The organism is Streptomyces sp. NPDC048462, from assembly GCF_043200175.1.
Classification (GTDB): domain Bacteria; phylum Actinomycetota; class Actinomycetes; order Streptomycetales; family Streptomycetaceae; genus Streptomyces.
In genome coordinates, this window is record NZ_JBICXG010000002.1 from 1 (window position 1) to 113307 (window position 113307).

104 protein-coding genes and 2 pseudogenes (1 of these 106 only partly in view) are annotated in these 113307 nt (G+C 70.7%); 40 read left to right on the plus strand and 66 right to left on the minus strand.

Annotated elements, in window-relative coordinates; all coding sequences use genetic code 11:
• Window positions 1–158 precede the first annotated feature (158 nt).
• The 11 genes from ACGFU6_RS03300 to ACGFU6_RS03350 form a co-directional block, all read right to left on the minus strand.
• Window positions 159–1262, minus strand: coding sequence for a polyprenyl synthetase family protein (locus ACGFU6_RS03300; protein ID WP_185092626.1), 1104 nt, complete (start codon window positions 1260–1262; stop codon window positions 159–161).
• Window positions 1259–2647 (minus strand): hydroxysqualene dehydroxylase HpnE, encoded by a 1389-nt coding sequence (hpnE, locus tag ACGFU6_RS03305; RefSeq protein ID WP_393607812.1) that lies wholly within the window; start codon window positions 2645–2647, stop codon window positions 1259–1261. Before hpnE ends, ACGFU6_RS03300 begins: the two co-directional genes overlap by 4 nt.
• Window positions 2648–2766: 119 nt before the next feature.
• Entirely contained in the window at window positions 2767–3687 is a 921-nt protein-coding gene (gene hpnD / locus ACGFU6_RS03310; protein WP_393607813.1) for a presqualene diphosphate synthase HpnD, read from the minus strand.
• Between the two features lie 29 nt (window positions 3688–3716).
• Window positions 3717–4637: a squalene synthase HpnC gene (gene hpnC, locus ACGFU6_RS03315; protein ID WP_393607814.1), complete on the minus strand. Its 921-nt coding sequence runs from the start codon at window positions 4635–4637 to the stop codon at window positions 3717–3719.
• A 446-nt stretch (window positions 4638–5083) separates the two neighbouring features.
• The gene (locus ACGFU6_RS03320; protein WP_123530546.1) at window positions 5084–5869 is read right to left on the minus strand and encodes an ABC transporter ATP-binding protein; all 786 of its coding nucleotides are present in this window, start codon (window positions 5867–5869) and stop codon (window positions 5084–5086) included.
• Window positions 5862–6791, minus strand: a complete 930-nt coding sequence (locus tag ACGFU6_RS03325; RefSeq protein WP_393607815.1) for an ABC transporter permease — start codon at window positions 6789–6791, stop codon at window positions 5862–5864. Before ACGFU6_RS03325 ends, ACGFU6_RS03320 begins: the two co-directional genes overlap by 8 nt.
• Before the next feature lie 106 nt (window positions 6792–6897).
• Window positions 6898–7770 carry a glycosyltransferase family 2 protein gene (locus ACGFU6_RS03330; RefSeq protein ID WP_393608349.1) on the minus strand — a complete coding sequence of 291 codons (873 nt, stop codon included), beginning with the start codon at window positions 7768–7770 and terminating at the stop codon, window positions 6898–6900.
• 8 nt (window positions 7771–7778) lie between these two features.
• On the minus strand, window positions 7779–8558 hold the full coding sequence (locus ACGFU6_RS03335) for a CDP-alcohol phosphatidyltransferase family protein (RefSeq protein WP_393607816.1): 780 nt from the start codon (window positions 8556–8558) through the stop codon (window positions 7779–7781).
• On the minus strand, window positions 8536–9597 hold the full coding sequence (locus ACGFU6_RS03340; RefSeq protein ID WP_393607817.1) for an iron-containing alcohol dehydrogenase family protein: 1062 nt from the start codon (window positions 9595–9597) through the stop codon (window positions 8536–8538). The genes ACGFU6_RS03335 and ACGFU6_RS03340 overlap by 23 nt, the downstream gene beginning before the upstream one ends.
• Window positions 9585–10322: a sugar phosphate nucleotidyltransferase gene (locus ACGFU6_RS03345; protein WP_393607818.1), complete on the minus strand. Its 738-nt coding sequence runs from the start codon at window positions 10320–10322 to the stop codon at window positions 9585–9587. The genes ACGFU6_RS03340 and ACGFU6_RS03345 overlap by 13 nt, the downstream gene beginning before the upstream one ends.
• Complete coding sequence (locus ACGFU6_RS03350) at window positions 10319–12121, minus strand: DUF5941 domain-containing protein (protein WP_393607819.1); 1803 nt, start codon at window positions 12119–12121, stop codon at window positions 10319–10321. The genes ACGFU6_RS03345 and ACGFU6_RS03350 overlap by 4 nt, the downstream gene beginning before the upstream one ends.
• Before the next feature lie 258 nt (window positions 12122–12379).
• On the opposite strand from ACGFU6_RS03350, the gene galE reads away from it, so the two are divergent.
• From galE to idi, 4 genes are all read left to right on the plus strand, one after another.
• On the plus strand, window positions 12380–13363 hold the full coding sequence (galE, locus tag ACGFU6_RS03355) for a UDP-glucose 4-epimerase GalE (protein ID WP_393607820.1): 984 nt from the start codon (window positions 12380–12382) through the stop codon (window positions 13361–13363).
• Window positions 13364–13531: 168 nt separating this feature from the next.
• Complete coding sequence (locus tag ACGFU6_RS03360) at window positions 13532–14473, plus strand: cation diffusion facilitator family transporter (protein WP_393607821.1); 942 nt, start codon at window positions 13532–13534, stop codon at window positions 14471–14473.
• Between the two features lie 111 nt (window positions 14474–14584).
• On the plus strand, window positions 14585–15112 hold the full coding sequence (locus tag ACGFU6_RS03365) for a GNAT family N-acetyltransferase (RefSeq protein WP_393607822.1): 528 nt from the start codon (window positions 14585–14587) through the stop codon (window positions 15110–15112).
• Window positions 15113–15251: 139 nt separating this feature from the next.
• Window positions 15252–15845, plus strand: coding sequence for an isopentenyl-diphosphate Delta-isomerase (gene idi, locus ACGFU6_RS03370; protein ID WP_393607823.1), 594 nt, complete (start codon window positions 15252–15254; stop codon window positions 15843–15845).
• 30 nt (window positions 15846–15875) lie between these two features.
• On the opposite strand, the gene ACGFU6_RS03375 is transcribed toward idi, so the two are convergent.
• Both ACGFU6_RS03375 and ACGFU6_RS03380 read right to left on the minus strand, forming a co-directional pair.
• Window positions 15876–16331 (minus strand): ATP-binding protein, encoded by a 456-nt coding sequence (locus ACGFU6_RS03375; protein ID WP_393607824.1) that lies wholly within the window; start codon window positions 16329–16331, stop codon window positions 15876–15878.
• A gap of 134 nt (window positions 16332–16465) precedes the next feature.
• A complete protein-coding gene (locus ACGFU6_RS03380; protein ID WP_393607825.1) occupies window positions 16466–17134 on the minus strand; it encodes an HdeD family acid-resistance protein in 669 nt (222 codons plus the stop codon).
• Window positions 17135–17215: 81 nt separating this feature from the next.
• Between ACGFU6_RS03380 and ACGFU6_RS03385 the strand changes: the two genes are divergently transcribed.
• A complete protein-coding gene (locus tag ACGFU6_RS03385; RefSeq protein ID WP_393607826.1) occupies window positions 17216–17974 on the plus strand; it encodes an enoyl-CoA hydratase/isomerase family protein in 759 nt (252 codons plus the stop codon).
• 19 nt (window positions 17975–17993) lie between these two features.
• Here ACGFU6_RS03385 and ACGFU6_RS03390 read toward each other — a convergent pair whose 3' ends face one another.
• Window positions 17994–18629 carry a DJ-1/PfpI family protein gene (locus tag ACGFU6_RS03390; protein WP_393607827.1) on the minus strand — a complete coding sequence of 212 codons (636 nt, stop codon included), beginning with the start codon at window positions 18627–18629 and terminating at the stop codon, window positions 17994–17996.
• Between the two features lie 19 nt (window positions 18630–18648).
• Window positions 18649–19652, minus strand: a pseudogene (locus ACGFU6_RS03395) (GlxA family transcriptional regulator).
• A gap of 136 nt (window positions 19653–19788) precedes the next feature.
• Between ACGFU6_RS03395 and ACGFU6_RS03400 the strand changes: the two are divergent.
• The 7 genes from ACGFU6_RS03400 to ACGFU6_RS03430 all read left to right on the plus strand — a co-directional run bounded on the left by ACGFU6_RS03400 (window position 19789) and on the right by ACGFU6_RS03430 (window position 29323).
• Window positions 19789–20646 carry a hypothetical protein gene (locus tag ACGFU6_RS03400; RefSeq protein ID WP_393607828.1) on the plus strand — a complete coding sequence of 286 codons (858 nt, stop codon included), beginning with the start codon at window positions 19789–19791 and terminating at the stop codon, window positions 20644–20646.
• 156 nt (window positions 20647–20802) lie between these two features.
• A complete protein-coding gene (locus ACGFU6_RS03405) occupies window positions 20803–23277 on the plus strand; it encodes a Tex family protein (RefSeq protein WP_393607829.1) in 2475 nt (824 codons plus the stop codon).
• Window positions 23278–23708: 431 nt separating this feature from the next.
• The gene (locus ACGFU6_RS03410; protein WP_393607830.1) at window positions 23709–25319 is read left to right on the plus strand and encodes an ABC transporter substrate-binding protein; all 1611 of its coding nucleotides are present in this window, start codon (window positions 23709–23711) and stop codon (window positions 25317–25319) included.
• On the plus strand, window positions 25316–26290 hold the full coding sequence (locus ACGFU6_RS03415; RefSeq protein WP_393607831.1) for an ABC transporter permease: 975 nt from the start codon (window positions 25316–25318) through the stop codon (window positions 26288–26290). The genes ACGFU6_RS03410 and ACGFU6_RS03415 overlap by 4 nt, the downstream gene beginning before the upstream one ends.
• Window positions 26287–27207 carry an ABC transporter permease gene (locus ACGFU6_RS03420; RefSeq protein WP_393607832.1) on the plus strand — a complete coding sequence of 307 codons (921 nt, stop codon included), beginning with the start codon at window positions 26287–26289 and terminating at the stop codon, window positions 27205–27207. Before ACGFU6_RS03415 ends, ACGFU6_RS03420 begins: the two co-directional genes overlap by 4 nt.
• Window positions 27204–28277 (plus strand): ABC transporter ATP-binding protein, encoded by a 1074-nt coding sequence (locus ACGFU6_RS03425; RefSeq protein ID WP_393607833.1) that lies wholly within the window; start codon window positions 27204–27206, stop codon window positions 28275–28277. The genes ACGFU6_RS03420 and ACGFU6_RS03425 overlap by 4 nt, the downstream gene beginning before the upstream one ends.
• Window positions 28274–29323, plus strand: coding sequence for an ABC transporter ATP-binding protein (locus ACGFU6_RS03430; protein ID WP_393607834.1), 1050 nt, complete (start codon window positions 28274–28276; stop codon window positions 29321–29323). The genes ACGFU6_RS03425 and ACGFU6_RS03430 overlap by 4 nt, the downstream gene beginning before the upstream one ends.
• Window positions 29324–29406: 83 nt before the next feature.
• Here ACGFU6_RS03430 and ACGFU6_RS03435 read toward each other — a convergent pair whose 3' ends face one another.
• From ACGFU6_RS03435 to ACGFU6_RS03450, 4 genes are all read right to left on the minus strand, one after another.
• A complete protein-coding gene (locus tag ACGFU6_RS03435; RefSeq protein ID WP_393607835.1) occupies window positions 29407–30618 on the minus strand; it encodes an amidohydrolase family protein in 1212 nt (403 codons plus the stop codon).
• Window positions 30619–30700: 82 nt separating this feature from the next.
• On the minus strand, window positions 30701–31375 hold the full coding sequence (locus ACGFU6_RS03440; RefSeq protein WP_393607836.1) for a GntR family transcriptional regulator: 675 nt from the start codon (window positions 31373–31375) through the stop codon (window positions 30701–30703).
• Complete coding sequence (locus ACGFU6_RS03445) at window positions 31372–32850, minus strand: chlorohydrolase family protein (protein WP_393607837.1); 1479 nt, start codon at window positions 32848–32850, stop codon at window positions 31372–31374. The genes ACGFU6_RS03440 and ACGFU6_RS03445 overlap by 4 nt, the downstream gene beginning before the upstream one ends.
• A gap of 219 nt (window positions 32851–33069) precedes the next feature.
• Window positions 33070–34707: an ABC-F family ATP-binding cassette domain-containing protein gene (locus ACGFU6_RS03450; RefSeq protein WP_393607838.1), complete on the minus strand. Its 1638-nt coding sequence runs from the start codon at window positions 34705–34707 to the stop codon at window positions 33070–33072.
• A 126-nt stretch (window positions 34708–34833) separates the two neighbouring features.
• Between ACGFU6_RS03450 and ACGFU6_RS03455 the strand changes: the two genes are divergently transcribed.
• Entirely contained in the window at window positions 34834–35757 is a 924-nt protein-coding gene (locus ACGFU6_RS03455) for an FAD-dependent oxidoreductase (RefSeq protein ID WP_393607839.1), read from the plus strand.
• Window positions 35758–35794: 37 nt separating this feature from the next.
• Here ACGFU6_RS03455 and ACGFU6_RS03460 read toward each other — a convergent pair whose 3' ends face one another.
• Both ACGFU6_RS03460 and ACGFU6_RS03465 read right to left on the minus strand, forming a co-directional pair.
• Window positions 35795–37540 (minus strand): BCCT family transporter, encoded by a 1746-nt coding sequence (locus ACGFU6_RS03460; RefSeq protein WP_393607840.1) that lies wholly within the window; start codon window positions 37538–37540, stop codon window positions 35795–35797.
• A gap of 74 nt (window positions 37541–37614) precedes the next feature.
• A complete protein-coding gene (locus ACGFU6_RS03465; protein ID WP_393607841.1) occupies window positions 37615–38928 on the minus strand; it encodes a M14 family metallocarboxypeptidase in 1314 nt (437 codons plus the stop codon).
• Window positions 38929–39115: 187 nt separating this feature from the next.
• Here ACGFU6_RS03465 and ACGFU6_RS03470 point away from each other — a divergent pair, with 187 nt between their 5' ends.
• Window positions 39116–40159 carry a LacI family DNA-binding transcriptional regulator gene (locus tag ACGFU6_RS03470; protein WP_393607842.1) on the plus strand — a complete coding sequence of 348 codons (1044 nt, stop codon included), beginning with the start codon at window positions 39116–39118 and terminating at the stop codon, window positions 40157–40159.
• Between the two features lie 312 nt (window positions 40160–40471).
• On the opposite strand, the gene ACGFU6_RS03475 is transcribed toward ACGFU6_RS03470, so the two are convergent.
• Window positions 40472–41317 carry an aminoglycoside phosphotransferase gene (locus ACGFU6_RS03475; RefSeq protein ID WP_393607843.1) on the minus strand — a complete coding sequence of 282 codons (846 nt, stop codon included), beginning with the start codon at window positions 41315–41317 and terminating at the stop codon, window positions 40472–40474.
• Window positions 41318–41455: 138 nt separating this feature from the next.
• Between ACGFU6_RS03475 and ACGFU6_RS03480 the strand changes: the two genes are divergently transcribed.
• Together ACGFU6_RS03480 and ACGFU6_RS03485 are read left to right on the plus strand one after the other, a co-directional pair.
• A complete protein-coding gene (locus ACGFU6_RS03480; protein WP_393607844.1) occupies window positions 41456–41752 on the plus strand; it encodes a hypothetical protein in 297 nt (98 codons plus the stop codon).
• Window positions 41745–42284: a hypothetical protein gene (locus ACGFU6_RS03485; RefSeq protein WP_393607845.1), complete on the plus strand. Its 540-nt coding sequence runs from the start codon at window positions 41745–41747 to the stop codon at window positions 42282–42284. Before ACGFU6_RS03480 ends, ACGFU6_RS03485 begins: the two co-directional genes overlap by 8 nt.
• Before the next feature lie 412 nt (window positions 42285–42696).
• On the opposite strand, the gene ACGFU6_RS03490 is transcribed toward ACGFU6_RS03485, so the two are convergent.
• Window positions 42697–43554 carry a DUF1963 domain-containing protein gene (locus tag ACGFU6_RS03490; protein WP_393607846.1) on the minus strand — a complete coding sequence of 286 codons (858 nt, stop codon included), beginning with the start codon at window positions 43552–43554 and terminating at the stop codon, window positions 42697–42699.
• A gap of 209 nt (window positions 43555–43763) precedes the next feature.
• Complete coding sequence (locus tag ACGFU6_RS03495) at window positions 43764–44642, minus strand: oxygenase MpaB family protein (RefSeq protein WP_393607847.1); 879 nt, start codon at window positions 44640–44642, stop codon at window positions 43764–43766.
• Between the two features lie 265 nt (window positions 44643–44907).
• Between ACGFU6_RS03495 and ACGFU6_RS03500 the strand changes: the two genes are divergently transcribed.
• Entirely contained in the window at window positions 44908–45810 is a 903-nt protein-coding gene (locus ACGFU6_RS03500) for an oxygenase MpaB family protein (RefSeq protein WP_393607848.1), read from the plus strand.
• Between the two features lie 19 nt (window positions 45811–45829).
• Here the strand turns inward: ACGFU6_RS03500 and ACGFU6_RS03505 are convergent, their stop codons facing one another.
• Both ACGFU6_RS03505 and ACGFU6_RS03510 read right to left on the minus strand, forming a co-directional pair.
• Window positions 45830–46150, minus strand: coding sequence for a hypothetical protein (locus tag ACGFU6_RS03505; protein WP_393607849.1), 321 nt, complete (start codon window positions 46148–46150; stop codon window positions 45830–45832).
• Between the two features lie 140 nt (window positions 46151–46290).
• Window positions 46291–46872 (minus strand): TetR/AcrR family transcriptional regulator, encoded by a 582-nt coding sequence (locus tag ACGFU6_RS03510; RefSeq protein ID WP_393607850.1) that lies wholly within the window; start codon window positions 46870–46872, stop codon window positions 46291–46293.
• A gap of 90 nt (window positions 46873–46962) precedes the next feature.
• Here ACGFU6_RS03510 and ACGFU6_RS03515 point away from each other — a divergent pair, with 90 nt between their 5' ends.
• Window positions 46963–47844 carry an SDR family oxidoreductase gene (locus ACGFU6_RS03515; protein WP_393607851.1) on the plus strand — a complete coding sequence of 294 codons (882 nt, stop codon included), beginning with the start codon at window positions 46963–46965 and terminating at the stop codon, window positions 47842–47844.
• 52 nt (window positions 47845–47896) lie between these two features.
• On the opposite strand, the gene ACGFU6_RS03520 is transcribed toward ACGFU6_RS03515, so the two are convergent.
• The gene (locus ACGFU6_RS03520; protein WP_393607852.1) at window positions 47897–48523 is read right to left on the minus strand and encodes a TetR/AcrR family transcriptional regulator; all 627 of its coding nucleotides are present in this window, start codon (window positions 48521–48523) and stop codon (window positions 47897–47899) included.
• 88 nt (window positions 48524–48611) lie between these two features.
• Entirely contained in the window at window positions 48612–50453 is a 1842-nt protein-coding gene (locus tag ACGFU6_RS03525) for an AMP-dependent synthetase/ligase (protein ID WP_393607853.1), read from the minus strand.
• A 168-nt stretch (window positions 50454–50621) separates the two neighbouring features.
• Between ACGFU6_RS03525 and ACGFU6_RS03530 the strand changes: the two genes are divergently transcribed.
• A complete protein-coding gene (locus tag ACGFU6_RS03530) occupies window positions 50622–51353 on the plus strand; it encodes a MerR family transcriptional regulator (protein WP_393607854.1) in 732 nt (243 codons plus the stop codon).
• Between the two features lie 51 nt (window positions 51354–51404).
• Here ACGFU6_RS03530 and ACGFU6_RS03535 read toward each other — a convergent pair whose 3' ends face one another.
• The 4 genes from ACGFU6_RS03535 to ACGFU6_RS03550 are packed head-to-tail and all read right to left on the minus strand — an operon-like array spanning window position 51405 to window position 57204.
• Complete coding sequence (locus ACGFU6_RS03535; RefSeq protein ID WP_393607855.1) at window positions 51405–53612, minus strand: 3-hydroxyacyl-CoA dehydrogenase NAD-binding domain-containing protein; 2208 nt, start codon at window positions 53610–53612, stop codon at window positions 51405–51407.
• Between the two features lie 31 nt (window positions 53613–53643).
• On the minus strand, window positions 53644–54858 hold the full coding sequence (locus ACGFU6_RS03540) for an acetyl-CoA C-acetyltransferase (protein ID WP_393607856.1): 1215 nt from the start codon (window positions 54856–54858) through the stop codon (window positions 53644–53646).
• A 43-nt stretch (window positions 54859–54901) separates the two neighbouring features.
• A complete protein-coding gene (locus ACGFU6_RS03545; RefSeq protein ID WP_393607857.1) occupies window positions 54902–56044 on the minus strand; it encodes an acyl-CoA dehydrogenase family protein in 1143 nt (380 codons plus the stop codon).
• A complete protein-coding gene (locus ACGFU6_RS03550; RefSeq protein ID WP_393607858.1) occupies window positions 56044–57204 on the minus strand; it encodes a CaiB/BaiF CoA transferase family protein in 1161 nt (386 codons plus the stop codon). Before ACGFU6_RS03550 ends, ACGFU6_RS03545 begins: the two co-directional genes overlap by 1 nt.
• Before the next feature lie 204 nt (window positions 57205–57408).
• Here ACGFU6_RS03550 and ACGFU6_RS03555 point away from each other — a divergent pair, with 204 nt between their 5' ends.
• Entirely contained in the window at window positions 57409–58599 is a 1191-nt protein-coding gene (locus ACGFU6_RS03555; RefSeq protein WP_393607859.1) for a saccharopine dehydrogenase family protein, read from the plus strand.
• A gap of 7 nt (window positions 58600–58606) precedes the next feature.
• Here the strand turns inward: ACGFU6_RS03555 and mmpA are convergent, their stop codons facing one another.
• Window positions 58607–58750 carry a morphogenic membrane protein MmpA gene (gene mmpA / locus ACGFU6_RS03560; protein WP_393607860.1) on the minus strand — a complete coding sequence of 48 codons (144 nt, stop codon included), beginning with the start codon at window positions 58748–58750 and terminating at the stop codon, window positions 58607–58609.
• 79 nt (window positions 58751–58829) lie between these two features.
• The gene (locus tag ACGFU6_RS03565) at window positions 58830–59507 is read right to left on the minus strand and encodes an endonuclease V (RefSeq protein ID WP_393607861.1); all 678 of its coding nucleotides are present in this window, start codon (window positions 59505–59507) and stop codon (window positions 58830–58832) included.
• Between the two features lie 89 nt (window positions 59508–59596).
• Between ACGFU6_RS03565 and ACGFU6_RS03570 the strand changes: the two genes are divergently transcribed.
• The 3 genes from ACGFU6_RS03570 (at window position 59597) to ACGFU6_RS03580 (ending at window position 62399) form a co-directional block, all read left to right on the plus strand.
• Entirely contained in the window at window positions 59597–59890 is a 294-nt protein-coding gene (locus ACGFU6_RS03570) for a YciI family protein (RefSeq protein ID WP_393607862.1), read from the plus strand.
• A gap of 176 nt (window positions 59891–60066) precedes the next feature.
• Window positions 60067–60483 carry an SsgA family sporulation/cell division regulator gene (locus tag ACGFU6_RS03575; protein ID WP_123530641.1) on the plus strand — a complete coding sequence of 139 codons (417 nt, stop codon included), beginning with the start codon at window positions 60067–60069 and terminating at the stop codon, window positions 60481–60483.
• 284 nt (window positions 60484–60767) lie between these two features.
• The gene (locus ACGFU6_RS03580; RefSeq protein ID WP_393607863.1) at window positions 60768–62399 is read left to right on the plus strand and encodes an ABC-F family ATP-binding cassette domain-containing protein; all 1632 of its coding nucleotides are present in this window, start codon (window positions 60768–60770) and stop codon (window positions 62397–62399) included.
• A gap of 47 nt (window positions 62400–62446) precedes the next feature.
• On the opposite strand, the gene ACGFU6_RS03585 is transcribed toward ACGFU6_RS03580, so the two are convergent.
• The gene (locus ACGFU6_RS03585) at window positions 62447–62920 is read right to left on the minus strand and encodes an ATP-binding protein (protein WP_393607864.1); all 474 of its coding nucleotides are present in this window, start codon (window positions 62918–62920) and stop codon (window positions 62447–62449) included.
• Between the two features lie 154 nt (window positions 62921–63074).
• Between ACGFU6_RS03585 and ACGFU6_RS03590 the strand changes: the two genes are divergently transcribed.
• The 4 genes from ACGFU6_RS03590 (at window position 63075) to ACGFU6_RS03605 (ending at window position 66401) form a co-directional block, all read left to right on the plus strand.
• Window positions 63075–63926 carry a Scr1 family TA system antitoxin-like transcriptional regulator gene (locus ACGFU6_RS03590; RefSeq protein ID WP_393607865.1) on the plus strand — a complete coding sequence of 284 codons (852 nt, stop codon included), beginning with the start codon at window positions 63075–63077 and terminating at the stop codon, window positions 63924–63926.
• 8 nt (window positions 63927–63934) lie between these two features.
• The gene (locus ACGFU6_RS03595) at window positions 63935–64126 is read left to right on the plus strand and encodes a hypothetical protein (RefSeq protein ID WP_393607866.1); all 192 of its coding nucleotides are present in this window, start codon (window positions 63935–63937) and stop codon (window positions 64124–64126) included.
• Between the two features lie 275 nt (window positions 64127–64401).
• Window positions 64402–65376 carry an acyl-ACP desaturase gene (locus ACGFU6_RS03600; protein WP_393607867.1) on the plus strand — a complete coding sequence of 325 codons (975 nt, stop codon included), beginning with the start codon at window positions 64402–64404 and terminating at the stop codon, window positions 65374–65376.
• A gap of 98 nt (window positions 65377–65474) precedes the next feature.
• The gene (locus tag ACGFU6_RS03605) at window positions 65475–66401 is read left to right on the plus strand and encodes a chitosanase (protein WP_393608351.1); all 927 of its coding nucleotides are present in this window, start codon (window positions 65475–65477) and stop codon (window positions 66399–66401) included.
• Between the two features lie 81 nt (window positions 66402–66482).
• Here ACGFU6_RS03605 and ACGFU6_RS03610 read toward each other — a convergent pair whose 3' ends face one another.
• The 3 genes and pseudogenes from ACGFU6_RS03610 to ACGFU6_RS03620 all read right to left on the minus strand — a co-directional run.
• Window positions 66483–66737 (minus strand): WhiB family transcriptional regulator, encoded by a 255-nt coding sequence (locus tag ACGFU6_RS03610; RefSeq protein WP_393607868.1) that lies wholly within the window; start codon window positions 66735–66737, stop codon window positions 66483–66485.
• 85 nt (window positions 66738–66822) lie between these two features.
• Entirely contained in the window at window positions 66823–67608 is a 786-nt protein-coding gene (locus ACGFU6_RS03615) for a VOC family protein (protein WP_393607869.1), read from the minus strand.
• 112 nt (window positions 67609–67720) lie between these two features.
• Window positions 67721–67882 (minus strand): annotated as a pseudogene (locus ACGFU6_RS03620) (alkanesulfonate monooxygenase); the annotation flags it as partial.
• A gap of 98 nt (window positions 67883–67980) precedes the next feature.
• Between ACGFU6_RS03620 and ACGFU6_RS03625 the strand changes: the two are divergent.
• Together ACGFU6_RS03625 and ACGFU6_RS03630 are read left to right on the plus strand one after the other, a co-directional pair.
• Window positions 67981–70227 carry a DEAD/DEAH box helicase gene (locus ACGFU6_RS03625; RefSeq protein ID WP_393607870.1) on the plus strand — a complete coding sequence of 749 codons (2247 nt, stop codon included), beginning with the start codon at window positions 67981–67983 and terminating at the stop codon, window positions 70225–70227.
• Window positions 70228–70519: 292 nt separating this feature from the next.
• A complete protein-coding gene (locus ACGFU6_RS03630; RefSeq protein ID WP_393607871.1) occupies window positions 70520–71146 on the plus strand; it encodes a restriction endonuclease in 627 nt (208 codons plus the stop codon).
• A gap of 47 nt (window positions 71147–71193) precedes the next feature.
• Here the strand turns inward: ACGFU6_RS03630 and ACGFU6_RS03635 are convergent, their stop codons facing one another.
• Entirely contained in the window at window positions 71194–72294 is a 1101-nt protein-coding gene (locus ACGFU6_RS03635) for a multicopper oxidase domain-containing protein (RefSeq protein WP_393607872.1), read from the minus strand.
• A gap of 263 nt (window positions 72295–72557) precedes the next feature.
• On the opposite strand from ACGFU6_RS03635, the gene ACGFU6_RS03640 reads away from it, so the two are divergent.
• Both ACGFU6_RS03640 and ACGFU6_RS03645 read left to right on the plus strand, forming a co-directional pair.
• Window positions 72558–75047: a ThuA domain-containing protein gene (locus tag ACGFU6_RS03640; protein ID WP_393607873.1), complete on the plus strand. Its 2490-nt coding sequence runs from the start codon at window positions 72558–72560 to the stop codon at window positions 75045–75047.
• Entirely contained in the window at window positions 75044–77284 is a 2241-nt protein-coding gene (locus tag ACGFU6_RS03645; RefSeq protein WP_393607874.1) for an OmpL47-type beta-barrel domain-containing protein, read from the plus strand. Before ACGFU6_RS03640 ends, ACGFU6_RS03645 begins: the two co-directional genes overlap by 4 nt.
• A gap of 20 nt (window positions 77285–77304) precedes the next feature.
• Here the strand turns inward: ACGFU6_RS03645 and ACGFU6_RS03650 are convergent, their stop codons facing one another.
• Both ACGFU6_RS03650 and ligD read right to left on the minus strand, forming a co-directional pair.
• The gene (locus ACGFU6_RS03650; RefSeq protein WP_393608352.1) at window positions 77305–78306 is read right to left on the minus strand and encodes an ABC transporter permease; all 1002 of its coding nucleotides are present in this window, start codon (window positions 78304–78306) and stop codon (window positions 77305–77307) included.
• Window positions 78307–78449: 143 nt separating this feature from the next.
• On the minus strand, window positions 78450–79460 hold the full coding sequence (gene ligD, locus ACGFU6_RS03655) for a non-homologous end-joining DNA ligase (protein WP_393608354.1): 1011 nt from the start codon (window positions 79458–79460) through the stop codon (window positions 78450–78452).
• A gap of 97 nt (window positions 79461–79557) precedes the next feature.
• Between ligD and ACGFU6_RS03660 the strand changes: the two genes are divergently transcribed.
• A complete protein-coding gene (locus ACGFU6_RS03660; protein ID WP_393607875.1) occupies window positions 79558–80625 on the plus strand; it encodes an ATP-dependent DNA ligase in 1068 nt (355 codons plus the stop codon).
• Window positions 80626–80646: 21 nt separating this feature from the next.
• Here the strand turns inward: ACGFU6_RS03660 and ACGFU6_RS03665 are convergent, their stop codons facing one another.
• The 17 genes from ACGFU6_RS03665 to ACGFU6_RS03745 all read right to left on the minus strand — a co-directional run bounded on the left by ACGFU6_RS03665 (window position 80647) and on the right by ACGFU6_RS03745 (window position 97912).
• Window positions 80647–81888: a hypothetical protein gene (locus tag ACGFU6_RS03665; protein ID WP_393607876.1), complete on the minus strand. Its 1242-nt coding sequence runs from the start codon at window positions 81886–81888 to the stop codon at window positions 80647–80649.
• A gap of 22 nt (window positions 81889–81910) precedes the next feature.
• Window positions 81911–82699 carry a hypothetical protein gene (locus ACGFU6_RS03670; RefSeq protein WP_393607877.1) on the minus strand — a complete coding sequence of 263 codons (789 nt, stop codon included), beginning with the start codon at window positions 82697–82699 and terminating at the stop codon, window positions 81911–81913.
• A 40-nt stretch (window positions 82700–82739) separates the two neighbouring features.
• On the minus strand, window positions 82740–83270 hold the full coding sequence (locus tag ACGFU6_RS03675) for a nuclear transport factor 2 family protein (RefSeq protein WP_393607878.1): 531 nt from the start codon (window positions 83268–83270) through the stop codon (window positions 82740–82742).
• A 92-nt stretch (window positions 83271–83362) separates the two neighbouring features.
• Window positions 83363–84034 carry a hypothetical protein gene (locus ACGFU6_RS03680; protein ID WP_393607879.1) on the minus strand — a complete coding sequence of 224 codons (672 nt, stop codon included), beginning with the start codon at window positions 84032–84034 and terminating at the stop codon, window positions 83363–83365.
• Complete coding sequence (locus ACGFU6_RS03685; RefSeq protein ID WP_393607880.1) at window positions 84031–84552, minus strand: hypothetical protein; 522 nt, start codon at window positions 84550–84552, stop codon at window positions 84031–84033. The genes ACGFU6_RS03680 and ACGFU6_RS03685 overlap by 4 nt, the downstream gene beginning before the upstream one ends.
• The gene (locus tag ACGFU6_RS03690) at window positions 84549–85814 is read right to left on the minus strand and encodes an MCE family protein (protein WP_393607881.1); all 1266 of its coding nucleotides are present in this window, start codon (window positions 85812–85814) and stop codon (window positions 84549–84551) included. Before ACGFU6_RS03690 ends, ACGFU6_RS03685 begins: the two co-directional genes overlap by 4 nt.
• Complete coding sequence (locus ACGFU6_RS03695) at window positions 85811–86974, minus strand: MCE family protein (protein WP_393607882.1); 1164 nt, start codon at window positions 86972–86974, stop codon at window positions 85811–85813. Before ACGFU6_RS03695 ends, ACGFU6_RS03690 begins: the two co-directional genes overlap by 4 nt.
• On the minus strand, window positions 86971–88086 hold the full coding sequence (locus ACGFU6_RS03700; protein ID WP_393607883.1) for an MCE family protein: 1116 nt from the start codon (window positions 88084–88086) through the stop codon (window positions 86971–86973). The genes ACGFU6_RS03695 and ACGFU6_RS03700 overlap by 4 nt, the downstream gene beginning before the upstream one ends.
• A 1-nt stretch (window position 88087) precedes the next feature.
• Window positions 88088–89107, minus strand: a complete 1020-nt coding sequence (locus ACGFU6_RS03705) for an MCE family protein (RefSeq protein WP_393607884.1) — start codon at window positions 89105–89107, stop codon at window positions 88088–88090.
• Window positions 89104–90135, minus strand: a complete 1032-nt coding sequence (locus tag ACGFU6_RS03710; protein ID WP_393607885.1) for an MCE family protein — start codon at window positions 90133–90135, stop codon at window positions 89104–89106. The genes ACGFU6_RS03705 and ACGFU6_RS03710 overlap by 4 nt, the downstream gene beginning before the upstream one ends.
• Window positions 90132–91445, minus strand: coding sequence for an MCE family protein (locus ACGFU6_RS03715; RefSeq protein ID WP_393607886.1), 1314 nt, complete (start codon window positions 91443–91445; stop codon window positions 90132–90134). The genes ACGFU6_RS03710 and ACGFU6_RS03715 overlap by 4 nt, the downstream gene beginning before the upstream one ends.
• Complete coding sequence (locus ACGFU6_RS03720; RefSeq protein ID WP_393607887.1) at window positions 91445–92248, minus strand: MlaE family ABC transporter permease; 804 nt, start codon at window positions 92246–92248, stop codon at window positions 91445–91447. The genes ACGFU6_RS03715 and ACGFU6_RS03720 overlap by 1 nt, the downstream gene beginning before the upstream one ends.
• Window positions 92249–92251: 3 nt before the next feature.
• On the minus strand, window positions 92252–93115 hold the full coding sequence (locus ACGFU6_RS03725) for an MlaE family ABC transporter permease (RefSeq protein ID WP_393607888.1): 864 nt from the start codon (window positions 93113–93115) through the stop codon (window positions 92252–92254).
• Window positions 93112–94107 (minus strand): ABC transporter ATP-binding protein, encoded by a 996-nt coding sequence (locus ACGFU6_RS03730; protein WP_073734359.1) that lies wholly within the window; start codon window positions 94105–94107, stop codon window positions 93112–93114. The genes ACGFU6_RS03725 and ACGFU6_RS03730 overlap by 4 nt, the downstream gene beginning before the upstream one ends.
• 560 nt (window positions 94108–94667) lie before the next feature.
• Window positions 94668–95621: a hypothetical protein gene (locus ACGFU6_RS03735; RefSeq protein WP_393607889.1), complete on the minus strand. Its 954-nt coding sequence runs from the start codon at window positions 95619–95621 to the stop codon at window positions 94668–94670.
• A gap of 78 nt (window positions 95622–95699) precedes the next feature.
• Window positions 95700–97118 carry a DUF6801 domain-containing protein gene (locus ACGFU6_RS03740; protein ID WP_393607890.1) on the minus strand — a complete coding sequence of 473 codons (1419 nt, stop codon included), beginning with the start codon at window positions 97116–97118 and terminating at the stop codon, window positions 95700–95702.
• A gap of 176 nt (window positions 97119–97294) precedes the next feature.
• Window positions 97295–97912: a hypothetical protein gene (locus ACGFU6_RS03745; RefSeq protein ID WP_393607891.1), complete on the minus strand. Its 618-nt coding sequence runs from the start codon at window positions 97910–97912 to the stop codon at window positions 97295–97297.
• A gap of 890 nt (window positions 97913–98802) precedes the next feature.
• Here ACGFU6_RS03745 and ACGFU6_RS03750 point away from each other — a divergent pair.
• The 4 genes from ACGFU6_RS03750 to ACGFU6_RS03765 all read left to right on the plus strand — a co-directional run bounded on the left by ACGFU6_RS03750 (window position 98803) and on the right by ACGFU6_RS03765 (window position 102281).
• Window positions 98803–100017 (plus strand): helix-turn-helix domain-containing protein, encoded by a 1215-nt coding sequence (locus ACGFU6_RS03750; protein ID WP_393607892.1) that lies wholly within the window; start codon window positions 98803–98805, stop codon window positions 100015–100017.
• A gap of 218 nt (window positions 100018–100235) precedes the next feature.
• Window positions 100236–100499 carry a hypothetical protein gene (locus ACGFU6_RS03755; protein ID WP_393607893.1) on the plus strand — a complete coding sequence of 88 codons (264 nt, stop codon included), beginning with the start codon at window positions 100236–100238 and terminating at the stop codon, window positions 100497–100499.
• 83 nt (window positions 100500–100582) lie between these two features.
• Window positions 100583–101056: an SCP2 sterol-binding domain-containing protein gene (locus tag ACGFU6_RS03760; RefSeq protein WP_393607894.1), complete on the plus strand. Its 474-nt coding sequence runs from the start codon at window positions 100583–100585 to the stop codon at window positions 101054–101056.
• Window positions 101057–101060: 4 nt separating this feature from the next.
• Window positions 101061–102281, plus strand: coding sequence for an acyl-CoA dehydrogenase family protein (locus ACGFU6_RS03765; protein ID WP_393607895.1), 1221 nt, complete (start codon window positions 101061–101063; stop codon window positions 102279–102281).
• 67 nt (window positions 102282–102348) lie between these two features.
• Here the strand turns inward: ACGFU6_RS03765 and ACGFU6_RS03770 are convergent, their stop codons facing one another.
• Entirely contained in the window at window positions 102349–103602 is a 1254-nt protein-coding gene (locus ACGFU6_RS03770) for a cytochrome P450 (RefSeq protein ID WP_393607896.1), read from the minus strand.
• Window positions 103603–103681: 79 nt separating this feature from the next.
• On the opposite strand from ACGFU6_RS03770, the gene ACGFU6_RS03775 reads away from it, so the two are divergent.
• Both ACGFU6_RS03775 and ACGFU6_RS03780 read left to right on the plus strand, forming a co-directional pair.
• Window positions 103682–104509: a hypothetical protein gene (locus ACGFU6_RS03775; RefSeq protein ID WP_393607897.1), complete on the plus strand. Its 828-nt coding sequence runs from the start codon at window positions 103682–103684 to the stop codon at window positions 104507–104509.
• Window positions 104510–104567: 58 nt separating this feature from the next.
• Complete coding sequence (locus ACGFU6_RS03780; RefSeq protein WP_393607898.1) at window positions 104568–106640, plus strand: MDR family MFS transporter; 2073 nt, start codon at window positions 104568–104570, stop codon at window positions 106638–106640.
• 29 nt (window positions 106641–106669) lie between these two features.
• Here the strand turns inward: ACGFU6_RS03780 and ACGFU6_RS03785 are convergent, their stop codons facing one another.
• The 3 genes from ACGFU6_RS03785 to ACGFU6_RS03795 are packed head-to-tail and all read right to left on the minus strand — an operon-like array spanning window position 106670 to window position 108271.
• Entirely contained in the window at window positions 106670–107125 is a 456-nt protein-coding gene (locus ACGFU6_RS03785) for a YchJ family protein (protein ID WP_393607899.1), read from the minus strand.
• Window positions 107126–107174: 49 nt separating this feature from the next.
• Entirely contained in the window at window positions 107175–107411 is a 237-nt protein-coding gene (locus ACGFU6_RS03790) for a DUF397 domain-containing protein (RefSeq protein WP_123530745.1), read from the minus strand.
• Window positions 107411–108271: a helix-turn-helix transcriptional regulator gene (locus tag ACGFU6_RS03795; RefSeq protein ID WP_123530747.1), complete on the minus strand. Its 861-nt coding sequence runs from the start codon at window positions 108269–108271 to the stop codon at window positions 107411–107413. The genes ACGFU6_RS03790 and ACGFU6_RS03795 overlap by 1 nt, the downstream gene beginning before the upstream one ends.
• A 204-nt stretch (window positions 108272–108475) precedes the next feature.
• Between ACGFU6_RS03795 and ACGFU6_RS03800 the strand changes: the two genes are divergently transcribed.
• Together ACGFU6_RS03800 and ACGFU6_RS03805 are read left to right on the plus strand one after the other, a co-directional pair.
• Complete coding sequence (locus tag ACGFU6_RS03800; protein ID WP_393607900.1) at window positions 108476–108934, plus strand: ATP-binding protein; 459 nt, start codon at window positions 108476–108478, stop codon at window positions 108932–108934.
• A complete protein-coding gene (locus tag ACGFU6_RS03805) occupies window positions 108928–109365 on the plus strand; it encodes a hypothetical protein (RefSeq protein WP_393607901.1) in 438 nt (145 codons plus the stop codon). Before ACGFU6_RS03800 ends, ACGFU6_RS03805 begins: the two co-directional genes overlap by 7 nt.
• An 87-nt stretch (window positions 109366–109452) precedes the next feature.
• Here ACGFU6_RS03805 and ACGFU6_RS03810 read toward each other — a convergent pair whose 3' ends face one another.
• The 4 genes from ACGFU6_RS03810 to ACGFU6_RS03825 all read right to left on the minus strand — a co-directional run.
• Entirely contained in the window at window positions 109453–110793 is a 1341-nt protein-coding gene (locus ACGFU6_RS03810) for a 6-phospho-beta-glucosidase (RefSeq protein ID WP_393607902.1), read from the minus strand.
• Window positions 110794–110928: 135 nt separating this feature from the next.
• A complete protein-coding gene (locus ACGFU6_RS03815) occupies window positions 110929–112485 on the minus strand; it encodes a cytochrome P450 (RefSeq protein ID WP_393607903.1) in 1557 nt (518 codons plus the stop codon).
• Window positions 112486–112575: 90 nt separating this feature from the next.
• The gene (locus tag ACGFU6_RS03820) at window positions 112576–113190 is read right to left on the minus strand and encodes an ATP/GTP-binding protein (RefSeq protein ID WP_123530756.1); all 615 of its coding nucleotides are present in this window, start codon (window positions 113188–113190) and stop codon (window positions 112576–112578) included.
• A protein-coding gene (locus ACGFU6_RS03825; RefSeq protein ID WP_123530758.1) for a DUF742 domain-containing protein crosses the window boundary here: on the minus strand, window positions 113171–113307 show its 3' portion. It continues 235 nt past the right edge of the window; 137 of the gene's 372 nt are visible here — the last part of the coding sequence; its start codon lies off the right edge, out of view; its stop codon occupies window positions 113171–113173. Before ACGFU6_RS03825 ends, ACGFU6_RS03820 begins: the two co-directional genes overlap by 20 nt.

The following is a 113307-nucleotide window of genomic DNA, read 5'->3' on the forward strand; positions in this document are numbered from 1 at the left end:
GGCTGCGGGGGTAACCACCCCCCGGGTGCTTCGGGCGGTCGTCGGTGTCTTGGCTCCCCCTCCGTGCTGTGGGTCCTCTGGTGGGCTGGGGTCGCGGGGGGCGGGGGGCGGGGGGGCCCCCCGCCCGGCGACTGCGAGTCATATGGAACAGATGGCGATCATCTCTTTCGTACGACGACGAAGTCAGCGAGCGCCGTGAGCTGCGCCCGCACGGTTTCGGGCATGTCGACACCGTGCAGCGCCTCGATGGCGACCGCATGCTGACGACGCGCCTCCTGAGCGGTCCACTCGCGGCCGCCCGCCTCCTCGATGAGTGCCGCACGGGCGGCGAACTCCTCTTCGGAGAAGCTGTCGAAGTCGCTGCTCTTCGCGTCGGCGGCGAGCAGCTCGCCCAGGCGCTCGGAGGCCGGTCCGCCCGCGGCAAGCGCGGCGACGACCGGCAGGGACTTCTTGCGCTGGCGCAGATCGCTCCACGTCTGCTTGCCCGTGGACTCCGGGTCGCCCCAGATCCCGAGCAGGTCGTCGACCGCCTGGAAGGCGAGGCCCAGGTGGTAGCCGTAGGCCTCCAGGACGTCGGCGGTACGGTCGTCGGCGCCGCCGAGCACCGCGCCGATGGAGCAGGCGCAGGCGAGCAGGGCACCCGTCTTGTTGCCCTCCATCTCCAGGCACTCCTCGACGGTGACCCGCTCGCGGTGCTCGTAGGAGATGTCCTGGGCCTGCCCGTCGATGAGCTTGCGGGTGGCCGAGGTCAGCCGCCGGGCCGCGCGGCCCGCCTCGACCGTCCCGAGCTCCAGCAGGATCTCGTTGGCCAGCGCGAAGAGCGCGTCGCCGACCAGGATCGCCTGGGCGGGGCCGTGCACCTTCCACACCGTGTCGCGGTGGCGCCGCTGCTCGTCGCCGTCCATCAGGTCGTCGTGCAGCAGCGAGAAGTTGTGCACGAGTTCGACGGCCACGGCGCCGGGGACACCGGCCTCGGCGGCGGCGCCGGCCGCCTCCGCGGACAGCAGGGCCAGCGCCGGGCGCACGGCCTTGCCGCCGTCGCCGTCGGCGGGCCTGCCCTGGGCGTCGATCCAGCCGAAGTGGTAGGCGGCCACGGTGTCCATGGGCGGTGCGAGCCGGTCAACGGCGGCCCGGAGCACCGGCGTGGAAAGGGCCCGTCCGCGCTCCAGAAGCGCGGTGACGTCCGTGGTGTCCGCCACGGTGTCGGAAGCCGGATTCGCCGGGGTCACTGACTCTCCTCTTGTTCCGGTGGTACTGCTCATGCCGCCTCCTGCAGCGGATGTTCGTGGGGGCGGCCGAGTGCCAGGAGTGCGGCGTCCGCTGCGCCGGCACCGCTGCGGACGGCGCCCTCCATCGTGGCGGGCCAGCCGGTGGCGGTCCATGCGCCGGCCAGGAAGACGCCGGGGGCCCCGGTACGGGTCCCGGGCCGCAGCCGGCCGACTCCGGGGGCGGGTGCGAAGGTCGCCGTCCGCTCCCGGGTGACGAAGAAGTCCCTGATCCCGGCACCGCGGGCGGCCGGCAGCAGCCGCTCCAGCTCGGGCAGGTAGCGTGCGCGCAGTTCGGCGACGGGCAGGTCGATCTCCTCGTCCGCCGCGGACTGTGAGACCGCGAGGTACTGCCCGGGTCCGGTGAGGCCCGAGGCCTCGGTGCGGTCGAAGACCCATTGGACGGGCGAGCCGAGCGCGGTGAAGAACGGCCGCCGCAGCACCTTGCGGTCGTAGACCACGTGCACGTTGAGGATCGGTGAGCTGCCGATCTCCAGCAGCTTCTCCGGCGCGTCGAGCGCGCCCTCGGGCAGCAGGTCGTACGTTTCGCGCTGCGGCACGGCCAGCACGACGGTGTCCGCCTCGATCCGCTCGGCCCCGGTGTCGACGACCCAGCGTCCGTCGTCGCCGCGGGTGAGCGCCGAGGCCTTCGTCCGGAGTTCGGTGCGGACACCGGCGGCGTCCAGGGCCTTGCGGCTCAGCGTGTCGTGGATGTCGCCGAGCGGGACGCTCGCCCAGCCGATGTCGGCCGCGCCCGGCTCGGAGAGGAGGCCGGTCTTGAAGACCTTCGCGGCGAGCGCGAGCGAGGAGTTCGGCGCGGTGGCGTTGAGCGTGGCGACGCCGACCAGGTCCCAGAGCGCCTCGATGGTGCGCGGCGACTGGCCGTGCCGGGCGAGCCAGCTGCCGAAGTCGGTGTCATCCAGTGCCGGATCGTCCGGGTCGAGCCGGCCCAGGGCCAGCGCGGCGCGCCCGACGCCCGCCCGCTCGGTGAGCGAGAGGTGCGGGTATCCGGCGAGTCCGGCGGCGAGGTGGAACGGGACCGGCAGGCCGTTGCGGCGCAGCCGTCCGAGTCGGGGTCCGGCTGGCCGTCCGACGTCGAGAACGGGCACGTCCAAACGGTTTTGCAGAGGGGCGAGCCGGGCCCCGTCGACACGGTCCAGGAACCAGCGGTAGGCGGTGCAGCAGCGCAGGTAGACATGCTGGCCGTTGTCGACCGTCAGTTCGCCGCGCCGGAAGGAGAAGGCGAGGCCGCCGAGCCGGGGCCGCCCTTCGAGCAGGGTCACGTCAAGCCCGGCGTCGGCGAGGCGCAGGGCCGAGGTGATGCCGGCGAGCCCGCCGCCGATCACCACGGCCCGGGAGGAGCGCAGGCCGTCATCCGTCATGAATCCCCCTCTCGCCAGTTCTTTCCCGTCAGGGACGCAGCGGTACGACCGAGGGTTGCCCGCCGCCCGCACTGATCATCCATGGTGCTCATGGTGCGCGAGATGTCCGCGAGGCGCATTCAGACACGCCCCCTGGCGGTCCGGCGCGAAATGTAGCGGGCGTCCAGACCGGACAGGCCGCGCACCGCCACGTACGCCTTCTCGTGGCCCGGCAGCGAGACCCGGCCGCGCAGCACCGCCTCGGGGTCGCGCTCGATCCGGTCCAGGAGCCTGCGGTAGATCCCCGCCATCGCCGCCACACAGGCACCGCTGCGGCGGTCCAGCATCGGCAGCAGCCGGTAGCCCTCGGCGAACAGGGCGCGGGCGCGCCGGACCTCGAAGTGGATCAGTCCGGCGAAGTCCGAGCCCGGCGGCGGGGTGGCCCGGTGGAAGCCCTCGGAGCAGCCGAACTTGGCCAGGTCGTCGGCGGGCAGGTAGGTGCGTCCGTTGCCCGCGTCCTCGCGGACGTCGCGCAGGATGTTGGTCAGCTGGAGCGCGAGGCCGAGCGTGTCGGCGTACTCCGCGGCGCGCTCCGAGCCGGGTGCGCCGGGCTCCGTACCGAAGACACCCAGGCTGAGACGGCCGATGGCGCCCGCGACGCACCGGCAGTAGATCTTGAGGTCGTCCCACGTCTCGTAGGTCGCGCCGCGCACGTCCATCAGCACACCGTCGATGAGCTCGTCGAGCCCCTCGAGCGGCAACGGGAACCTGCGGGCGGCGTCGGCGAGCGCGACGGCCACCGGATCGGTGTCGTCCTCGTCGACCTCACCGTTGCGCACCCGGTCCAGGAGGGTGCGGGTGCTCTCCAGGCGGACGCGCTTGGTCTCCGGCTCCAGCTCACCGTCACCGATGTCGTCGACACGACGGGAGAAGGCGTACAGCGCCGACATGGCCTGTCGCTTCTCGGCCGGCAGCAGCCTGATGCCGTACGCGAAGTTCCGCGCCTGCTGTCCGGTGACCGCCTCGCAGTAACTGTATGCGGCCTGTACCGGTGCCGACATGTACGTCGTCTGTCCCTCCACGGTCCGGCTCACCCCTCTCTACGCGCTCTTCGCAAGACAACTCCCACCTCGCGCAGCAGGCTGGGCTTGGTGGGCTTGGGCGGTCCGGGCAGTACGTCGAACCCGGCGGCCGCGATCGCGGTGAGGGCGGCACGCCCCCCTCCGACGAAGCCGGCGAGGAGCAGCTTGAGCCTGCCGTGGACGCTACCCACCAGAGGGGTGCCTTCATTCAGCAGATCTCCGGCGCGTTCCGCCTCGTACGCGACCAGTGCCCGCACCGATGCGCCCCCGCTGGGGGCCGCCAGATCAGATTCGGCCACATGGAACCTTGCCATGTCCTCGGCCGGCAGGTAGATGCGGTCCCGGCCGAGGTCCTCGGTGACGTCCTGGAGGTGCTCGACGATCTGCAGTGCGGTGCACACGGCGTCGGAGCGGCGGACGCGTTCGGGGCTCGCGGTCCCGGTGAGCTGGAGTACCAGGTGGCCGACGGGGTTGGCGGAGAGCTCGCAGTAGCCGAGCAGCTCCTCGTACGTCCCGTAACGGCGGACCTTCTGGTCCTGCCGGTTGGCCTCGATGAGGCCGAGGAAGGGTTCGGGGGTCATCGTGCGGCGCCGCACGGTGGGGCGGAGCGCCTGCAGGAGGGGGTGGTGCGGGGTCTCACCGGTGGTGGCGAAGACCCGGCGCAGGTCGGTCTCCAGCGCGTCGAGCATGGCGAGGCGGTCCTCGCTCTGTGCCGGGTCGAGACCGAGCCGGCGGGCGTCGTCGCCGCCGGGGGCGAGGTCGCCGTCACCGATGTCGTCGACGAGCCGGGCGTAGCCGTAGACGGCCATCAGATCGTCGCGCCAGGCGCGCGGCAGAAAGAACGGAGCCACCGGGAAATTCTCGTCGGCGGCCTTGTCAAGGGTTCCGGGTACGGCGGAATCAAGCCGCGTCGGGCGGGCTCGCGTCACTGCGGACCGCCCTGCACGGGGACGGCGTGAGCACCTCGGAGCTGGAGATTATCCGTCATAGCCGTCACATCTCCCGTTCTACACTGCCGACCCAAAACAACCCATTCCGGACACGCCGCCCGCCCTCCCCAGTGCGGAGGACCCCCATGAGCCTTCCACTCAGGCGGTATCGCCCCACTTGCAACGAATCAGCACCGGTACAGCTTACGTTGTACAACGCTCATCGATACGCCGGGGTGCGGGACACCTGCCGAGTGCGCGCCGTGCCGTGCCAACTTTCCCCGTGCGCACCTGGATTGACGTCATCCGGCGGGAGGAGATCTTGCCGGGGCGCGTACGACGAACCGTGGACGCCCGGCGTCCGGACCCCCGTCCGGAACGCGTGTGGCGGCCCCCGCCGGACTGATCCGGCGGGGGCCGCCACGGTGCGGTGGACGGGACAGACGCTACTTGCCGGTCTCCCGCTCGTACGCCTTCAGGACCTCTTCGGTCGGACCGTCCATCAGCAGCTCGCCCTTCTCCAGCCACAGCACCCGGTCGCAGGTGTCCCTGATCGACTTGTTGCTGTGACTGACGAGGAAGACGGTGCCGGCCTCCTTGCGGAGCTCCCGGATGCGCGCCTCGGAACGGATCTGGAACTTCCGGTCACCGGTCGCCAGCGCCTCGTCGATCATGAGGACGTCGTGGTTCTTGGCGGCCGCGATCGAGAACCGGAGCCGGGCCGCCATGCCCGAGGAGTACGTCCGCATCGGCAGGGTGATGAAGTCGCCCTTCTCGTTGATCCCGGAGAAGTCGACGATGTCCTGGTACCGCTCCCGGATCTCCTCGCGGCTCATCCCCATGGCGAGTCCGCCGAGGACGACGTTGCGCTCGCCGGTCAGATCGCTCATCAGGGCCGCGTTCACCCCGAGCAGCGAGGGCTGGCCGTCGGTGTAGACCTTGCCCCGCTCGGTCGGGAGCAGCCCCGCGATGGCCCGCAGCAAGGTCGATTTCCCGGAGCCGTTGGTCCCGATGAGACCGATCGCCTCGCCCCGGTAGGAGGTGAAGGACACGCCGCGCACGGCGTGCACCTTGCGGATCCCGCGCTCCTCGCCCTTGCCGCGGCGCAGTATCCGGCTCAGTGCCGCGGTGGCGCCGCCCTTGCCACCGCCGCCGCCGTTGACGCGGTACACGATGTGCACGTCGTCGGCGATCACGGTGGGGACGCGCCCCCCGGTGTTGTCCTCAGCCACGGCCGTACCGTTCCTCTGCCTTCCAGAAGTACACGAATCCCGCGACGCCCACCAGGAGCGCCCAGGCGAGCCCGACCAGCCAGACGTGCGACGGCAGGTTCTCGGAGCCGTAGCCGTCGATCATCGCGAACCGGACCAGGTCCATGTAGATGGCCGCGGGGTTGTACTGCAGCACATCAGCGATCCAGGACGGCTTGTCGGCGAGCATCACCGGGATGGAGAACATGACGCCCGACGCGTACATCCAGGTTCGCATGACGAACGGCATCAGCTGTGCCAGGTCGGGGGTCTTGGCACCGAGCCTCGCCATGATCAGCGCGAGGCCGGTGTTGAAGAAGAACTGCATCACCAGGGCGGGAATCACCAGCAGCCACGAGAGCCGCGGGTAGCTGCCGAAACCGACGGTCACCGCGACCAGCACGATCATCGAGTACATCAGCTGCTGGAGCTGCTGCAGCGAGAACGAGATGGGCAGCGAGGCACGGGGGAAGTGCAGCGCGCGGACCAGACCGAGGTTGCCGGCGATGGCCCGGACGCCCGCCATCACGGAGCTCTGGGTGAAGGTGAAGACAAAGACCCCGGTCACCAGGAACGGGATGAAGACATCCTGCGGAATGCCCCTCTTGGTGCCGAGGATCAGGCCGAAGATGATGAAGTAGACCGCGGCGTTCAGGAGCGGGGTGGCCACCTGCCACAGCTGGCCCAGCTTGGCCTGGCTGTACTGAGCGGTCAGCTTCGCCCGGGAGAACGCCATGATGAAGTGGCGTCGCCCGCGGAGCTGGCGCACGTACTCGAAGAGCCCCGGCCGGGCTCCGCTCACCGTCAGACCGTACTTCGCTGCCAGCTCGGCCGAGCTCAGGCCGTCGTCTGCCGATGGCGGGGTGCTCAGCGCGACCGCACCATCATGGGTTGTGTCACTCACCAGATAAGACTCTCGTATTCAAAATGCGCAGCCAGTCGCGGGCGCGGCTCAGGGCGGACAGGTCCCGAATAGAAAAATACGCCTCATGGTCCCAGAGGCGAGCCTCTCAGATGACCGGAGGGCGGCCTAGTCGCGTCAGCCGCCACACCGTACGCCACTTCATGGGGCGTCGCGGTCCGCAGGGCTTCGACCAGCCCTCCCGGAAACCGCCGAACCAGGCCTTGAGTGCCGGTCCCGACGGCTTGCGGAGCAGCGTCAGCAGCAGCCACACCCCGAGGTACACGGGGACCAGGGGCGCGGGCAGGTTGCGGCGGGCCAGCCAGACCCGGTTGCGGGCCACCATGCGGTGGTAGACGGCGTGCCGGGACGGGGCCGTGGTGGGGTGGTTGAGCACCATGTCGGCGCGGTAGTCGATCAGCCAGCCGGCGTCCAGCGCCCGCCAGGCGAGGTCGGTCTCCTCGTGCGCGTAGAAGAAGTCGCCCGGCAGCGGGCCGACCTCCGCGATGACCCGGGTGCGCACGGCGTTGGCGCCGCCGAGGAACGTCGTCACCCGGGACGAGCGCAGCGGGTCGGCGGCCCGCAGCCGGGGCACGTGGCGGCGCTGGGTGTCACCGGTGTCCGGGTCGGCGATGCGGAAGCTGATGATGCCGAGCTTGGAATCGGCCTCGAAGGCCTGCCGGCACAGCTCGGCGGTGTCGGTGAGCGGCAGCAGCCCGTCGTCGTCCAGGAACAGCAGCGCGTCCACGTCCGCGCCGGACGGCCCGAAGGCCTCGATCCCGACGTTGCGGCCGCCGGGGATGCCCAGGTTCTCGGGCAGCTCGACGGTGCGCACGCCCGCGGGGACGTCCGGTACGGGGGAACCGTTGCCGACGACGACCACCTCGATCCGGTCGCCGTCCTGCTTGGCGACCGAATCGAGCAGGGCGCGCAGCTCGGCCGGGCGGTTGCCCATCGTGATGATGACCGCGCCGAGTTTCATGGGGGTGCTCACTTCAGCCTGCTCGATGCCAGGACCGACACGAGGTGGAGGAGGGTCTGCAGCAGGGCGATGCCGGCCAGCACCGCGACCGCGAGGCGGCTGAAGAAGAGGTCGTCCCGGACCGCGTCCAGGACGGCCACGACCAGGATCACCAGCGAGGCCTCGACACAGAGGATCAGCCGGTGGAACTTGAGCGCGCCGGCGGCCCGGCGGGCGAAGGCCATGCCGGAGGAGCGCGGCTCGGAGGCCGCCTCCTTGACCGGCGGCAGCCCGCCCTGGTGGCGTGCGACACCGACGAGGTCGGTCTCGGCCTTGATCAGGATGGCGCCCAGGGCAGCGAGCGTCCCCAGGAAGGCCCACAGCCAGTCGATCCGTCCGTTGCCCCACAGGTCGGCGGCGCGCAGGCCGAAGCCGACGAGCACGGCCGCGTCACAGAGGTAGGCGCCGACCCGGTCCAGGTAGACGCCGCCCAGCGAGAACTGCTTCTTCCAGCGGGCCAGCTCGCCGTCGACGCAGTCGAGCAGCAGGTACAGCTGGACCATGAGCACGCCGAGCAGCGCGCCCGTGATGCCCGGGACGAGCAGGGCCGGAGCGGCGAGCACCCCCGCGATGGTCATCAGGTAGGTCAGCTGGTTGGGCGTGACCTTGGTGTTGACCAGGTACCGGTCCACACGCAGCGAGACCTCGCGCATGTAGATCCGGCCCGCCCAGTGCTCACCGCTGCGCCGGTCCTTGACGCCCGGGGGGTGAACGACCGGGCGAAGTTCAGCTACTGATGGTCTTGGCATAGTCGGCGTACGCGTCCCTGATCTGGTCGGTGGACAGGCTGAGGTGTTCCAGGACCGTGAAGCGTCCCGGACGGGTCTGCGGGGCGTAGTCGACGGCCTGCACGAACTCGTCGGCGGTGAAGCCGATCTCCGTGGGCAGGACCGGAAGGCCGTGCCGGCGCAGGACCTCGGCGAAGAGGCCCGATTCCTCGCGGGCTCCGCGCAGGTGCATGGCGAAGGCCGCGCCGAGGCCGACCTGCTCGCCGTGGCTCGCGGCCCGCTTGGGGAAGAGCAGGTCGAAGGCGTGACTGATCTCGTGGCAGGCGCCGGACGAGGGGCGGGTGTCGCCGCTGATCGAGATGGCGATGCCGGAGAGCACGAGCGACTCCGCGAGAACGGTGAGGAACTCGTCGTCCGCGACGGTGCCGGGGTGGCGCAGCACCGCTTCGCCGGCGGTACGGGCCATGGCGGCGGCCAGTCCGTCGATCTGCTCGTCGTTGACCTGGTGCGAGAGCTCCCAGTCGGCGATCGCGGAGATGTTGGAGATCGCGTCGCCGATGCCGGAGCGCACGAAACGCACCGGGGCCTGGCGGATCACCGAGAGGTCGATGACCATGGCGATCGGCATCGGGACCCCGTAGGAGCCTCGTCCGTTGTCGTTGTCCAGGGTCGCGACCGGTGAGCAGAGGCCGTCGTGGGCAAGGTTCGTGGCGACGGAGACCAGCGGCAGGCCGACCCGGGCCGCGGCGTACTTCGCCACGTCGATGATCTTGCCGCCGCCGAGGCCGACCACGGCGTCGTAGCGCTTGCCCTTGATGTCGTCGGCCAGCTGCACGGCGGCGTCGATGTTGCCGCCCGCGACGCAGTACCAGTCGGCGCCCGGCAGGGCCGGGGCGAGCTTCTCGCGCAGGGCCTGGCCCGAGCCGCCGCTGATCGCGATCGCGAGCTTGCCGGAGGCGGAGATCCGCTGGTCGGCCAGGAGGCCGGCCAGGTCGTCCATGGCGCCCCGGCTGATGTCGACGAAGACCGGGGAGGGGATGAGCCGGGTCAGTACTGGCACGCGATCTCCCGGCCCTTCGCGAGGTCGTCGTGGTTGTCGATCTCGACCCAGGTGACCTCACCGATCGGGGCCACGTCGACGGTGAAGCCCCGGTTGACGAGCTCCTGGTAACCGTCCTCGTAGTACAGGTCCGGGTCGCGCTCGAAGGTCGCCTTGAGCGCGTCGGCCAGCTCCTCGGCGGCCTCGGCCTCGATGAGGGTGACGCCGATGTACTCGCCGGTCGCGGTGGCCGGGTCCATCAGCTTGGTGATCCGCCGCACGCCCTTGTCGCCGTCGGTGATGACCTTCATCTCCTCGTCGGCGAGGGTCTTCACCGTGTCCAGGGCGAGGATGATCTTCTGGCCCCTGCCCCGGGCGTCCAGCAGGGTCCGCTCGACGGAGACCGGGTGGACGGTGTCGCCGATGGCGAGGATCACACCGCGCTTGAGGACCTCGCGGGCGCACCACAGGGAGTAGGCGTTGTTCCACTCCTCGGCCTTGTCGTTGTCGACGAGGACGATCTTGAGGCCGTACCTGGCCTCCAGCTCCTCCTTTCGGTCGTAGACGGCTTCCTTGCGGTAGCCGACGACGATCGCGACCTCGGTGAGGCCGATCTCGGCGAAGTTGGCCAGGGTGAGATCGAGAACGGTCTTCTCGCCGTCCACCGGCACGAGCGCCTTGGGGAGCGTGTCGGTGTAGGGGCGCAGGCGCCGTCCCGCGCCCGCTGCCAGTACGAGGCCGATCATGCGGGGTCTCCTTCGTCGTGAACGGCGGGTGCTCCGGAGGACACCCAGAAGCGGATGGACTCCACCACCACGACCAGGGCCACGGCCACGGCGAGAGCGGTGAGTGCCAGGGTGAACCCCTGGTCTCCGGTGAGTACGGCCGCGAGTACGGCCACCGCCAGGATCCGGCCCTCGTGTCCGCCGATGCTGCGGACCAGCCACCGGGGCGGCGCGCCGGTGCCGCCCCGGATGCGGTACACCGTGTCGTAGTGATGGTAGGCGACCGCCGATACGAGTCCGAAGGCCGCGGGAAGCGCCCCGTCGATGTCGCTGCGGGCGGCCAGCGCGAGGATCGTGCAGTACTCGGCGGCCCGGAACACCGGGGGGACGAGCCAGTCGAGTGCGCCCAGGAGGGGGCGGGCGACGGCCAGGCCGGAGCAGACCGTGTAGAAGACGGCGGCGATGATCATCTGCCCGCTGCCGAAGGGCTGCTGGAGCGCGGCCGCGATCAGCGCGCCCGCTCCGACGACCGCGAGCACGGGGGCGGCCCAGGCGCCCGGGATCCGGGGGCTGACGGCCGCCACCAGCTGGGCGAACGGGCCGGAGTCGGCGAGGTCCGCGAGGGCCTGCGCGGCCCGGGGCGTGCGCCGGGCCTTGCGGGTCAGCGAGCGCAGCAGCCGGCCCGCCGTGGTGTAACAGGCCGCGAAGGCGCAGCCGACGAGCAGTGCGTAGAAGACGATCCGGGGTGTGGTGAACGCGGTCAGTACGGCGATCATCGCCCAGCGCTCACCGATCGGGAGCACGATCATCCGGCGCAGCCAGACCGTCCAGGAGACGCTGTCCAGCTTGTCGGAGAGGGCTGCCGTGGGGCTGGAGTTCGCCACCGCGTCGTGGTTCGCCTCGTTGAACGAGAAGTCGATGACATGGCGGCAGGACTGGAGCACCATCGCGCCGAGCGCCAGTACCCAGACGTCGTCGCCGCCGCGGGCCGCGCCGAGCGCGAGGCCCGCGTAGTAGGCGTACTCCTTGGCCCGGTCGAAGGTGGCGTCGAGCCAGGCGCCCAGCGTCGAGTACTGGAGCGAGTAGCGGGCGAGCTGCCCGTCGGTGCAGTCCAGGACGAAGGAGAAGAGGAGCAGCAGGCCGGCGGCGACGTATCCGCCGCGGGTGCCGGTGGCCGCGCAGCCGGCCGCGACCAGGGCGGCCAGCAGGGACGCCGTGGTGACCTGGTTGGGGGTGAATCCGCGGCGCGCGCACCAGCGGGCGAGGTAGCGCGAGTACGGGCTGATGCAGTACGTGGTGAAGAAGCCGTCGCGGGCCTTCACAGCGCTGCGCAGCCGGATCGCCTCGTCGTCGACGGCGGCGACCGCGGCGAGCCCGGCCGCGCGGGCGCCGTCGTCGGCCGGGACGGCCGCGACGAGCGAACCGAGCTCCGGACGCTGCACAGCGGTGCCCTCGGCGTCCATCGTGAGGGCGAGCCGGCCGGGCACGGTGCGGTCGGTGACCGTGGCGGTGCCGCCGGGCGGGCCGGTGGGAACGCCGGCGCCGACCGCCTTGCTGGTGCTGCTCAGGGCGTGGACCAGGGCGTCGCGCGCCTCGGACTGCACGGTGAGCGCGCCGGGCACGGTGGCGGCGGGGAATCGGGGGTCGGTCAGTCCGAGCCGCAGGGCGTGGACGTGGCCGACGAAACGGGGGTCGACGAGCGCGACCCGGCTGTCGACGGGAACGTCGGACAGCAGCCGCGCGGCCTCACTGACATCGGCGGCGACCTGTACGTCGAAGCCCAGTGACCGCAGATCGTCCTCGATGGACGATCCGGGCACCGGAGCACCTGTGAGAATGGCGGTCGACAGACGAACTCACTCCTTGGTGCTGACACGGGTCGGCGCTCGACGGCACGGCCCCGATGCGGGCCGGCGGCATGTCGGCAGAGGCTATCGGATGAACGGAACCGGGAGTTCACTGCCCGTTTATGCTCCGTTCCGGGTGGGCCTGGATCATGCGGCGCCGCCCGCGATCATCATCGTCGATGGCGGCCTCGCCTGACAAAACGCGGTGGGCCTGCCCATAGGGTGGCGCGCATGACATGGCTGATCACAGGCGGAGCGGGTTATATCGGGGCACATGTGGTGCGGGCCCTGGGGGAAGCCGGTGAGCGGGTGGTCGTTCTCGACGACCTCTCGTCCGGCAGTCCGGACCGGCTGCCGGACGGGGTCCCGCTGGTCCGGGGCTCGACGTCCGACCGCGCGCTGCTGGACCGGGTGCTGGCCGGGCACGACGTGAACGGTGTGATCCATCTCGCGGCGAAGAAGCAGGTCGGCGAGTCCGTCGGGAAGCCGCTCCTGTACTACCGGGAGAACATCGGCGGGCTGACCGTCCTGCTGGAGGCCGTCGCGGCCGCCGGAGTGCGGAGTTTCCTGTTCTCCTCGTCGGCCGCGGTGTACGGCGTGCCGGAGGCGGAGCTGATCACCGAGGAGGCCCCCTGCCTGCCGATCAACCCGTACGGGGAGACGAAGCTCGCCGGGGAGTGGCTGGTGCGGGCGGCCGGGCGGGCGCACGGCCTGTCCACCGGGTGCCTGCGCTACTTCAACGTGGCGGGCGCGGCCGCGCCCGAGCTTTCGGACACCGGCGTCTTCAACGTGATCCCGATGTTCTTCGACCGGCTCACCCGCGGCGAGGCCCCGCTGATCTTCGGTGACGACTACGCCACCCCGGACGGCACCTGCATCCGCGACTACATCCACGTCTCGGACCTGGCCGACGCGCACCTGGCGGTCGCCCGGCGCCTCGGCGCCCAGGACGGCCCCGGTGACCTGACCGTCAACATCGGACGCGGCGAGGGCGTCTCGGTACGCGAGCTGGCGGATCTGGTGACGGAGGTCACCGGCCTCAACCGGCGGCCCGAGTTCGGACCGAGGCGGCCCGGCGACGCCTCCAAGGCGGTGGCGTCCTGTGACCGGATCTGGGGGGAACTGGGCTGGAAGGCCCGGCGCGGGGTCCGCGAGATGGTCGGGTCGGCCTGGCGGGGCTGGCTGCTGCACCACCCCGCGCCGCCCGCCCCATGAGCTGCCCCAAGGGCTCGTCCGACGCTCTGACATGCGGCCATTTCCGCAGGTCAGAGTAGTTGGCAACGGTGTTCACTGCCGTGTTGCCCGATACCCCCCGCCCGTAGTTCACTGGCATTGCCCGGGCGAAAAGCGTCCGGGCCCGCGCGACGACCGGGAGGCGTCCCCATGGGGGCTGGGCACGACCACGGACATACGCACGGCGGCCCCGCACCCACCGGCACCGCGGCCGCCGCGTACCAAGGACGGCTGCGGATCGCGCTGGGCATCACGCTCACCGTGACGGTGATGGAGATCGTCGGCGGGCTGGTCTCCGGCTCCCTGGCACTGATCGCCGACGCGGCCCACATGGCGACCGACGCGCTGGGCCTGGGCATGGCCCTGCTGGCGATCCACTTCGCCAACAAGCCGGCCGGGCCGAACCGCACCTTCGGCTACGCCCGCGCCGAGATCCTCGCCGCGCTGGCCAACTGTCTGATGCTGCTCGGGGTCGGCGGCTACCTCCTCTTCGAGGCGGTCGAGCGGTTCGTCAGCCCGGCCGAGACCAAGGGCGGGCTGACGATCGCCTTCGCCCTGGTCGGCCTGGTGGCGAACATGGTGTCGCTGTCGCTGCTGATGCGCGGCCAGAAGGACAGCCTGAACGTGCGGGGCGCCTATCTGGAGGTGCTCGCGGACACCCTCGGTTCGGTGACCGTGCTGATCTCGGCGGGCATCATCCTGGCCACGGGCTGGCAGGCCGCCGACCCGATCGCCTCGCTGCTCATCGGCCTCATGATCGTTCCGCGTACGGTGAAGCTGCTCAGGGAGACCCTGAACGTCCTGCTGGAGTCGGCGCCCAAGGGCGTCGACATGAGTGAGGTGCGCGACCACATCACGGCCCTGCCCGGGGTGCTGGACGTCCACGACCTGCACGCGTGGACGATCACCTCCGGCATGCCGGTGCTGTCCGCCCATGTGGTGGTGCACCAGGAGCTGCTCGACTCGATCGGGCACGAGAAGCTCCTGCACGAGCTGCAGGGCTGCCTCGGCGACCACTTCGACGTCGAGCACTGCACCTTCCAGCTGGAGCCGAGCGGGCACGCCGAGCACGAGGCGAAGCTGTGCCGCTGAGCACGTGAGGACCCGTGCGCGCGGGCGGGCGACAGCGCACGACAGCCGCCGGGAGACCGCCGGAATCGCCGATGTACGGTGGAATCCACACTCGATCAAAGGTTCCTCGTCTTGACCGAAACCCATCAGCCCCGGCACTGGACGGCCCGACCCGAGACGCCTGCGGACATCGCCGCCGTGCACGCGGTGAACGTCGCCGCGTTCGAGACCCGCGCCGAGGCCGATCTGGTGGACGCTCTGCGCGAGGACCCGGCGGCCTGGCTGCCCGGTCTCTCCTTCGTCGCCGACGCGGCCGACGGTTCCGTGGCCGCCCACGCCCTGCTGACCCGCTGCCGGGTCGGGGACGCACCCGCGCTGGCGCTTGCCCCGGTGGCCACGACGCCCGGGCACCAACGCCGGGGCGCGGGGCAGGCGGTGGTGCGGGCCGCGCTCGACGCGGCGCGACTGCGCGGGGAGTCACTGGTCCTGGTGCTCGGTCATCGCGAGTATTACCCGAGGTTCGGCTTCGTGCCCGCGTCGCGGTACGGCATCCGGCCGGGCTTCGAGGTACCGGACGAGGCGATGATGGCGCTGGTCCTCGATGGTTCCGTAACCGTGCCCCGGGGCATGATCCAGTATCCGGCGGCGTTCGGGGTCTGACCTGCGCGTCCGGTCCCCGTGACACCGCCGGACCGGACATGCCAGGGCCCGAAGTGCCGACAAGCCGCTTTTGTACGGCAGACTTGCGCAGACTCGACGGGACCGGCGCACGGGGCCGGGACCACAGCGAAGGATGGGTATGCCGACCACACCAGCCACCGCGGCGAACAGCTCGTCGAACGGCACAGCAGAAGCGATCATGCTCGAACTGGTCGACGAGAACGGCACCACCATCGGCACGGCGGAGAAGCTCGCTGCCCACCAGGCACCCGGCCAACTGCACCGCGCCTTCTCGGTGTTCCTCTTCGACGAGCAGGGCCGGCTGCTGCTGCAGCGGCGCGCCCCGGGGAAGTACCACTCCCCCGGTGTCTGGTCCAACACCTGTTGCGGTCACCCGTATCCGGGCGAGGCGCCCTTCGCAGCCGCCGCCCGGCGGACCTACGAGGAACTGGGCGTCTCCCCCTCGCTGCTGGCCGAGGCGGGCACCGTCCGCTACAACCACCCCGACCCCGCGTCGGGCCTGGTGGAGCAGGAGTTCAACCACCTCTTCGTGGGCATGGCCCAGGAGCGGCTGCGGCCGGATCCGGAGGAGGTGGGCGAGACGGCCTTCGTGTCGGCCGGGGAGCTGGCCGAGCGGCATGCCGCGGCGCCCTTCTCGGCATGGTTCATGACGGTGCTGGACGCGGCCCGGCCCGCGATCCGTGAGCTGACCGGCCCGGCCGCGGGCTGGTAGCCGGGGCGGCCGCAGGCGCGGAGAGGCCGGTCAGGGGCGCGTGCTGAGCGGCAGCGCCGCCCAGATGACCTTTCCGCCGCCCGCGGTGTGCTCCACATCGCAGACCCCGCCGGCCTCTCTGGTGATCTCCCGCACCAGCAGCAGCCCCCGGCCGCCCGTCTGCGCGTAGTCGGTCTCCAGCGCCGTCGGACGGTACGGGTGGTTGTCCTCGACGGACACCCGTACCCATGCGGCGTCCACCGCCACCTCCACGGCGAGCTCCGGGGAGAGCAGTGCCGCGTGCTTCACGGCGTTGGTGACCAGCTCGGAGACGATGAGCAGCAGCCCCTGGGCGATGTCCTCGTCCAGGGGTACGCCCTGGCGGTCCAGCAGATCGCGTACGGCGTGCCTGGCCCGGGGTACGGAGACATCCGTGGCCGGGGCGGTGAACCGCCAGACCCCTTCGTACGACACGGGCCCGGCGGGGACACTCCCGCGGCTCTCCATAGACCGGTACCCGCTCTCCACTCGATGGTGACTGCACGTCGAGTACAGGGTGCGGGGCGTAGTTGGTCCGGTCCGTACCACTGAGCAGAAGTCGACTCCTATCGACAGAACTTGACCGGACAGCTGCGGATACGTCAGCTCTGAGACCGCTTTTGCTCGTCTCCCGAACCCTCCTCCGGCCCGGCCCGGTCCGCCCCCGTCCGGTCCTGGCCCGTCACGGGCGTCCCTCCGGCCGGCGTCAGCTGGTCCGAGACCATGGAGACGATCCGGCGGCCGCCCACACCGATCGCGATGAGCCCGAGTCCGTCGAAGAGCAGCGCGAGCGAGAAGAAGCAGCCGAGCACGTAGAGGCTGCTGTGCGGCCAGTCGAAGAGGACCAGCAGACCCAGCAGCAGCCCGAAGGCTCCCTGCAGCAGGGTCCAGCCGAACTGCGGGCCGCGCACCACGACACTGCCGACGAGGCGGAACACCCCACCGGTCAGGAAAAGCAGGGCGGCGAACATGGTGAGCGCCTCGGCCGTGCCGTGCGGATGGCGGATGACCACGACCCCGGCGGCGATGTTCAGGGCGGCGACCACCACGGCCAGCCAGAAGAAGCTGGTGCCGCGCGACTGGATCGCGTGGAGCAGCCCGACCAGGCCGCCGATCAGCAGCAGCCAGCCGAAGAGGATCATCGAGGTGAGCGTCGCGACGCCGGTGTAGACGAGACCGATCAGACCGGCGACGACGAGTACGGCACCCAACAGGGCGAGGCCGCTGAAACTGCGGCTGAGCTTCCTGCCTTCTTTTACGGGATCGGCCACCGGAAGCTCCTCTGGGGTGCGTACCTGCTGCGTGACCCCTTCTTGATCATAGGTTCGAACGGTACGGATAGCATCCGGCGCATGGACCGTACGGAACCCCGGCTGGAGCTCACCGTCGCGGACGGCGTCGCCACCCTCGTCATCAGCAATCCCGCCAAGCGCAACGCCATGACGGCCGCGATGTGGCGGTCGGTGCCGGTGCTGCTCGCGGATCTGGCCGCCGATCCCTCGGCGCGCGCCCTGGTGCTGACGGGCGCCGGGGACACCTTCTGCGCGGGGGCGGACATCTCCTCCCTCCGCGACCCGGCACACGCCCCGCAGGAGCTCGCGGTGGCCGCCGAGGAGGCGCTGGCGGCCTTCCCCCGGCCGACGCTCGCCGCGGTGCGCGGCTACTGCGTGGGCGGGGGAAGCCAGCTGGCGGCGGCCTGCGATCTGCGGTTCGCCGAGGAGGGCGCGTCGTTCGGCGTCACCCCCGCCAGGCTCGGGATCGTCTACCCCGCGTCCTCGACCCGCCGGCTGGTCACGCTGACCGGCCCGGCGACGGCGAAGCACCTGCTGTTCTCCGGCGAGCTGATCGGCACGGAGCGGGCGCTGCGGACCGGCCTGGTCGACGAGGTGCTGCCGGCCGGTGAGCTGGACGCGCGGGTCGGGGCCTACACGCGGGTCCTGGTGGCCCGTTCGCAGCTGACCCAGGCGGCCGCGAAGGAGTTCGCCGAGGGGCGCGAGGACCGGGACGCCCACTGGGCGGACCAGGCCCGCCGCAGCGACGACACCGCGGAGGGGGTCGCCGCGTTCCTGGAGCGGCGCGCGCCCCGCTTCACCTGGCCGTCCCGGGCCTGACCGTTGCCCGCCGGACCCGCTACCGCAGGATGAAACGGCTCTTTGCGCGCCACTCCTCGACGATCGCGGCCGGCGCCTTCTCGGGGGACCCGGCGTCGTAGGGCGGCTGCGGGTCGTACTCGGTCAGCAGCTGCACGGACTGCGCGTACCGGTCCCCGGCGATCCGGCCGAGCAGGGTGAGGGCCATGTCGATGCCGGACGAGACGCCGGCGGCCGTGACGTACTTGCCGTCGATGACGACGCGTTCGCCGGTCGGCTCCGCGCCGTACTCCTTCAGTGTGTCGAGGGCGAGCCAGTGCGAGGTCCCGCGCCGTCCCTCCAGGAGTCCGGCGGCCGCGAGCAGCAGCGAACCGGTGCACACGGAGGTCGTCCAGGTGCTGGTGGCATCGGCGGTGCGCAGCCAGTCGAGCAGGGTCTCGTTCGACATCTGGGCGCTCTGCCCCGGACCACCGGGAACGATCACCAGATCGGGCGCCGGGACGTCTTCGAGCGTCCGTTCCGCGACCAGCGACAGGCTGCCGGAGTCGTTGCGCACGGGCCCGGTGCGCTCGGCGACGAAGACGGTCTCCGCGCCGGGGGCACGGGACAGGATCTCGTAGGGTCCGACGGCGTCGAGTGCGGTGAAGCGGTCGAAGAGGACGATGGCGATCCGCATGGTGCTGCCTGCCTTCCGGTCAGAGACCGTTGGTGAGGGGCTGGGGGTGGGCGGGGCCGGTCCGGCCGGGGGGCGGGGCCTGCGGCCGGGGGGCGAACCGTCTGCGGTACTCGGCGGGTGCGGTGCCCAGCGCCTTGACGAACGCGCGGCGCATCGCCTCCGGTGTGCCGTATCCGCACATCCGCGAGATGCCGGCGACGCCGTCGGAGGTGTCCTCCAGCAGCCTGCGGGCCTGTTCGAGGCGGACGCGGTCGACGTACCGGCCTGGCGTCATGCCGGTCTCGGCCTGGAACGCGCGGGCGAAGTGGCGCGGCGAGAGCCGGGCGCGGGCGGCGAGGGCCTCGACGGACAGGTCGTCGCCGGGGTGCTCGGTGATCCAGTGCTGGACTTCGCGCAACGGTTCGCGGCGGGCCGTCTGGGCGGTAAGCTGGGCGCTGAACTGGGCCTGGTTCCCCGGCCTGCGCAGGAAGACCACCAGATGCCGAGCGCGACGTCCCGGCCGTGGTCCTCCTCGACGAGTGCCAGCGCGAGGTCGATGCCCGCGGTGACCCCGGCCGAGGTGGCCAGCCTGCCGTCCCGCACGAAGATGGGGTCCGGGTCGACCTCGACGGCCGGATGGGTGCGGGCGAGGTGGTCGCAGGCCGTCCAGTGCGTGGTCACCCGGTGCCCGTCCAGCTGGCCGGCCGAGGCGAGCAGCAGGGCTCCGGTGCAGACGGAGACGAGGCGCTCCGCGTGCGGGGCGTGCTCGCGCAGCCAGTCGATCAGGGCGGGGTCGGGGTGGCGGGTACCCCCGCCGCCGGGGACCAGGAGGGTGTGGGCCGCTCCGGCGTCCGCGAGCCTGCTGTCGGGGACGAGCGTGAGGCCGCTCGACGAGCGGACCGGGGCGCCGTCCAGCGAGGCGGTGCGCAGGTCGTAGGAGATCTCCGGGAACCGGGATGCTCCGGCGAAGACCTCCATCGGGCCGCTCACATCGAGGCTCTGGACGCCGTCGAAGAGCACGACGAGCACGGATCGCTGCTTCATGTCCGCCATCCTGGGCCTGGGCCCAGGATGGCCGCAATGACGGGTTCCCCACCTTTCCTGCCATAGCGCGTCTCGGCATACCTGATTCGCGGTCCGGGGTTCCGGTCCGTACCGACCAGTCGGTAACGTGCGGGGTATGAGTACTCTCCCGCCCCGTGCCGGACGCCGCTGCCACAACGCCCTCAACCCCCTGCACTCCGCGCTCTACTTCTCCCCCGACCTCGGCAAGGAGCTCGCCGGGATCGGGATCACCGACTCCTCCGCCGCGTACTTCGCCGCCCGCTCGGCCGCGATGGGCGCCGTCGGCGCGGGTACGGTCACCGCGACCTTCTACAACTTCAACCACGAGCTCGTCGCCCGGCACGTGCCCGCCGTCTGGGACACCGCCTCACCCGGCCAGGTCCTGGCGGCCCGGCTGCGCGCCGCCGACTCCACGCTGCGCAGGCTGCTCGGCGAGGAGATCATCGCATCGCCCGAGATGGCGGAGGCCGCGCAGCTCGCCCTGCGCGCCACCGAGGGCTGTACGCGACACGCCCGGCCGCTCTACGCCGCCCATGCCGATCTCCCGGTGCCGGAGCAGCCTCACCTGGCGTACTGGCACGCCGCGACCCTGCTGCGGGAACACCGCGGCGACGCCCATCTCGCCGCCCTCCTCGCGGCCGGCCTCGACCCGCTGGAGGCCCTGGTCAGCCACACCGCCACCGGCAAGGGCATGGCGCCCCGCTGGATCCTGGTCACCCGCGGCTGGCGGCGCACCGACTGGGAGGCCGCGTCCGAGCGGCTGCGCGAGCGCGGACTGCTCACCGCCGAGGGCGAGTTGACGGAGGAGGGCGCCGCGCTCCGGGCCGGCGTCGAGGAGTCCACGGACCGGATGGACCTCGCCCCGTACGAACACCTGGGCGGCGCCGGAGTGGCCCGGCTGACCGAGCTGGGCCGGGGATTCCTCGCCACCGCGTTCGCCGCGGGCGCGTTCCCGGCGGACGCGACCGGCTGACCGGGCGCGCAGCCGACGGCCCGATTGTGGGGTGGCCGGGCGACACGGCGCCCGGCCACCCGGCAGAATGCAGGCGAGTGGCTCCGGTCCGGCCCGAACGGCCGGCCCCCGGGCCCGACCAGCACAGCCAGCAGGAGAAGGCGAGTCGGTAGAACCGTGACGACGTCCATCGAAGGCAGGATCGCCGAGGAGCTCGGCGTACGGGAGCGACAGGTGAGGGCGGCCGTCGAGCTGCTCGACGGCGGATCGACCGTGCCGTTCATCGCGCGCTACCGCAAGGAAGCGACCGAGATGCTCGACGACGCGCAGCTGCGCACGCTCGAGGAGCGGTTGCGCTATCTGCGGGAGCTGGAGGACCGCCGTGCCGCGATCCTCGAATCCGTACGGGAGCAGGGCAAGCTCGACGGCGCGCTGGAGGCGCGGATCCGGGCCGCCGACACGAAGGCGCGTCTTGAGGACATCTATCTGCCGTTCAAGCCGAAGCGGCGGACGAAGGCGCAGATCGCCCGGGAGGCCGGGCTCGAACCGCTCGCCTCGGGCCTGCTGGACGATCCGTCGGTGGACCCGCTCGTCGCGGCCGCCCCGTTCGTCGACGCGGACAAGGGTGTCGCGGACCCGGCGGCGGCCCTGGAGGGGGCCCGCGCCATCCTCGCGGAGCGCTTCTCGGAGGACGCCGACCTGACCGGCGAACTGCGTGAACGCATGTGGACGCGGGGCCGGCTGGTGGCGAAGGTGCGGGACGGCAAGGAGGAGGCGGGCGCCAAGTTCGCGGACTACTTCGACTTCACCGAGCCGTTCACCGCGCTGCCCTCGCACCGGGTGCTCGCGATGCTGCGGGGCGAGAAGGAGGACGTCCTCGACCTCGTCCTGGAGCCCGAGGAGCCGTCCGCGGAACCTGGCCCCTCCTCGTACGAGAGCATGGTCGCCCGGCGCTTCGGGGTGAACGGCCGAGGCCGTCCCGGGGACAAGTGGCTGGCCGACACCGTGCGCTGGGCCTGGCGCACCCGGATCCTGGTCCACCTCGGCATCGACCTGCGGCTGCGGCTGCGCACGGCGGCAGAGGACGAGGCGGTACGTGTCTTCGCGTCGAACCTGCGCGATCTGCTGCTCGCCGCGCCTGCCGGGACGCGGGCCACGCTGGGGCTCGACCCGGGGTTCCGTACCGGGGTGAAGGTCGCCGTCGTCGACGCGACCGGCAAGGTCGTGGCGACCGATGTGATCCACCCGCACGTGCCCGCCAACAAGTGGGACCAGTCGCTGGCCACGCTGGAGCGGCTGGCGAAGACGCACCAGGTCGATCTCATCGCGATCGGCAATGGCACCGCCTCTCGCGAGACGGACAAGCTCGCCGGTGAACTGTGTGAGAAGCACCCGGAGTTGAAGCTCACCAAGGTGATGGTGTCGGAGGCCGGCGCCTCCGTGTACTCGGCGTCGGCCTTCGCCTCGCAGGAACTCCCGGACATGGACGTCACGTTGCGCGGCGCCGTCTCGATCGCGCGCCGCCTCCAGGACCCGCTGGCGGAGCTGGTGAAGATCGACCCGAAGTCGATCGGGGTCGGGCAGTACCAGCACGACCTGTCCGAGGTGAAGTTGTCGCGCTCGCTGGACGCGGTCGTCGAGGACTGTGTGAACGGGGTCGGCGTCGACGTCAACACCGCTTCGGCGCCGCTGCTCTCACGGGTCTCCGGCATCGGTTCGGGGCTCGCGGAGAACATCGTCGCGCACCGCGACACCAACGGCCCGTTCCGGTCCCGCAAGGGGCTCAAGGACGTGGCCAGGCTCGGCCCGAAGGCGTACGAGCAGTGCGCGGGCTTCCTGCGGATCCGGGGTGACGACCCGCTGGACGCGTCCAGCGTGCACCCGGAGGCGTACCCGGTGGTCCGGGCGATGGTGAAGCGGACGGGCAGTGACGTCGCGTCCCTGGTCGGCAACACGGATGCGCTGCGGTCGCTGCGGGCCGACGACTTCGTGGACGAGAAGTTCGGGCTGCCGACCGTCACCGACATCCTCAAGGAGCTGGAGAAGCCGGGGCGCGACCCGCGTCCGGCGTTCAAGACGGCCACCTTCAAGGAGGGCGTCGAGAAGCTCGGCGACCTGGCGTCCGGCATGGTGCTGGAGGGAGTCGTGACGAACGTCGCGGCGTTCGGCGCGTTCGTGGATGTCGGGGTGCACCAGGACGGCCTGGTGCATGTGTCCGCGATGTCGAGGACGTTCGTCAAGGATCCGCGTGATGTCGTGAAGCCGGGCGACGTCGTCAAGGTCAAGGTCATGGAGGTCGACATCCCGCGCAAGCGGATCTCGCTGACGCTGCGTCTGGACGACGAGGCCGGGGCGGGCGGCGGTTCCGGGTCCGGCGCCGCGAACGGCGCGAACGGTTCGGGCGGCTCGGGCGGCGAGCGGGGCGGACGCCCGCCGCGCCAGCGGCAGGGCCAGGGCGGCGCGGGGCCGCGTGGCGGTCAGGGCGGCGGCCAGGGCGGCCAGGGGCGTGACCGGCGCGGTGGCACTGGCGGCGGTGGCGGTGGCGGCGGCGGTCGCCAGACTCCGGCAGCGGCTCCGGCCAACGGGGCGATGGCCGACGCGCTTCGGCGGGCCGGCCTGCTGGACCCGAACCAGGGCGGCAAGAAGCGGTAACGGGAGCGGAATCCCGCCCGGGACATCGGGGCGGGGTGGGGAGAGGTTCGCCGAGGCGGCTTGCTCCCCGCCCCGCCCTTTGCCATGTCCGAGGACTATTTCCGGCCACCCCTACACAGACGGCGGCCGGGCCAGAGACACCTCCCCCGGCTCCGTCGACCAGGCCGCCCACCAATCCCCCCACCCAACCGGTATACCAAGTCGATCTCAAGTCGCGATTTCTTTCAAAATTCCTCCAGGCCGACTTGCCCGATTAGTGTGCCAAATTCCGCTGCAAATGCGGCAAACGGGGTCGCTCGCCCTTCAGTAGGCCGGAAGACTCCTGGTATACCGTTCCGCTCAACGAGTACCCAACGTGTGCCCACGTGTCCCCGCGCCGGTGCTCGTTACGCCGTCCTGCCCCCCTGCCGTCCCCAAGGAGGCTCGATCCCATGCGTCAAATTCCGGCCGCTCTGTCGGTGGCCGCATTGCTGGCGATCACCACCGCATGCAGCTCGCTCTCGCCGCCCGGCAAGGAGACCACCGCCCAGCCGCGCCTCACCGACATGCGTCCCGTGCGCGACGGCGGCACGGTCACGATCGGGCTGAAGTCCGATCCCGACAGGCTCGACCCGAGCCTCACCACGACGCTGGTGGCCCGCACCGTGTTCACGTCCATGTGCGAACAGCTCTACGACGTGGACCAGGACAACAAGTTCGTCCCGCAGCTGGCCGCCACCCTGCCGAAGATCACCGACGGCGGACGCACCTTCACCTTCACCGTCCGCGAGGGCGCCAGGTTCAGTGACGGTGCCCGGCTGGACGCCGCCGCGGTGAAGACCTCGCTCGACCGCCATCTGCATCTACGCGGCTCCGGCCGGGCCTCCGAGATCGACTCCGTCGAGAAGGTCACCGCGACCGGCCCGTACACCGTGCGGCTCTCGCTGAGCCACCCCGACGTACCGCTGCTCGGCCGGCTGGCCAACACCGCCGGGCTGATCATGTCCCCGAAGGCGATCAAGAAGTACGGGGCCGACTTCGCCGCCCATCCGTCCTGCGTCGGCCCGTTCAAGTACGTCAAGCGGGTCGTCGGGGACCGGATAGAGCTGAAGAAGGACCCGCTGTACTACGACGCGGACAAGGTCCACCTCGACGGCGTCATCTACAAGACGATCACCGACGGCAGCATCCGGATGGCCAACATCCGCTCCGGTGACGTCCAGATCGGTGACCAGATGGGCCCGGTCGAGGTCCGCAACTCGATGGGCGAGAAGGGGCTCCAGCTCCTGAACACCCCGTCGCTCGGCTACATGGCGCTGACCCTCAACGTCGCCAACTCGCACGGCATCGACAAGGACCCCAGCCCGGTCGACAGCCCCTTCGGCCGCGATGTGCGGGTCCGGGAGGCCTTCGACCTGTCGCTGGACCGGGCGCTGATCAACAAGCTGGTCTTCCAGGGCATGTACGAACCGGCCTGCTCCCCGGTGCCGCCGGGGACGCCCCTCAGCTCCCCGGTCACCTGCCCGGGGCGGGACGTGGAGAAGGCGAAGCGCCTGCTCGATGAGGCCGGGGTCAAGACGCCGGTGCCGCTGGAGCTGATGATCAACACCACTCCGGAGGACAGCCGTCTCGGCCAGGTCGTACAGGCCATGGCCGCCGACGCCGGCTTCGACGTCAAGCTCCGCCCGACCGAGTTCGCGACCGGGCTGACCCGGACCCTGGCGGGCGACTTCCAGGCGAGGACCGGCGGCTGGGGCGGTCAGCCCGACCCCGCCGGCAACATCGACAGCCTCGTCGGCACGACGGGCAGCAACAACCAGGGCAAGCTCTCCGACCCGACGATCGACCGTCTGATCGTGGAGGGGCGCAGCACCTCCGACGTGGCCGAGCGCCGCGAGATCTACCGCAGGCTCACCGCCGCGATCAACAAGCAGCACGGGGTCATCTACCTCTACCGCAACATCAGCTACGTCTCCGCCTCGCAGGCTGTGAGCGGCATCAAGCTCTCCGGTGACGGCCTGATCAGGGTCAAGGAAGCCGGATACACGAAGGGGAGCCGGTGACCACCCTCCGCAGACTGCTCACGTCGTACGTGAGCCGCCGTATCGGCATGTCGCTGGTGACGATGGTGCTCGTCAGCATCACCGTGTTCCTCGGGGTCCGCGCGATGCCCGGCGACACCGCTCAGGCGCTGGCCGGTGAACAGACCTCCCCGGAGGTGCTGGCCGCGATCCGCTCCGAGTACGGGCTCAACGACAACATCGCCGTCCAGTACTGGCGCTACGTCAGCAACGCGGCCACGGGCGACTTCGGCACCTCGGCCCGGACCGGGCTGCCGGTGCTCGACTCCATCACCCAGGCCCTGCCCATCACGCTGGAACTGGCCGCGCTGTCGCTGCTGATGGCCGTGGTCGTCGGTATCGGGGCCGGGGTCATGGCCGCCGTGCGGCGCGGCAAGCCCGAGGAGTGGCTGGCCAACGGCATCGCGCTGCTCGGCATGTCGATCCCCGCGTTCTGGCTGGGCATCGTGCTGGTGCTGGTGTTCGCCATCGCCATGCCGGTCTTCGCGGCCTCCGGCTTCGTACCGTTCAGCACCGATCCGCTGGAGAACCTGCGGCGGCTGGTACTGCCCGCCATCGTGCTCGGCTCCGGCCTCGCCGCGGTGGTGATGCGCCAGACCAGGGCGGCGATGATCGACGCCATGTCCTCGGACTACGTGCGCACCGCACGGGCCAAGGGGCTCGCCCCGGCCGCGGTGATCGGCCGGCACGGGCTGCGCAACTCGCTCGTCACCGTGATCACCGTGCTGGGCCTGCAGCTCGGCCACCTGATCTCCGGAGCCGTCGTCACCGAGCAGGTCTTCGTACTGCCCGGCTTCGGCAAACTCACCATCGACGCGGTCTTCACCCGTGACTACGCCATGGTGCAGGGCGTCGTGCTGTTCACCTCGGCCGCCTACATCCTGATCAACCTGCTGGTCGACTTCCTGTACTCGGTCGTCGACCCGCGCATCCGGCTCGGAGGTTCCCGATGACCCTCTCCCCGTCGACGGCGGCGGCACCCGCACCGGCCGCCACGGCACCTCCCGCGCCCCGGCCGCCCACCCGCGCGGCGCGGCTCGCCACCTCGCTGCGCCGGCTCCGGCGCAACCGGCTGGCGCTCGTGGGTGCGGTGCTGTCCGCGGTATTCGTCCTCGTCGCCCTGGTCGCACCTCTCATCGCCCCGTACGACCCGGCGCTGCCGGACTTCGACGCGGCGCTGCGGGAGCCCAGCTGGTCGCACTGGCTGGGCACCGACGACCTGGGCCGCGACCAGCTGTCCCGGGTGCTCGTCGGTGTCACCGCGTCCATGCAGGTCGGGGTGCTGGCCGTGCTGCTGGCCTTCGTCGTCGCCGTGCCGCTCGGGCTGGTGGCCGGCTACTACGGGAAGTTCGCCGACACGGCGGTCTCCCGGCTGACCGACACCATGCTGGCGTTCCCGTTCCTGGTGCTGGCCGTGGGCCTCGCCGCGGTGATGGGGCCGTCCCTGGAGAACGCGACCATCGCGATCGGCACCTCGCAGATCCCGGGCATCGTGCGCGTCACGCGTGCCGAGACCCTCCGGCTCAAGCACCTGGACTACGTCGGTGCCGCTACGGCGAACGGCGGCGGTGACGGCGTGATCCTGTTCCGCCACATCCTGCCGAACGCGAGCTCGACCCTCATCGTGCAGGCCACCGTGGGCATCCCGTCCGCGATCATCGGCGAGGCGGTGCTCAGCTTCCTCGGTCTCGGGGTGCAGCCGCCCTCGCCCTCGCTCGGTGTGATGCTCTCCAGCGCCCAGCCGTTCATCGCGGACGCGCCCTGGATGGCGGTCTTCCCCGGCCTCGTCATCGTGCTCGCCACTCTGGCGTTCAACCTGCTCGGTGACGGTGTACGCGACATCCTCGACCCCCGCGGAGGTTCCCGGTGACCGAAGTCGATACATCCACCGCGACCGCCGCCGCGCGGGGCTTCGCCGAGCCGGTGCTCCGGGTCCGCGATCTCACGGTCTCCTTCCACGGCGCGGAGCGCACCGTGCACGCCGTGGACGGTGTCTCCTACGATCTGGCGCCCGGCGAGGTGCTGGCCGTGGTCGGCGAGTCCGGCTGCGGCAAGTCCGTCACCTCCATGGCGGTGATGGGCCTGCTCCCGCCGACCGCCCGGATCGGCGGGTCCATCACCCTGGACGGCCAGGAGCTGGTCGGCGCGCCGGAGAAGAAGCTGCGTTCGCTGCGCGGCCGCCGGCTGTCGATGATCTTCCAGGAGCCGATGACGTCGCTCAATCCGGTGCTCACCATCGGCCGGCAGATCACCGAGGTGCTCCGCCGCCACCAGGGGCTCGGCCGGGGCGAGGCCAGGGAGCGGGCCGTCGAACTGCTCGGCATCGTCGGCATCCCCGCCCCGCACAAGCGGGTCGACGAGTACCCGCACCAGCTGTCCGGCGGAATGCGGCAGCGCGTGATGATCGCGATCGCCGTCGCGTGCGACCCCGCGGTCCTGATCGCCGACGAGCCGACGACCGCCCTCGACGTGACCGTGCAGGCGGGGATCCTCGATGTGCTCCGCTCGCTCCGGGACCGGCTCGGGACCGCGATCGTGCTCATCACGCACGACCTCGGGGTCGTCGCGGACACCGCCGACCGGGTCCTGGTGATGTACGCGGGCCGCCCGGTCGAACAGGCTTCGGTGGACGAGCTGTTCGCCTCCCCGCAGCACCCCTACACCCGGGGTCTGCTCGGAGCCGTACTGCGTCCCGGCAGCCGGGGCGCGAACGGCCGCGACCGGCTCAACGAGATCCCCGGCCTCGTGCCCGATCTGCGCGAGCAGCCCGCCGGGTGCAGTTTCGCCCCGCGCTGCGCCTCGGCGGACGCGGGCTGCCTGACGGACCGGCCGCCGCTGAGCAGGTCCGTGGGCACGCACCTGATTGCCTGTCACCACCCGGCCGGTGTAGCCGAATCCGCGCCGTCCCGACCCGTCGCGAGCAAGGGAACCGACCGATGAGCGCCAGCCTCGTCCCACCCGCCCGCACCGCGGGCACCGGTACTCCGGTGCTGGCCGTGCACGACCTGAAGCGGCACTTCGACGGGTCCGGCGGCTCGGTGAGGGCCGTCGACGGGGTGTCGTTGACGATCATGCCGGGCGAGGTCGTGGGCCTCGTCGGGGAGTCGGGCAGCGGCAAGTCGACGGTCGGGCGGTGCGTGGTGCGCCTGGACCGGCCCACCGGCGGCAGCGTGGAGATCAACGGCAGGGACATCACCGCGCTCGCTCCACGCGAACTGCGGCCCCTGCGCAAGGACTTCCACCTGGTCTTCCAGGACCCCTCGTCCTCCCTCAACCCCAGGATGACGATTCGGCAGATCATCGCGGAGCCGCTGCGGCTGCACAAGATGGCGAACCGCGGCGAGGCCTCGCGCCGGGTGGACGAGCTCCTCGCCCAGGTGGGCCTGCGGCCCGAACTCGCCGACCGCAACCCGCACGAGCTCTCCGGTGGCCAGCGCCAGCGGGTCTCGATCGCACGGGCGCTGTCGGTCGACCCGGACCTGCTGGTGGCCGACGAGCCGACCTCGGCGCTCGACGTGTCCGTGCAGGCGTCCGTCCTCAACCTGCTCGCGGACCTCCAGCGCGACCGGGGCTTCGGCTGCCTGTTCATCACCCACGACCTCGCGGCCGTGGAGTACCTGGCGGACCGCATCGCGGTGATGTACCTGGGGCGGATCGTCGAACAGGCCCCGGCCGCCGAGCTGTTCGCCGCACCGAAGCACCCGTACACGCAGGCGCTGCTCTCCGCGGCTCCGGTGCCCGACCCGGCCGAGCAGCGCGGCCGCAGCAGGATCGTGCTCGGCGGCGACCTGCCGAGCCCGCTGGACCCGCCGCCCGGCTGCCACTTCCACACCCGGTGCCCGCTGGCCACGGAGCGGTGCCGTACCGAGGCACCGGAGCTGCGGACCCTGCCGGTGGCGGCGGACCCGTCACTCACGCGGCAGGTGGCGTGCCACCTCGTGGCGGACGACGGCAGCGTGCCGGACGCCGCGAAGTCCGCCGCGTAACGACGCCGCCGGACACACCGGAGCCCGTCCACCCTCGTGGTGGACGGGCTCCTTTCGCTCGTGTGCGGCGTTCCCGGGACGGGTCAGCCGACGAGCTCCAGGCCGTCGGCGACGACGCGGCCCGCGTGCAGGACCGTGCGGTCGTCGCTGCGGTCCATCACGGCGGACGCGACGGTCTCGCCCTCGACCAGCAGCAGATCGCCCTCGTCGCCCACGGCGAGGCCCGGCCGGTCGGCGACGGACGTCAGACGCTCCGGCCCGCCCTGGAGGATCGAGTGACCACCGCGGCTCGCGACGGCGACGCAGTGCTCGATGAGCTCGTCGGCGCGGTAGCGGTTGGTGAAGGCGAGCTGCCAGGTGCGGTCCAGCATGTCGCCGTTGCCGTACGGGGACCAGAAGTCGCGCTGGCCGTCCTCGCCCAGGCCGACCCGTACTCCGGCGGCGGTCAGCTGGGCCAGCGGCAGGGCGTGCTGCTGCTGGGCCGGGGCGATGGTCGCCATCGCGATGTCCAGCTCGGCGAACTCCTCGATGAGGCGCCGGGTCGTCGCCTCGTCCACGGTGCCGAGTTCGTAGGCGTGCGAGAGCGTGACCTGGCCGGCCATGCCGAGGGCGCGCACCCGCTCCAGGATGAGGTCGACGCTGAACACACCGAGTGCGCCGGGCTCATGGAGGTGGATGTCGATCGGCGCCTGGTGGCGCTCGGCCAGACCGAAGACGACGTCGAGGTGGCGTACGGGGTCACGGTCCAGGGTGCACGGGTCGATGCCGCCGACCACGGCGGCGCCGGAGGCGAGAGCCTGGTCCATCAGCTCCGGCACGCCCTTCTCCTTGAAGAGGCCGGCCTGCGGGAAGGCCATGATCTCGACCTCGCACCTTCCGGCGTGCGCCTCCTTGGCGGCGAGGACCCCCTCGAAGCGCTCCAGACCGCAGTCCGCGTCGATCTGCGCGTAGCTGCGCACCCGGGTGGTGCCGCGCTCGATCATGCGGCCCAGGGTGTAGGTGGCCCGCTCGGCGACGGACCACTCGTCCTCGCGCCAGTGCGCGCGGTCGTTCATCGTCATGCCCCAGACGCCGGGCTTGCCCGTGTGGGGGCGGAAGGGCAGTCCGATGCGGGTGGAGTCGAGGTGGCAGTGCACATCGGAGAACGAGGGCAGCGCGAGGCGTCCGCGGCCGTCCACGGTGTCGCCCGTGACGACGCGGGCGGGGTCGTGCGGGGTGATCGCCGCTATCACGCCGTCCTTGATCTCGATGTCGCAGGGCTCGCCGCCCCAGGGACGGACGTCTGTGATCAGCATGTGGTGCATCTCCTCGGTTGGCCGCCGGGGTGTGGCGGTCGGGGTGGGTCGGGCCCGGACCGGACGGCGCCGGCCGGGCGGGTCACTCGGCCGGCAGCACCTCGGCCAGCGCCGCCAGGGACGGGCCCCGGCCGCGTTCGATGTGCGCGTAGGCGAGGGCGTCGGCCAGATCGGGCTTGCCCGCGTAGATCGCGGCGCAGATGTCCTGGTGCTCGGTGCACTGGACGCGCGGGTCCAGGCCGCCGGTGAGGGTGAACAGCCACTGCACCAGGCCGAGCGAGGGCTGAAGGGCGTCCTGGAGGAGCCGGTTCCCGGTCATCGCGACGATCTCCGCGTGCAGGGCGGTGTTGGCGGCCGGGATCTCGTGGACGTCGCCGCGCCGGGTGGCGTCCTCGGCCGCCTCCATGAGCGCGCGCAGCCGGTCGCCGCCGCGTCCGGCCGCGCAGGCCTCGGCGGCCCTGCGGGCGGCGAACACCTCCAGGCTCAGGCGCAGGTCGAAGAGTTCCGCGACGTCGCGCAGCGAGAGGTTGCGGACGGACGCGCCGCGCCGGGGGGAGATGACGACGAGGCCTTCGCCGGTCAGCCGGGTGAGTGCCTCGCGGACGGGGATGCGGGAGAAACCCAGGGCCTCCGACAGCTCGCGTTCCCGCAGCCGGGCGCCGGGCGGGTACACGCCGGACAGGATGCCGGCCCGGATCGTGCGCTCGGCGTGGTCGGCGTGGGACTCACTGGCGTCGGGCGATTCGGTCGTCGTCATCGTGGTGTCGTCTCCTCGAACGGCGGGAAAGTCGGCGGGAACAGCACGTCGGCACCTCGGCGGTGCGCGTCGCGCTCGGCGTAACCCTCCCGCATCGTCTCGAAGAGGCCCTGTGCGCGGCGGCGCAGGTTCGCCAGGTCGATGCCGGGGATCCGGCCGTCGGTCATGACGGGGTTCCCCGCCACGACGGAGTGGGTGGCCTGCCGGGCGGTGCCGTTGAGCAGGAAGGTGCGGACGGGGTCGTCCTGGACGCCGTCGCGGATGTCGTCGAGCCGGAACGCGACCAGATCCGCCTGTGCGCCGCGCTCCAGCCGGCCGAGGTCGGCGCGGCCCAGGGCGCGGGCGCCACCGAGGGTGGCCGCCTCGACGTAGCGCTCGGCGGGTGCGGCGTCCGCGCGGCCGTCGGCGATCTTCGCGAGGTGGACACCCGTGTCCATGCCCCGGATCAGGTCGGGCGGGAAGGAGTCGGTGCCCAGGCAGAGGTTGACGCCCGCGCGCCGGTAGGCGCCGAAGGAGTGCAGCACCTGGCCGTAGCGCAGCGAGGTCTGCGGGCAGTGGATGACGGATGCACCCGCTGCGGCGAGCACGGCCAGATCGCCCCGGTCCTCGCCGTGCACCGCGGGATGACGGTCGGTGAAGACGCCGTGCGGCACGAGCAGCCGGGTGTCCAGGAGACCGGTGCGGGCCAGCAGTTCCAGTGGGGTGCAGCCGTGCGTTTCGTGTACGAGGTCGCGTTCGTGCAGGCCCTGGAGGCAGTGCAGGCGTACGGGGACGTCGCGGCGGAGCGCGAGCGCGGCGGTCCCGCGCAGCAGTTCCTCGGTGAGCGTCTCGATGCGGCAGGGCAGCAGCACCCCGTTGACCAGCGGGTCGGCCAGGCGCGCGGTGTGGTCGAGGAAGCGCTCGGCGTCGCGCAGTCCGGCCCGCCCCCGCTCCTCGTCGAGGGCGACGTGGCGGCCGCCGTCGGGGCGGGCCACGTTGACGCCGGAGCGGTAGGCGGGCCCCAGGTAGCCACGCAGGCCGATGCGCCGGGAGGTCTCGGCCATGGTGACGAGCTCGTCGTACGGCTCGGCCCAGGCGCTGTGCACCTCGGAGGCGATGGGCATGTACGTGGTGATGCCGTGCAGGGCCAGCTGGACCAGGGCGTACTCGCGGACGGTGGCCCGCTGCGCAGGGGTGAAGACCTCGTGCCTGCGGTGGTCGAAGTACTCCTGCGACCAGAGGAGTCCGGCGGCGCGGGCGGGCGGGGCCCAGGAGTCCAGGACGAGGTGGTCGATGTCGGTGAGCGCGTCCAGGTCGATGAGGCCGGGCATGACCAGGGCCCCGCCGAGGTCCAGGTCCACGTCGACGGGGCCGTCGTAGCCGCGCCCGACGTAGGCGATCGTGTCGCCCTCCCACACGATCTCGCCGTCCCTCAGGAGCGCGTGGCCGCCGTCGCGGTGGGCGAGGACGTGGGTGGCACGCCAGCGGGTTCGCACGGGGCCTCCTGCGGGTGCGGGTGAACCGGTCGCGTTCCGGCCGGGCGACGGGAACGGCGGCTCCCCGGCCGGAACAAGGCGAGAGTAGCACTTGGCATACCAAGTGCCCGCACCTTCAGGAATTATGAGAATTAAGTCGGAATTCGAGCCTCAATCAATGGATGAGCGAGACAGGCCCCTCACTCTTGGCATACCAACTACGGCCGCGTTGGCCCGGCCTCAGCTCTCCGTCAGCCGTCCGGCCGCGACCTCGACGCGGCGCGTCGTGCGCACCGCCTCCAGCATCCGGCGGTCGTGCGTGACCAGCAGCAACGTGCCCTGGTACGAGTCGAGCGCCGACTCCAGCTGCTCGATCGCCGGCAGGTCGAGGTGGTTCGTCGGCTCGTCCAGGACCAGGAGGTTGACGCCCCGGCCCTGGAGCAGGGCCAGTGCCGACCTGGTCCGTTCACCCGGGGAGAGGGTGGTCGCGGGGCGCGTCACGTGATCGGCGCGCAGGCCGAATTTGGCGAGGAGGGTACGGACCTCGGCCGGCTCCGTGTCGGGGACGGCCGCGCAGAACGCCTCCAGCAGCGATTCCGTGCCGTGGAACAGCTTGCGCGCCTGGTCCACCTCCCCCACCACCACGCCCGGGCCCAGGCTCGCGTGCCCCGAGTCCAGCGGGAGGCGGCCGAGCAGAGCGGCGAGCAGGGTCGACTTCCCGGCACCGTTGGCACCGGTGATGGCGATCCGGTCCGCCCAGTCGACCTGGAGCGAGACCGGGCCGAACGCGAAGTCCCCGAGCACGACCCGCGCCTCGCGCAACGTCGCCACGACGGAGCCGGAGCGGGGGGCGGAGGCGATCTCCATCCGCAGCTCCCACTCCTTGCGCGGCTCCTCCACGACGTCGAGGCGCTCGATCATGCGCTGGGTCTGACGGGCCTTCGCGGCCTGCTTCTCGCTGGACTCGCTCCGGAACTTGCGGGCCATCTTGTCGGAGTCGCCGGCCTTGCGGCGCGCGTTCCTGACGCCCTTGTCCATCCAGGAGCGCTGCATGAGGGCGCGGCCCTCGAGGGCGGAGCGCTTGTCCGCGAACTCCTCGAACTCCTCGCGGGCGTGCCTGCGGGCCCGCTCGCGCTCCTCGAGGTAGGCCGCGTAGCCACCGCCGTAGAGGTTGATCTGCTGCTGGGCGAGGTCGAGTTCGAGGACCTTGGTGACCGTGCGCATCAGGAACTCGCGGTCGTGGCTGATGACGACCGTGCCGGCGCGGAGCCCGGAGACGTAGCGCTCCAGCCGTTCCAGGCCGTCCAGGTCGAGGTCGTTGGTGGGTTCGTCGAGCAGGAAGACGTCGTAGCGGGAGAGCAGCAGCGAGGCGAGACCGGCGCGGGCCGCCTGGCCGCCGGAGAGGCTGGTCATCGGCAGGTCCAGGCCGACGGTCAGGCCCAGGTCCGCGGCGACCTCCTCGGCGCGTTCGTCCAGGTCGGCGCCGCCGAGGGCGAGCCAGCGCTCCAGTGACTCGGAGTACGCGTCGTCGGAGCCGGGCGCCCCGTCGACGAGGGCCTGGGTGGCGGCGTCCATCGTCGCCTGGGCCTCGGCCACACCCGTCCGGCGGGCCAGGAACTCCCGCACGGTCTCGCCCGGGCGCCGCTCCGGTTCCTGCGGCAGGTGGCCGACGGTGGCGGTGGGCGGGGAGAGCCGCAGCTCGCCCTCCTCCGGCTGGTCGAGTCCGGCGAGGAGCCGCAGGAGCGACGATTTTCCGGCGCCGTTGACTCCGACGAGACCGATCACGTCACCGGGAGCGACCACGAGGTCGAGTTCGGCGAAGAGAGTGCGGTCGCCGTGTCCGGCGGCGAGGTCCTTGGCGACGAGGGTGGCAGTCATCAGGGGGTCGATCCTAATCGGCGTCCGGAGCCGCCGGTCGCCGGAGCATCGCCTTGCCCGTGTGCCTCGGCTAGGGTCCTTCCCCTGGATCGGGTGGACCGGGCAGGGACGAGCGGCGGTGCGGCAGTGTCGGAAGTGATCGTGGTGGGCGGTGGGGTCAGCGGCCTCACCACGGCGGTGGTGCTGGCCGGACGCGGTCACCGGGTGCGGGTCTGGTCCCGCCAGCCCGCGGCGACCACGACGTCCGCGGTGGCGGGGGCCCTGTGGTGGCCCTACCGGATCGAGCCGCAGGACCGGGTCGGGGACTGGTCACTGGCTTCGCTGCGCCGGTACGAGGAGCTGGCCGCCCGCCCCGGGGAGACCGGGGTGCGGCTGGTCGGCGGCCTGCACCGGGGTGAGCGGCTGGCGGCGCTCGGGGCGTGGGCCGGGCAGCTGAAGGATGTGGTGGAGAGCGCCGAGGGGCTGCGGTGCCGGCTGCCGCTGATCGACATGCCGGTGCACCTGGACTGGCTGGAGGAACAGGTCAGGGCGGCCGGGGGCTCGGTCGAGCGGCGCACGGTCAGCTCCTTCGACGAGGCGGCGGCCGAGGCGGCGACGGTGGTCAACTGCACCGGGCTCGGTGCCCGTGAGCTGGTCCCGGACACCGGGATGCGGCCGGTGCGCGGTCAGCTGGTCATGGTGGAGAACCCGGGGATCGAGGAGTGGTTCACCGAGGCGGACCCGGCATCGGACACGACGACGTACTTCTTCCCGCAGCCGGGCCGGCTGGTGCTCGGCGGCACCGCGGGCACGGACGACTGGAGCACCGTGCCCGATCCCCGCGCGGCCGAGGAGATCGTGGCGCGGTGTGCCCGGGTCCGGCCGGAGATCGCCCGCGCCCGGGTCATCGGACACCGGGTGGGGCTGCGGCCGGCCCGGGACGCGGGGGTCCGCATCGAGGCCGAGCCGCTGCCCGGCGGCGGGCGCCTGGTGCACAACTACGGGCACGGCGGCGCGGGCGTGACCGTGGCCCTGGGCTGCGCGGAGGCGACGGCCCGGCTGGTGGAATGAGCGGACCGCGGACGGGCTGGCCGGCGGACGGGCGCCCTCAGTCGGCGGCCGGGCTCGAACCGCCGGGCCCGTCCTTGCGCTCGGTGGTGACCTGGCTGCCGCCGGGGCCGATCCGGATCTCGAAGTCGCCGTCGTACTTGGCGTGGCCCTCGATGACGGCGGACTCGACCGCCTCCACCCCGAACTCGCGGCGCACGATGAGCGGGTCCTCGCGCAGGTCCCGCATCAGGGCCACACACATCCCGATCATGACGATCGTGAAGGGCGCGGCCACCAGGATGGTCAGGTTCTGCAGGCCGGCCAGCGCGTCACCCTTGCCGTTCCCGATCAGCAGCATGACCGCCGCCACCGCACCGGTGGTGACGCCCCAGAAGACGACGACCCACTTGGCCGGTTCGAGGATGCCCTTCTGCGACAGCGTGCCCATCACGATGGACGCGGCGTCCGCGCCCGACACGAAGAAGATGCCGACCAGGATCATCACCAGCAGACTCATGAGCGTGGCGACGGGGAACTGCTGGAGTACGCCGAAGAGCTGGGCCTCCTGGGTGTCGGCGCCGTCGAGCCTCCCGGCCTCCTGGAGCTTGATGGCGGTGCCGCCGAAGATCGCGAACCAGACCAGGCTGACCGTGCTGGGCACCAGGATGACCCCGCCGATGAACTGACGGATCGTCCGGCCTCGGCTGATCCTGGCGATGAACATGCCGACGAACGGGGTCCAGGAGATCCACCAGGCCCAGTAGAAGACGGTCCAGCTGCTGAGCCAGTCGGCGACCTCGCCCTTGCCGGTCGCCTCGGTGCGCCCGGCGAGCTGGGGCAGATCACCGATGTAGGCGGCGATCGAGGTGGGCAGCAGGTCGAGCACGATGATGGTCGGGCCCGCGATGAACACGAACACGGCGAGGATCAGGGCGAGCACCATGTTGATGTTGGACAGCCACTGGATGCCCTTCTCCACGCCGGAGATCGCCGAGGCGACGAACGCCACGGTCAGCACGGCGATAATCAGGACGAGCAGGCCGGTGCCGGTCTTCTCCTTCCAGTTCAGCTCGTGGAAACCGCTGCCGATCTGGAGTGCGCCAAGACCGAGCGAGGCGGCCGAGCCGAAGAGCGTGGCGAAGATGGCGAGGATGTCGATCAGCCTGCCGACGCCGCCGTGGGCGTGCCGGGCGCCGATGAGCGGTTCGAAGACGGCGCTGATGGTCTGCCGCCTGCGGCGCCGGAAGGTGCTGTACGCGATGGCGAGACCGACGACCGCGTAGATCGCCCACGGGTGGAGCGTCCAGTGGAAGAGGGTGGTGGCCATCGCCGTCTGCATCGCCTCGGCGGCGTCGGCGGGGTGGGTTCCGGGCGGATGGTGGACGAAGTGCGCCAGGGGCTCGCTCACCCCGTAGAACATCAGGCCGATGCCCATGCCGGCGCTGAACATCATGGCGACCCAGGACACGGTCCGGAATTCCGGCTCCTCGCCCTCCTGGCCGAGGGTGATCTTTCCGTAGCGGCTGATGGCGAGCCAGAGCGCGAAGACCACGAATCCGGAGGCGGCCAGCATGAAGGCCCAACCACCGTTGTGCATCAATCCGTTGAGCAGGGTGCTGGAGACGTTCTCCAGCGAGTCGGTGGCCGTGGCCCCCCACACCACGAAGGCGAGGGTGAGGACGGCGGTGACGCCGAACACCACCCGGTCGGTCGTGGGGCGCCGGCCCTGGGTCGGGTCGCCGGGCAGATCCGCCGTCACCGACAGATCCCCCCTTTCGCCCTTTCTCTGATCGTCCTGCGACACGAAAGGCACCTTTCACGGAGGCTGGAGTTTCGCTCTCCGTAGGCAGTACCACACGCGGTGCATAACTTCTGGGATCAACAAGCGGTATCGGCTTGACCGTTTATGAGGTGGTATGACGCACGTGCGTCCAGCAGGAGCGGGATCAGCCTCCGGGCGGGCTGGGCCAGCGGTACGTACACACCGTCACCATCGGGCCGGGAGGTGACGCCGTGCAGCGCGAGTTCGTCCGCCGCCCCGGCGAACTGGGCCGCCGTGAGCCGGTACCCGCAGGGCGGATGCGCCAGGACGTCGCCGGGCCCCGGGGCCTCGTTGTCGGCGCCGCCCAGCAGCACCGGGCCCCGGTCGGTGGTCCCGGCCGCCCGGGAGCGGGCGGTGGCGGCGGCGATCTCGTCACGCCGCTCCTCGACGTATGAGAACAGCCCCTTGAGGGCGGCGAGTTGGGAGTGCACCCGGCGGCGGTCGTTGAGTGCGGGGTCGGCCCGCTCCGCGTCGGTGAGCGGGTCCACGCGGGACTCGACGAGCAGAGCCACCGCGCCTTTCACGCCCGCCGCGTTGCGCAGGATGCGCTCCTGTCCGTCGCCCGCCGTCTGCCTGACCGGCCGGCCGGTGACCGGGTCGGTCCAGATTCCGTAGAGCCCGCTGTCGTGTCCGGCGTCCCGGGCGGCCGGACGCACGTGGTCTTCGGCCAGCAGCTTCGACTCGTCGCGCACCCGGATGCCGACGTTGGCATTGCGGGGCCACAGCACGGCCAGGTCCTTGTCGTAGTAGGGCGGGCTCGCGCCGTACTCGTGGAGGTCGTAGACCACGTCGGGGCGGTCCTCGCGCAGGACCGCCGCGATGGCACGGGCCTCGGCGGTGCGCAGTGCGATGTGGTCGCGGTTGATGTCCACCCCGTCGGCGTTGCCCCGGGTGCCGGCGGCACGGCCGTCGGGGTTGGCGGTGGGCAGGACGAGGATCTCGGTGCGGGAGAGGAAGTCCCGGGTTGCCCGGTCCCTGGCGTACCCGAGGTCACGGATCGTCGTCAGACAGGCCTCACGGGCCGCCGGTTCGTCGCCGTGCTGGCTGCACACGAGGAGCACCCTGAGTACGCCGGGGCGCCGGCTGCCGATCCGGACCAGCCGCAGCGGGCGGCCCTGCTTCGTCGTGCCGATGCGCTGGACGGAGACCCGGTCGCTGTACCGGTCGACGGCCGCGAGCAGCGCGCGCTCACCGCCCTGGCCGGTCCAGCGCGCCCCGCCGGCCGATTCGAATCCGGTGCGCGGCGGCGTCCGCGCGGCCTCGGCGGACCCCGTGAGCAGCGCGCCGGCCAGCGCGGTGGCGACGGCCGCCAGCACGAGGTCGCGGCGCGGGCGACTGCCCGGACGGGCACCCCGCACACGTGTCGGCATGGCCGGAAGGTACCGTGCCGGGCGTCCGTGCGACAGGTGTCCGGCTGTGCGGAACGCCAGGGGCTGCGCCGTAACCGCTGTGCGCCGCCAGGGATTACCGGACAGCCCTTAGGCTGGCGGGGTCCGTGCTGTCCGGCCGGGGCCCCGGCTGCCCCCGGCCCCCTCCCGCGCCTCAGAGGAGCGTCCCTTGCCCCGTTCGATCCCCGATGCCTCCCGCGACGCCCGCCCGACCCTGGAAGCCGTGGCGGCTCGGGCGGGGGTGTCCCGGGCAACGGCCTCCCGGGTGGTCAACGGCGGTGCCGGGGTGCGGCAGCCGCTGGTGGACCAGGTGCGCAAGGCGGTCGACGAGCTGGGCTACATACCGAACCATGCCGCCCGGACGCTGGTGACCCGGCGCAACGGAGCGGTCGCCGTGATCATCGACGAGCCCGAGGTCCGGATATTCTCGGACCCCTTCTTCTCCCAGCACATCCGTGGCATCAGCCGTGAACTCATCACTTATGACGCCCAGTTGGTTCTTCTCCTGGTGGAGGGAAGCGGGGATTTCGACCGGGTCACCCGTTATCTGGCCGGTGGCCATGTGGACGGAGTGCTGGCCTTCTCGCTGCACACGGACGACGAGCTGTCCGCGGTCATCAGCCGGTTCCGGGTGCCGACGGTCTACGGCGGGCGGCCAGGACGGCCGGGGGCGGCCTCCGGACTCGCGGTCCCCTACGTCGACTGCGACAACCGGGGCGGCGCCCGGGAGGCCGTGCGTCATCTGGCCTCGCTCGGCCGCCGCCACATCGCGCACATCGCGGGCCCGCGCGACCAGACCTCGGCGCTGGACCGCATCGACGGCTACTTCGACGTGCTGCCCGACGGCGATCCCGCGCTCGTCGCGGACGGCGACTTCACCGCGGAGGGCGGCGCCCGCGCCATGGCCGGCCTGCTGGAGAGGCGGCCCGACCTGGACGGTGTCTTCGCCGCCAACGACCTGATGGCCTCAGGAGCCCTGCGGGTGCTGCGCGAGCAGGGCAGGCGGGTGCCGCAGGACGTGGCGCTGGTCGGCTTCGACGACATGGAGTCGGTCGCCGAGACGACCGATCCACCGCTGACGACGGTCCGTCAGGATGTGGTGAGCATGGGCAGGCTGATGGTCAAGCTACTGATGGAACGGCTGGAGGACGGGGCCGGCGACGCCGGTTCGGTCATCATGCCGACCCAGCTGATCCGCCGCGCCTCGGCCTGATCCGTGACCTCGTCACCCTGGAAGTCCGCGTCCGCTGCGGTCGCCGTCAGCCGGTGACCGTCTGGCTCGCCGACGGCATCCGCTGCAACAACTGCAGGCCGAAGGAGATCAAAGAGCGCGGACACTGCGGCCGCACCGCTCCTTGCGAGATCTCCCGGGCCACAGGGCAGCCCTGGTGCGAACGTTGCCAGCAACGATGGGCGGCCTGCAGCGACTGGGCCGCCTACGCTGCGGACGCCAGCCAGAGAGGAAGACCATGACCGAGGCGTTCCGATACTCCGAGGTCGTTCCACCGGAAACCACCCGAGAGAACTACCGCTGAAGCGCTGCCAACGTCTGCACCACAACGTCGGTTGCCCTCACATACCGCTCTGGCTCACCAGGCTGAGCCCGGCCTGACGGCCCTGCGCTCTGGCTATGCGCGACGAGCCTGAAGATCAGCGCACGAATCAGCATCTGCTGCCAGTCGGGATGATCACTGCCATCGACCAGCAGGTCGGACGGAAGATCGAACCACAGCAGCCCATCCGCGACCACGATGGCCTCGGCGAACGCAGGAGGCCGCCAGTACGGCGAAAAGTCGATTACAGCGGGCACTTCGCCCGCAGCGAAGAGCACATTGCCGGTGAGGTCGCCGTGCATGAGCTGGGCCGCGTCCTGCTGCACCGGGCGCCTCAGTTCCAACAGAGCCGAGAACGGTGCGGCGAGGTCTTCGACCACGTCGACGTCCTGCTCGCCCCACGCAACCCGGTCGCCCACAGCCCACGGATGGGTACGCTGATCAAGGAAGTCGGGCCGGGGCACCTCTCGCAGGGCGGCATGGAAGGCACGGCCGGCGCTGAGCACACCGGCCCAGTGCCCCTGCGGACCGGGCTCACCGGTCAGGAACTCGCTGGCCGTCCAGCCGTCCACGACGGTCCGCCCGCCGGCGGTCCGGAGCGGCAGCGGGACGCGGAAGCCACTGCCCGGTGCCAGCTTCTCGAACAGGGAAGCAGCCCACTCGACCTCGTCCTCAGCTCCCTCAGCAGGCTTGAACACGAACTCACCGGCCAGAACGCTTCGTCCTTGCCCGCCAACCAGCGGGACAGGAGTGCCCTTCACACCGAAGGCATCGAGGACGGCAGGGGGCGGGACGGCGTTGCTCGGCAGCTCGGTCACGCCGGCATCCTGCCGACATCACCCTGCCCAGCGCACCTTCTTTTCGCCCGCCGCCGGTCCACCCGGGCCAGCGAAGAATACCGAACTCCCACCGAGGAGGAGTGGGATGCCTTCCTCGCGCACTTCGAGAATCGCAAGGTGTCCATCGGCACCTGCGGCCGCGCATTTTCCACCCCTTGTGTCCATGAGCACGCTTGTGTCAGATGTGCACTCCTCAGGCCGGACCCGGCCCAACACGCCCGCATCGAGGAGATCCGCGACAATCTCATCGCCCGCATCGCCGAGGCGGAGCGCGAGGGCTGGCTCGGCGAGGTCGAAGGTCTGCGGGTTAGCCTGGCCGGCGCCGAGGACAAGCTCGGTCAGATCAACCGGCGGGCACAGACAGCCCCCATCAGCCTCGGCATGCCTACGCCCAGGAGCGCGGACCGTGAGTAGCGACGCAGACCGAGAAGACCTCGGGCGCGATCCGAGCACGTGGACACTCGACCAGCTGCAGACGTTCATCCAGAATGCCCGTGGTCAGCAGCTTGAGACAGCACGCGTCGCGGCGCAGGGACATGCCTACTACTCAGCTGACCCACAAGAAACCCGCCGCCAGTGGGCGAAGCTATCGTTGCTCGCCAATCGGCTCATGCTCCCCGACGGCGCGGGACACCTGAAGCGGGTGACCCAGCAGGACTTCATGCTCCGGATGTGGGTGATCGACAGGCTGGGCCCCGACGACACAGACCCCGACTGGAGCCCCGACGCGCTGGCGGCCGACACGCTTGACGCACTGACGATCACGCCCGCACAGGCTGCCCCCCTCGCCGACGGGGGGCGCGACCTGGCCATCGAGCAGATCCGCAAGCTTCGGTGCCACAAGAACCTGACGTCCCATCTGGAGACCCTGCTCGGCTACCTGGCACCTGGACGCACCCGCGATCAGCTCCTGGCCTGGACCTCTACCCGCCGATTGCTGCCCTGACTGGCTGGCCAGAACCGGGGAATCCCAACAGCCGGGTGCCAACTCGAAGTTCAGAGAAGCCTGCGTCAGATGTCCCCTACTCCTCGTGGACCCGTCCCAGATGCCACGTCTCCAGAAGATCCACGCCAACCTCGTCGACCGCCTCCAGGAGGCCCGCGACCAGGGTTGGCTCGGTGAGGTCGCCGCCATCGAGACCACCATGGCCGCCGCATCGCAGAAGCGGAGGCCATGCGCGAGCGTGCAACTCAGCCGTCCACGGTCCACCTCATCAAGGCGTTCACATAAGCCTCGACGCGGAGGGAGGGCGGCACAGCCGCATCCTCCTCGCCGCCGACCCCGGCCTCGTCGCCGCCCGCCCCGGCCAGACACTGACCGGCGACAGGAGCTACTTCGGCCGCCCCGCCCCGTGTGCTCAGTGCTGCGGTGTGCAGACGTCGACATCGCTGAAGTCGCCTGCGGCCAGCTTCGCGTCGTCGATGAAGAAGAAGGCCGGGCATTCGCAGTGCACCCAGTCGCCCGGCGAGAACAGGAGGCGGCTGGACTGCGTCGGGCTCCAGGGTTCGAAGGGGCCCTTGCCCTCGAAGTCGCCGGGGCCCTCGGTGTCCGTGCCGAGCAGCAGCATGTAGTCGGGGCGCGACGCGTCGATGTCCAGGTCCCAGGAGGGGTAGTCGGCGTCCCAGATCTCGTCGGGGACGTCGGCGCCCTGCCGGGTCAGCGCCCAGAGGTAGGGCTCGGCGACGGTTGCCTTGCCGACCGCGCCGTAGTAGAAGGGGTCGCGGTCGAAGTACTGGTGCGGGCCTCTTGTCCACGCCTTCGTGTACGCGACGATCATCGGGTCCGTCATGTCGTACTCGACGGTGTCCTTCGCCTGCGCCTCCGGGTAGAAGAGCACCGTGGCCTTGTCCCAGCCGCCGAGGCCCTCGGGGCTCTCGAAGAAGAAGTAGAGGAGGCCCTTCGGCGGCAGGATGCCGTGGACGTCCGCGGCTGCCGTCTCGGACAGGTCGATCTGGGCGATGAAGGCGTACGGCTTAGGAAGGCCCCCCTCGTCGTACGCGGGGCGGGACGGCCAGACGAAGCCGGGCGGCACGGTCGGGGCGCAGCCGCTACGGGTGAAGGGCTTCGTACCCGGCGGCGGCGGTCCCAGCGCGATGCCGTGCTGGGCCGCTCCCTCGAAGTACTTCGCGTACCGGGACATGCCGATGGCGTCGACCTTCTGCCGAAGCAGCGCCGCGTCGGGCGGAGTGATGGGGTTGGGCCGCAGATACGTCATGTCCGAACTGTAGGAAGTGGCACTGACAACGGCGCTCGCGAGGGTGCGGGCGGGCGGGGTGACGGTGGGGCAGGCCCCAGGGCATCGCGACGCGCTACGACGAACTCCCCGTCCGCCACGAAGCAACCGTCCGACTCGCCCCGATACGGCAAGCACGGTGACACACCCAGAACACGGCCTGGCTGACCGGACCACGCCACGGCACCCCCTCAGCCGGACACCGCTCCCGCGCGCCGCCGGGCCTCCCGGTGGGCGGCTCTCGCCCGGCGTGCCCGGGGCAGGTACCGAAGCCGCTCCGGCAGCACCGGCACGACCACCCGCGCCACGGCGCAGAACCGCCGCAGTGCGCGCTCCTGCCCGTCCGTCCATCGCAGGCCGATCGCCTCGCGCGCGTCCGGGGGCATAAGGCCGATGGTGACGAAGCGTCGGAACCGGGCCAGCGGCGGAAGGAGCACCGGCCACAGGGCCCTCAGCAGCACCCGCAGGAGGAGGGGCCCCCGGTCCGGCGGCGGTACGGGGGTGCCGGGGGCGACGAGCCCGTCGACGACGACGGTCCGCTCGATCTCACCGGCCAGCATCGCGCGGTAGTAGGGCCAGAACTCCTCGATCGTCTGCGGCATGTCCCGGTCGCGGATCCCGAGCACCCGGCCCACCTGGAGCCACTCCCGGTACAGGGCCCGTTCCTGGTCCCCGTCGAGCGGGCGGATCAGGTAGCGCGCCGCGTGCCGGTACACGGGGAAGCCGGTGGCGTGCACCCATGCGTAGTTCGCCGGCGACAGCGCGTGATACGGGCGGCCCCGGGTGTCGGTGCCCTGAATGGTGCGGTGCAGCCGGCGGAGCCTGCGCCCCTCCCGCGCGGCCTCCGCTCCCCCGTACACCCAGAGCTGGAGCGAGCGCAGGGAGCGTTCACCGCGCCCCCACGGGTCCGTACGGAAGACGGAGTGCTCATCGACGCCCGCGCCGACCGCAGGATGGGCGACCTGGAGGGTGAGGGCGGCGGGCAGCATCAGCAGCGCCCGGACGTCACCGGACAGGCTCCACAGCACGCCCCCGGGCGGGGGTGGTACGGGTTCCGGCTCGCTGCTCATTAGGTTCTCCCGGCGGTCTGCGGGCGCCCGGCCCGACGACCGGCCCCCTCGTGATCCAGTATGCGAGCGCTTCGTACGTCACGCGCACCGGCCCCGCCGGCCCTTGCCGCAATCCCGCCCGTCGGCACTGTTGACGACCCCGTGAAACAAGTCAATAGTATTTGTAACTTTGACTCACGGAAGCAGACGGACCCTCACATTGCCCTCAGGTCAATGGAGTTGAACCGTCACGCGAGAAGCCGGTACCCGGACAGGAGGGCGCACCATGGGCCGATACAGCCGTCTGCACGAGATACGCCGGATGGATCCGGCGCGCGACTACGCCGAGATCCTCCGCCTGATCTCCCAGTACGAGTTCCCCTGGGACTACCGGCAGGGGGTGAGCGTCGCCTTCCTCCGGGACTACGGCGTCCCCCGGATCTCCGTGCTCCTGGACCGGACCCAGGAGTTCGAACGGGCCGGGCAGAAGCGGTACGACGACACGGTGCTGATCGGGTACGAGATGGCCGCCGACGGATTCGACTCGGAGCGCGGGCGGGCGGCCGCGCGCCATCTCAACCGGATCCACGGCAAGTACCGGATACCCAACGAGGACTTCCTGTACGTCCTGGCGACCACCGTCGTCGGGCCGAAGCGCTGGATCGACCGCTTCGGCTGGCGGCCCCTGTGCCGGGTGGAGACCGATGCGCTGACCGAGGTGGGCCGGAAGATGGCCGCGATGATGGGCATCGAGGACGCGCCCGACACCTACGAGGGGTTCGAACGGCTGCTGGACTCCTACGAGGAGCGGATGTTCGCGTACGACCCGGCGAACCGGCGGGTCGCCAACGCCACGTTCCGGACCATGGCCGCCTGGTACCCCCGCCCGCTGCGCCCGGTGATCGCACGCTTCTCGCTCGCCCTGCTGGACGAACCGCTGCTGCGGGCCCTGGGGTTCCGTCCCCAGCCCCGCTGGGCCCGCTCGGCGGCCGCCGCGTCACTGCGCGCCCGCTCGCGGTGCGTGCTCCTCCTCCCGGCACGGCCCCGCCGGCTGCCCTCACGCCCGCAGCCGCGCTCGTACCCCTTCGGCTGGCGGCTGGACGACCTGGGGCCGCACTGGGCGGGCAGCCGGCCCCTGGAGCCGCTGCCCGACGAGCGCCGCCCCGATCCCTCGTCGCTCAACCGCTGAGCGGCAAGGCTCGGACAGGTCAGAGCCACTGGGCCCAGCCGAAGGTCGCTATGTACGCGCGCTCGATCGCCTTCCACCTCCGTGCGCCGCGTCGGCTGACCACAGCCAGGACCAACGCGAACCAGACCGCGAGCACCCCGCCGACGGTCAACGGCCACTTCGGGCCGTCCAGAGCCCCGACCGTACCGAGCACCAGGGCAGTCACCACGACACCGCAATGCGCTCCGCCCCGACTGGAGCGCAGCACCGCCCGGAGCACCCGCCGATCCTCTGCGAGGACCCGCTCGTAGGCGTTCGCTGCCGCCTCCCCGCTGCGCTCCCGCTCCGTGTCCTTCTCCATGAGACCCCCTCAGCAGATCCGCCCCGTCGGCTCAGGTGCCGAGCGTCTTCGACCACGGCTGTCAGGGAGATCCGGTCAGTAGTGAGGTGCATGGCCTCGCGAGGCCCGGTGGATGCGGGCACGGCCGCCACCCACAGCAGTCAGTGCAACTCTGACACTGCCGTGCGCAGTTCGTCGAGTGCTGTCCGGGCGAGGGCGGCCAGGTCGCCGGGCTCCGGGTCCCGGGCCGGGTCCGTCCAGCGGGTGAAGCCGATGCCGAAGGCGAGGACGCCGAGTTCAGCTGCGACGCGTGCCGTCGTCTCGGCGACTCCGCGCTCTCCCAGAGCGCCGGCCATCGCGGCGGCCATGCCGACACTCTTCAGGGCGTTGCGCTCGCGCAGTTCCTCGTTCGCCTCGATCGCCGCATGCAGCAACGGGCCGAGTTCTCGATTGAAGGAGGTCATCTCGCTCGAAGCGCGCTCCAGACCGGAGGCGACCGCTGTCAGCGGCGTAGCGCCGGCGGGGGCGGCCGCGATGCCTTCGGCCATCAGCCGACTGAGTGTCGCCTGTCCGGCGGTGAGGATCTCCCGCTTCTCCGTGAAATGACGGTGGAAGGTGCTTCGGGTGAGCCCGGCCCGCTCGGCGATCTGCGTCACCGTGGTGTCGTCGAAGCCTTGCTCCACGAACAACTGCAGCGCCGCCACTACCAGGCGTTGCTGTGCGTCGGGCTTCCATCTCGGCATTCCGCCATTCTAGGTCAATGCGACAGGTGTCGCGTCAACCGCAGTACAGTGATGCGACGCCTGTCGCATCACTGCTTTCTGGAGCCAACCATGCGCGTCTTCATCACCGGCGGTACGGGCCTGATCGGCACGGCCGTCGTCGCCGAACTGCTTTCCGCAGGTCACACTGTCACCTCCCTCGCCCGCTCCGACGCCTCCGCGCAGCGGTCCACGCGGGCCGGGGCCAGCGTTCTGCGCGGGTCCCTCACCGACCTCGACGTCCTGCGCGAGGGCGCCCAGCGGGCGGACGGGGTCATCCACCTCGCCTTCGCCAACGACTTCAGCTCCCCCGAAGCCCTCGCCCGCGCCGTCGCAGAGGAAGGTGCCGCGCTCAACGTCCTCGGCGAGGCCCTCATCGGCACCGACCGGCCCCTGGTCACCGTCTCGGGCACACCGCTCGCACCGGGCCGCGCCTCCACCGAGGCCGACCCGCTGCCCACCGATGGGCCCATCGGCGGCCGCAGCGTCTCGGTCGAGCGCGCCCTCTCCCTCGCTCCTCGCGGCGTGCGCAGCACCTCCGTGCGCCTGCCGCGCACGGTCCATCGCGACGGTCAGGGCGGCTTCGCCGGCCTGCTCACCGATATCGCCCGCCGCAACGGCACCGTCGGCTACCCCGGCGACGGCACACAGCGCTGGCCCGCCGTGCACGCCCTCGATGCCGCCGTCCTGTTCCGCCTCGCCCTGGAAAAGGCGCCCGCCGGCAGCGCCTGGCACGCGGTGGCCGACGAGGGCGACGCCGTACGCGACATCACGGCCGTCATCGGGCGGCGCCTGGGCCTGCCGGTCGCGTCGGTGCCGCAGGAGACCTTCGGCCCGATCGGCCCGGTGTTCGCCGCCGACCAGCCCGCCTCCAGCGCCCACACCCGTGCCGCCCTCGGCTGGGAACCCGTCCACCCGGGCCTGCTCGACGACCTGGAGCAGTTGCACCCCTGATTCACGCAGGGCCGTCCAGCCTCGGCCGCCTGTACATCCGCGACTCGGCGGCCTAGGCGTTCAGCGGCACCAGGTAGCTGCGGGCGAACGTCCGCAGCTGCTCGTCGTCGTCGAGTTCGAAGCAGCTGACCGGGTTGAGCAGGAAGGAGACCGTGATCCGCACCATCAGCTCGGCGACGGGGGCCGGGTCGGTCTGCGGCCGTCCCTCCGCACGCCTGGCCTCGCGCAGCCGGCCGGCCACGTAGCCGCGCATCGCGATCAGGGCGGGTCCGCTCTCCACCGTCAGGAACGGGAGCATGATCTCCGGCTCAAGCCGCAACAGGCCTCCCACCAGAGGGTGTTCGCGGATGTGGCGCAGGACCGTCACGAAGCCCTCGACGATCCGGTCCTCGGTGGTGGGCAGTGGGGCGACCGCCCGGTCCACCTCCACGACGAAGCGGCGGTACTCGCGCAGCAGACAGGCGGAGACCAGGCTGTCCTTGTTACCGAACCGCCGGTACACGGTCACCCGCGAGACCCCGGCCCGCTTGGCCACGTCGTCGACGGTGGATCGGCGCAGCCCAAAGGTCATGAACTGCTCGCGCGCGGCATCGAGGATCTGCTCGCTCAGGACGTCGGAGGACGGCGTCCCGTCGAGCGCGCCGGCCAGCAGTGCTTCGTCCGTGCTCCGTGCGACCATGGGCCCTCCCCGCTCTGCGCCGGTCCGGGTCCACCCTAGGGCCTGTCGTCAAACTGCCGTCTGCCGCGCGTACTGACAGCCGGTGGGCTCACTCGTCCTGGCCGGGCTCCGGCCGGTACAGCGCGGCGACGGCCTCGGCGTACCTCTCGCCGATCACCCCGCGCCGCAGCTTCAGCGAGGGGGTCAGCTCGCCGCTCTCGGGGCTCCACTCCTGCCGGAGCAGGTGGAAGCGCTTGACCTGCTCGGTGCGGTTGAGCCGGGAGTTGGCCGCCGCCACGGCGCGGGCGATCTCCTCCCGGACGGCCGGGTGGGCGGCGAGTGCGGAGGCTTCCGCGTCGATGCCCCGGGCCGCCGCCCAGGCCGGCGCCGTCCCGGGGTCCAGGACGAGGAGGGCCACCAGGTAGGAGCGGCCGTCGCCGTGGACGAGGGCCTGGCCGATCAGGGGGTGTTCCTTGAGGGTGTTCTCGACGAGTGCCGGGGAGACGTTCTTGCCGGTCGAGGTGACGATCATTTCCTTCTTGCGGTCGGTGAGCCAGAGGTAGCCGTCCTCGTCGATCCGGCCGATGTCCCCGGTCGGGAACCAGCCGTCCGCGTCCAGCGCGCCCTCCACCGTGCCGTCGGCACACAGATATCCGGCGAACACCGTCTCGCCCCGGACGAGGATCTCCCCGTCGTCGGCGGTCCGCACCTGCACGCCCTCCAGCGGGCGGCCCACCGATCCGAGCCGGAAGCCGGACGGGCTGTTCGTGGTGCAGACGCCCACCGTCTCGGTCAGCCCCCAGGCGTCCATGATCACGATTCCGAAGCCGGCCCAGAAGCGGACCACGTCGAGCGGCATCGGTGCGGACGCGCTCGCGGTCCACACCAGCCGGTCGAAGCCGGCGAGGGCCAGCACCGGTTCAAGGACCGTCTTTCTGGCCTCCCGGTAGGCGGCTTCGAGCGCCGGCGGGGGCGCTTCGCCGCGTTCCCGGCAGGAGACGTGTGCGCGTGCGGTCTCCCCCGCCGCCCCGATCTCCGCCCGCCGCTCGGGCGGCAGCGCGGCCAGCGCCGCCCGCACCGCGGCGGCGAGCTTCTCCCAGACCCTGGGAACGCCGAAGAACTGGGCCGGGTGCAGGACACGTGCCGTGGCCGCGACGGACGAGGGGTCGGGGCAGAGGTGGACGTGCGAGGCGCGGAAGACCGAGAGGTAGATGCCCAGCATCCGTTCCGCGATATGGGCGAGGGGCAGGTAGCAGATGTGCTCGACGTGGGACGGGAGTTCGACGACGGCGTCCAGTGCCACCGCGTTGCGGACGACGGCCCGGTGGGTGATCGGGACGGCCTTCGGGTCGCCGGTGGTGCCGGAGGTGTAGACGACGGTGAGCGCGTCGTCGGCGCACGACGCCTGCCAGGCCCGTTCGAAGACCTCCGGGCGATGCAGCCGGGTGCCGGTGGCGTGCAGCGAGCCGTACGTGCGGTGGGGCCCGGCGTCGGCCGCCTCCACGACGACCAGCCGTTCCAGCCCCGCGGCGGCGTCGGTGAGCAGCGGTTCCCAGAGCTCCCGCTCGCGGCCGCCCTCGACGAGCGCGAACCGGGCGCGGCTGTGCCGGGCGATGTGCGCGATCTGCCCGGGGGCCGAGGTCCCGTACACCGTGACGGGGACGGCGCCGAGGTGGGTGAGGGCGAGATCGGTGAGCCAGTGCTCGGGGCGGTTGCCCACCATCATGAGAACCTGTTCGCCGCGCCGGACGCCCAGCGCGGCGTATCCGGCGGCCAGGACCGCGACCTCGTGCCGGACCTCCTGCCAGGTGAGCGTCGTCCACTCGTCGTCGTCGCCGGTCGGGCGCCACGAGAGGGCCGGGCGGGCGCCGTGGTCCTCGGCGTTGCGCCGGAGCAGCGCGGGGAGGGTGAGGTGATCGGGGTCTGCGGGGAGTCGCAGGATCGTGGTCACGGCCGCCTCCTGTCGCCTTCGGCCGACCGGGCGGGCCGGCACCTGGGGTGGATCGCGCTTCGCTGCTGCCGGACACTTTCACAACAGTGGTGAGACAGCAATACTGTTGAACCTGATCGACGCACACGCCCGGCAGTCCAGCCGCGGGGCCGGACACGAGGAGCAGAGATGGCGACCGGGACCGAGGAGCCGACGCTCACCGTCGACGAGCTGGCCGCTCGCGCCGGGGTGACGGTGCGCACGGTGCGCTTCTACAGCACCCGGGGGCTGCTGCCGCCGCCGGTGATCGGGCCGCGCCGGGTCGGGCACTACGGGCACGACCACCTCTCCCGTCTCGCGCTGATCGAGGAGCTCCAGCACCAGGGCATGACGCTCGCCGCGATCGAACGGTATCTGGAGCAGCTGCCGCCCGATCTGAGCGCCCAGGACCTGGCGATCCACCGGGCGCTGGTGGCCTCCTGGGCGCCGGACTCGGCGGAGGACGTGCCCCGGGCGGAGCTGGAGCGGCGGGCCGGGCGGACGCTGAGCGGGCAGGACCTCGACCGGCTGGCCGCGATGGGTGTGCTGGAGCGGGCCGATCCCGGCGAGGACCCCTACCGGGTGGATCCGGGGCTGCTGCGCCTCGGGGTGGAGCTGCTCGACGTGCCGATCGCGCACGAGACGATCCTGGCCGCCCGTACGGTCCTGCTGGAGCACACCCGCTCGGCCGCCCACGAGCTGACCCGGCTCTTCCGCGACGAGGTGTGGAGCCCCTACCGGGAGCGGGAGTCGGACCCGGAGCACGTCAAGGCGATGAAGTCGCTGTCCGCGCACATGCAGCCGATGGTGCTCCAGGCGCTGGTGACCGCCTTCCAGCGGTCACTGAAGGAGGAGCTGCGGGCCGCGTTCACCGATGGGTGAGCCCGGCAGAGTAGGTCCCGTCCGGGTGGGCGCGGCCCGCAGCGCAGCGGGTCAGTCGTGGAAGGTCTCGCCCTTCTCCGCCTTCGCCACCAGCAGCGCGGGCGGCAGGAACCGGTCGCCGTAGCGCTCGGCCAGTTCCCGGGCGCGGGCCACGAAGCCGGGCAGGCCGCCCTCGTACCCGTTGATGTACTGGAGCACGCCGCCGGTCCACGGCGGGAAGCCGATGCCCATGATGGAGCCGATGTTGGCGTCCGCGACGGTGATCAGGACGTTCTCCTCCAGACAGCGGACGCTGTCCAGGGCCTCGGAGAAGAGCATCCGCTCCTGCATGTCGGTGAACGGGATGTCCGTGTCCGTCTTGGTGCTGTGCCCACTCGGGGCGCGACCCCCGAAACCCCCGAAGTGCTCGCGCAGGCCGGGCCAGAGGCGGGTGCGCTTCCCGTTCTCGTCGTAATCGTAGAAGCCCGCGCCGCCGCTGCGTCCCGGGCGGCCGAACTCGTCGACCATCCGGTCGATGACCGAGTCCGAGGGGTGGCCCGCCCAGCTGCCGCCCGCCTCCTCGACGGCCCGCCTGGTCTCGTCGCGGATCTTGCGGGGCAGGGTGAGCGTCAGCTCGTCCATCAGGGAGAGGACCTTGGCCGGGTATCCGGCCTGGGCCGCGGCCTGCTCGACGGAGGCGGGCTCGACGCCTTCGCCGACCATCGCCACGCCCTCGTTGATGAACTGGCCGATGACGCGCGAGGTGAAGAAGCCGCGTGAGTCGTTGACGACGATCGGGGTCTTCTTGATCCGGCGGACCAGGTCGAAGGCGCGGGCCAGTGCCTCGTCGCCGGTCTTCTCGCCCTTGATGATCTCGACGAGCGGCATCTTGTCGACGGGCGAGAAGAAGTGCAGCCCGATGAAGTCGGCCGGGCGCGAGACCCCTTCGGCCAAGGCGGTGATGGGCAGCGTGGAGGTGTTGGAGCAGAGCAGCGCGTCGGGCTCGATGACGTCCTGGATCTCCTGGAACACCTTGTGCTTGAGCTCGGTGTTCTCGAAGACGGCCTCGATGACGGCGTCGCAGCCGGCGAGGTCGGCCGGGTCGCCGGTCGGGGTGATGCGGGCCAGCAGCTCGTCCCGCTTCGCCTCGGTCGTGCGGCCCCGGGACAGCGCCTTGTCGAGCAGCTTCTCGCTGTAGGCCTTGCCCTTGGCGGCGGCTTCGGCGGAGACGTCCTTGAGGACGACGTCGATCCCCGCGCGGGCGCAGGAGTAGGCGATGCCGGCGCCCATCATCCCGGCGCCGAGCACGGCGACCTTGCGGACCTGGCGCTCCTCGATGCCCTTGGGGCGGCTGGCGCCGGAGTTGACGGCCTGGAGGTCGAAGAAGAACGCCTGGATCATGTTCTTCGAGACCTGGCCGGTGACCAGCTCGGTGAAGTACCGGGCCTCGATGGTCAGGGCGGTGTCGAAGTCGACCTGGGAGCCCTCGACGGCCGCGGCGAGGATGTTGCGCGGCGCGGGCATGGGCGCGCCGTTCAGCTGCTTCTTCAGGTTGGACGGGAACGCCGGCAGGTTGGCGGCGAACTTGGGGTTCGAGGGGGTGCCGCCGGGGATCCGGTAGCCCTTGACGTCCCAGGGCTGCTGGGACTCGGGGTTGGCCTCGATGAAGGCGCGGGCCTTGTCGAGCATCTCCTCGCGGGTGGCGGCGACCTCGTGGACCAGGCCGTTCTCCAGAGCCCGCTGCGGGGTGTACTGGGTGCCCTGGAGGAGGACCTTGAGCAGCGCGTCGGCGATGCCCATGAGGCGTACGGTGCGGGTGACGCCGCCGCCCGCGGGGAGCAGGCCGAGCGTGACCTCGGGCAGGCCGATGCGGGAGCCGGGCGCGTCGAGGGCGACGCGGTGGTGGGAGGCGAGGGCGATCTCGTAGCCCCCGCCGAGGGCGGCGCCGTTGATGGCGGCGACGACGGGCTTGCCGAGGGTTTCGATGCGGCGCAGCGAGCGCTTGATCTCGGTGCCGGTGTCGAAGGCCTGCTGGGCGTTCTCGGGCCCGACCTTGATCATGTCCTTGAGGTCGCCGCCGGCGAAGAAGGTCTTCTTGGCGGAGGTGTAGATGATGCCCCGGATGGTGTCCTTCTCGGCCTCGGCGCGCTCCGCGACGGCCGCGATGGAGTCCTTGAAGGCCTGGTTCATCGTGTTGGCGGACTGGTCGGGGTCGTCGAGTACGAGGGTGACGACGCCGGTCCCGTCCTGTTCCCAGCGGATGGTCGTGCTCTCGGTCATGTGTCTGTCTTCTCCGTAGGAAGGGGGACGGTCAGAGACGCTCGATGACGGTGGCGACGCCCATGCCGCCGCCGACGCACAGGGTGGCGAGGCCGTAGCGCTTGTCCCGGCGCTCCAGTTCGTCGATGAGGGTGCCGAGGATCATCGCGCCGGTGGCGCCGAGCGGGTGGCCGAGCGCGATGGCGCCGCCGTTGACGTTGATCCTGTCGAGGGGGAGCCCCATGTCCCTGGCGAAGCGCAGGACGACGCCGGCGAAGGCCTCGTTGATCTCGACGAGGTCGATGTCGTCGATGGTGAGGCCGGCCTTGGCGAGTGCTTTGCGGGTGGCGGGCGCCGGGCCGGTGAGCATGATGGTGGGCTCGGAGCCGGAGACGGCGGCGGAGACGATCCGGGCGCGCGGGGTGAGGCCGTAGCGCTCCCCGATCTCCTTCGAGCCGATCGCGACCAGGGCCGCCCCGTCGACGATGCCGGAGGAGTTGCCCGCGTGGTGGACGTGGTCGATCTTCTCCACCCAGTGGTACTTCTGCAGAGCGACGGCGTCGAAGCCGCCCATCTCGCCGATGCCCGCGAACGACGGCTTGAGCGCGGCGAGGGAGTCGGCCGTGGTGCCGGGCCGCATGTGCTCGTCGTGGTCGAGGACGACGAGGCCGTTGCGGTCCTTGACGGGGACGACGGAGCGCGCGAAGCGGTTGTCCTTCCACGCCTCGGCGGCCCGCTCCTGCGACAGCGCGGCGAACTCGTCGACGTCGCGGCGGGTGAAGCCCTCGATCGTCGCGATGAGGTCGGCGCCGACGCCCTGGGGTGCGAAGCCGGTCTCGTAGTTGGTCATCGGGTCCATCGCCCAGGCGCCGCCGTCCGAGCCCATCGGCACCCGGGACATCGACTCGACGCCGCCCGCGAGGATGAGGTCCTCCCAGCCCGAACGGACCTTGGCGGCGGCCAGGTTGACGGCTTCCAGGCCCGAGGCACAGAAGCGGTTCTCCTGGACGCCGGCGACGGTGTCCGGGAGGCCGGCCGCGATGGCGGCGATGCGGGCGATGTCGGAGCCCTGGTCCCCGAGCGGGCTGACCACGCCGAGGACGATGTCGTCGATGGCGGCCGGGTCCAGGCCGGGGAAGCGGCCGCGGATCTCGTGGATCAGGCCGACGACGAGGTCGATCGGCTTGGTGCCGTGCAGGGCGCCGTTGGCCTTGCCGCGGCCGCGCGGGGTGCGGATCGCGTCGTAGACGAATGCTTCGGTACTCAAGACAGCTGCCTTTCGGGGGTGGTTGTCAGCGCGGTACGGGGGCTCAGGCGAGCAGCGAGCGGCCGATGATCTCCTTCATGATCTCGGTCGTGCCGCCGTAGATGGTCTGGATGCGGCCGTCGGTGAACGCCTTGGCCACCCGGTACTCCGTCATGTAGCCGTAGCCGCCGTGGAGCTGGAGGCAGCGGTCGGCCACCCGCTTCTGCAGTTCGGTGGCCCACCACTTGGCCATCGAGGCGTGCACGGCGTCGAGCGTCCCCTCCGAGTGGTCGACGATGCACCGGTCGAGGAAGGCGCGGGTGACGGCGCACTCGGTGGCCATCTCCGCGATCTCGAACCGGATGTGCTGGAGCTTGGAGAGCGGGCGCCCGAAGGCCTCGCGCTCCTTGACGTACTCGGATGTGATCTCGACCAGGTGCTCGGCGGCGGCGATCCCGGCGACCGCTATGCCCATGCGTTCCTGGGCGAGGTTGGTCATCAGGTGGATGAAGGCGCCGTCGAGCTCACCGAGGAGGTTCTCCTTGGGCACCCGGACGTCGTTGAAGAACAGCTCGGCGGTGTCCTGGGACTTCTGGCCGATCTTGTCGAGGTTGCGGCCGCGCTCGAAGCCCTCCGCACCCCGCTCGACGACTATCAGCGAGAGGCCCTTCGCGCCGCCCTCCGGGGTGGTCTTCGCCACGACGACGACCAGGTCGGCGAGGATCCCGTTGGAGATGAAGGTCTTGGAGCCGTTGAGCAGCCAGTGGTCGCCCTTGTCCTCGGCCGTGGTGCGGATGCCCTGGAGGTCGGATCCGGCACCGGGTTCGGTCATGGCGATGGCGGTGATGATCTCGCCGCCGCAGAAGCCGGGCAGCCAGCGCCGCTTCTGCTCGTCGGTGCCGAGGCCGGTGAGGTAGGGGCCGATGATGTCGTTGTGCAGGCCGAGCGCGAGCCCCGCGGCGCCCGCCCGGGTGAACTCCTCGGCCAGTACGGCGCTGTAGCGGAAGTCGGCGTTGCCGCCGCCCCCGTACTCCTCGGGCACCGCGAGGCCGAGGAGCCCCTGCCGGCCTGCCGCGCGCCAGGCCTCGCGCGAGACGATGCCGTCCTTCTCCCACTGCTCGTAGTGCGGGAGCACCTCCTTGGCCAGGAAGGTGCGCACGGCCTCGCGGAACGCGTCGTGCTCGTCGGTGAAGATCTGCCGCTGCATCAGTCGGTGGTGTCCTTCCGGATGGTCCGCAGAGCCGGTACGTCCCAGTCGGCGGCGACGTCTTCGGTGTCGGCGCCCGGGAGCGCCGGACCGCCGTGCACGGAGGCGGGCGTGGCCGAGAAGCGGGGCGCGGGTGCGGGCTGGGTGAGTCCGCCGTGTTCGACGAAGGTGGCGCGGGCGGCGAGGTGCGGATGGTGCGGTGCCTCGCGGAGCGAGAGGACGGGCGCCACGCAGGCGTCCGAGCCGTCGAAGACCTCGGTCCACTCGGCGCGGGTGCGGGTGCGGAACCGGGCGGCGACGACCGCGCGCAGTTCGTCCCAGCGGGAGAGGTCGCCTCGGTCGGGCGCCGTCTCGCCGATGCCGAGGAGCTCGGTGAACTCGGCGTAGAACCGCTGTTCCAGCGGGCCGACCGCCATGTACTCGCCGTCGGCGGTCTCGTAGGAGCCGTAGAACGGGCAGCCGCCGTCCAGCAGGTTGGAGCCGCGCCGGTCCTGCCAGCCGCCTGCCGCCAGCATCCCGTGGATCATCATGGCGAGGTGGGCGGTGCCGTCGACGATCGCCGCGTCCACGACCTGGCCGGAGCCGCCGGGGGTGCGGGCGTGCTGGAGGGCGGCGAGGACGCCGACGACGAGGTAGAGCGAGCCGCCCGCGTAGTCCCCGAGCAGGTTGGCCGGGACGGTGGGCGGCTCGTCCGGCTTGCCGATCATGGAGAGGGTGCCGGTGAGGGCGATGTAGGCGATGTCGTGCCCGGCCCGCTCGGCGAGCGGGCCGTCCTGGCCCCAGCCGGTCATCCGCCCGTAGACGAGGCGCGGATTGCGGGCCAGGCAGGCGTCGGGGCCGATTCCCAGCCGTTCGGCGACGCCCGGCCGGTAGCCCTCGATGAGGATGTCGGCGCGCCCCACCAGGTCCAGGACCGTGTCCGGGCCGCCCTCGGCCTTGAGGTCGACGAGGACGGAGCGCTTGTTGCGGTTGGTGAGGTCGCGGGCCGGGTCGATGCCGAGTCCGGCGCCGCCGGGCCGGTCCACCCGCACCACGTCGGCGCCCAGATCGGCCAGGAGCATCGCGGCGAACGGACCGGGCCCGATGCCCGCCAGCTCGACCACCCGTACTCCGGCGAGCGGGCCCCGCGGGCCGTGCGCACCGTTCCCTGCTGTTGCCATCAAGCCCCCAGCGGTATGACACAACTGATGTAACACCGATGATGCTAAGAACCGGCCGCCCTCCGCACAACCCTTTCGGCCGAGCAAGCGCTTAGTTCTTTTCGGCCGATCCTCCCCCACGAAAGCCTCCCGGCCGCACACCGCCACGTCCACCTCCGCTAACCTCTGGCTGCTACATCGGCGCCGGCCCGTGCGGAGGCACTCGTGAACAGGCAGAACGGGGCACAACGCCCCTATGACGTAGTCCTCTTCGGCGCCACCGGATTCGTGGGAGTCCTCACCGCCGAATATCTGGCGGCACACGCGCCACAGGGGTGCCGATGGGCTCTGGCGGGCCGCAATCGCGCCAAACTGGAGCAGTTGCGCAATCACCTCACCTCCCTCCGTCCGGACTGCGCGGACATCCCCCTGCTGCACGCCGACGCGGACGACGCCGGGTCGCTGCGCGAACTGGCCGGGTCCACCCATGTGGTGGCCACGACGGTCGGCCCGTACGTCTGGTACGGCGAGAAGCTGGTCGCGGCCTGCGCCGAGGAGGGCACGGACTACGCGGATCTCTCCGGCGAGCCGGAGTTCATCGACCGGGTCTACCTGGAGCACGACGCCCGGGCGCGCGAGACCGGCGCCCGGATCGTGCACGCGTGCGGCTTCGACTCCGTGCCGCACGACCTCGGGGTGTACTTCACGGTCCAGCAGCTGCCCGAGGGGGTGCCCCTGCGGATCGACGGCTTCGTCCGCAGCAACGCCGCCTTCTCGGGCGGTACGTTCGCCTCGGCGCTCAACTCGATGGGCCGGGGCCCGCAGATGCTGCGCGCCGCGCGCGAGCGCCGGCTGCACGAGCCGCGCCTGGTCGGCCGCCGCGCCAGCGCGCCGATGGGCGGGCCGCGCTTCAGTACGGAGACGGGGACCTGGGCACTTCCGCTGCCCACGATCGACGGGCAGCTCGTGAAGCGCTCGGCCCGCGCGCTGCCCCGCTACGGCCCGGACTTCCGCTACCGCCACTACGCCTCGGTCAAGCACCTGCCGGTGGCACTGGGCGGCACCGCGGCGATGGGTGCCCTGCTGGGCGCCGCGCAGCTGCCCGCCGCACGGACGTGGCTGATGAACCGGTACGAGCCCGGCTCGGGCCCGGACGCGGAGCGCAGGCAGCGCAGCTGGTTCACGGTGCGCTTCGTCGGCGAGGGCGGCGGCCGCCGGGTGTTCACCGAGGTGTCGGGCGGCGACCCGGGCTACGGCGAGACGGCCCGGATGCTCGCGGAGTCCGCGCTGTGCCTGGCCCTGGACGAGCTGCCGACGGTGTCGGGGCAGGTCACCACGGCCGTCGCGATGGGCGACGCGCTGGGCGAACGGCTGCGGGCGGCCGGGCTGGGCTTCCGGGTGGCGGCGGTCCGCTGACGCGCCGCTAGAGGATCCACGAGGCGAGGGTGTAGAGCATCGCCCCGGCCCAGACGAACGCCACCGCACCCCCGATCAGCATGCCCACCGCGGCGCGGCGCTGAGCGGGGTGAAGGGGTGCGGTTCGGGTGGGTGTGCGAGGTACGTTCATGTGTCCAGAGTGCCGACCATGATCGTCGAACGCTATCCGTACGGATACTCAGACACCCTCGCCGCGGCCCGCGTCGCCTTCAGCCGGTCGCCTCGCGCAGCGCCCGCCGGCAGAGCGCGTCGGCCCGGCGGGTGGTCTCGGGCTGGCGGAAGTCCCTGGCCAGCAGCAGGGTGTGCGCGCAGGCGTTGTCGAGGCCGGTGCGGTGGCCGACGGAGACGAAGACCGGTTTCGTGCCGTTCCGGGTGCGCAGCGCCCGGCCCACCTCCTCGTCCCCGTCGAGCAGCGGTGAGCGGTCGCCGCGGCTCGGGCCGGGCTGTTCGTACGAGAAGGTGAACGGGTTCTTCGCGACGCCGATGACCGGCAGCCCGGTGAGCACCCCCAGATGGCTGGCGAGCCCGAAGCGGCGGGGGTGCGCCCGTCCGTATCCGTCGCAGACGACGAGGCCCGGGTCAACCGGCAGCGACTCCAGCGCGCAGAGCACCGTGGGGATCTCGCGGAAGGCCAGGAGTCCGGGCACGTACGGGAAGGTGACCCGGCCGACGGCGGTGGACTCGGCCACCACGTCCAGGGTGGCCGCGTCCAGGACGACGGCCGCCGCCACGACGACGTCGCGCTCGTCGTCGTAGGCGACGTCGACACCTGTCACCCGGCCGGTGCCGGGCGGCGGTCCCGGCTCGTCGAGCACCACCCGGGCGCGCAGGGAGTCCTGGAGGGCGCGGGCCGCGGCCTCGTCGGCGGGCATCCGAAGAGTTGTCATGGTGGCGACCAGCTTAGGTCTTTCGTTCGGGGCGGGGGTCGCGTCGTCACTGCCCTCAACCGCCCCCGGACTCCCGTAGCCTGGAGATCATGTTCGTACTTGAGCTGTCCTACTCCGCACCGCTGGACCGTGTCGACGCGCTGATGAAGGAGCATGCCGGCTGGCTCGACACGCAGTACGCGGCCGGGGTGTTCATCGCCTCCGGCCGCAAGAACCCGCGGGACGGCGGAGTGATCCTCGCGGTCGGGGACGACCGGGCCGCCATCGAGCGGCTCACGGAGACCGATCCCTTCGCCGTGCACGGGGTCTGCGCCTACCGGATCACGGAATTCATCGCGACCAGGACCTCGCAGGCCCTCGCGCCCCACCGTCAGCAGCTGTGACCACGCCCCTGCGGGACCGGTGAGCGGTGAGCGGTGAGCGGTGAGCGGTGAGCGGTGAGCGGTGAGCGGTGAGCGGTGACGCAGCTCACGCGGTCCCCCGGTGCACGGATCGGCGGCTTCCGTCGTCTGTATCAGTGCCGGGAACCCGTTCATCCGGTCGCGAGAGGGAGCAGGTCTTGTCCATCGTTATCGAGCAGTCCGTGCAGGCCCGCATGGTGGCGTCCGCGCCGCAGATGGAGACACTCCCCGCCGTCCTGAGTTACGACCGCACGGACCCCTTCGCGATCCGCATGGCCTTCCCCGCACCCGCGACGCTGGAGGGCACCGAGGTGGCCTGGGAGTTCTCCCGGGAGCTGCTCGCGGAGGGCACGGACGCGCCGGCCGGCCTGGGTGACGTACGGATCAGGCCCTTCGGGTACGAGCGCACGGTGCTGGAGTTCCACGCCGCCGAGGGCATCGCGATGGTGCACGTACGCACCGCCGACCTGCGGCGGTTCCTGCGGCGGACCCAGCAGCTGGTGCCCGTCGGTGCCGAGCACCGCTTCCTGGACCTGGACCGAAGCCTGACGGACCTGCTCGGCGGCTCCCGCTAATTCGTTTGCCCCGCCACCCGGCCGGGCGTAGCGTCCGCGGTGTCCTTGTCGTCGCCGATCGGAGCAGGACGTTGCTCGTCTGAGGTCTTGAGACACCGCGTCGCACGCCGTGCCATGTCCCCACATGCCCGCGTGCCCGAGTGTGACCTCGGCTCTACGAGCTGTCCTCCGCGACCAGGGCTTTCCTCCACACATTCCGGAATCCGGAATCCTTCCGTGGAACGCCGGTGGCCGGTGTCTCGATCCCGTTGCCCCTGACGTTCCTCGCAACCGGGAGATTCCCCATGTCAGCTCCGCTCGCACACATCACCTGCTCGTCGCTCTCCTTCGCCTGGCCGGACGGCAGCGAGGTGTTCGACGACTTCCATCTGACCGTGGGACCCGGCCGAACCGGTCTCATCGGCGTCAACGGCGCGGGCAAGTCGACCCTGCTGCGGCTCATCGCCGGCGACCTCACCCCGGCCGGGGGCCGGATCGGGGCGACGGGCACGGTCGGGTACCTGCCGCAGAACCTGGTCCTGGACACCGCGCTGCGGGTCGACGCGGCCCTCGGCATCGCCTCGGCCCGTGCGGCGCTGCACGCCATCGAGGCGGGCGACGTCGGCGAGGAGCGGTTCGCGGCCGTCGGCGACGACTGGGACGTGGAGGAGCGGGCCCGCGCCACGCTCGACCAGCTCGGCCTCGGGCACATCGGGCTCGACCGGACCATCGGTGAGGTGTCCGGCGGGGAGTGCGTACTGCTGCGGCTGGCCGCACTCCTGCTGGCCCGGCCGGACGTACTGCTGCTCGACGAGCCGACGAACAACCTGGACCTGTACGCACGACAACGCCTGTACGCCGCGGTCGACGCGTGGAGCGGGGTCCTGGTGATCGTCAGCCACGACCGGGAACTCCTGGAACGCGTCGACCAGATCGCGGATCTGCGGGGCTCCGAGGTCACCTGGTACGGCGGAAACCTCTCCGCGTACGAGGAGGCGCTCGCCGTGGAGCAGGAGGCCGCCGAGCGCATGGTGCGGGTCGCGGAGGCCGATGTGCACCGGCAGAAACGCGAACTCGCGGACGCCCAGGTCAAGCTGGCCCGGCGCAAGCGCTACGGGCAGAAGATGAAAGACCAGAAGCGCGAGCCGAAGATCGTCATGGGCGCCCGTAAGCGTGCCGCGCAGGAGTCGGCCGGCAAGCACCGCATCATGCACACCGACAGGCTGGCCGAGGCGAGGGAGCGCCTGGACGACGCGGTCGAGGCGGTGCGCGACGACGACGAGATCCGGGTCGAGCTCCCGCACACCAAGGTCCATCCGGGCCGAGGCGTGCTGGTGCTGCGCGATCTGGAACTGGCCTACGGGGCCCGGGTCCAGGGCGCGTTCGAGGTGCGCGGTCCGGAGCGCATCGCGCTGGTGGGACGTAACGGAGCGGGCAAGACCACACTGCTGCGGACGCTCGTCGGCGAGCTGGCACCGGTGTCCGGCGAGGCCGCGGTGGAGGTCCCGACACGCTTCCTGCCGCAGCGGCTGGACGTGCTCGACGACGGGCTGAGCGTGGTGGAGAACGTGGCACGGTTCGCACCGGATGCCACGGACAACGCCATCCGGGCGAGGCTGGCACGCTTTCTGTTCAAGGGAGCACGGTCGGACCGGCCTGCGGGGACCCTGTCGGGCGGCGAAAGGTTCCGTGCGGCGCTGGCCGCGCTGCTGCTCGCCGAACCGGCGCCCCAGCTGCTGATGCTGGACGAGCCGACGAACAGTCTGGACCTGGCGAGCGTGAGCCGGCTGACGGCGGCACTGGAGTCGTACGAGGGAGCGCTCATCGTGGCGAGTCACGACGTGCCGTTCCTGGAGTCACTCGGAATCACGCGCTGGCTGCTGCTCGACGGTGAACTCCGGGACACCACGGCGCAGGAGGTGCGCGCGAGTATGTGAGGAACCCCGCGTGTGGGGGGAGAGACCGGAAGCGGGGCGGTGCGGGGCTAGGGGTGGAGTAACGCCCAGGTCTTGGAGCCGCCGGTGGCCGTCAGGGCGGGGGCGAGTCCCCAGTCACCGCCGTGCGCGTCGACCGCGGCCGCCAGCAGCCACATGTCGGCGCTGCGGCGCTCCCTGCACTCCTCGGACCTCTCGGGCGTCGTGTGGCACGGGTGTTGGTCGTAGAGGACGATCCGCAGAGCGTCGAAATGCCAGTGGATCCGCAGCAGCATCTCCCGGTCGGGCGTGAACCGGTAGGCCACGGCGACCAGTTCGGACGTGGCGAGGACCGCGGTATCGCGGAGTCCCGCGAGGTCGTGCCGGATGAGCAGGTCACTCACGACGCGGCGGGCGAGTCCGGCACAGAAGGCCCCACCGGGCAGGGCGAACGAATAGCTCAGATTGTCCGCTCTCGGCGGGTGGGGCCCGGTGGGGGCGAGGGCGGGGAGGCAACGCAGTGCGCCCTTCATCAAAGTACTCACATATCCCGGTTCGTGTGGCGGCGGTCACACAGAGGCATGGTCGCCCCGTGTGAGACTTGCGCTACCGACCGTAGCCCACAAGCGGAGCACAGTGCTACTACTTGTGTTGTTCCGGTCATTTCACTGACTCCCCACACCCGGAAGGACACACAGCGTGCCTCCCAGGAGCACCCCGACCGCCCGGCAACAGCGCCTCGGGTACGAACTGCGCAAGCTGCGTGAGCAGTCGGGAATGACGGCCCAGCAGGCCGCCGCACTGCTCGGCGTCGACCGCACCCGGATCCCGAACATCGAATCGGGCCGGTTCGGCATCAGCGCCGAACGGGTCCGCACCCTCGCCTTCAACTACGGCTGCCCCGACACCGGCCTCGTGGACCTGCTGGCCGAGATGGCACAGGAGCGGGCCAGGGGGTGGTGGGAGGAGCATCGCGGACTCCTGCTGCCCAGCCTGCTGGACATCGCCGAACTGGAGTTCCACGCGGTGGAGTTGAACACCGCGACCACCACGCACATCCCGGGGCTGCTGCAGACCGAGGAGCACGCGCGGGCGGTCTTCGACACCGCCGACCCCCAGCTGCCGCGCCCCGACCTGATGGCCCGGCTCTCGCTGCGGCTGCGCCGACAGGAGGTGCTCGAACGGGACCGGCCACCCCTGTACGAGGCGGTGGTCCACGAGGCCGCCCTCCGGATGCAGTTCGGCGGCCCCAAGGTCACCGAGGCGCAGCTGAAGCACATCCTCGCCCAGTCCGAACGGGACCGGACAACCGTCCGGGTGATCCCGTTCGCGGCCGGCGGGTTCCCCGGCGCCGGACAGTCCTTCACATATGTCGGCGCGGCGGTCCCCCAGCTCGATACCGTGCAGCTCGATTCCTCGCACGGCTCGATGCTGCTCGATGCGGACATGCAACTGAGGCGCTACCGAGGCCTGTTGGAGCGTCTTCGGGCGCTCGCACTGCCCGTCGGGGAATCACGCGACTTCATCCGGTGCATAGCCAAGGACCTCTGAGGAGAGACATGAACGACATCTGCTGGGACGAGGCGTTCTGCAGCGAGGGTGCCAACTGCTTCCGTTTCGGACTGGACGAGCAGGGCCGTGCCTACATCGGCTCCACCACCGACACCGCCACCTATGTCAGCGACTCCGTGGAGGCACTGCGGGCACTGATCTTCGCGGTGAAGTCCGGCGCGGCGGACCATCTGCTCTGACCCTGACCGACCGAGCCCCCCGTGCGCCGTGCGCTCCGAGTATGCCGACTGTTCAGAGCCCATCGCCACCGGGGGCCGGGCCCGGCCTTTTCGCTTTCTGACCCCCCTCCCCCACAGCCGTCCTGACCCTCCGTATACCGGGCTGACCTGCACCTATTACACAAGGTAAGCACATATCGCCCGGGTGGGCTTGGCTCCGGCCTTACTGCCGCTTTAACCTACGGTCTCGTAACCTACGAAGCCGTAGGTAATTCTCCCGTCCCCAGGAGCTCCCCGTGACTATCGCCTCTCCCCACCTCGGCAGTTCACAGGCGTGGACTGACGCCCAACTGCTGTACGCGCTGGAAGAGGTGGTGGAGAAGGAACTCAACCGCCATCTCAAGGTCGCCAAGGACTGGATGCCGCACGAGTACGTGCCCTTCTCCGACGGCCGGAATTTCTCCGGCATCTTCGAGGACGGCCAGGCCTGGGAGCCCGAGCAGTCCAAGGTCACCGACATCGGCAAGATCGCCCTGGTCGTGAACCTGCTGACCGAGGACAACCTCCCCAGCTACCACCACGAGATCGCCTCGCTCTTCGGCCGCGACGGCGCCTGGGGCACCTGGGTGCACCGCTGGACGGCCGAGGAGGGCCGGCACGGCATCGTGATGCGCGACTACCTGCTCACCTCGCGCGCGGTCGACCCGGACAAGCTGGAGCAGTTCCGGATGGCGCACATGGCGGAGGGCTTCGAGTCCGACAACCGCCACTCGATGCTGCACTCCGTGGCCTATGTCGCCTTCCAGGAGCTGGCCACCCGGGTCTCCCACCGGAACACCGGCCATCAGTCGGGCGACCCGGTCTGCGACCGGATGCTGGCGCGGATCGCCACCGACGAGAACCTCCACATGGTGTTCTACCGCAACCTCCTGGGCGCGGCCTTCGAGCTCGCCCCGGACCTGACCATGCAGTCCGTGCGCGACGTCGTCGTTGGCTTCCGGATGCCCGGCCACGGCATGCCCGGCTTCGAGCGGGCCGCCGCGCAGATGGCGATCGGCGAGATCTACAACATGCGCATCCACCACGACGACGTCATCCAGCCCGTGCTGCGCTACCTGAAGGTGCTGGACATCGACGGGCTCGGCCCGGACGGTCTGAAGGCGCAGGAGGAGCTCGGCCTGTACATGAACGGGCTGGACAGCGAGGCCGCGAAGTTCGACGAGAAGCTGGCCGCACGCAAGGCACGGTTGGCGGCCCGCACCCAGGCCTGACGCTCCGGCCGCCCTCCGCCCCGCGGTGACCGCTCACCGCGGGGCGGGGTGGCCCCTCACGGCGGGCTCGCGGACCGTACTCTGTGCCGGTGAAACCTGTGACGCGTTTCGTTCTCTTCGCCGCGCCGATAGCCATCGCCGCCTCCATCCTCTTCAACGGCGGCGGCGACGATCCCGAGCCGTCCGCCGGCTCCCCCGCCGGAGGCTCCGCTGCCGCCGCGGACCCGGCCGACGCGTCCGTGGGCCCCGACCCGTACGCCGCCGCGAACGACGAGGAACGCCGTCAGCTGGACGAGCGCGTCGAGGCGATGCCGGCCGGACTGGCCGCACCGGCGAAACGCGAGCTGGCCTGGAAGCTGCTGGCGACGTCGGAGAGCTCGACGCTGGACTGGCACGGCCAGTACGGCATGATCGACGACAACGGCGACGGCACCGGCTACACGGCCGGGATCGTCGGGTTCTGCTCCGGAACGCACGACATGCTCACGTTCGTCGAGGCGTTCACCAAGGACCATCCGGACAGCCCGCTGAAGCGGTTCGTCCCCGCTCTGCGCGAGGTCGACGGCACCGGCTCGCACAAGGGCCTGGACCCCGGCTTCACGGCCGCGTGGAAGAAGTCGGCCGAGGACCCGGTGTTCCGCGCCGCACAGGACCGGGTCAGGGACAAGCAGTACTTCGAGCCGGCCGTACGGCTGGCCAAGCTGGACGGACTCGGCACCCTCGGCCAGTTCATCTACTTCGACGCGATGGTGCTGCAGGGCCCGGGGACGGAGCCCGACGCCTTCTACGGAATCCGGAAGGCGGCACTGGCCGAGGCCGACACGGTCGACGAGGGCGGCGACGAGAAGGTCTATCTGGACGCGTTCCTGGATGCCGCGCGGGCCGTGATGAAGTCGAAGAAGAACCAGCACGACACCTCGCGCATCGACACGACGCAGCGGGAGTTCCTGTACGACGACAACCTGGGGCTGACCCCGCCGCTGACGTGGAAGATGTACGGCGAGACCTTCCACGTGGCGTCCTGACACGGGGGCGCCCCGCGGGCGTCCTGAAACGGGTGTCGTGACGCGGGCGCCCGGCCGGGGTCACCGGCCCGGCGCACGCGATCACGCGCGGTCGCGCCCCGCTCTGCGCAGCCGGTCGCGCTCCTTCTCTGAGAGCCCGCCCCACACGCCGAAGCGCTCGTCGTTGTCGAGGGCGTACTCCAGGCAGGCCTGACGCCCTTCGCAGGCGTTGCAGAGCTGCTTGGCCTCCCGGGTGGAGCTGCCGGGGGCGGGGAAGAAGAACTCGGGCCCCGCTTGCGCGCACAGCGCTGTCTCCTGCCAGGCGAGAGCGGGGTCGGTCGGGGTGTTGATCAGCATGCAGCACACAGTGCCGTGCCGCGATAAACGACTGATCAACGATGCATCAATCACCGGCCCCGGGCCACCGGGAGCAGGTCGGCGGCTACGCGCTCCTGATCACCGCGAACGGCGCACCACAGGGATCGGTGACGTTGGCGAACCTGCCCACGCCCTCCATCTCCAGCGGCGCCAGTGTCAGCTTGCCGCCCAGCCGCTCGACCTCGGCCACCGTGGCGTCGCAGTCCTCGACCTCGATGTACGGCAGCCAGTGCGGGCCCACGACAGCCCGTACCGGCACGGCGTCGAGCGGGACGAGCCCGCCGAAGGAGCTCTCCTCGCCGCCACCCGAGGTACGGACCACCGTGTACGATCCGCCACCGCCCGGGTAGGGCACCTGGCTGCTCTCCCAGCCGAGGACCGCGGCGTAGAACGCCGCGGCGGCCGGGACGTCCGGGGTGTACAGCTCAGCCCAGCACAGACTGCCGGTGTCCCCCGCGACCCCGAGCCCCACGAGCTGCTTCGGCTGCCAGATACCGAAGTACGCCCCGCCCCGGTCGGTGAACCCGCCCATCCGGCCGAACTCCAGCACGTCCATCGGCGCGAACGGCGCCGAACCGCCGGACTTCTCCACGAGCCGGGCGGTGGCGTCGACGTCCGCCGACCGGAAGTACACCGACCAGGATGCCTTCGACTGCTCCTCGGGCACGGTCATCACGCCCCCGACCGACTTCCCGTCGAGCGTGAACATGCCGTAGCCACCGGTCTCGGGGCCACCGGCCTCGTACCCCCAGCCGAAGAGAGCGGTGTAGAAGGCCGTGGCACCGTCGAGATCCGGGGTGCCGAGATCCAGCCAGTTGGGGGCGCCGTCGACAAAACGGGTGGTGAGCATGGGGTGCTCCTTCCGTCGTCCCGTTCTCGGACACATCAGGTTTCTTGCCTATGTGTCCGAGTCTTGCACCGGGCACTGACAACCGCAGTCCGTCCGCACCGGTGCGGACGGCTCAGCGGGTGACGCCCGCCGGAAGCACCGTCTCGGCCACCCGGTAGGCCTCTTCCAGCAGCGGGTTGCCGGAGAGGATGAAGGTGTCCACACCCAGGTCCTGGAACTCCTTGAGCCGTTCGACGACCTGCGCGGTGGATCCGACCACGGCCGTTGAGCCGCCGCGTTCTCCCGCGCTGTCAGCCGCGCATGGGACGATACGAGTGGCTCCGGCCGGTTGCCGGGAGCGGTGGTGAGACCCGCGGGGACAGAGGGACGTACATGACTGAGGCCGGGCCCACGGGGGGCGGGGTGCCGACCGGGCGAACCGCCCGGGAGCTGCTCGCGCGGGCCGAGGGGCTGCTGGAGGCGGCTCGCGGGGTGCTGGCCGATCACACCCGCGCCGTCGACGCGGTACGGGCCGCCCTCGACCCGCTGCTCGACGCCCTCGTCGGCGGTGAACTGGCGGGCATCCCGGTGTCCAGGCTGAGGGACGTCACCGAGGGCCGGCTGCGCGTCGGCGCGTTCGAGCAGGCCGGTCTCACGAACGTCGCGGAGGTGCACGGGGCGAACCGGTACGAGCTCCGCCAGATCCCCGGCGTCGGCGCGCAGACCGCCGATCAGGCGCTCGCCGCGGCGAACCGGATCGCGCACGCCGTGCGGGACACGGTCACGGTGCGGATAGCCGTGGAGTCCCCGGACGACGCCACGACCGCCCTGGTCACCGCGTTGTACCGGCTGGTCGAGGCGGGGCCGGACGTGCGGCGCGCGGTGGACGGGGCCCGCGGCCTGGCCGGGCGGCTGGATCCGCTGCTGGCCGCGGCGGCCCCGGCCAGGGGGCGGCTGCGGATGCTCTTCGCGCGGCGGCCGGCACGGGCGCAGGCGCTGGCCGCCCTCGCGGACGTCCGGGCCGTGACGGCCGAGGCGGCGGAGCGGGAGCTCCCGCTGCTGTTCGGGCAGGTGTCGGTCGACCTGCTGCGCGACCCGGATTCCGCGGTCGCGGCCTGGGTCGACTTCGAGGTGCGCTCCGCCGAGTACTACAGCTTGCTCGCCGAGATGTCCGGCACCGGACCCGACCGGGACGCGGCCGAGGGGTTCCTGCCGTCCGGGATCGCGGACCGGGTGCGCGGGCTGCGGCTGGACGACGCGCGGCTGCGGGTGTCGCTGCGTGGATACCAGTCGTTCGGGGCCCGCTTCGCGCTCGCGCAGAAGCGGGTGATCCTCGGCGACGAGATGGGGCTCGGCAAGACCGTGCAGGCCATCGCCGCGCTGGCCCATCTCGCGGCCATGGGCGAGACCCACTTCCTGGTGGTCTGCCCGGCGAGCGTGCTGATCAACTGGGCCCGCGAGGTCCGGTCCCGCTCGACGTTGCGGGTGCTGCCCCTGCACGGTCCGGAGCGGCAGGACGCGTTCGCGCAGTGGCGTGCGGACGGCGGGGTCGCCCTCACCACGTTCGACGCCCTGCACACCCTGCCCGACGCGGACGGCTCCGGCCTGCGGCCCGGGATGCTCGTGGTCGACGAGGCCCACTACGTCAAGAATCCCGCCACCCGCCGTTCCCGGGCGGTCGCCGGCTGGTCGCAGCGGACCGAGCGGGTGCTGTTCCTCACCGGCACACCGATGGAGAACCGGGTGGAGGAGTTCCGCAGCCTCGTCCGCCAGCTCCAGCCCGAACTGGCCCCGTTGATCAGCACCAGCCACGGCGCCGCCGGATCCCAGACCTTCCGCCGGGCCGTGGCGCCCGCCTATCTGCGCCGCAATCAGGAGGACGTCCTCACCGAACTTCCGGCGCTGGTCCAGGTCGACGAGTGGGAGGAGTTCAGCCCGGCCGATCTGCTGGCCTACCGCGAGGCGGTGGGTGCCGGGCAGTTCATGCGGATGCGGCGGGCCGCGTACGCCGCTCCGGCCACCTCGGCGAAGCTGAACCGGCTGCGTGAACTGGTCGCGGAGGCTTCGGGCAACGGCCTGAAGGTCGTGGTGTTCTCGTACTTCCGCGAGGTGCTGGAGACGGTCCGCCAGAGTCTGGACGGGGATGTGTTCGGCCCGTTGTCGGGCAGCGTGCCGGCAGCCCGGCGCCAGGAGCTGATCGACGCCTTCACGGCGGCGGACGGCCACGCGGTGCTGCTGAGCCAGATCCAGGCCGGCGGGATCGGGCTCAACATGCAGGCCGCCTCGGTCGTCATTCTCTGCGAGCCGCAGATCAAGCCGACGATGGAGCACCAGGCGGTGGCCCGCGCGCACCGGATGGGCCAGATACGCACGGTCCAGGTGCACCGGCTGCTCGTGGCGGACAGCGTCGACGAACGCATGCTGGACATCCTGGCCCGCAAGGAGCGGCTGTTCGACGCGTACGCACGGCGCAGCACCGTCGCCGAGACGACACCGGACGCGGTGGATGCGTCGGACAGCTCGCTGGCCCGCCGCATCGTCGAGGAGGAACAGCAGCGCCTCGCCGCGGAGGCGAAGCCGACAGCGGACGCCGGCACGGACACGGACGTCGGGAGCCCGGCCTCGGGGGCCGGTGTCTGACGGCCTCGTGCACGGCCGGATCGCCGGCCGGCCGGAGGATCGTTTTACCGCCGGTTTCCGGCAACTCGGGCACGGCACACCCGAGTCACGGCTAGGCCGTGTTCTGGTGGAAGGTCCGGCAGTTGCTGATGATCCATGTGGCCGTGCGGGTCGCGAACGGCGTTACGCGGTCGGGCCGATGAGCCGCCCGGTGCACAGGGGCCGGGCGGCTCATCGGCTGACCGGGCGCCCGCCGGTACGGCGCCTTACCCGCCGCACGGGCGGCAAGCGGCGCCCGCGCGCGGACGACCGGATGCTCGGCCCCCTCCTGGCCGCCGTCCTGGCCGTCATCCTGGGAATGGCCCTGGTCAACTGGCTACTGGCCCACCGGTGGATCCTGATCGCCATCGGAGCGGCCGCGGCACTGGCCGGCGGCGGGCTGCTCCACCGGAGGCGGCAGAACGCGCGGTGGGAAGCGGTCCGCGCGCAGAGCCTGCGGTACGAGCTGTCCCAGCTGGACGCCCTGCACCACACCCGGTTCGAGGACGCCGTGCGGGACCTGATGCGCCGCGACGGCTGCCAGGACGCGCTCCGGGTGGGCGGCGGCGGGGACCTCGGCGCCGATGTGAAGGCCACCGACCCCTACGGACGCCGCTGGGTGATCCAGTGCAAGCACCGGCGCGACGGCCTGGCCGGCTCCGCGGTGGGGACACCGGATCTCCAGGTCCTCAACGGCACCGCCCGTCAGGTGCACGGAGCCGACATCGCGGTGATCGTGACGAACGGCAGGGTCACCGCACCCGCTGTGGTCTTCGCCGGACAGCAGCGGCTGCACGTCGTCGACCGGCGCACCCTCGCAGCGTGGGCGTCCGGCTCCCGGCCCCTGTGGAAGCTGCTCCGGGCCGTCCCGCCGCCACGCCGGCCGACCGCCCTGTCCTGAGCCGGTTCCCGGCCGGTCCAGGAGCGGCGGGCGCGGCCCCTCACCCGTCAGTGACCTTCGTGCGCCGCCGTCTTGTCCGAGGTCTTGGTACCCGAGGTCTTCGCGTCGGAAGTCTTGGCATCGGAGGTCTTGGCGCCGGGCGACTCGGCGCCCGACGTCTTGGTATCCGGTGACTTCGCGTCGTGCGAGGACATCGAGTGCGCCTCGTGCCCCGGCACCGTCCCGTCGGCCTTGGCGACCAGCAGCATCCCGGCCATGCCCATGTCGGAGTGGCTCTGCACATGGCAGTGGTACATCCACGCACCCGCGCCCACGTGTTCACCGGCGATGACCTGGAAGCCGAACGAGTCGGCCGGTCCGACGATCTTCGTGTCGATGACCCGGGTCGGGTCGTCGGGACCGGTGAGCATGCCCGTCCGGTTGTCCGCCCAGCGGTGACCGTGGACATGGAAGGTGTGGTAGTACTCGCCGTGCGTGATCATGACGACTTCGAGCCGGTCCCCCACCGTGGTCTCGAAGTCGGGACTCTGGTCGGCGGGCTTGTTGTTGATCAGCATGTCGTTGAAGACGATGGTGATCGTCTTGTCCGGCAGGATGTCGCCCTTGCGGCGGACGATCACCGGACCGTACAGCCCCTTGCGGATGCCGCCCGTGCCGTGATCGGTGCCGACGACGTGGTCGTGGTAGTGCCAGTAGCCCGCACTGCCCGCCTGCCAGGTGCCGTCCTTCCTGCGGCCCGGGGCATGGGTGCGCCAGGTGTAGGTCCGGGTTTCGCCCGGTTCGACGATGCTCTTGTTCATCCGGGTGCCGTCGCTCGCGATGTCGTAGTCGACGCCGTGCGCGTGGAGACTTGCCGCCACATCCATCGTGTTCTCGAACTCGATGTGCAGGGTGTCGCCCTCGTTGATCTCGATGAGCGGGCCGGGGATCGAGGCCTTGCCCTTCTCGAAGCCGTACCCCATCTGCCCGTCCGGCAGCTTCTCCGCGTACATCTTGAGGTGGCGGACCACGCCTCCCGCCGGGGCCGTCCGGGGCGGGTTCTCGGCAGAGGTGGCCTCGATCGCACCGAGGGACAACGATGTCACCCCGGTTGCCGCCGCCACCCCGCCGCCCATCAGAATCCGCCGGTTGAAGCTACGTCGATCCATGTCGAACTCCCCATTCTCAAACGGGTGTTGCGGAGAAACCCAAGGCAACTACGGCACGCGGTGCAGAGGTACGCAGGTCATGGCGGTCAACGCCGCCGGGCACGGGTGGTCCTCGGGGACGGGCCATACCGTAGCCCGGGGATCTTCGTTTATCCACACTAAGGACAAAGTTCGTGCGATTGCTGCCATAGCTATTGGCGAGTCGCGAAAAGAGGTCTAGCTTCATGCGCTGTTGCAGTGACCAAAGAGGGGTGGGTGACCACATGCAGCGCACACCACATCACAGGTCCAGATCGCGACGCGGACTTGCGGCGGCCGTAGCGGCCGGCGCACTGACCGCATCCCTGCTCGGCGGCAATGCCGCCAGTGCCAGGCCGTATCCCGGACCGCACGAGTCCATGGCGACAACGTTGTCCCTGCCTACGCCGCCCGGCGGCGCGAATGTGAAGGTGCTGGTCTTCCACGCCTCCGCGTCCGATGAGTCCCCGACGGTCGACGCCGGTATCTCGGCGATCGAGAAGATCGGGCTCACCGGGCCGGAGGCGGGCCGCTTCAAGACCGTGGCCAGTGACGACCCGGCCGTCTTCACCAACGGCAAACAGCTCGGCAAGTACAACGCCGTCGTCTTCCTGACGGGCGGCGGCGATGTCCTGGACCCGGAGCAGGAAGCCGGCCTGGAGGCGTACATGGAGGCCGGCGGCGGCTTCCTCGGCATCCACGACGCGGCGCGCACCGAGCCGTACTCGGACTGGTTCACCGGACTGGTCGGTGCCCGTCCGGCGGCCGACAGCCCCACAGCCGTCCAGCGTGCGACGGTGGAGATCGGGGACCGGCAGCACCCGGCGACCAAGAGCCTCCCGCTGGAGTGGAAGCGTCCCGACAAGTGGCTGAACTGGAAGGAGAACCCGTCCGGCGACGTGCACACCGTGGCACGCGTCCGGGAGATCACCTACAAGCCCGGGGCGAGCGCCAACGGCTGGGACCACCCGGTCTCCTGGTGCCGTGACTACGACGGCGGCCGGTCCTTCTACACCGCGATGGGCGGTACGGTCGACAGCTTCGCGGAGGCCGACTTCCGCGACCACCTGCGCGGTGCGCTCGACTGGACGACCCGGATCTCGCAGGCCGACTGCAAGGCGACGATCACCTCCAACTACAAGGCGGAGCGCGTCACCCAGCCCAACCAGCCCGGGAAGAACGACCAGATCGGCGAACCGCACGGTCTGGTGACCGCCCCCGACGGGCGCGTGCTGTACATCGGCCGCGGCGGCGCCGACAGCAGCGTGCCGGTCGTCACCGACTGGAAGGACCCGAACGTCGGCAAGGGTCTGGGTCAGATCCACGTCTACGACCCGAAGACGAAGAAGGTCACCCTCGCGGGAGAGCTGACGGTCTTCGGCAACAAGGGCGGCGGCGACGAACTGGTCAAGGTCGAGGAGGGTCTGCTGGGCATCGAGCTCGACCCGGACTTCGAGAAGAACGGCTGGGTGTACCTGCACTACACACCCCACGACAAGATCGACCGCGACAAGCAGATGGCGGTCCGTCAGGTCTCCAGGTTCACCATGGACCTGGCCACGAACAAGCTGGACCTCTCCTCGGAGAAGGTGCTGCTGCACTGGCCGGTCCAGATCCACAGCTGCTGCCACGCGGGCGGCGGCCTGGCCTGGGACTCCAAGGGCAATCTGTACATCGCGGCCGGTGACAACAACTCCTCGCAGTTCAGCGACGGTTACTCGGGCAACAACCCGGAGCCGAACTACAAGGGCGTCTCGTTCGCCGACGCCCGGCGCACCGCGGGCAACACGAACAACCTCAACGGCAAGATCCTGCGGATCCACCCCGAGGACGACGGCACCTACACCCTGCCCGAGGGCAACCTGTTCACCGGCAAGGAGACCGACGAGGGCGGTGGCAAGACCCGGGGCGAGATCTACGTGATGGGCGTGCGCAACCCGGCCCGGATCTCCGTCGACAAGTCGACCGACACACTGTACGCGGGCTGGGTCGGCCCCGACGCCGGCGAGCCGAGCACCACCTGGGGCCCGGCCAAGTACGACACGTTCGCCGCGATCACCCAGGCGAGCAACCGCGGCTGGCCGTACTGCATGGGCAACAAGCAGCCCTACCGGGACCGCAATCTGCCCGATCCGAGCAAGCCGCTCGGCTGGTACGACTGCGACCACCCCAAGAACGAGTCGCCCAACAACGACGGGCTGGTGAACCTGCCGCCGGTCAGCGCCAACAACATCTGGTACTCGCCGCAGGGCGGTGGCGTGGACTACCCGCGCGACGAGAACGGCATCCCCAGCTACAAGGTGGAGGACCAGAAGGAACTGCTGCCCTGGCTCAAGGGCGGCGGCCAGGCCACGATGAACGGCCCGGTCTACCGGTACGACGAGAAGGCCGGCGCCGACAAGTGGCCGTCCTACTGGGACGGCAAGTGGTTCGTCGGTGACTTCTACGACGACACCCAGCCCAGGCACGCCGTGCTCACCGACCCGAAGACGGTCGGCAAGGGCGGACTGCCCACGCACGCCGAGTCCCTCAAGGAGATCATCCCGGTCGGCGCGGACGGCATCCGCAACCTGATGGACTGGAAGTTCGCCCCGGACGGTTCGCTGTACGTCCTGGACTACGGGCGCGGCTTCTTCACCTCCGACTCCAAGTCCGCGCTGTGGCGCGTGACGTACAAGGGCGGCGCAGCGACCCCGGCCGTCAAGGACCTGGCCAGGAAGGCGGCAGTGAAGTGAGACACCGTTCGATCTACTTCCGAAGGCGGTCACGGCCCGCCCGGCTGTGGCTCGCCCTGCTGGGGTCGTTCCTGATGGTGCTGGGACTGACCTCGACGGCGGCCTACGGGCGTACCGTCGCCCCGGCCGGCGCGGCGGCGGCCGACCAGGTGCTCACCTGGACGGCCGGCAACCCCATCGACCACTACCTGTCCGCACCGAAGACGGCGGTGGCCGGCAAGGCGACCATCGTCTTCGAGAACAGTGAGGGGACCGGGAACACCAGCGGGATGCCGCACACGCTGACCTTCAGCGTGTCGGACCCGGAGTTCAACAACGACGTCCCCCTGAACCTGCTGGCCAACCCGGGCGACGACAAGGGCGGCAAGCAGACGGCAGAGGTCACGCTCACCCCCGGCCGGTACTTCTACCACTGCACGATGCCGGGGCACGAGGCGATGCAGGGCATCCTGACCGTGACCGACGGGGGTGGCGGTGAGGACACCACCGCACCCGAGGCCTCGGCCAAGGTCGACGGCGACAAGAACGCCGACGGCGCCTACATCGGCTCCGCGACGGTCACCGTCGAGGCCACCGACGAGGGCTCGGGCGTCGACACCGTCGAGTACGCGGTCGGTGCCGACGGCGCCTGGCAGCCGTACACCGCGCCCGTCGTCGTGAACGAGGTCGGCGCGCACGTCATCCGCTACCGGGCCACCGACAAGGCGGGCAACGCCGCCGCCGAGAAGACGGCGGAGTTCACCGTCGCGGCCCCTCCGACGGACGACACCACGGCCCCGGAGACCTCCGCGACCGTGTCCGGTGAGAAGGACGACCAGGGGCAGTACCTGGGCATGGCGACGGTCACCGTGACCGCCTCCGACACCGGGTCCGGCGTCAACACCATCGAGTACGCGGTCGGCGCGGACGGCGCCTGGCAGCCGTACACCGGTCCCGTGATGGTGCACGAGACCGGCGCGCAGAAGATCCGCTACCGCGCCACCGACAAGGCGGGCAACGCCGCCGCCGAGCAGGCGGTGGAGTTCACCGTCGTCGAGCCGCCGACGAAGGACACCACGCCGCCGGAGACCTCCGCGAAGGTCGCGGGCGACAAGAACTCCGACGGCGCCTACCTCACCAGCGCCAAGGTGACGGTCACCGCGACCGACGCCGACACGGGCGTCGACAAGGTCGAGTACTCGCTGGACGGCGGTCCGTACCTCGCGTACACCGACACCGTCATCGTCGACCGCGTCGGCTACCACTCCGTCGCCCACCGGGCCACGGACAAGGCGGGCAACACCTCCGAGGCGAAGAAGACGTCGTTCACCGTCGCACAGAGCGGCGGCGTGCCGGCGCCGAACTGCTCGGAGTTCGACGAACGGCTCACCGTCATCGTCGGCACCGTCGACACCGGGGTCCCCAACCGGATCACCGGCAACCGCTGCACGATCAACGAGCTGATCGAGGACGAGAAGGACTGGTCGTCGCACGCGCTGTTCCTCAAGCACGTCGACAAGGTCCTCGACCAGCTGCTCACCGCCGGGGTGGTCGACGCCCGCGAGGTCAAGAAGATCTACAAGGCCGCCAAGCAGTCGGGGATCGGCAAGCCGGGCCAGGACGAGGGCTACCACAAGCTCTTCGACGGCACGGCGGCCTCGTTCGCCAAGTGGCAGCAGGTCGGCGGCGGGCAGTTCTCGCTGAACGAGGAGGACGGCTCGCTCAACAGCTCCACCACGGTGGACGGCATGGGCATGCTGTGGTTCCCGGGACGCCAGTACGGGGACTTCTCGCTGAAGCTCCAGTTCCGGGACGACGCCCCGGGCGCGGGCAACGCCAACGGCGGTGTGTTCGTGCGGTTCCCGAACGTCCACGACAACCCGGAGGAGCCGAATCCGGAGTGGGTCGCCATCAAGTACGGCCATGAGATCCAGATCAACGACCGGCCGGACGGCGACATGTACAAGACCGGTTCCGTCTACGGATTCGACCGGGTGGGTCTCGGCGGCGCCGGGGTCACGCCCAAGGGCACCTGGAACGACTACGAGATCCGGGTGGTGGACCAGCACTACTCGATCTACCGCAACGGTGTCCTGCTCAACGAGTTCGACAACAACGGCGGTCAGGTCTTCGAGCCGCCGCGGGACGACGACCCGGGCACCGACGGCCGGCGGTACGCCTCCGGCTACATCGGTCTCCAGGTCCACAGCACCTCGGACGTGATCTCCTACCGGGACATCCGGATCCAGGAGCTCTAGGCACGACGCCCGGGAGTGGTTCAGGTGGCCGCGGCCGCATGCTGAGGCATGTGGTCGCGGCCTCCGGGGTGCCGGTGGCGCCACACCCAGAAGACCGTGCAGGAGACCAGCGCCCAGGCGGCCAGCACGAGGAACGGGAAGACGCGCTGGTGCCCCTGGTAGTAGACGGCGGTGTGCTGGGCGTTGACCGAGGCCCCCGGCGGCAGCCAGCGCCCGATGTGGCCCAGCAGTGAGGGCAGCAGCGGCCAGGACACGGCTCCGCCGGACGACGGGTTCCCCAGGAGCACCATCACCCCCCAGGTCGGGAGCATCGCCCACCGGCCCATCAGGGTGTTGAACATGGTGAAGACCATGCCCGAGGTGAACATGGTGAACGCCAGGATCAGCCAGGACTCGAAGAACGGCAGATCGACGGCGCCCAGCAGCCAGTCCACCACCGCGGCGATGGAGAACGCGCCGAGCATCGAGTAGGCGACCGTGAACGCGATGCGTTCCAGTGGGATCAGCGTGCGGGCGTGCACGCTGAGCTGGATGGCGCCGACGAAGCCGATGATGACGGCGGCGAGCGAGATGTAGAAGAGCGCGAGCCCGCGCGGGTCGCCCTTCTGGAGCGGTTTGACGTCCGTGACGGAGACGGTGACGCCGAGCTTGTCCCCCACCTTGACCGCCGACTCCGCGAGCAGCTGGGCGACGGCCGCACCGGAGGCACCGGCCACGTCCAGGGCCACCCCCGCCCTGACCGGCCGCACGATCGCGAAGACCTCCTGCTCCTCCAGGGCCTCACGCGCCTCGGCGAGGGTGTCGTACCGGTGGACGTCCAGGGAGGCGTCGAGCGCCTCGTCCATCGCGGTGACGAACGCCTTGCCCCGGGCCGTCTCCTGGAGGCTGACCACGGCGGCCGGGATCCGGTGCGGAGTCGGGTTGGCCATCGCGTACGTGTACGAGCCGGCGAAGAGCCCGGCGGCCGCCGCGAGGATGAACAGCAGGACGGTCGCCGGAAAGTAGGGCGAGTTCTTGTACATCGTCCACTTCTGACCCCGGGTGAGCGGCCGTCCGTGCGCTCCGTGCGGCGGGTCGGGTTCGGTGCCGGACGGGCCTTGCGTGCCTTGCGTGCCTTGCGTGCCGGGGACGGGCTCGGGCGGGGTGGCCCCGCTGTCAGGGGTGCTCATGCGTCGTCGTCCCCGTCGTGCCGGGCGCGGCTCGGCTGGACCCGCTTGGGTTCGCCGGGCATCTTCGGGTACTCGGGCGGGTAGGGCATGTCGCCCAGGCCGCGTTCCTTCTCGTCGCGGTCGGCGAGCTCCAGCAGCAGGTCGAGCCGGAAGGCGTGGTCGTCCATGTCCGCGTGCACGTCGCCCGCCTCCGCGTACCGGGCCGGCATGGTGCGGATGTCGAAGTCGCGCGGCTGCGCGTCGTCGATCTCCTCCCAGCGCAGCGGTGCCGAGACCGGGGCGTGCGGGCGGGGGCGTACGGAGTAGGCCGAGGCGATCGTGCGGTCCCGGGCGGTCTGGTTGAAGTCGACGAAGATCCGTTCGCCGCGCTCCTCCTTCCACCAGGCGGTGGTGACCCGGTCCGGCATCCGGCGTTCCAGCTCGCGGCCCGCCGCGATGGTCGCCCGCCGGACCTCGGTGAACGTCCAGCGGGGTTCGACGGGGACGAAGACGTGGATGCCCCGGCCGCCGGAGGTCTTGGGCCAGCCGCGCAGTCCGTGGTCCTCCAGTACCGAGCGCAGCTCGTGGGCGGCCCGCACCGCGTCGGCGTAGTCGGTGCCGGGCTGCGGGTCGAGGTCGATGCGCAGCTCGTCGGGGTGGTCGGTGTCACCGCCCCGGACCGGCCAGGGGTGGAAGGTGAGCGTTCCGAGGTTGGCGGCCCAGATGACGGCGGCCACCTCGGTGGGGCAGATCTCGTCGGCCGGGCGGCCGCTGGGGAAGGCGATGCGGGCTGTGGGGATCCATTCGGGAAGGTTCTTCGGGGCCCGCTTCTGATAGAAGAACTCGCCCTCGACCCCGTCCACGAAGCGCTGGAGGGTGGTCGGCCGGTCGCGCAGGGCGCGGGTGATGCCGGGCCCCACGGCGAGGAAGTACTCGGCCACGTCCCTCTTGGTGTAGCCCTTCTCCGGGAAGTAGACCTTGTCCGGCCTGGACAGCCGGACGGGCCGTCCGCCCGCGTCCAGCTCCACCGCTTTGCCCGCTGCTGCCATGTCGGCCACGGTAGGCCGGGCACACATATGGCGCATATCGGGAGACTCCGACCATCGTACGGTCCACAATCGGGGCATGGACCTGCCGGTGATGCCGCCCGTGAAGCCGATGCTCGCCAAGTCCGTGTCCCGGATTCCGCCGGGGATGCAGTACGAGGCCAAATGGGACGGCTTCCGGGCGATCGTGCACCGGGACGGCGACGAGGTGGTGATCGGCAGCCGCACCGGGAAGCCGCTGACCCGCTACTTCCCGGAGCTGGTCACCGCTGTCCGGGAGAACCTGCCGGAGCGCTGTGTGATCGACGGCGAGATCGTGATCGCCCACGAGGGCCGGCTCGACTTCGAACGGCTCAGTGAACGTATCCACCCGGCGGACTCCCGGGTGCGGCTGCTGGCCGGGCAGACCCCGGCCTCGCTGGTCGCCTTCGACATCCTCGCGGTGGGCGACGACTCGCTGCTGGGCACGCGCCAGTCGGATCGCAGGACGGTGCTGGAGGCCGCGCTGTCCGCCGCCTCGCCCCCCGTCCACCTCGCCCCGGCCACCACCGACCCGGCCGTCGCCCAGGAATGGTTCGACCGGTACGAGGGGGCCGGTCTCGACGGGGTCGTCGCCAAACCGCTCGACCTGCCCTACCGGCCGGACACGCGGGTGATGTACAAGATCAAGCACGAGCGGACCGCCGACTGCGTGGTGGCCGGCTACCGCCACCACAAGAGCGGCCCGGTCGTCGGATCGCTGCTGCTCGGTCTGTACGACGAGGCGGGCGTCCTCCAGCACGTGGGGGTCTGCGCGGCGTTCCCGATGAAGCGCCGCGCCGAGCTCGTCACCGAACTGGAGCCACTGGTCACGGACTTCACCGCCCACCCCTGGGGAGCCTGGCAGGACGCCGAGGCGCACGAACACGCCAGGCTGCCCGGCACCCCGAGCCGGTGGTCGGGCAAGAAGGACCTGTCCTGGGTGCCGGTGCGCCCGGAACGGGTCTGCGAGGTGAGTTACGACCACATGGAGGGTGACCGGTTCCGGCACACGGCCCAGTTCCGCCGGTGGCGGCCGGACCGCACCCCCGCCGGCTGCACGTACGCCCAGCTGGAAGAGGTGGTGCGGTACGACCTCGGCTCGGTGCTGTCGGCCGCTGGCGGCTGAGCCGGGCGGACGGCCGGGGGCTCAGTCGGCGGCGGGCGGCGCCGTGGGTGGGGTGCAGGGCTCGGGGGTCGTGGTCGGATCGGGTGACGGCGACTCGGTGGCCCCGGTCGTATCGGTCGGTTCGGGCGACGGGGACTCCGTCTCGCAGCCCGGACCGGGCTCCGTGGTGCTCGGGTCGGGATCGGGACTGGTGGACGGGTCGGGGCTGGTACCGGGGTCGGGGGTGGCGGACCCGCTGTCGGTCGGGTCCGGCGACGAGCCCGGGTCGGTGGAGCCGCCGGGGTCCGGGGAGCCCGAACCACCGGGCGAGGGGTCCGGGGACGCCGATGCCGTCGGGCTCTTGGTGTGGCCGGGCTGGGCACCGACCTCGATCCCGCCGCCCTTGTCACCGTCCTTGCCGCTGCCCGGCCCGCCCACCGGGTGCTTGGGCTCGTTCGGGCTCCCGGCGCCGGGGGTCCTGGGCACGGGGCCCTTGCCGTCGGCGACCGGATGGGTGCCCTTGCGGTAGAACTCCAGCCAGGACAGCACGGTGCGCAGATAGGTGTCCGAGTGGTTGTAGCTCCGGACGGCACTGTCGAGACCGGCCCGTCCCGTCAGATCACGCGATCCGGCACAGAGGTAGCCGCCCGCCGCCAGGGCCGCGTCGTAGACGTTGCCCGGGTCGCTGCGACCGTCGCCGTTGCCGTCCCGTTTCCAGTGCGCCCAGGTCGAGGGGATGAACTGCATCGGCCCGACCGCCCGGTCGAAGGTCTTGTCCCCGTCGTACGCCCCGCCGTCGGTGTCCGGGATGTTGGCGAATCCGGCGCCGTTGAGCACCGGTCCGAGGATCGGTGACAGCGTCGTGCCGTGCGCGTCGACCCTGCCGCCGCCCGCGTGCCCGGACTCGACCTTGCCGATGGCCGCCAGTAACTGCCACGGCAGCCCGCAGCCCGGGTCGCTGCGCCCCAGGGAGGCCTCGGCCTTGCGGTAGGCGTCGAGCACTGTGGCCGGAATCCCCGCCTCGGCCCACGCCGCGACGACGACCGGGGCCCGCTTGACGCCCGGTTTCGGGGGCTCGGGGCTCTTCAGCGGCGGCAGTTCGGTGTGGTAGGAGTCGTCGTTGGCCACCTCCGACCACTTGACCTCGTCGGACTCCTGGCGCTGCTTCGGCGTCTCCTCGTGCGCCACGAGCCCCGGCCCCTGGGAGGCGGTGAGCGCTGCCATCGCGGCGACGGCGGCTGCGGTGCCGCCCAGTCCGCGGCGCATGGTGCCGTTGAACCTCATGCGTGCTCTCCTCTCCCCCGGGTCACCGGGAGAACGTGTCGATGGCCGATATCCGCCAGTTGCCGCCCCGGCGGACCGCGTCCACGGCGAACATCGCGGCGGCGTAGGTCGTCTCCTCGGACTTGCCGGTACGGGTGTTGCTCTGGTCGGCGAAGATCAGCAGCCGGGCCCGGTCGCCGTCGAGCAGCTCCACACCGCTCTCGGTGACGGTCGTGGTGAGCACGAGCTTCTGCTTGGGTGCCTGGGCCCGTACCTCCGCGAGCATGTCCTTGTGCTGCTGGACCGCCTTGCCCACCAGATAGGTCTTCACCGCGGTGTCGGCCTTGGCCGGCGAGGCGTAGTTGTACGAGAACACCGCGCCCACCGCCTCGGTGATCTGCCCCTTGACCTCACTGGTGCGGCTGATGTCGGTGAGGGCGGTGTTCTGCCGGCCCGGTTCGTCGCGCAGACTGCCCGCCGAGGTGAACGACCAGGCCGCGAAGGAGCCGAGGAGCACGGTCAGTACGCACAGGACGGCGGGCAGGGAGAACTGGGGGCGGAACGAGCGTCCGGACCGCGACGCCTCTTCCTCCGGCTCTCCCTCCGCCCTGCCCGCCGGCTCGGCCTCGCCGTCGGCACTGTCCTCGCCGGACGCGCCCGCGCTCTCGGGCCCGCTGTCCTCGGGTCCGGCGCTCTCGGGTCCGGAGCCCTCGGACCCGGTGTCCGGCCGGGCGGATCCGGGCGCGGTGGTCGTGGCGGTGGCGGTGCGTTCCGCTGCGGCGACGGTGGCCAGGCGGCGCTGCCGGTTGACGAGGTGACGGGTCGTCGACATGTGCGGGGGTCCTCTCGGTGCGGGGTGGGAGTCGGTGGCGTCAGCCGGCGGTGTTGCCGACGGGCGCCTGACCGAGGGCGCTGAGCTTCCACCCCTCGGAGGTGCGGGTGAGCTGCCCGAGCATCCGGCTCTCCTTCACCGCGGGCTTGCCCTTCGGTGCGGTCACGGTCACCCGCAGCGCCACCATGACCCCGGCCCGGCCGGCCCGGTCGTCGAGCTCGGTGACCGCGCCGGAGAGCACCTTGGCCGTACTGACGGTCTTCGCCTCCTGGATCTGCTTCACGAACGCGTCCCGCCCGTCGACGAGTTGCTGGTGCAGGTCGCCGGTGGTGGAGTCCTCCCAGCTGTCGAGCCCCTGGGCCAGCTTCTGGTGATCGAGCGTGTTCATGTTCTGCACGGCCTGCTCGCCCGCCGCGAGTGCGTCGTCGCGGGTCTGCGCGTACGCCGCCGAGTCGTCGTGCGATGCCTGGTACCGGGACACCCCGCCCCAGCCCGCCGCGCCCGCCGCCGCGACCGTCAGCACGATCGCCGCCGCCACCAGCGGATTCCTCGTCATCCGTACCCGTGCCATTGCTGCCTCTCCCTGCCGGCCGGCCCTGTGCTGTGTCGTGCTCTGTCCTGCTGTGTCGTGCTGTGCGGTGTCCGCGCCCCGTCCCTGCCGTGCTATCTGGAGGTGATCTCGACGATCGTCCAGCGCCCTTCACGCAGTTGGGCGGTGACGGAGAGCTGCGCCGCCGCCGTACTGGCGGCCTTGCCCCGGCGTTCGTAGACCTGGTCGAGGAAGACGAGCAGATGGGCGCTGTCGTGGGTCAGCCGGGTCACCCCGGCTCGTACGACGTGGGTGGTGAGGGTGAGCTTCTGATCGGCTGCCTGCTTCTCGACCTGGCCGAACAGCGCCGCGTACTGCTGGAGCGCCTTGCCCGCCAGGAGCTGCTTCGCGGACTCCTTGGTGACGGCGGTGGCCGACGGGCTGTAGGAGAAGACCTTGCCGAGCGCGTTGGTGACGTCTCCAGCGACCCGGGTGGTCGCCTCGCTGTCGGTGAGCGCCTTGTTGGAGGTGGCGGGGGTGTCGCGCAGCTGGCGGCCCATGGCGAAGAGTCCGCCTCCGGCCGCGAGCAGCGCCACGACCAGGACCCCTGCCACCAGGCGCAGCCTGCGGTGGCCGGTGCCGGGCCCCGGATCGTCGCCTGCGGGCTCCTCCGTTGCGGGCTCGGACCCGGCCGTTACGGATCCGGCCTCGGCCGGCTCCTCGCTCGTGACCCCCGCCGTGGGGTCCTCCGCCACCGGGTCCTCCGTGCCGCTGTTCGCGACCGTCGCCCCGCCCCGTGCCCTCATGTGCCGCTCCCGACCGGTATCGCCGTCAGTGCCTTGACCTTCCAGCCGTCCGCGGTCCGGGCGAGGGTGGCCTCGAACCGCTTGCGTTCGGTGCCGGCCTTTCCGGTGCGCGGAGTGACCTGGACATCGACCGTCGCGATCATCCGCGCCGTGCCGGTCCGCTCGTCGAGCGCGGTGAGCGCCGCGTCGGTGACCTTGCCGCGCGCCGTCGAACCGGACTTCGTCAGCTCGCTCGCGTCCTTGGTCCGGGTCCGCTTCAGCTGTTCGTGCAGGGGGCCGGTCGACGAGCCGAGCCAGCCGCCGAGCCCGGCGTCCACGCTCTTGGCGTCCTTGCCGTCCAGGGTGTTGAGACGGGCGAGGTGCGCTCTCCCGTCGGCCAGCGCGGTGTCCCGGCTCTTGGCGTAGGCCAGGTCGTCGTCCCCGCGGGCCTGGGCGTACGACCAGCCGCCGAGTGCGCAGACCAGTACGGCGGCGAGCAGCGCGGCCCAGCCGATCGAGGTCCTCGTGCGTGATGTCATGAACCGTCTCCCTGGCCGAGACCCAGCAGTCCGGCCATCCCGTCGGCGGCCGGGGCGGTGCCGGGGGTGACCCCGAGCGTCCCGGGCAGCCGGTCCGTCGACTTGTCGCCGCCCAGGAGCATCGAGCCGGGCTTGGCGGGCGGCGGCAGCGCCCCGCCCTTCGGGGCGTTCGCGCTGCCCCGGACGTTGATGCCCGTGCCGGGCGACGAGGCGCAGCGGGCCTTGGTGTTGACGGCGGGCCCCGGCGTGACGTCGAGCCCGTTGTGGTAGGTCGTACCGCCGTAGCCCGAGGTGCAGGGCAGCGGCTCGAAGAAGGTGACGGACATGCCGAACCTGGCGCCGTTCTCGTCCACGGCACTGGAGCCGACGGCCGCGACCTCCGGCAGCTTGACCAGCAGTTCCTCCAGCCCGCGCTGCCGGGTGACGGCGACATCCGAGGTGGTGAGGAGGTTGGCGACGACGACTCCGAAGCTCGGGTCGAGGTCCCGCAGGAGTCCGCTGATCTGGCCGGTGGCGTCAGGGGTGACGGCGATCAGCTTGCGCAGATCGGTGTCGGATCCCTTGAGTTCGGCGGCCAGATCCTTGGCACCGGACGCGAAGCCCTTCAGCGCGTCGCCCTGTTCGGCCTGGGTGCGCAGCACGGTCTCGCCGTCGATCATCAGCCGGGTGTTGACGGGCAGTGCGTCGTCGGCGGCCTGGACGAAGTCGCTGCTGGTGTCCAGCAGTACCTGGAGGTCGTCGCCGCGCCCGTCGAAGGCGGTGCCGAATTCGTCGACGACCGTACGCAGGGACTCCAGGTCGACGGAGCCCGCGAGGTCGTTGACGCTGGTCAGTACGTCGGTGACGGGCGCCGGGATCGTGGTGTCGGCCTGGTCGATCACGGAGCCGTTCGCCAGGTACGGGCCCTCGGAGCGGGTCGGCCGCAGGTCGACGTACTGTTCGCCCACCGACGAGAGGTTGGCGACGACGGCCTTCAGGGCGTCCGGGATGGGCGGGGCGTCCTTCTCGATGCGGAGTTCGGCCTCCACCCCGTCGTCGGTGAGCTCGATCGGGCCGACCCGGCCCACGGAGACGCCCCGGTAGGTGACGTTGGAGTGGGTGAACAGGCCGCCGGTCTGAGGGAGCTGGACCTTGACGGTGTAGTAGCCGCGCATGCCCACGTAGTGGCCGAGGTCGGCGTAGCGCACCCCGAGGTAGCCGAGGACGAGCACCGCGATGATCAGGAAGGCGATGTTCTTGAGCCGGATGGCCACGGTGATCATCGGTTGCTCCCCTTCGTGGCCGGGCCCGTGACCGAGGGAAGCGGCAGCGGCAGTGCGGTGCCGGACTTCAGGGCGTCGGCGCCCCCCGCGGCGGGGGGCGCGGTGCCGCCGGCCGGGATGATCGGCGGGATGATCTGGGTGCCGGGCAGGGCCGTGACATCGAGGTAGACGTTGAGGTAGTCGCCCTTCACGCCGTTCAGCACCTCGTCGGTGAACGGGTAGGTGAGCAGCACCTGGAGGGAGTCGGGCAGGTCCTGGCCGGAGTCCGCGAGGGCCTGGAGGGTGGGGGCGAGGGCCTTGAGGTCGGCGACGACGTCGGCCTTGCTCTTGTTCACCGTGTCGACGGCGACGGTGGAGAGCGTGTCGAGCGAGCGCAGCATGGTCATGAGCGAGCCGCGCTGCTTCTCCAGGACCTTCATGCCGGGGCTGAGCTTGGTGAGGACGGTGCCGACGTCCTGTTTGCGGGTGGCGAGGGTGGCGGACAGCCGGTTGACTCCGTCGAGGGCGTCGGTGATGTCCGCCCGGTGGTCGTCCAGGTTGGTGACGAGGGTGTTGACCCGCTTGAGCATGGAGCGGACCTGGGGTTCCTGTCCGGCCAGTGCCTTGTTGAGTTCGGTGGTGATGGTCTTGAGCTGGTTGATGCCACCGCCGTTGAGGAGCATCGACAGGGCGCCGAACACCTCCTCGACCTCGGGGTTCCGGTTGGTCCGGGTGAGCGGGATGCGGTCCCCGTCCGCGAGGGCGCCCTTGGCGGTGCCGGATGCCGGGGGCGAGAGCTGGATGTACTTCTCGCCGAGCAGGCTGGACTGTTCCAGGTGTGCGTACGCGTTCGCGGGGAGTCTGATTCCCCCGTTGACCTTCATGGTCACCTTGGCGTTCCAGCTGCCTTCGGCCAGTGAGATCTTGGTGACCCGGCCGACGGCCACGTCGTTGACCTTCACCGAGGACTGCGGGGCGAGGCTGAGCACGTCCCCGAACTCGGCGGTGATCTCGTACGGGTGGTCGCCGAGGTCCGCGCCGCCGGGCAGCGGCACCTGGTCGATGCCGGTGAACGTCGGCAGGTCGACCGTGGTGGCGATCAGGGCCAGGCCGACGCCCACCGCCAGCACGGCGGCGACGCCGGTCGCGCGGGCGCCGGGCCGGCTCGGGAAGCGGCTCATCGCTTGGCCCCCTTCTTCTGCGTGGCGGGCTTGTCGGGGGTGCCGTAGACGGTGCCCACGGCGGGCAGCGGCAGCGAGGGCAGCGCCTTCTGGCGGGTGGCGTCCACCGCCGTGAGTCCGCTCGGGCTCGTGGACTCGTCGGTGAGCGGTCCGCCCATGGAGAGTTCGTTGAGGTTGGTACGGCCGTTGAGGGTGCGGTTCAACGGGTCGTAGGCCTTGATCACGTTGTCCGCGGCGAGCGGCAGCGTGTCCATGGACTCGGCGAGCGAGGCCCGCTGGTCCACCAGCGCCTGGGTGACCGGCACCAGGGCGTCCACGTTCGCCTTCAGGGCGCCTCGGTTGTCCTTGATGAAGGTCTTGACCTGGCCGAGTGCGGTGCCCAGCTCCTTCAGGGCCGCGCTGAGGTTCTCCTTGTCGTCGGCCAGGAACCCGGTGACCGAGTTGAGCTGCTGTTCGGCCTTGCGGACGTTGCCGTCGTTGTCCTTCAGCATGGTGGTGAAGGTCTGGAGGTAGGAGAGGGTGTCGAAGAGGTTCCCGCTGCTCTTGTCGAGGGTCTTCGTCGCCTTCCCGAACTGCTCGATCGAGTTCCCGATCGCCTTTCCGTTGCCGTCGAGGTTCTTCGCCCCGGTGTCCAGGAGCCTGGCAAGCGCGCCGTCGGAGTTGGCTCCGTCGGGGCCGAGCGCGGTGGAGAGTTCGGTGATGGAGGCGTACAGCTGATCGACCTCGACGGGGGTGGCGTTGTGCGACGCGGGCAGTTCGGCCTCGTCCGCCAGCAGTGGTCCCCCCCGGTAGGCGGGGGCGAGCTGGATGTACCGGTCGGCCACCAGGCTGGGGGCCACGACGACGGCGTGCGCGCCCTTGGGCACCTTGACGCCCTTGTCGACGCGGAGCCGCACCTCGACCTCCTCACCCTTGGGCCGTACGGACTCGACCGTGCCGACCTTGACCCCGAGGATCCGCAGGTCCGATCCGGCGTACACGCCGGTGGCCTGGTCGAAGTAGGCGGTGACCGTCGTCCTGCCCTCGTCGTCCATGGCCATCACGCCCGAGGTGGCCGCGACGGCCACGACGGCCAGTCCGGCGCCGATGCCGACGATGCGCGTGATTCTCATGTCAGCGGCCGCCTTGCTGCTTGGGAGGCATGCATCCGGTCGCCGGGGGCGTGCCGGCGGGCAGGTAGTCCCTGGGCACGACCCCGCAGACGTAGTTGTCGAGCCAGCGGCCGTTGCCGAGCGTGTTGCCGACGAGCCGGTTGTACGAACCGGTCAGGGACAGCACCTTGTCGAGGCTCTTGCGGTTCTTCACCAGGACCGCGGTGACCCGGCCGAGCGACTCCAGGGTGGGCTTGAGCTGCTTGTTGTTGTCCGCGACCAGGCCGGTGAGCTGGGTGCCGAGGTCCTGGGTGCCGGTGAGCAGCAGGTGGATGGAGTCGCGGCGGGCCTGGATCTCGCCCAGGAGCAGGTTGCCGTCCTCCAGCAGGGTCTCGAAGCTGCTCTTCTTGTGGGCGAGGGTCTTGGTCAGCTGTTTGCTGCCCTTGAGGAGGGTGGCCAGCTGGGCGTCCCGCTGGGACACGGTCCTGGAGAGTGCGGAGAGCCCGTCGGCGGCGCTCTTCACGTCGGGCGGTGAGTCCTTGAAGGTGGCGGAGATCGTCTCGAAGCTCTTGGCGAGCTGCTTGGTGTCGATCTCGCCGATGGTCTCGCCGAGTCCGTTGAAGGCCTGGGTGACGTCGTACGGGGAGGTGGTACGGCTCGACGTGATGCGCCGGTCCGGGTCCTGGGGGCCGGTGCCGAGCGGATCGACGGCGAGGTACTTGTCGCCGAGCAGCGTCTTGATGGCGATGCCCACGGTGGAGGAGTTGCCGATCCAGGCGTGCTTGACCCGGAAGCTGACCTTGACCTTGGCGCCGTCGAGCGAGACTCCGGTGACCTCACCGACCTTGACGCCGGCGATCCGCACCTCGTCGCCGGAGCCGAGCCCGGCGGATTCGGTGAAGTCGGCGGTGTAGGTGGTGCCGCCGCCGATGAAGGGCAGCGAGTCGGCGCGGTAGGCGCCGTAGCCGATGAGGGCCAGGACGAGGAGTCCGGCGATGCCGATGGCGACGGGGTTGCGTTCCCGCAGGGGTTTGATTCTCATGCCAGGCACCTCGGCTGGGTGATGGCGATGCCGGTGGGCGGCGTGCTGCCGTCCTCGGTGGTCACACCGCTGACCTTGGCTTCGCAGAGGTAGAGGTTGAGCCAGGAGCCGTACGAGGCGAGCCGGCTGATCGCCTCCATCTTGGCGGGGGTCTTCTTGAGGAAGTTCTCGATCTGCGGGGTGCCCTTGCCCAACTGGTCCGACAGCCGTCCGAGTTGCTTGATGTCGTCCTTGAGGGGCTTGCGGCCGTCCTGGAGCAGGTCGGCGGTGACGGTGGTCAGCGCGCCCATCGCGGTGACGGCCTGCCCGAGGGGTTTGCGGTCGCCGGCGAAGCCCGTGACGAGCTGCTGCAGCGTGTCGACGAGGTCGTTGAAGCCGGCCTCCCGGTCGTTCACGGTCTTCAGGACCGTGTTGAGGTTCTTGATCACCTCGCCGATCACCTTGTCCTTGGCCGCGACCGTGGAGGTCAGTGAGCCGACGTGCTGGAGGATGCTGTCGACGGTGCCGCCCTCGCCCTGGAGCACCTGGACGATGGAGCCGGCGAGCTGGTTGACGTCGGGCGGGGAGAGTCCTTCGAACAGCGGCTGGAAGCCGTTGAACAGCTGGGTCAGGTCGAGCGCCGGTGTGGTGCGCGAGAGCGGGATGGTCGCTCCGGCCTGGAAGTTCCGGCCGACGGGTCCGGCTCCCTGGTCGAGGTCGATGTAGCGCTGGCCGACCATGTTGAGGTATTTGATCGAGGCGGTCACCGAGGCGGGGAGGCTGCGCCCCTTGCGGACGGCGAAGCCGACCTCGGCGAGCCGCTTGTCCGCGACGTCGATCGACTCGACCTGCCCGACCTTGACCCCGGCGATCCGTACGCTGTCACCGACGATCAGCCCGGTGGCGTCGGTGAACCGCGCCTTGTACGAGGTGGTGTCACCGACCCCGGTGTTGGCGATCGACAGCCCGAGGACGGTGGTGGCCAGGACGGTCACCAGGATGAAGACGATCGATTTCGCGAGCGGTCCCGCGAGGGAGCGGCGCTTCACTTGAGCTTCACCTCCGCACCGCGGAAGGCCGGGCCGATGAGCACGCTGCTCCAGTCGGGCAGGCTCTGCGGCTGGACTTTCAGTGAGGGAGCGACCAGCTCGTTGACGAGCCGGCTCTCCTGCGGGGAGTTGGGCATGCCGAGGGAGGTGTCCGTCGCCTTCGGCCCGGTCTCGGTCTGCGGGTCCGCGGCCGCCTTGTCGCCGGGGGCCGGGGACGCCGCGGCCCGCCCGGCGGCCGTCGGCTCCGTCGTACCGACGTACGGCACGGAGTAGCAGTGCGGTCCGCCGGTCGCGTCGTAGACGGGGGTGTCCTTGCCGGCCACGTACTTGCCCCTGGACTTCACGGACTTGAGGGTGACGTGGAGGCCGGGCTGTCCGGTGCCCTTGCCGAGCGCCTTGTCCATCGCGGGGACGAATCCGGCCATGGTCCGCAGGGTGCAGGGGAATTCGTCGGAGTACTTGGCGAGCAGTTCGAGCGTCGGCCTGCCGGTCGCGGAGAGCCGGATCAGGTTGTCCTTGTTCTCCTGGAGGAAGGTCGTGAGGTCCTGCGCGGAGGCGGTCGTGGAACCGTAGAGGTCGGCGAGCTCCGCCTGCTGGTCGGCGAGGGTCCCGCTGGTGGTGGTGAAGTCGGTGAGTGCGTCCAGGACGTCGGGTGCGGCGTCCCCGTACACCCTGCTGACCTTGACGAGTTCCTTGATGTCGGCGTTGAGCGTGGGGAGTTGGGGGTTGAACTTCTGGAGGTGCGCGTCGAGCCTGACGAGGGTGTCGCCGAGCTTCTCGCCCCGTCCCCGCAGTGCCTGGGAGACCGCGTTGAGCGTTGCGGAGAGCTTCTCCGGCTGTACGGCGGTCAGCAGGGGCAGGACGTTGTCGAGGACCTCCTCCAGCTCGATGGCGTTGCTGGAGCGGTCCTGCGGGATGACGGCTCCGGCCCGCAGGGTGCTCGCGGAGGGTACGGCGGGCGGTACGAGCGCGACGAACCGTTCCCCGAACAGGGTGGTGGGCAGCATCTGGGCCGTGACGTCGGCCGGAATGCGGTCGAGTTTGCCGGGCTCGATGGCCAGGGTGAGGCGGGCGCCCTCGCCGTCGGCGGAGATGTCGCGGACCTGGCCGATGACGACTCCGCGGAGCTTCACGTCGGCGTTGTCGTGCATCTCGTTGCCGACGCTCCCGGTCCGTACCGTCACGGTGGCGTCGTCGGTGAAGTCCTTGTTGTACACGGCGACCGACACCCAGATGAGCAGGGCGGGCACGAGCAGGAAGGCCACTCCGGAGAGTCTGCGACGGGTGGAGTGCGTGGTCCGGTTGCTCATCAGCCGGCCACCTTCACGGTCGTCGTGGCGCCCCAGATGGCGAGCGAGAGGAAGAAGTCGGTGACGCTGATCAGCACGATCGCGTTGCGCACCGACCGGCCGACCGCCACTCCCACCCCGGCGGGTCCGCCGGTGGCGTGGAAGCCGTAGTAGCAGTGCGCGAGGATCACCATCACGCTGAAGATCAGCACTTTGAGCACCGACAGCAGTACGTCCTCGGGGGACAGGAAGAGATTGAAGTAGTGGTCGTAGGTGCCGGCCGACTGCCCGTTGAACAGGACGGTGACGTAGCGGGAGGAGAGGTAGGAGGAGAGCAGCCCGATCGCGTACAGCGGGATGATGGCGACGACCCCGGCGATGATGCGGGTGGTGACGAGGTAGGGCATGGAGCGCACGCCCATGGCCTCCAGGCCGTCGATCTCCTCGTTGATCCGCATGGCGCCGAGCTGGGCGGTGAAGCCCGCTCCGACGGTCGCGGAGAGCGCGAGTCCGGCGACGAGCGGGGCGATCTCCCGGGTGTTGAAGTAGGCGGAGATGAAGCCGGTGAACGCGGCGGTGCCGATCTGGTTGAGCGCCGCGTACCCCTGGAGGCCGACGACCGTGCCGGTGGCCAGTGTCATCGCGATCATCACGCCGATGGTGCCGCCGACGACCCCGAGTCCGCCGCTGCCGAAGGCGACTTCGGCCAGCAGGCGCTGCACCTCCTTGAGGTAGCGCCGCAGGGTCCGGGGGATCCAGAGCAGTGCCCGCACGTAGAAGGTGAGTTGGTCACCGGATCGGTCGAGCCAGCTGAGCATCGACATCGGTCAGCTCCCCTTCGCGGGGACGATCTGGAGGTAGATCGCCGTGAGGATCATGTTCACGAAGAACAGCAGCATGAAGGTGATGACGACGGACTGGTTGACCGCGTCCCCGACCCCCTTCGGCCCGCCGCGCGGGTTGAGTCCCCGGTAGGCGGCGACGATGCCCGCGATGAAGCCGAAGATCAGGGCCTTGATCTCGCTGATGTACAGGTCGGGCAGCTGGGCAAGGGCGGAGAAGCTGGACAGGTAGGCGCCGGGGGTGCCGTGCTGGAGGATCACGTTGAAGAAGTAGCCGCCGAGCGTGCCGACGACGGAGACGAGTCCGTTGAGCAGGACCGCGACCAGCATGGTGGCCAGCACCCGGGGAACGACGAGGCGCTGCACGGGCGACACGCCCATGACCTCCATCGCGTCGAGCTCCTCGCGGATCTTGCGCGATCCGAGGTCGGCGCAGATAGCGGACCCGGCGGCCCCGGAGACCAGCAGCGCGACGATGATCGGGCTGGCCTGCTGGATGACGGCGAGGACGCTGGCGCCGCCAGTGAACGACTGGGCGCCGAGCTGCTGGGTGAGGGAGCCGACCTGGAGGGCGATGACCGCGCCGAACGGGATGGAGACGAGGGCGGCGGGCAGGATGGTGACGCTGGCGACGAACCAGAACTGCTCGATGAACTCCCGCACCTGGAAGGGCCGGCGGAAGGTCTCGCGGCACACGGTCCCGGCGAGGGTGAAGAGCCTGCCCGTCTCCCGCAGCGGGGCGAACAGCCGGGTGGGGCGGCGCTGTTCGGGCGCCTTCCTCTTCTCCGGTGCCCGGTACGGGGGCGGCCCGGGGGGCTCCGGGGGCCGCACCGGCATGGGGGCGGTCACGGGCGTCCACCGCCCGCCGCCGGGCTGTAGCTGTTCAGGATGGCCGTACGGGCGGCCTCCGGCAGCTGCCCCATCATCGACATGACCCGCTCCCGGCGGCGCAGCGCGCCCTGACGTACGGGCAGGCCCGGCGAGGGCTCCAGCTGCGGGACCACGGTGCGGGTGGCGTTGGCCGAGCTGATGCCCTGCCCGTAGCCGTTGACCTCCTCGGCGGCGAGCGTGGCGGCGTCCTTCTCCTCCGACATGCCGATGGGCCCCTCGCGGCGGCCGGAGAGGAACTGGGAGACGACCGGCAGATCACTGGTCAGCAGCACCTCGCGCGGCCCGAAGGTGACGAGGTTGCGGCAGAACAGCATGCCCATGTTGTCCGGGACGGTGGCCGCGATGTCGAGGTTGTGGGTGACGATCAGCATCGTCGCGTCGATCTGTGCGTTGAGGTCGATGAGCAGTTGCGAGATGTAGGCGGTGCGGACCGGGTCGAGCCCGGAGTCCGGCTCGTCGCAGAGGATGATCTGCGGGTCCAGGACGAGGGCGCGGGCCAGGCCGGCCCGCTTGCGCATGCCGCCGGATATCTCGCCGGGCAGTTTGTCCTCGTCGCCGAGCAGTCCGACGATGTCGATCCGCTCCATGACGATCCGGCGGATTTCCGATTCCCTCTTGCGGGTGTGCTCGCGCAGCGGAAAGGCGATGTTGTCGAAGAGGGACATCGACCCGAAGAGCGCACCGTCCTGGAACATGAGACCGAACAGTTTCCGGGTCTCCATGATCTTCCGCTCGGGGCTGTTCACCATGTCGACGCCGTTGATGAGCACCCGCCCCTGCTCGGGCTTGAGCAGTCCGATGAGCGACTTCAGGAAGACGGTCTTTCCGGTACCGGAAGGACCGAGCATCACGCTCACTTCGCCGGCGGGCAGGGTGAGGCTGACGTCCTGCCAGATGTTCTGTTTACCGAAGGATTTCGTTAGGCCTTCAACGACTACTTCGATTCCCATCGGCCCTCCCTCGACGTGTAGGTGAACGTGGTCATCTGTCAGCGCTCCGGCTCTGAGAAATCCAATGGCGGCTCGTCACACATGCACCAGGAGGCGCACGTTATGTCCGCAGAAACCGCCAGGACAAGCCGTTGAACAGCGGAAATCGACGAACACGGTGCTCGATGTGGATCACTTGTCACCGAGTGACAAAACCGTGCGGCGGCTTTGTCGAAATCTGCGCAAGATCTCCGGCGCGCGAGTCGGGGCAACCGGCACCGACAGCGGGAACCGCCCCTGGTCCTGGGACGCTACGGCTCAGTAACCTGCCTTCGCAATAGCGGTTCCTGAACTTTTTGCGCGGGTGTCGACGTAGGGGTTGTTTTTGTACGGAGGTGAGCAGGGACCCCTGCGGAGTTATCGACAAGTGAGTCGTTCCGGAGCCTTCGCCGCCCTTCGAAGTACTCACTTTCGTATGGAACGGCCCATGACGATGCCCGCCCCCTCCGGCGGATATCCCGGACGGGGCGGGCATCGTCAAACGGCGTCGAAAGGCGGTGTTACCTCACCTCGCGGTACTCCTACTTCACCGCGGAGTGCCAGTTCTGGGACAGCACCTTGCCCGCGTTGGGAAGGACGAGCCCGGGCGCGGTGAGCGCACCGCTGTACGTCGAGGCGTTGTTGAGCGTGAGGTGGTTGTCCCCGGACAGAGACGGCAGGCCCGTCTTCAGGTTCACCGCCCAGCTCAGGATTCCGCCCAGACCGCAGCCGGTGGCCTTCGGCACGGAGAACGTGGTGTCGCCCTGGGTGTTGCCGGTGAGCGCGAACCTCAGCATCGAGCCCCCGTCGGCGTTGGGCGTTCCGTCGCCGTCGAACCGCTGGATGGCGACGGCCGGAGCCGTGGTGTTCTGCGGGCGCAGGATCACCGGGTTCGAGGCCGAACCGATGTAGCAGTTGGAGCCGAGGAGCGGGTTCTCCAGATGGATCCGGACAGGCAGTTTGACGATCTGCTGACCGGTGGTGAGCCCGGACGTCAGGTTGAACTCGGTGGGCGTGCCGGCGGACTCCACCGTCGCCGTCACCTTGTTCAGGCTGACGTTGGTGATCGAGTTGCAGACGCCCGTGACCACGGGAATGTCACTGGGGCACATGAGCCCGATCAGCCCGCCGGGTATGGTCGTCGGCGCTCCCACGAGCGAGCCGCCGGCCGGGGGGATGACCTTGAACGTGCCGGCCGCGGTGTCCTGGATGACACCGAACTGCATGTCGTTGGCGCCGGTGGTGGCCTCGGTGCTGCCCAGCTTGATGGCGCCGCCGGGCGAGTAGGAGGACACGCAGGACGCGACGAGGTCCTGGCCGTCCGCCGCAAGCATGGCGGGATCGTCGACGGGGCAGCGGGAGAAGGGCGCCCAGTCCCCGTTGAGGTTCGCGGCGGAGGCGGCGGAGGCGGAAAGAGGCGTCAGCGGGATCGCGACCACCGCGGCGGCGCCGGCGGCGAGCAGGCCGGTACGCCATCTCTTCGGGACAGCTCTCATTACTCCCTCAATTCATGGTGGGCCGAGCGAATGGGATGGTTCGGTAGCGACGCCGGGAACAAGGGGGCAGATTCCGGTTCAGCGTTCCGGCTTGGGAACGTGCACCGGCTGGTTGTCCTGCGTGCACACGGTCGGGATGTGCTGGGCCGCCGCACAGGGCGGTGCCTGGACCTGCTTCACGGCACCGGGGACACCGGAGATGGAGGCGGTGAAGATGTCGTCCAGGTCCTCACCGACACCGCAGCCGGAGAACGGCGGCAGGGTGACCTGGCCGGTGAGCACACCGCCCGTGGCCAGCGTGTACCCGGTCTGGACGCCGTCCTTGAGAAGCATGTCCCCTCGAAGGGGCAAGGCGAACGGGCGTTCAGTACGGCAGTTGCCACCGACGTCCAGGGCGACGCCGTTGACCTTCACGTCGTACAGCCGGAGCTGGAGCTGAAGGTCGATAGTGGTCACGGCCTCGCTGTTACCCGGGCCGAGGATCTTCAGGTCGGAATGGACGTTGGGCGGCGGCTTGCCGTCCGGACCGGCGGCCGGCGGGATCTGGGTCATCTCCAGAGTCGCGGTCGTCGGCATGAAACCGAAGGTCAGGAACGTACCCGTGGCAGGCGGCAGTTTGGGCTTGCCCTGATAGTCCAGGATCGCCGTCGAATCCTGGAACAGGTGGACGAGACCGTCCTGGATCTTGATCACCGTCGCGCCCTGTTCGATCTGTGTGCACGCGACCGGGAACAGTGTGGCGGCCTTGAGCTTGGCGACGTTCGCGTAGCCGGTGACATAGGCGTTCAGGCTGAACTGGTCGTCCTGGTCGCCCACACAGCGCGGTGCCTTCCCGTCCTGGAGAGTCGGCTGCGCCGGGTCACCCACCTCCGGTGTCGCCTCGTCACGGCTGGTACCGCTGTCGCCGGAGGCCTTGTCCTCCCTGGTGCCGGTGGGCTCCGGCGAAGGCCACTCCGGGTCTCCGGCGATCCGTACCGCGCCGAGCCCCAGTTCCTGGTCCGGCTCCGGGGCGCAGGTCAGCATCACGGCAGCCGGCTTGACCGCGGGATCGCCGGTCTTCGGCGAAGTGAGCAGTGCGGTCAGCTTCCCCGCCGTGAAAGTGAGATCGCCGGACGAGCCCGCGGTCACCGAGGGAACGTCACCGGATGAGGTGAGGGCGAACTCCCCCGTCTCCGGTACGGCCACCGGGTCATCAGTGGTTCCGATCCACACGGTCTCAGCGGTGTGATCGCCCTGGGCCACGCCCATGGTCAGCTTGGTCTCGGCCTCGACGCCGGCCGCCCCGAGGCCGGCCAGATCCGGCAGTCCGGCCTCGGGCAGAGCCAGCTCGGTACTGACGTCCCGGAGCTGGACGGGCTTGTCCACCTCGCCCCCCTCCGGGACCGTCGCGGACACCCGGACCGAGACGGGTTTGTCCCCGGAGGGGAAGTCGCAGCCGTACTTCACGTCGATGCGGACGTCACGATCACCGGCGGACGCCTGTGCGCCAGGAATCATTCCGGCCATGAGGACCGCGGCCAGAACGGCTCCGCTCCGTGCCGTCGCACGCCCACGGCTCCGTCCTGCTGTCCCGCGCATCATCATCCTTCGTCATTTCCTTCCATCGACGGCGCAGACCGCACGGCAGGGCTCCCGCGGTGCGGTCTGCTGAACGTTCGACTGCCGGCAGCCCGTCAGGTGCCGATGATGCTCGTGATCCCGGTGACGCTGTAGTCGCCCGTGAAGGTCGGGTGGGACCCGTTGGCCACGATCCCGGCACAGGCGGCGGTGGCCCCCGAGACGGTCAGCTGGTGGGCGGAGGAGTTGGAGACCGACAGCTTCTTGGTGCTGTTCGTGTACTTGGCGTTGACCTCACCGGTGACCTTGAAGCTGCAGGTGAGGACGGTGAGCTTGGCCTGGATGTTCTTGATGTAGCCGGTCGTCACACCGGAGGTGTAGTCCTGCGCCACCAGCTGCCAGGCCGGACTGGTCGTGGCGACCGGCGTCACCGGGCCGAGCGCACTCGTGCACGGGCTCGACGTCGTGCCGAAGGTGGCGGAGGTGATGTTGCCGACGGTGGCCGGGTTGCCAGTGGCGCTGAACGCGGAACCAGCCGCTCCCGCCGTCGGGCAGGTGAGCGGAATCCCGCTCACCGACAGCACCGTGTTGGTCGACACGGCGGTGAAGGGAGCCGGGTTGGGCGCGACCGTCCACGTGGTGGCGGGGAAGGCCATGGCCTGGGTGGCCCCGAGTACGACAGCCGCAGAAGCCACGCCGGTGGTGATGGCGATCTTCTTGAGGGTATTACGCACAGTTAGTTCCTCCGATTCGACAATGCGGGTGGCACTGCTTGCGGGGACGTGCTTCACAGCTGCCCAAGGGGCAGGAAGCACGTCTACGAACCACTTCTCCGAGGGGGAGACGTACACTCTCGGCCACATCTAATCTGTGACAGGCCGTGACGTTACTTGCGAGAAACTTCGAGCACAATCCTGCTGGGCGAAATTGCTCGCACGGAGTTCTTTTCTCGTACGCGGCTTACTAACTCTCCCGAACCACTTGTCATTTAGTGCGCAGTATCGCCGGCGGTCCCTTCGGGCGGCCGGCGCCGGGGCGCGCGAAGTGACGGCTATGCCCTGCGTGTGCCACGACGTGCGACCGGGAGGAGAGGCTCGGCCCACGGTGACCGCCGGGTGCGCGGCGCCGACGGCCAGGGTGCGAGGGGTGAGCGCTGCGGGGTTCAAGGTGAGCGGGAGCATTCGCGCGGTGAACGCGCTTCCGTCGGTCCGTCAGCCCATTGCAGTTGCCGGCCGTTCCCGGTCAGGCCGCATTTCGTCAACGCAGCCCACCCTTCGCGTGGTAGCGCTTGTCATTCCCTGAGCAAGAGCGGCACCACCGATTTCCCACACGGTCCCTCGGGATGTGCCGTAGCCACCGGGGTCCCGGCGCCCGCCTCATTCACCCCCGTCCGCACGGCCGAAAATGTTGTCTCAAAGTGAGCAGTCCCGTCCCACCTGCACCGAAGCACCACGATGAGACCAAGGTGTGTGGCCCCTGCACTTCGATCTTGTGCAAGTCATGTGCTCGACCGCTGACTTGGTCTATCTTCATCGCGGACTTGGTACGCACCTGTCGGTTCGTGGGAGCGCTTTCCCCCACTGCCTCACCCCCCACCGGGCGCCGGAGAGCGAGGGGACACGTCATGCGAGAAGTCATTTCGCCATTGGACACAGGGGATCCGCTGGGACCGCTTCCCCAGGAGTTCGCCGCGATCATGCGACCCGAACTGCCCAGCCTCATCAAGGAGATAGGCGTAGAAGTCACCCGCGCCTATCCGGAATACGCGCGTCTGCTCAGCGGACCCAACGGCCAGGCCATTCGCGTGGGCGTCGAACAGAGCCTCTCCTCGTTCGTGGACCTGGTCGCGGAACCTTCCACTTCCACCTCGTTGCGTGACGACATGTGCCGCCGGTTCGGACGCTTCGAGGCATACGAGGGCCGCACCATGGAAACGCTCCAGGGCGCCTACCGGCTCGGCGCGCGCGTCGCGCTGCGACGGGCGAAGAAGGTCGGCCGCAGTTACAACTTCTCACCGACCCTGATGCTCAGTTTCGCGGACGCGCTCTTCACCTACATCGACGAGCTCGAATCGCTCTCCCGCGAGGGCTTCCTGGAGGTGCAGTCCCAGTCGGGCGAGCAGAGCGAGGCCATGCGCCGGCGCCTGCTCCACCTGATCCTGGCCGGGCGCCCCGTACCCCGTTCCGCCATCGCCGAGCTGTGCGAGCAGACCGGGTGGACACTGCCCGACCAGGTCACTCTCGTCGCGGCGCGCGCCCCGGCGGGGCTGGACCGGGTCAGCGCCGACCGGGACATCCTGGTCGATCTCAGTGACCCCCAGCCGCATTTACTCATCCCCGGCCCCCTCGACGACGCGCGAAGATCCATGCTCGGCCAGGCGCTCCTCGGCACCCGGGCCGCGATCGGACTGACCGTCCCCACCGCTCTGGCCTCGGACTCGATCCGCTGGGCGAGGAGGGTCCTGGAACTCGTGGACGCGGGGGTCATCGACGACGCGCCGTTCATCCTCTGCGAGGACCACCTCATCACCCTGTGGCTGCTGTCGGACCCGGTCCTCCTGGACCAGCTCGCCCGGCGGGAGCTCGCCCCCATCGCCTCGATCAGCGCCACCCGGCGGGAACGCCTTGTCGAGACCCTGCGCATCTGGCTCGACACCCGAGGTACGGCGGCCCACATGGGCGAACTCCTGGACGTGCACCCACAGACCGTCCGCTACCGCATGCGCAACCTGGAATCCATCTTCGGCGAGCAACTGGTCGACCCCGAGAGCAGGTTCTCCACCGAGGCCGTGCTGCGGGCACTGCAACTGCAGTCCCGGAGTCAGGAGTCCACGCTGTAGAAGTCCCGCAGAACGGTTTCCGGCCGGATCACGGCCCTCACGTCGAGTCAACTTACTTATGGGTAAGGCGAAATACCCGGTCACTCCCAAACGGTTGCCACACGGAGACGTTCTCAACGAGAAACCCGGAACTGCGTCCCGTTATATGGAGGAGTCGGCCGCCCACCCGGCGGCCGCACCGCATGACCTCCTGGCCACCATTCGAGAGGGAAACCCCCATGACCGCCTCGCACCTGCTCGTCCCCGTGCCGATCCCGGACCGGGTCGCCGCACTGATCGGCTCCTGCATCCCGCAGCACGTCCTGGAGGCGGAGTTCGACGCCGAGTGCGCCGCCCGCGAGGTCCGCAGGTTCCGCGGTCCGCGGCTCGGCATGGAAGACCAGGCCGACCGCGAGCAGGCCCTCTCCGAGCTGGCCCGCGCCAACAAGCTCCTGGCCGCCCACCACCCCCTGCTGACGGTGCGCCCCGGCAGCGCCTGGTGACCGGAGGGGGCCCGTGCTTGCGGAGGGACGGCCCGGCGCTTACCTTACTCAAAAGTAAGTTTACTCCAGAGTAAGGAACTGGCGTGGCCGACAACAGCAGCGGCAACCTCACCGGTGAACTGGCCGCACTCGACTTCGCGGCCGTCTCCCCGCCGGAGTTCGCGCGGATCGTGAAGGGCCTGTCCGCCAGGCAGCTCGGCGAGGTCATGCACGGTGAACTGCGCGCCCGGGTGCTCGGCGAGGTCTTCGGCCGGATGCGGCAGCAGTTCCGCCCGGACGCAGCGGGACAGCTCAAGGCGCTGATCCGTTGGAAGATCACCGGGGACAGCGACGCGGTCTTCGAGACCTCGATCGCTGACGGCACCTGCACCATCAGTGAGGGCCGCTCCGACGCCGAACCGCGCACGACCCTGGTGATGGGGGACGCCGAGTTCCTCAAACTGGTCTCCGGCAACGGCAATCCGGTGACGATGTTCATGATGCGCAAGCTGAAGGTGGCCGGTGACGTCGGTCTGGCCTCGGGCCTCACCCGCTACTTCGACATCCCGAAGGCCTGAGCCGATGAGCTACTTCTCCCTCGCCCTCACCGAGGAGCAGCAGGACCTGCGCAACTGGGTGCACGGATTCGCCGCCCAGGTGGTGCGCCCGGCGGCCGCCGAATGGGACGCCCGCGAGGAGACCCCCTGGCCGGTCATCCAGGAAGCGGCCCGGATCGGCCTGTACGGCTTCGAGTCACTGGCCGACATGTACGGCGACCCGACGGGGCTCTCCCTCCAGATCGCCAACGAGGAGCTGTTCTGGGGCGACGCCGGAATCGGCATGGCGCTCTTCGGCACCTCCCTCGCCGTCGCCGGGATCTTCGCCTCCGGCACCCCGGACCAGCTCGCCGAGTGGGTTCCGCAGTGCTACGGGGACGAGGACGACCCCAAGGTGGCGGCGTTCTGCGTCTCCGAACCGCAGGCCGGCTCGGACGTCTCCGCGATGGCAACGAAGGCCCGTTACGACGAGGCCAGGCACGAGTGGGTGATCTCCGGCCAGAAGGCGTGGATCACCAACGGCGGGATCGCCGGGGTCCATGTGGTCGTCGCCTCGGTGGACCCGGCGCTGGGCGCCCGCGGACAGGCCGCGTTCATCGTGCCGCCCGCCACGAAGGGCCTGGAGGCGAGCCGCACCATCAAGAAGCTCGGCCTGCGCGCCTCGCACACCGCCGACGTCTTCCTGGACGACGTCCGGGTCCCCGGGCACTGCCTGCTCGGCGGAAAGGAGAAGCTCGACGCCCGCCTCGCCCGCGCCCGCGAGGGCGGCGACGCCAAGGGGCCGGGCCAGGCGGCGATGGCCACCTTCGAGGTCAGCCGCCCCACGGTCGGCGCCCAGGCGCTCGGCATCGCGCGCGCGGCGTACGAGTACGCGCTGGAGTACGCCGGTCAGCGCGAGGCGTTCGGCCGGCCCATCATCGAGAACCAGTCGATCGCCTTCGCGCTGGCCGACATCCGTACCGAGATCGAGTCCGTGCGGCTGCTGATCTGGCAGGCCGCCTGGATGGCCCGCAACGACCGCACCTTCGACGCGGGGCAGGGCTCCATGTCCAAGCTACGGGCGGGTGAACTCGCCGTGTCGGCCACCGAGAAGGCCGTGCAGATCCTGGGCGGCGCCGGGTACAGCCGGGAGCATCCGGTCGAGCGGATGTACCGCGACGCCAAGATCTACACGATCTTCGAGGGGACCAGCGAGATCCAGCGTCTGGTCATCGCGCGGGCGATCTCGGGCCGCCACATCCGCTGAACCGGTACGGGTCACCAGCCGTCCGCGTGCTCCAAGGACCGGCCCACCCCGCCGCCGCCCCCTGGGGTCACCCCGCGACCGGGGTGAAGCGGACGGGCAGCGACCTCGGCCCCCGGGTGAAGACGCCCTGCTCGGACGGGGTGAACCCGTCCGCGAGCCGTACGTCGGGCATCGCGTCCAGCAGCTGGTTGACCCCCGTCTCCACCTCGGCCCTGGCCAGCAGCGCGCCCACGCAGAAGTGCCGTCCCAGGGCGAACGCCAGATGGTCGGCCGCCGCGGAGAACGCCGTGGTGCTGGTCAGGTCCGTGCGGAAGATGTCGAACCGGTCCGGGTCGCGGTACCGGGACGCGTCCCGGTTGGCCGCCCCGATCAGACAGGTGACGGTCGACCCCGCGGGCACCCGGCCGCCGCCGAGCTCCACCTCGGTGGCGGTCTGACGCATGATCATGTGCACCGGCGGGGTGTAGCGCAGCGTCTCCGCGAAGGCCCGGTCGATGAGACCGCGGTCCTCCCGCACGGCCGCGAGCTGTTCCGGATGGGTCAGCAGGTTGGCGAAGATGGAGGCGATGGCCTTGTCGGTGGTCTCGCCGCCCGCGGCCAGCAGCAGGCTGCAGAAGGCCTTGATGTCCTCGTCGCTCATCCGTACGCCGTCGACCTCGGCCGCGCACAGGGCGGAGAGCAGGTCGTCGCCGGGGGCGGCCCGGCGCCGCTGGATGACCGGGATCATGTACTCGGCGAACTCCTGCCGGGTCCGCTCCCCCGCGGCCGCCACCGCCGGGTCGCCCGCGAGGTTGCCGAGGAAGGCGATGACGCTGGTGTACCAGCCGTGGAAACGGTCGTGGTCCGCCTTGTCCAGGCCGAGCATGTCCGCGATGACCAGGACGGGCAGCCGGGTCGCGAACGCGCCGACGAGATCGGCCTCACCGGTGTGGCGGAAGGTGTCGATCAGCTCGCGCGCGTTGCGCTCGATGACCGGGAGGAACTTCTCCTGGAGGTCGCTGCCCCGGAAGGCCGGGGCGACCAGGGCCCGGCGCACCGCGTGCTCGCGGCCGCTGAGCTGGAGGATGGTCCTGCCGTGGACGGGTTCGATCTGCCAGTCGTAGTTGTCGGTGGTGAACTCCCCCGCCTTGTCCTTGAAGACCCGCTCGACGTCCTCGTAGCGGGAGACGATGTAGCTGTTCATGGCCTCGTGCCTGATCAGCGGGGCGCTGTCGCGCATGATCCGGTAGGCCCCGTAGGGGTCGGCGGCGAAGGCGGGCGAGAGGATGTCGGGCACGGACGGCTCGTGCGAGGCGAGCGACTCCTGCGGGGCGGACGTCATGGCGCTCCAAGGTCGTTGACGGACAACGCCGTCCAGGTTATTGACCACCCGTCCGCTCACCCACCCCTGGGGGAAACCGATGGCCACCGGCCAGCGACCGTCCGTCCTCTTCGTCACCGATCTGGCCTACGAGGCACGTGGGCGCCGCTACTGCGACGAGGACATCTTCCTGACCTCCCGGCTGCGTGCGGACTTCGACACCGCGCTCTGCCATCCGCGGGACGCCGCCGCGCTGCTGGACGGCTTCGACGCGGCCGTCGTACGCAACAGCGGCCCGGTGCTGCACTACCAGGAGGCCTACAACGCGTTCCGCGCACGGGCCGGGGAACTGGGCGCCCGGGTCTACAACCCGCTGACCGGGCGGGGAGACATGGCGGGCAAGCAGTACCTGGTCGATCTGAGCCGCGCCGGGTACCCGGTCATCCCGACCGTGGACCGGGTGGCGGACCTGGGGCTGCTGCCGCAGGCCGACGGATACGTGATCAAGCCGAAGCTGGGCGCGGACTCGGTCGGGCTGCGCTTCGTCCGCACCCCCGCCCTGGCACCCGAGGCGGACGGGACGCAGTTGGTCCAGCCCCGGATCGACTTCCGCTACGAGGTGTCCTTCTACTTCGTCGACCACGACTTCCAGTACGCGCTGTACGCGCCGCACCCGGACCGGCGGTGGGTGCTGGAGCCGTACGGGGCGAGTGCGGCGGACCTGGAGTTCGCCCGGCCCTTCGTGGCGTGGAACACCCTCGACCACGGCATCCAGCGGGTCGACGCGTGCCGGACGGCCGACGGTGAGCTGCTGCTCGTCGAGCTGGAGGACCTCAATCCGTATCTCTCGCTGGACCGGGTGGCGGAGCCGGTGCGGGAGGCGTTCGTGACCCGGATGACGGCCTCGCTGCGGGATCTGCTGGCCTGACGACACGTCCGGCGGCGCCCGGCATGCGGGTGACGGGGCGCGGTGTGAGGGTGCAAGCGTGACCACTGCCAGCGAGACCGCCCCCGCCGCGCAGAGTGCCGCCGCGCCGCCCCTGCTCGATCCGCGACGCCGGAACATCGTCTTCGCCACGATCGTGCTGGGGATTCTGCTGGCCGCGCTGGACCAGACGATCGTGGGGACCGCGCTGCCCACGATCGTCTCGGACCTGGGCGGGGCCGCCCACATGTCATGGGTGGTCACGGCGTACCTGCTCGCCGAGACGGTGGCGACGGTCCTGGTCGGGAAGTTCGGCGACCTGTTCGGCCGGAAGATCGTCTTCCAGCTCTCCGCGATCATCTTCATCACCGGTTCGTTCCTGTGCGGCCTCGCGACGAACATGACGCTGCTGATCGTCTGGCGGGGTCTCCAGGGCATCGGCGCCGGCGGGCTCATGGTCACCTCGATGGCACTGATCGCGGACGTCATCCCGCTGCGCGACCGGGGCAAGTACCAGGGTGCGATCGGCGCCGTGTTCGGTGTCTCCACGGTCATCGGGCCACTGCTCGGCGGGCTGTTCACCGACCATCTGACCTGGCGGTGGGCGTTCTACGTCAATGTGCCGATCGCGATCGTGGTGGTCATCGCCGCGGCCCGCACCATCCCGTCCGTGAAGGCCGCGGGGCGTCCGGTCATCGACTACCTGGGCATCGCCATGGTCACGATCGGGGCGAGCTCGCTGATCCTGGCGACGAGCTGGGGCGGCAACCAGTACGCCTGGGGCTCCCCCGTCATCATCGGCCTGTTCGCACTCGGGCTGGTCGCGCTCGCGCTCTTCTGCCTCGTGGAGTTCCGGGCGAAGGAACCGATGCTGCCGATGAGGCTGTTCGGGAACCCGGTCTTCACGGTCTGCTCGATCCTCAGCTTCATCGTGGGGTTCGCGATGCTCGGCGCGATGATCTTCCTGCCGACGTATCTGCAGTACGTGGACGGGGACTCCGCGACTCTCTCGGGCGTCCGGACGCTGCCGATGGTCATCGGTCTGCTGGTCGCCTCGATCTTCAGCGGCAACGTGGTCAGCAAGACCGGCCGCTACCGGATCTTCCCGATCATCGGTTCGCTGGTCATGGCGGTCGGCCTGTTCCTGCTCTCCCGGATGGGCCCGGACAGCGGGGTGTGGCTGGAGTCGCTGTACATGCTGGTGCTCGGGCTCGGCATCGGCCTGTCCATGCAGGTGCTGACGATCGCGGTGCAGAACACCGTCGACTACTCGGACCTGGGCACGGCGACCTCGGGCGTGACGTTCTTCCGCACCCTCGGCAGCGCCTTCGGCACCGCGGTGTTCGGCACGATCTACGCCAACACGCTCGGTCCCAACCTCAGGGACGGGATCGCGTCGGCGGCACGGGCGGGCGGCAACCCCGCGGTGCTGGCGAAGGCCTCGCAGAGCCCGGAGGGCCTGCACTCACTGCCCGGCGCGCAGTCGGCGCCGCTGGCCCAGGCCTACGCCGACACCCTGCACACGGTGTTCCTGTGGACGGTGCCGGTCGCGGTGCTCGGATTCCTCGTCGCGCTCTTCCTCAAGGAGGTGAAGCTGCGCGACACGGTACGGGCCGGCTCCACCGACATGGGCGAGGGCTTCGCCTCACCGAACACCGGGGACCCGGCCCGGCTGCTCGAGTTCTCGGTGGCCAAGGTCCTGCGGCGGGTCGACCCGGACACGGCCCGCCGGATCATCGCGGAATCGGACACCCGGCTCGACATGGCGGGGGCCTGGGCGGTGATGCAGGTCGAGCTGTTCACCCGGATGGTCGGCCACGCCGGGCTCCGCCTGATCGCGGCCCGGCACCGCATTCCGCCGGAGGTACTGGTGCCCGTCTTCGACCGGATGATCGAGGAGGGCTACCTCACCGGGGACGGCCACCTCTTCGCCCACACCGAAGCGGGCAGCAGGGAGGCCTCGACCATCACGGACGCCTGGGCGACCTGGCTCAACGACCAGCTCGGCCACGACGGCGAGCGCCCGGACGACGCCCGCCTGCGCGCCGCGGTCGACGTCATCGCCAAGCGGCTCCTGGCCGAGGACCTCACGCAGGAGCTGTCCCCGACCGCCCCGGCGGGCGCGCCGGTCTGAGCCGGCCGGGCCAGTCGGCGCCCGGCAGGTCAGTCGGTATCGACCGCCGACTCGTAGACCCAGGCACCCCCGTGCCGGACGAAGCGGCTCTTCTCGTACAGCGAGTCGGCGCGGCCGTTGTCCTTGAAGTACGCCCGGAAGGTGACCGTGCCCGTGGCGTGAAAGGCGCTGCCCTCCGTCGTACCCAGGATCTCCAGCCGCTCCCAGCGCGTCCCAGGATCGAGGTCGAGGATGTCCGGCCGGGTGTCCGGGTGCCAGGTGTGCAGCAGATAGGCGGCGTCCCGGACGGCGAAGGCCGCGTACCGCGAGCGCATCAGCGCCTCACAGGTCGGTGCGGCGGCCCCGGCGTGCAGCCTGCCGCAGCACGCGGCGTACTCGGCGGGCAGCCCGCACGGGCACGGCGATGCCGCGGTGATCACGGCTGCGGGAGCGGGGCGGGTCCTCGCGGCGGACGTCCGCCGGGGGTGGGAGGTGCGTCGGGACATGGGTCCATTGTGGCCTGCGGGAGCGCCGGGCGGGCAGCCGGGCGGGCCGTCACGTCAGCAGGAAGTCCGCCTGGCCCGACTTGGCTCCCTGGATGAACGCGGCGATCTCGCGGTGGGTGTAGATCAGGGCGGGGCCGTCCGGGTCGGCGGACTGGCGCATGGCGATCCGTCCGTCGGACAGCTTCATCGCCTCGACACAGTTGCCGCCGTTGCCGCCGCTCCACGGCTTGTACCAGCCCTCGGCGCCGAGCTCGGCCGCCGGCATGCCGTTGTATATGGGTGTCATCACAGCTCCTTGCGGAAGCCCCGGAGGATTTCCTTCGTGCGTTGTGCAGTCGCGGCCTGGGCCGCCATACGGTCCATGACCTCCAGGTAGGAGGCCACCTCGGGGCGGGCGTCGAAGTAGACGGCCCCGGTCAGGTACTCGCTGTAGACCATGTCGGGCAGCTCAGGGACGGCGAACCGGAAGAGCACGAAGGGCCCGTAGGTGCCCGGGTGGTGGCCGGTGGAGAACTCGGCGATCTGGAGCGTCACGTTCGGCATCTCGGTCGCCTCGAGCAGCTGGTCGATCTGGGCGCGCATGTTCTCCGGACTGCCCACCGGACGGCGGAGCACCGTCTCGTCCATCACGACCCAGAGCCGTGAGGCGTCCGGCCGGGTGAGCAGGGACTGGCGTTCCATCCGCAGCGCCACATGGCGCTCGATGTCCTCCGGCCTGGTCTGGCCGACCGCTCCGGTACGCATCACCGAGCGCGCGTAGTCCTCGGTCTGCAGCAGACCGGGGACGAAGTGCGGCTCGTACATGCGCAGCAGGCTCGCGGCGCCCTCCAGGCTGACGTACATGCTGAACCAGTCGGGCAGCACATCGTGGAAACGCTGCCACCAGCCCGGCTTGTTGGCCTCCTCGGCGAGGACGACGAAGGCGTCGGCCTCCTCCTCGGAGATCCCGTAGGCCTTCAGGAGGAGCTGCACATAGGCGATCTTGAGGGCGACTTCGGCCGTCTCCAGCCTGCGTATCGTCGCGGGCGCGACGCGCAGCACCTTCGCAGCCTGGTCACGGCTCAGGCCGACACGTTCCCGCAGATCCTGCAGGCGCTTGCCGAGAACGACCTGACCCACGGTCGGGGCGGACCGCGGTTCACTCACTTCAGACCTCCCCATGCGCTGTTGCGAGCAGTGTGCCATGCGCGTGCCGTCAAAGACACAGCCACTCTGGAAATTTCAGAGTGCCCCTTGCCAAGTGTTCGCGACAGGGGGAGAGTTGGCGAGTGAACCAGTTCACTAGTCGCGCTCACCTCTTTTCATCAAGATCGCGAAGCGTGACGCAGCCCCCACTGTGAGGATTCGGTCGTGGCACCTGGCAGTGCGCTCATCTCCCGGCTCGTCGACCTCAACCCCGGGACCGAAGCGCTCCGGTACTGCTTCGCGCTGCCCGCGCAACCGGAGTCGGTGGCCGGTGCCCGGCGGCTTACCCGGGCCAGGCTGGACGAGTGGCGGCTGGACGACGACGCGCACGACGCCGCGATCCTCATCGTGTCGGAGCTGGTGACCAACGCGGTGGTGCACACCAACAGCTCTCGCGTCGTGTGCGAGCTGCGCTGCCTGGATCGCCGGCTGTGGATAGCCGTACAGGACCAAGGACACCAGCCCGGCGGGCCGCAGTTGTGCCGCAACGCCGACGACGAGCACGGACGCGGCCTGCTGCTCGTCGACGCGATGTGCAGTGCCTGGGGGTCCCGCGACGCCGGGGACGGCTCGGGACGCATCGTCTGGGCAGAACTGCCGCACGGCTCGGAGCACACATGTTGAAGAACGCGATGTCCCATCTGCTCGGAACCCGCCGCCCCCGTGAGCCGGGCCGTCCCGGTGGCGGCCGGGTGCAGCTGCCGCTCCCCTCGGCCCTCACGGCGACCCTGGGATGCGACGCGGTGGGGGTGCCCGCACGGTACGGCTTCCGGCTGATGTCTCATCTGCCGCGCACCGGCTGCGTCTTCGACGACGGGGACCGCTGGTGGTGGATCGTCCCCTCGGGCTCCGACCTCGAACTGGACTGGCCCGCCCAGGCCGCGTACGCGCGCGGCGCCTACGTCCCGGCGGTGCGGCCCCGGCTCATCCACCAGCCCGACAGCCGCACCCCCTATACGCCGCCCATCCCGCTCTACCTGATGGTCTGCCAGGTGACCGGGGTAACGCCCTCATGGACGTCCGCGGGCGGCCCGCGTGTCTCCTCCGCCCCCTGACAGGGCGGAGCAGGCACGAACCCACCGGGCGGGTTGCGGCCCGCCCGAAGGCCTTCCCGGTCCGGGCGGCCCGCCCGGTGAGCGGCCTCATGTGAGGTAGGAGAGGCCCGGGTGGACCCGGGTGTAGCCGTCGACCAGGCGCCGGGCGACGGAGACCGAGTCGACCAGCGGGTGCAGGGCGAACGCCCTCACCGCGTCGGCGCGCGAACCGCTCGACGCCGCGTCCAGCACCGCGCGTTCGACGGCCTTCACCGCGGTGACCAGCCCGACGGCGTGGTACGGCAGCGGGTCGACGGCGACCGGGTGGGCGCCGTTCGCGTCCACCAGGCACGGCACCTCGATGACGGCGTCCGCGTCGAGCACCGAAAGGGTGGTGCGGTTGCGGACGTTGAGGATCAGGGAGGCGCGTTCGTTACGGGCCACGGCCCGCATGAGGGAGAGCGCGACCTGCTCGTAGCCCCCGGAGCCGAGGTCGCTCGCCTCGCGCTCGCCGGCCCCCGCCACCTCGCGGTTCTCCGACATGTAGGTGGCCTCGCGCTCCGCGCGGGTGAGGTCCCAGGTGGCCAGGGCGGGGGTGTCCGCGTTCTTCATCCGCCCGTAGAAGCCCTCCTGCTGTTCCCGCAGGAAGGCGCCCCGGGTCTGCTCCGCGTCCTGGTAGGCGCGGACCGCCTCGCGGTTGAAGTAGTAGTAGTGCAGGTACTCGTTGGGGACGGCGCCCAGGGACCGCAGCCAGTCGGTGCCGAAAAGCTTCCCCTCCTCGAACGAGCCGAGCAGCTCCGGGTCGGCCAGCAGGCGCGGCAGTTCGTCCCGGCCCTCGACGTACAGCCCGCGCACCCAGCCGAGGTGGTTGAGGCCCACGTAGTCGATCCGGGCCCGGTCCGGGTCGGCGCCGAGCACCCGGGCGATGCGGCGGCCGAGGCCGACCGGCGAGTCGCAGATGCCGATGACGCGGTCGCCGAGGTGGGCGGACATCGCCTCGGTCACCAGGCCCGCCGGGTTGGTGAAGTTGATGACCCAGGCGTTCGGGGCCAGCCGGGCGATGCGCCGGGCGAGGTCGACCGCGACCGGCACGGTGCGCAGTCCGTAGGCGATCCCGCCGGCGCCGACGGTCTCCTGCCCGAGCACGCCTTCGTCGAGGGCGACCCGTTCGTCGGCGGCCCGGCCCGCGAGCCCGCCGACCCGGATCGCCGAGAAGACGAAGTCGGCCCCGCGCAGTGCCTCGTCGAGTTCGGTGGTGGCGACGACGGCCGGGGCGTCCGCGATGCCCTCGGCCTGTTCGGCCAGTACCCGGGCGACCGCGGTGAGCCGGTCGGCGTCGGTGTCGTAGAGGGTGACCGCGCAGACCCGCCCCTCGGCGTGGTCGGCGAGCAGCGCCCCGTACACCAGAGGAACCCGGAACCCGCCGCCACCCAGAATTGTCAGCTTCACGCTTCCGCATGGTACGTGGGGGTGTCGCGGAGGGCCCCTCGCGACGGGCCGGTGCTGCCGTCGCGCGGTGACGCCGGCCCGGCGGAAGGGACCTGGGGTCGCTTCCGCCGGGCCGTCGTCACCGGGCGACGCCGGTCAGTGGCCGTTCCACCAGCGGGTCACGACGCGCCACAGCCGGGCCGGCGCCGCGGGCCGGCGCTGCTGCGGGATGAGCCCCGTCGCCTCACCGGGCGCGGCGGCGGAGCCGTCGGCCGCGGCGGTCGCCCCGGTCGGGGCGGTGCCGGCCGGTTCCGACGGCACGGATGCGCGGACCGGGATCGGCGCGGTGTGGCGGACCGCCGACTGCACCTCCCAGTCCTGGCGGGCCGGGTTCGGCTTGCCCATGGACGGCGGTTCCCGGTCGTCCTGCGGCGGGCGTGACGCGAACTCGGCGGGCAGCTCGGTCAGATGGCGGCCCATGATGTTGCCGACCCATGTGAGCTCGCTCTCGTCCACGGCGAGTTCGAGGTCGGGCAGCCGCATCAGCAGCGCGTCCACGCCGACGTCCGCGATGGCGCGCCCGATGTCCTGCCCGGGGCATTCGTGCGGGCCGCCGCTGAAGGCGAGGTGGGCGCGGTTGCCCTCCATGTTGGCGTTGAGGTCGGGCCGTACCACCGGGTCGGTGTTGGCGGGGGCGATGCCGACGATCATGGCGTCGCCCGCCTTGATGCGCTGCCCGCCCAGCTCGGTGTCGCCGACCGCCCAGCGGCCGAAGACGGCGGTGAACGGCGGCTCGTCCCACAGGGTCTGCTCGACCGCCTCGGGGACGGTCATGTGGCCACCGCTGAGCCTGGCCCGGAACCGCGGGTCGGTGAGCACCATGCGGAGCACGTTGGCGATCAGGTTGGTGGTCGCCTCGTAGGAGGCGATCAGGATGAGTCGCAGATGCTCGGCGACCTCCTGGTCGTTCATGTCCGCGGGGTGCTCGACGAGCCAGGTGGCGAAGTCGTCCGCGGGTTCGCGCCGGCGCCGCTCGACGAGGCGGCTCAGCGCGGCGAGCACGTAGGCGTTGCTCTGGACGGCGGTGGCGGTGCCCCGCGTCATGTCCCGGGCGGCCTCCACCATCCGGTCGTTGTACTCCTCGGGCATCCCGAGGATCGCGCACATCACCATCATCGGCAGCCGCTCGGCGAAGCCGCTGACCAGGTCGGCGCGGCCCTCCCGGCAGAAGTCGTTGACGAGCCGGTTGCTGTAGCGGTTGACGTGGCGGCGGACGCCGCGGGTGTCGATCCGGTTCAGGGAGTCGGTGACGGCGCCGCGCTGACGCTCGTGGGTGGCGCCGTCCGCGAAGACGCAGATCGGCTGCCAGGTGAAGATCGGGGCCAGCGGGTGATCGGGCGCGACGGAGCCGTCCTGCAGGGCCCGCCAGCGGCGTGAGTCGCGGGAGAACTGTGAGGGCGTACGGGTCATGTGCAGGTTCTCGCTGTGCCCGAGGACGAGCCAGGCCGGCACGTCGCCGTGCAGCAGCACGGGGGCCACCGAGCCGTGCTCGGCGCGCAGCTTGTCGTACAGGCCGTGCGGGTCCTGCTCGGCCTCGGGGCCGTAGAACCGTCGCAGGCCACCGGGGCCGATGCCGAGCCCGTGGGCCGGGCACTCGGGGGGCGGAACCGGCCCCGTGGCCGCTCCGGGCTCGTAGTGAAATGGGGTTGTCACGATCGCTCCAGGGATCAGGCTGCCAAGGGCGGACGATTGGGGTACGCGGTGGGGGCGCGCGAAACGGGTGCGCAGAACGCGTGCGCGACGTCAGCCGAGCGGAACGGCCGCGCTGTGCAGATACCGCATCAGGGTCATCAGCACATCGCGGCTGGAGGGGCGCAGCCGGGCGTCGCAGTCGACCATCGGGACCTCGTCGGGCAGGTCCAGCGCGCTGCGCAGGGCCTCGACGGGGTGTTTCGGTGCGTCGGGGAAGGTGTTGATCGCGACGACGAACGGCACGCCGCGTTCCTCCAGGCGTCCGATGACGTCGAAGCTGACCTCCAGCCGGCGGGTGTCGATGAGGACGACGGCGCCCAGCGCTCCCTCGAACAGGCCGTTCCAGAGGAACCAGAAGCGTTCCTGGCCGGGGGTGCCGAACAGATAGAGGATCAGCTCCTCACTGATGCTGATCCGGCCGAAGTCCATGGCGACGGTGGTGGCGGTCTTGCTCTCCACGCCGTAGTTGTCGTCCACGCCGACGCCGGCCTGGGTCATGGTCTCTTCGGTGGTCAGTGGCCGGATCTCGCTGACCGATCCGACCATCGTCGTCTTGCCGACCCCGAACCCGCCGACGATCACGACCTTCACCGCGGCGGTGGCCGTGGTGGGCAGGACGTCCTCGCTCCGTGGGCCCGTGATCGTGTCAGAGTTTCTGAAGTCCATGCATCACCGCTTCGAGGAGGGACCTGTCCGGGAGAGTCGCGCGGATGATCGGCGCTCGCGATTCGATCAGTTCGGTCGCGAGGAGCTCGGTGAGGAGCGAGGTCACCACGCTGAACG

Coding starts and splice junctions, on each gene's coding strand:
- ACGFU6_RS03300 (WP_185092626.1), bottom strand. CDS start 1,262: ATGAGCAGTACCACCGGAACAAGAGGAGAGTCAGTGACCCCGGCGAAT.
- hpnE (WP_393607812.1), bottom strand. CDS start 2,647: ATGACGGATGACGGCCTGCGCTCCTCCCGGGCCGTGGTGATCGGCGGC.
- hpnD (WP_393607813.1), bottom strand. CDS start 3,687: ATGTCGGCACCGGTACAGGCCGCATACAGTTACTGCGAGGCGGTCACC.
- ACGFU6_RS03330 (WP_393608349.1), bottom strand. CDS start 7,770: ATGAAACTCGGCGCGGTCATCATCACGATGGGCAACCGCCCGGCCGAG.
- ACGFU6_RS03335 (WP_393607816.1), bottom strand. CDS start 8,558: ATGCCAAGACCATCAGTAGCTGAACTTCGCCCGGTCGTTCACCCCCCG.
- ACGFU6_RS03345 (WP_393607818.1), bottom strand. CDS start 10,322: ATGATCGGCCTCGTACTGGCAGCGGGCGCGGGACGGCGCCTGCGCCCC.
- galE (WP_393607820.1), top strand. CDS start 12,380: ATGACATGGCTGATCACAGGCGGAGCGGGTTATATCGGGGCACATGTG.
- ACGFU6_RS03360 (WP_393607821.1), top strand. CDS start 13,532: ATGGGGGCTGGGCACGACCACGGACATACGCACGGCGGCCCCGCACCC.
- idi (WP_393607823.1), top strand. CDS start 15,252: ATGCCGACCACACCAGCCACCGCGGCGAACAGCTCGTCGAACGGCACA.
- ACGFU6_RS03375 (WP_393607824.1), bottom strand. CDS start 16,331: ATGGAGAGCCGCGGGAGTGTCCCCGCCGGGCCCGTGTCGTACGAAGGG.
- ACGFU6_RS03385 (WP_393607826.1), top strand. CDS start 17,216: ATGGACCGTACGGAACCCCGGCTGGAGCTCACCGTCGCGGACGGCGTC.
- ACGFU6_RS03390 (WP_393607827.1), bottom strand. CDS start 18,629: ATGCGGATCGCCATCGTCCTCTTCGACCGCTTCACCGCACTCGACGCC.
- ACGFU6_RS03400 (WP_393607828.1), top strand. CDS start 19,789: ATGAGTACTCTCCCGCCCCGTGCCGGACGCCGCTGCCACAACGCCCTC.
- ACGFU6_RS03410 (WP_393607830.1), top strand. CDS start 23,709: ATGCGTCAAATTCCGGCCGCTCTGTCGGTGGCCGCATTGCTGGCGATC.
- ACGFU6_RS03420 (WP_393607832.1), top strand. CDS start 26,287: ATGACCCTCTCCCCGTCGACGGCGGCGGCACCCGCACCGGCCGCCACG.
- ACGFU6_RS03430 (WP_393607834.1), top strand. CDS start 28,274: ATGAGCGCCAGCCTCGTCCCACCCGCCCGCACCGCGGGCACCGGTACT.
- ACGFU6_RS03435 (WP_393607835.1), bottom strand. CDS start 30,618: ATGCTGATCACAGACGTCCGTCCCTGGGGCGGCGAGCCCTGCGACATC.
- ACGFU6_RS03440 (WP_393607836.1), bottom strand. CDS start 31,375: ATGACGACGACCGAATCGCCCGACGCCAGTGAGTCCCACGCCGACCAC.
- ACGFU6_RS03450 (WP_393607838.1), bottom strand. CDS start 34,707: ATGACTGCCACCCTCGTCGCCAAGGACCTCGCCGCCGGACACGGCGAC.
- ACGFU6_RS03465 (WP_393607841.1), bottom strand. CDS start 38,928: ATGCCGACACGTGTGCGGGGTGCCCGTCCGGGCAGTCGCCCGCGCCGC.
- ACGFU6_RS03490 (WP_393607846.1), bottom strand. CDS start 43,554: ATGACGTATCTGCGGCCCAACCCCATCACTCCGCCCGACGCGGCGCTG.
- ACGFU6_RS03495 (WP_393607847.1), bottom strand. CDS start 44,642: ATGAGCAGCGAGCCGGAACCCGTACCACCCCCGCCCGGGGGCGTGCTG.
- ACGFU6_RS03500 (WP_393607848.1), top strand. CDS start 44,908: ATGGGCCGATACAGCCGTCTGCACGAGATACGCCGGATGGATCCGGCG.
- ACGFU6_RS03505 (WP_393607849.1), bottom strand. CDS start 46,150: ATGGAGAAGGACACGGAGCGGGAGCGCAGCGGGGAGGCGGCAGCGAAC.
- ACGFU6_RS03510 (WP_393607850.1), bottom strand. CDS start 46,872: ATGCCGAGATGGAAGCCCGACGCACAGCAACGCCTGGTAGTGGCGGCG.
- ACGFU6_RS03515 (WP_393607851.1), top strand. CDS start 46,963: ATGCGCGTCTTCATCACCGGCGGTACGGGCCTGATCGGCACGGCCGTC.
- ACGFU6_RS03520 (WP_393607852.1), bottom strand. CDS start 48,523: ATGGTCGCACGGAGCACGGACGAAGCACTGCTGGCCGGCGCGCTCGAC.
- ACGFU6_RS03530 (WP_393607854.1), top strand. CDS start 50,622: ATGGCGACCGGGACCGAGGAGCCGACGCTCACCGTCGACGAGCTGGCC.
- ACGFU6_RS03535 (WP_393607855.1), bottom strand. CDS start 53,612: ATGACCGAGAGCACGACCATCCGCTGGGAACAGGACGGGACCGGCGTC.
- ACGFU6_RS03545 (WP_393607857.1), bottom strand. CDS start 56,044: ATGCAGCGGCAGATCTTCACCGACGAGCACGACGCGTTCCGCGAGGCC.
- ACGFU6_RS03550 (WP_393607858.1), bottom strand. CDS start 57,204: ATGGCAACAGCAGGGAACGGTGCGCACGGCCCGCGGGGCCCGCTCGCC.
- mmpA (WP_393607860.1), bottom strand. CDS start 58,750: ATGAACGTACCTCGCACACCCACCCGAACCGCACCCCTTCACCCCGCT.
- ACGFU6_RS03565 (WP_393607861.1), bottom strand. CDS start 59,507: ATGACAACTCTTCGGATGCCCGCCGACGAGGCCGCGGCCCGCGCCCTC.
- ACGFU6_RS03570 (WP_393607862.1), top strand. CDS start 59,597: ATGTTCGTACTTGAGCTGTCCTACTCCGCACCGCTGGACCGTGTCGAC.
- ACGFU6_RS03580 (WP_393607863.1), top strand. CDS start 60,768: ATGTCAGCTCCGCTCGCACACATCACCTGCTCGTCGCTCTCCTTCGCC.
- ACGFU6_RS03595 (WP_393607866.1), top strand. CDS start 63,935: ATGAACGACATCTGCTGGGACGAGGCGTTCTGCAGCGAGGGTGCCAAC.
- ACGFU6_RS03610 (WP_393607868.1), bottom strand. CDS start 66,737: ATGCTGATCAACACCCCGACCGACCCCGCTCTCGCCTGGCAGGAGACA.
- ACGFU6_RS03615 (WP_393607869.1), bottom strand. CDS start 67,608: ATGCTCACCACCCGTTTTGTCGACGGCGCCCCCAACTGGCTGGATCTC.
- ACGFU6_RS03625 (WP_393607870.1), top strand. CDS start 67,981: ATGACTGAGGCCGGGCCCACGGGGGGCGGGGTGCCGACCGGGCGAACC.
- ACGFU6_RS03630 (WP_393607871.1), top strand. CDS start 70,520: ATGCTCGGCCCCCTCCTGGCCGCCGTCCTGGCCGTCATCCTGGGAATG.
- ACGFU6_RS03635 (WP_393607872.1), bottom strand. CDS start 72,294: ATGGATCGACGTAGCTTCAACCGGCGGATTCTGATGGGCGGCGGGGTG.
- ACGFU6_RS03640 (WP_393607873.1), top strand. CDS start 72,558: ATGCAGCGCACACCACATCACAGGTCCAGATCGCGACGCGGACTTGCG.
- ACGFU6_RS03650 (WP_393608352.1), bottom strand. CDS start 78,306: ATGTACAAGAACTCGCCCTACTTTCCGGCGACCGTCCTGCTGTTCATC.
- ACGFU6_RS03660 (WP_393607875.1), top strand. CDS start 79,558: ATGGACCTGCCGGTGATGCCGCCCGTGAAGCCGATGCTCGCCAAGTCC.
- ACGFU6_RS03665 (WP_393607876.1), bottom strand. CDS start 81,888: ATGAGGTTCAACGGCACCATGCGCCGCGGACTGGGCGGCACCGCAGCC.
- ACGFU6_RS03670 (WP_393607877.1), bottom strand. CDS start 82,699: ATGTCGACGACCCGTCACCTCGTCAACCGGCAGCGCCGCCTGGCCACC.
- ACGFU6_RS03675 (WP_393607878.1), bottom strand. CDS start 83,270: ATGGCACGGGTACGGATGACGAGGAATCCGCTGGTGGCGGCGGCGATC.
- ACGFU6_RS03680 (WP_393607879.1), bottom strand. CDS start 84,034: ATGAGGGCACGGGGCGGGGCGACGGTCGCGAACAGCGGCACGGAGGAC.
- ACGFU6_RS03685 (WP_393607880.1), bottom strand. CDS start 84,552: ATGACATCACGCACGAGGACCTCGATCGGCTGGGCCGCGCTGCTCGCC.
- ACGFU6_RS03690 (WP_393607881.1), bottom strand. CDS start 85,814: ATGATCACCGTGGCCATCCGGCTCAAGAACATCGCCTTCCTGATCATC.
- ACGFU6_RS03695 (WP_393607882.1), bottom strand. CDS start 86,974: ATGAGCCGCTTCCCGAGCCGGCCCGGCGCCCGCGCGACCGGCGTCGCC.
- ACGFU6_RS03700 (WP_393607883.1), bottom strand. CDS start 88,086: ATGAGAATCACGCGCATCGTCGGCATCGGCGCCGGACTGGCCGTCGTG.
- ACGFU6_RS03705 (WP_393607884.1), bottom strand. CDS start 89,107: ATGAGAATCAAACCCCTGCGGGAACGCAACCCCGTCGCCATCGGCATC.
- ACGFU6_RS03715 (WP_393607886.1), bottom strand. CDS start 91,445: ATGAGCAACCGGACCACGCACTCCACCCGTCGCAGACTCTCCGGAGTG.
- ACGFU6_RS03720 (WP_393607887.1), bottom strand. CDS start 92,248: ATGTCGATGCTCAGCTGGCTCGACCGATCCGGTGACCAACTCACCTTC.
- ACGFU6_RS03730 (WP_073734359.1), bottom strand. CDS start 94,107: ATGGGAATCGAAGTAGTCGTTGAAGGCCTAACGAAATCCTTCGGTAAA.
- ACGFU6_RS03735 (WP_393607889.1), bottom strand. CDS start 95,621: ATGAGAGCTGTCCCGAAGAGATGGCGTACCGGCCTGCTCGCCGCCGGC.
- ACGFU6_RS03740 (WP_393607890.1), bottom strand. CDS start 97,118: ATGATTCCTGGCGCACAGGCGTCCGCCGGTGATCGTGACGTCCGCATC.
- ACGFU6_RS03750 (WP_393607892.1), top strand. CDS start 98,803: ATGCGAGAAGTCATTTCGCCATTGGACACAGGGGATCCGCTGGGACCG.
- ACGFU6_RS03755 (WP_393607893.1), top strand. CDS start 100,236: ATGACCGCCTCGCACCTGCTCGTCCCCGTGCCGATCCCGGACCGGGTC.
- ACGFU6_RS03765 (WP_393607895.1), top strand. CDS start 101,061: ATGAGCTACTTCTCCCTCGCCCTCACCGAGGAGCAGCAGGACCTGCGC.
- ACGFU6_RS03770 (WP_393607896.1), bottom strand. CDS start 103,602: ATGACGTCCGCCCCGCAGGAGTCGCTCGCCTCGCACGAGCCGTCCGTG.
- ACGFU6_RS03775 (WP_393607897.1), top strand. CDS start 103,682: ATGGCCACCGGCCAGCGACCGTCCGTCCTCTTCGTCACCGATCTGGCC.
- ACGFU6_RS03785 (WP_393607899.1), bottom strand. CDS start 107,125: ATGTCCCGACGCACCTCCCACCCCCGGCGGACGTCCGCCGCGAGGACC.
- ACGFU6_RS03790 (WP_123530745.1), bottom strand. CDS start 107,411: ATGACACCCATATACAACGGCATGCCGGCGGCCGAGCTCGGCGCCGAG.
- ACGFU6_RS03805 (WP_393607901.1), top strand. CDS start 108,928: ATGTTGAAGAACGCGATGTCCCATCTGCTCGGAACCCGCCGCCCCCGT.
- ACGFU6_RS03820 (WP_123530756.1), bottom strand. CDS start 113,190: ATGGACTTCAGAAACTCTGACACGATCACGGGCCCACGGAGCGAGGAC.